This window comes from Cellulomonas sp. NPDC089187, from assembly GCF_040685135.1.
Taxonomy (GTDB): domain Bacteria; phylum Actinomycetota; class Actinomycetes; order Actinomycetales; family Cellulomonadaceae; genus Cellulomonas.
This window is the reverse complement of record NZ_JBFBHI010000001.1, coordinates 515,023-626,221: the sequence shown is the minus strand read 5'-3', so window position 1 is coordinate 626,221 and position 111,199 is coordinate 515,023. Positions and strand designations below refer to the sequence as shown.

The 111,199-nt window shown below is 70.1% G+C and carries 111 protein-coding genes, 1 tRNA gene and 1 other RNA gene (1 of these 113 cut by a window edge); 57 read left to right on the top strand and 56 right to left on the bottom strand.

The features are described from left to right. The 5 genes from AB0N78_RS03045 to AB0N78_RS03025 all read left to right on the top strand — a co-directional run. Positions 1 to 439 carry the 3' portion of a redoxin domain-containing protein gene (locus AB0N78_RS03045; protein ID WP_363385664.1) on the top strand. Its footprint begins 74 nt before the window's first position, so the window shows 439 of its 513 coding nt (coding positions 75-513); its start codon lies off the left edge, out of view; its stop codon occupies positions 437 to 439. 129 nt (positions 440 to 568) lie between these two features. Continuing rightward, the gene (locus AB0N78_RS03040) at positions 569 to 958 is read left to right on the top strand and encodes a hypothetical protein (RefSeq protein ID WP_363385660.1); all 390 of its coding nucleotides are present in this window, start codon (positions 569 to 571) and stop codon (positions 956 to 958) included. A 31-nt stretch (positions 959 to 989) separates the two neighbouring features. Then, positions 990 to 1,063, top strand: a tRNA-Val gene (locus AB0N78_RS03035). Between the two features lie 790 nt (positions 1,064 to 1,853). Beyond that, on the top strand, positions 1,854 to 2,396 hold the full coding sequence (locus AB0N78_RS03030; protein WP_363385657.1) for a hypothetical protein: 543 nt from the start codon (positions 1,854 to 1,856) through the stop codon (positions 2,394 to 2,396). A 48-nt stretch (positions 2,397 to 2,444) separates the two neighbouring features. After that, positions 2,445 to 3,407: a hypothetical protein gene (locus AB0N78_RS03025; protein ID WP_363385654.1), complete on the top strand. Its 963-nt coding sequence runs from the start codon at positions 2,445 to 2,447 to the stop codon at positions 3,405 to 3,407. An 801-nt stretch (positions 3,408 to 4,208) separates the two neighbouring features. Here the strand turns inward: AB0N78_RS03025 and map (AB0N78_RS03020) are convergent. Beyond that, complete coding sequence (gene map, locus AB0N78_RS03020; RefSeq protein WP_363385651.1) at positions 4,209 to 4,979, bottom strand: type I methionyl aminopeptidase; 771 nt, start codon at positions 4,977 to 4,979, stop codon at positions 4,209 to 4,211. 314 nt (positions 4,980 to 5,293) lie between these two features. On the opposite strand from map (AB0N78_RS03020), the gene AB0N78_RS03015 reads away from it, so the two are divergent. Next, positions 5,294 to 5,461 carry a hypothetical protein gene (locus AB0N78_RS03015; protein WP_363385648.1) on the top strand — a complete coding sequence of 56 codons (168 nt, stop codon included), beginning with the start codon at positions 5,294 to 5,296 and terminating at the stop codon, positions 5,459 to 5,461. 66 nt (positions 5,462 to 5,527) lie between these two features. Here the strand turns inward: AB0N78_RS03015 and AB0N78_RS03010 are convergent, their stop codons facing one another. Then, positions 5,528 to 6,598, bottom strand: coding sequence for an acyl-CoA desaturase (locus AB0N78_RS03010; protein WP_363385646.1), 1,071 nt, complete (start codon positions 6,596 to 6,598; stop codon positions 5,528 to 5,530). Between the two features lie 156 nt (positions 6,599 to 6,754). Between AB0N78_RS03010 and AB0N78_RS03005 the strand changes: the two genes are divergently transcribed. After that, entirely contained in the window at positions 6,755 to 7,336 is a 582-nt protein-coding gene (locus AB0N78_RS03005) for a Type 1 glutamine amidotransferase-like domain-containing protein (RefSeq protein ID WP_363385644.1), read from the top strand. A gap of 73 nt (positions 7,337 to 7,409) precedes the next feature. After that, entirely contained in the window at positions 7,410 to 8,060 is a 651-nt protein-coding gene (locus tag AB0N78_RS03000) for a sugar O-acetyltransferase (RefSeq protein ID WP_363385641.1), read from the top strand. Here the strand turns inward: AB0N78_RS03000 and AB0N78_RS02995 are convergent. Next, entirely contained in the window at positions 8,044 to 8,742 is a 699-nt protein-coding gene (locus AB0N78_RS02995; RefSeq protein ID WP_363385639.1) for an SOS response-associated peptidase, read from the bottom strand. The genes AB0N78_RS03000 and AB0N78_RS02995 overlap by 17 nt on opposite strands. 50 nt (positions 8,743 to 8,792) lie before the next feature. Continuing rightward, positions 8,793 to 9,470 (bottom strand): hypothetical protein, encoded by a 678-nt coding sequence (locus AB0N78_RS02990; RefSeq protein WP_363385637.1) that lies wholly within the window; start codon positions 9,468 to 9,470, stop codon positions 8,793 to 8,795. Positions 9,471 to 9,505: 35 nt separating this feature from the next. On the opposite strand from AB0N78_RS02990, the gene AB0N78_RS02985 reads away from it, so the two are divergent. The 5 genes from AB0N78_RS02985 to AB0N78_RS02965 are packed head-to-tail and all read left to right on the top strand — an operon-like array spanning position 9,506 to position 14,147. Further along, positions 9,506 to 10,438 carry an alpha/beta fold hydrolase gene (locus tag AB0N78_RS02985; RefSeq protein WP_363385635.1) on the top strand — a complete coding sequence of 311 codons (933 nt, stop codon included), beginning with the start codon at positions 9,506 to 9,508 and terminating at the stop codon, positions 10,436 to 10,438. Between the two features lie 10 nt (positions 10,439 to 10,448). Next, positions 10,449 to 11,498: a zinc-dependent alcohol dehydrogenase family protein gene (locus tag AB0N78_RS02980; RefSeq protein WP_363385632.1), complete on the top strand. Its 1,050-nt coding sequence runs from the start codon at positions 10,449 to 10,451 to the stop codon at positions 11,496 to 11,498. A 17-nt stretch (positions 11,499 to 11,515) separates the two neighbouring features. Beyond that, on the top strand, positions 11,516 to 12,688 hold the full coding sequence (locus tag AB0N78_RS02975; protein WP_363385629.1) for a Nif3-like dinuclear metal center hexameric protein: 1,173 nt from the start codon (positions 11,516 to 11,518) through the stop codon (positions 12,686 to 12,688). Continuing rightward, on the top strand, positions 12,685 to 13,425 hold the full coding sequence (locus AB0N78_RS02970) for a C4-type zinc ribbon domain-containing protein (protein WP_363385626.1): 741 nt from the start codon (positions 12,685 to 12,687) through the stop codon (positions 13,423 to 13,425). Before AB0N78_RS02975 ends, AB0N78_RS02970 begins: the two co-directional genes overlap by 4 nt. Further along, the gene (locus tag AB0N78_RS02965) at positions 13,425 to 14,147 is read left to right on the top strand and encodes a histidine phosphatase family protein (RefSeq protein WP_363385623.1); all 723 of its coding nucleotides are present in this window, start codon (positions 13,425 to 13,427) and stop codon (positions 14,145 to 14,147) included. Before AB0N78_RS02970 ends, AB0N78_RS02965 begins: the two co-directional genes overlap by 1 nt. 16 nt (positions 14,148 to 14,163) lie before the next feature. Here the strand turns inward: AB0N78_RS02965 and AB0N78_RS02960 are convergent, their stop codons facing one another. Then, positions 14,164 to 14,712: an NADAR family protein gene (locus tag AB0N78_RS02960; RefSeq protein WP_363385621.1), complete on the bottom strand. Its 549-nt coding sequence runs from the start codon at positions 14,710 to 14,712 to the stop codon at positions 14,164 to 14,166. 22 nt (positions 14,713 to 14,734) lie between these two features. Beyond that, a complete protein-coding gene (locus AB0N78_RS02955) occupies positions 14,735 to 15,487 on the bottom strand; it encodes a peroxide stress protein YaaA (protein ID WP_363385620.1) in 753 nt (250 codons plus the stop codon). A 48-nt stretch (positions 15,488 to 15,535) separates the two neighbouring features. On the opposite strand from AB0N78_RS02955, the gene rnpB reads away from it, so the two are divergent. Further along, positions 15,536 to 15,918: RNase P RNA component class A (gene rnpB, locus AB0N78_RS02950), an RNA gene on the top strand. A gap of 402 nt (positions 15,919 to 16,320) precedes the next feature. Continuing rightward, the gene (locus AB0N78_RS02945) at positions 16,321 to 16,638 is read left to right on the top strand and encodes a hypothetical protein (protein WP_363385618.1); all 318 of its coding nucleotides are present in this window, start codon (positions 16,321 to 16,323) and stop codon (positions 16,636 to 16,638) included. A gap of 53 nt (positions 16,639 to 16,691) precedes the next feature. Here the strand turns inward: AB0N78_RS02945 and AB0N78_RS02940 are convergent, their stop codons facing one another. The 3 genes from AB0N78_RS02940 to map (AB0N78_RS02930) form a co-directional block, all read right to left on the bottom strand. After that, a complete protein-coding gene (locus tag AB0N78_RS02940; protein ID WP_363385615.1) occupies positions 16,692 to 16,865 on the bottom strand; it encodes a CsbD family protein in 174 nt (57 codons plus the stop codon). A 79-nt stretch (positions 16,866 to 16,944) separates the two neighbouring features. Further along, positions 16,945 to 17,721, bottom strand: a complete 777-nt coding sequence (ppgK, locus tag AB0N78_RS02935) for a polyphosphate--glucose phosphotransferase (RefSeq protein WP_363385613.1) — start codon at positions 17,719 to 17,721, stop codon at positions 16,945 to 16,947. Between the two features lie 29 nt (positions 17,722 to 17,750). Then, positions 17,751 to 18,602 (bottom strand): type I methionyl aminopeptidase, encoded by an 852-nt coding sequence (map, locus tag AB0N78_RS02930; RefSeq protein WP_363385610.1) that lies wholly within the window; start codon positions 18,600 to 18,602, stop codon positions 17,751 to 17,753. A gap of 42 nt (positions 18,603 to 18,644) precedes the next feature. Between map (AB0N78_RS02930) and AB0N78_RS02925 the strand changes: the two genes are divergently transcribed. Then, positions 18,645 to 18,830 carry an SPOR domain-containing protein gene (locus AB0N78_RS02925; RefSeq protein WP_363385609.1) on the top strand — a complete coding sequence of 62 codons (186 nt, stop codon included), beginning with the start codon at positions 18,645 to 18,647 and terminating at the stop codon, positions 18,828 to 18,830. Here AB0N78_RS02925 and AB0N78_RS02920 read toward each other — a convergent pair. The 4 genes from AB0N78_RS02920 to AB0N78_RS02905 all read right to left on the bottom strand — a co-directional run bounded on the left by AB0N78_RS02920 (position 18,827) and on the right by AB0N78_RS02905 (position 22,838). Further along, the gene (locus AB0N78_RS02920) at positions 18,827 to 19,483 is read right to left on the bottom strand and encodes a phosphatase PAP2 family protein (protein ID WP_363385607.1); all 657 of its coding nucleotides are present in this window, start codon (positions 19,481 to 19,483) and stop codon (positions 18,827 to 18,829) included. The two genes, AB0N78_RS02925 and AB0N78_RS02920, sit on opposite strands and share 4 nt — an antisense overlap. An 80-nt stretch (positions 19,484 to 19,563) precedes the next feature. Continuing rightward, positions 19,564 to 20,241 carry a M15 family metallopeptidase gene (locus tag AB0N78_RS02915; RefSeq protein ID WP_363385605.1) on the bottom strand — a complete coding sequence of 226 codons (678 nt, stop codon included), beginning with the start codon at positions 20,239 to 20,241 and terminating at the stop codon, positions 19,564 to 19,566. Positions 20,242 to 20,293: 52 nt separating this feature from the next. Further along, positions 20,294 to 21,124 carry a 3-methyl-2-oxobutanoate hydroxymethyltransferase gene (gene panB, locus AB0N78_RS02910; RefSeq protein WP_363385602.1) on the bottom strand — a complete coding sequence of 277 codons (831 nt, stop codon included), beginning with the start codon at positions 21,122 to 21,124 and terminating at the stop codon, positions 20,294 to 20,296. Between the two features lies 1 nt (position 21,125). Continuing rightward, the gene (locus tag AB0N78_RS02905; protein ID WP_363385600.1) at positions 21,126 to 22,838 is read right to left on the bottom strand and encodes an NAD+ synthase; all 1,713 of its coding nucleotides are present in this window, start codon (positions 22,836 to 22,838) and stop codon (positions 21,126 to 21,128) included. 96 nt (positions 22,839 to 22,934) lie between these two features. Here AB0N78_RS02905 and AB0N78_RS02900 point away from each other — a divergent pair, with 96 nt between their 5' ends. Together AB0N78_RS02900 and AB0N78_RS02895 are read left to right on the top strand one after the other, a co-directional pair. Beyond that, positions 22,935 to 24,272: a glutamine synthetase family protein gene (locus AB0N78_RS02900; RefSeq protein ID WP_363385597.1), complete on the top strand. Its 1,338-nt coding sequence runs from the start codon at positions 22,935 to 22,937 to the stop codon at positions 24,270 to 24,272. A gap of 232 nt (positions 24,273 to 24,504) precedes the next feature. After that, positions 24,505 to 27,579, top strand: coding sequence for a bifunctional [glutamine synthetase] adenylyltransferase/[glutamine synthetase]-adenylyl-L-tyrosine phosphorylase (locus tag AB0N78_RS02895; RefSeq protein WP_363385595.1), 3,075 nt, complete (start codon positions 24,505 to 24,507; stop codon positions 27,577 to 27,579). Here AB0N78_RS02895 and AB0N78_RS02890 read toward each other — a convergent pair. From AB0N78_RS02890 to AB0N78_RS02855, 8 genes are all read right to left on the bottom strand, one after another. Further along, positions 27,570 to 28,766, bottom strand: coding sequence for an AI-2E family transporter (locus AB0N78_RS02890; RefSeq protein WP_363385593.1), 1,197 nt, complete (start codon positions 28,764 to 28,766; stop codon positions 27,570 to 27,572). The genes AB0N78_RS02895 and AB0N78_RS02890 overlap by 10 nt on opposite strands. 147 nt (positions 28,767 to 28,913) lie before the next feature. Beyond that, positions 28,914 to 29,312, bottom strand: coding sequence for a hypothetical protein (locus AB0N78_RS02885; protein ID WP_363385590.1), 399 nt, complete (start codon positions 29,310 to 29,312; stop codon positions 28,914 to 28,916). Between the two features lie 10 nt (positions 29,313 to 29,322). Then, on the bottom strand, positions 29,323 to 31,566 hold the full coding sequence (locus AB0N78_RS02880) for a polymorphic toxin type 15 domain-containing protein (RefSeq protein ID WP_363385588.1): 2,244 nt from the start codon (positions 31,564 to 31,566) through the stop codon (positions 29,323 to 29,325). 4 nt (positions 31,567 to 31,570) lie between these two features. Then, positions 31,571 to 31,936 carry a DUF6507 family protein gene (locus AB0N78_RS02875; protein WP_363385586.1) on the bottom strand — a complete coding sequence of 122 codons (366 nt, stop codon included), beginning with the start codon at positions 31,934 to 31,936 and terminating at the stop codon, positions 31,571 to 31,573. Between the two features lie 10 nt (positions 31,937 to 31,946). After that, complete coding sequence (locus tag AB0N78_RS02870) at positions 31,947 to 32,282, bottom strand: hypothetical protein (RefSeq protein ID WP_363385583.1); 336 nt, start codon at positions 32,280 to 32,282, stop codon at positions 31,947 to 31,949. Beyond that, positions 32,282 to 33,304 carry a DUF6177 family protein gene (locus AB0N78_RS02865; protein ID WP_363385580.1) on the bottom strand — a complete coding sequence of 341 codons (1,023 nt, stop codon included), beginning with the start codon at positions 33,302 to 33,304 and terminating at the stop codon, positions 32,282 to 32,284. The genes AB0N78_RS02870 and AB0N78_RS02865 overlap by 1 nt, the downstream gene beginning before the upstream one ends. A gap of 6 nt (positions 33,305 to 33,310) precedes the next feature. Then, complete coding sequence (locus AB0N78_RS02860) at positions 33,311 to 33,619, bottom strand: hypothetical protein (protein WP_168631737.1); 309 nt, start codon at positions 33,617 to 33,619, stop codon at positions 33,311 to 33,313. 20 nt (positions 33,620 to 33,639) lie between these two features. Further along, positions 33,640 to 33,981 (bottom strand): hypothetical protein, encoded by a 342-nt coding sequence (locus tag AB0N78_RS02855; RefSeq protein WP_363385577.1) that lies wholly within the window; start codon positions 33,979 to 33,981, stop codon positions 33,640 to 33,642. Between the two features lie 163 nt (positions 33,982 to 34,144). Here AB0N78_RS02855 and AB0N78_RS02850 point away from each other — a divergent pair, with 163 nt between their 5' ends. The 7 genes from AB0N78_RS02850 to AB0N78_RS02820 are packed head-to-tail and all read left to right on the top strand — an operon-like array spanning position 34,145 to position 42,627. Continuing rightward, positions 34,145 to 34,714 (top strand): T6SS immunity protein Tdi1 domain-containing protein, encoded by a 570-nt coding sequence (locus AB0N78_RS02850; protein ID WP_363385575.1) that lies wholly within the window; start codon positions 34,145 to 34,147, stop codon positions 34,712 to 34,714. A gap of 10 nt (positions 34,715 to 34,724) precedes the next feature. Then, positions 34,725 to 35,549, top strand: a complete 825-nt coding sequence (locus AB0N78_RS02845; protein ID WP_363385572.1) for an FHA domain-containing protein — start codon at positions 34,725 to 34,727, stop codon at positions 35,547 to 35,549. After that, on the top strand, positions 35,546 to 36,055 hold the full coding sequence (locus tag AB0N78_RS02840) for a hypothetical protein (RefSeq protein WP_363385570.1): 510 nt from the start codon (positions 35,546 to 35,548) through the stop codon (positions 36,053 to 36,055). The genes AB0N78_RS02845 and AB0N78_RS02840 overlap by 4 nt, the downstream gene beginning before the upstream one ends. Beyond that, positions 36,052 to 37,320 (top strand): EsaB/YukD family protein, encoded by a 1,269-nt coding sequence (locus AB0N78_RS02835; RefSeq protein ID WP_363385567.1) that lies wholly within the window; start codon positions 36,052 to 36,054, stop codon positions 37,318 to 37,320. The genes AB0N78_RS02840 and AB0N78_RS02835 overlap by 4 nt, the downstream gene beginning before the upstream one ends. Then, positions 37,320 to 38,156, top strand: coding sequence for a cellulose synthase operon protein YhjQ/BcsQ (locus tag AB0N78_RS02830; protein ID WP_363385565.1), 837 nt, complete (start codon positions 37,320 to 37,322; stop codon positions 38,154 to 38,156). The genes AB0N78_RS02835 and AB0N78_RS02830 overlap by 1 nt, the downstream gene beginning before the upstream one ends. Then, a complete protein-coding gene (gene eccCa, locus AB0N78_RS02825) occupies positions 38,153 to 42,079 on the top strand; it encodes a type VII secretion protein EccCa (RefSeq protein ID WP_363385562.1) in 3,927 nt (1,308 codons plus the stop codon). The genes AB0N78_RS02830 and eccCa overlap by 4 nt, the downstream gene beginning before the upstream one ends. Further along, positions 42,076 to 42,627, top strand: a complete 552-nt coding sequence (locus tag AB0N78_RS02820) for a hypothetical protein (RefSeq protein WP_363385560.1) — start codon at positions 42,076 to 42,078, stop codon at positions 42,625 to 42,627. The genes eccCa and AB0N78_RS02820 overlap by 4 nt, the downstream gene beginning before the upstream one ends. Here the strand turns inward: AB0N78_RS02820 and AB0N78_RS02815 are convergent. The 3 genes from AB0N78_RS02815 to AB0N78_RS02805 all read right to left on the bottom strand — a co-directional run bounded on the left by AB0N78_RS02815 (position 42,563) and on the right by AB0N78_RS02805 (position 44,952). Further along, positions 42,563 to 42,841 (bottom strand): helix-turn-helix transcriptional regulator, encoded by a 279-nt coding sequence (locus AB0N78_RS02815; protein ID WP_363385557.1) that lies wholly within the window; start codon positions 42,839 to 42,841, stop codon positions 42,563 to 42,565. The genes AB0N78_RS02820 and AB0N78_RS02815 overlap by 65 nt on opposite strands. After that, on the bottom strand, positions 42,841 to 43,476 hold the full coding sequence (locus AB0N78_RS02810) for a hypothetical protein (protein WP_363385555.1): 636 nt from the start codon (positions 43,474 to 43,476) through the stop codon (positions 42,841 to 42,843). Before AB0N78_RS02810 ends, AB0N78_RS02815 begins: the two co-directional genes overlap by 1 nt. Positions 43,477 to 43,542: 66 nt before the next feature. Continuing rightward, positions 43,543 to 44,952, bottom strand: coding sequence for a GNAT family N-acetyltransferase (locus AB0N78_RS02805; protein ID WP_363385552.1), 1,410 nt, complete (start codon positions 44,950 to 44,952; stop codon positions 43,543 to 43,545). A gap of 220 nt (positions 44,953 to 45,172) precedes the next feature. Between AB0N78_RS02805 and AB0N78_RS02800 the strand changes: the two genes are divergently transcribed. The 6 genes from AB0N78_RS02800 (at position 45,173) to AB0N78_RS02775 (ending at position 51,188) form a co-directional block, all read left to right on the top strand. After that, positions 45,173 to 46,165, top strand: a complete 993-nt coding sequence (locus tag AB0N78_RS02800; protein WP_363385549.1) for an ATP-binding cassette domain-containing protein — start codon at positions 45,173 to 45,175, stop codon at positions 46,163 to 46,165. Further along, positions 46,162 to 46,839, top strand: coding sequence for a methionine ABC transporter permease (locus AB0N78_RS02795; protein ID WP_363385546.1), 678 nt, complete (start codon positions 46,162 to 46,164; stop codon positions 46,837 to 46,839). Before AB0N78_RS02800 ends, AB0N78_RS02795 begins: the two co-directional genes overlap by 4 nt. A gap of 40 nt (positions 46,840 to 46,879) precedes the next feature. Next, positions 46,880 to 47,725: a MetQ/NlpA family ABC transporter substrate-binding protein gene (locus AB0N78_RS02790; protein WP_363385544.1), complete on the top strand. Its 846-nt coding sequence runs from the start codon at positions 46,880 to 46,882 to the stop codon at positions 47,723 to 47,725. 157 nt (positions 47,726 to 47,882) lie between these two features. Further along, entirely contained in the window at positions 47,883 to 48,731 is an 849-nt protein-coding gene (locus AB0N78_RS02785) for a PRD domain-containing protein (protein WP_363385541.1), read from the top strand. A 127-nt stretch (positions 48,732 to 48,858) separates the two neighbouring features. Next, positions 48,859 to 49,878 carry a family 43 glycosylhydrolase gene (locus AB0N78_RS02780; protein WP_363385538.1) on the top strand — a complete coding sequence of 340 codons (1,020 nt, stop codon included), beginning with the start codon at positions 48,859 to 48,861 and terminating at the stop codon, positions 49,876 to 49,878. Next, positions 49,875 to 51,188 (top strand): oligosaccharide MFS transporter, encoded by a 1,314-nt coding sequence (locus AB0N78_RS02775; protein WP_363385535.1) that lies wholly within the window; start codon positions 49,875 to 49,877, stop codon positions 51,186 to 51,188. The genes AB0N78_RS02780 and AB0N78_RS02775 overlap by 4 nt, the downstream gene beginning before the upstream one ends. A gap of 121 nt (positions 51,189 to 51,309) precedes the next feature. Here AB0N78_RS02775 and glnA read toward each other — a convergent pair whose 3' ends face one another. After that, positions 51,310 to 52,734 carry a type I glutamate--ammonia ligase gene (glnA, locus tag AB0N78_RS02770; protein ID WP_363385532.1) on the bottom strand — a complete coding sequence of 475 codons (1,425 nt, stop codon included), beginning with the start codon at positions 52,732 to 52,734 and terminating at the stop codon, positions 51,310 to 51,312. 219 nt (positions 52,735 to 52,953) lie between these two features. Here glnA and AB0N78_RS02765 point away from each other — a divergent pair, with 219 nt between their 5' ends. Next, positions 52,954 to 53,442 (top strand): RDD family protein, encoded by a 489-nt coding sequence (locus AB0N78_RS02765; RefSeq protein WP_363385529.1) that lies wholly within the window; start codon positions 52,954 to 52,956, stop codon positions 53,440 to 53,442. Between the two features lie 61 nt (positions 53,443 to 53,503). On the opposite strand, the gene AB0N78_RS02760 is transcribed toward AB0N78_RS02765, so the two are convergent. Together AB0N78_RS02760 and AB0N78_RS02755 are read right to left on the bottom strand one after the other, a co-directional pair. Then, complete coding sequence (locus tag AB0N78_RS02760) at positions 53,504 to 54,313, bottom strand: hypothetical protein (RefSeq protein WP_363385526.1); 810 nt, start codon at positions 54,311 to 54,313, stop codon at positions 53,504 to 53,506. A gap of 59 nt (positions 54,314 to 54,372) precedes the next feature. Beyond that, on the bottom strand, positions 54,373 to 55,074 hold the full coding sequence (locus tag AB0N78_RS02755) for a DUF4191 domain-containing protein (protein ID WP_363385524.1): 702 nt from the start codon (positions 55,072 to 55,074) through the stop codon (positions 54,373 to 54,375). A gap of 141 nt (positions 55,075 to 55,215) precedes the next feature. Between AB0N78_RS02755 and AB0N78_RS02750 the strand changes: the two genes are divergently transcribed. Then, positions 55,216 to 55,740, top strand: coding sequence for a flavodoxin domain-containing protein (locus AB0N78_RS02750; RefSeq protein ID WP_363385522.1), 525 nt, complete (start codon positions 55,216 to 55,218; stop codon positions 55,738 to 55,740). On the opposite strand, the gene AB0N78_RS02745 is transcribed toward AB0N78_RS02750, so the two are convergent. Continuing rightward, a complete protein-coding gene (locus AB0N78_RS02745) occupies positions 55,700 to 56,179 on the bottom strand; it encodes a MarR family transcriptional regulator (protein WP_363385520.1) in 480 nt (159 codons plus the stop codon). The two genes, AB0N78_RS02750 and AB0N78_RS02745, sit on opposite strands and share 41 nt — an antisense overlap. A 96-nt stretch (positions 56,180 to 56,275) precedes the next feature. Here AB0N78_RS02745 and AB0N78_RS02740 point away from each other — a divergent pair, with 96 nt between their 5' ends. Together AB0N78_RS02740 and AB0N78_RS02735 are read left to right on the top strand one after the other, a co-directional pair. Beyond that, complete coding sequence (locus AB0N78_RS02740; RefSeq protein WP_363385517.1) at positions 56,276 to 58,456, top strand: MMPL family transporter; 2,181 nt, start codon at positions 56,276 to 56,278, stop codon at positions 58,454 to 58,456. A 16-nt stretch (positions 58,457 to 58,472) separates the two neighbouring features. Then, positions 58,473 to 59,477 (top strand): Gfo/Idh/MocA family oxidoreductase, encoded by a 1,005-nt coding sequence (locus tag AB0N78_RS02735; RefSeq protein WP_363385514.1) that lies wholly within the window; start codon positions 58,473 to 58,475, stop codon positions 59,475 to 59,477. Between the two features lie 31 nt (positions 59,478 to 59,508). On the opposite strand, the gene AB0N78_RS02730 is transcribed toward AB0N78_RS02735, so the two are convergent. The 3 genes from AB0N78_RS02730 to lpdA all read right to left on the bottom strand — a co-directional run bounded on the left by AB0N78_RS02730 (position 59,509) and on the right by lpdA (position 63,758). Further along, positions 59,509 to 60,396, bottom strand: a complete 888-nt coding sequence (locus AB0N78_RS02730) for a TIGR01777 family oxidoreductase (RefSeq protein ID WP_363385511.1) — start codon at positions 60,394 to 60,396, stop codon at positions 59,509 to 59,511. A 231-nt stretch (positions 60,397 to 60,627) separates the two neighbouring features. Further along, positions 60,628 to 62,346, bottom strand: coding sequence for a 2-oxoglutarate dehydrogenase, E2 component, dihydrolipoamide succinyltransferase (gene sucB / locus AB0N78_RS02725; RefSeq protein WP_363385508.1), 1,719 nt, complete (start codon positions 62,344 to 62,346; stop codon positions 60,628 to 60,630). Positions 62,347 to 62,372: 26 nt separating this feature from the next. Continuing rightward, positions 62,373 to 63,758: a dihydrolipoyl dehydrogenase gene (lpdA, locus tag AB0N78_RS02720; protein ID WP_363385506.1), complete on the bottom strand. Its 1,386-nt coding sequence runs from the start codon at positions 63,756 to 63,758 to the stop codon at positions 62,373 to 62,375. 177 nt (positions 63,759 to 63,935) lie between these two features. Between lpdA and AB0N78_RS02715 the strand changes: the two genes are divergently transcribed. Next, positions 63,936 to 64,313, top strand: coding sequence for an oxidoreductase (locus tag AB0N78_RS02715; RefSeq protein ID WP_363385503.1), 378 nt, complete (start codon positions 63,936 to 63,938; stop codon positions 64,311 to 64,313). Between the two features lie 59 nt (positions 64,314 to 64,372). On the opposite strand, the gene AB0N78_RS02710 is transcribed toward AB0N78_RS02715, so the two are convergent. Then, positions 64,373 to 65,869 (bottom strand): leucyl aminopeptidase, encoded by a 1,497-nt coding sequence (locus AB0N78_RS02710; protein WP_363385500.1) that lies wholly within the window; start codon positions 65,867 to 65,869, stop codon positions 64,373 to 64,375. A gap of 40 nt (positions 65,870 to 65,909) precedes the next feature. On the opposite strand from AB0N78_RS02710, the gene AB0N78_RS02705 reads away from it, so the two are divergent. From AB0N78_RS02705 to AB0N78_RS02690, 4 genes are read left to right on the top strand one after another with little or no spacing between them, the layout of a single operon-like run. Beyond that, a complete protein-coding gene (locus AB0N78_RS02705) occupies positions 65,910 to 66,266 on the top strand; it encodes a hypothetical protein (protein ID WP_363385497.1) in 357 nt (118 codons plus the stop codon). Further along, positions 66,266 to 66,673 (top strand): hypothetical protein, encoded by a 408-nt coding sequence (locus AB0N78_RS02700; protein ID WP_363385494.1) that lies wholly within the window; start codon positions 66,266 to 66,268, stop codon positions 66,671 to 66,673. The genes AB0N78_RS02705 and AB0N78_RS02700 overlap by 1 nt, the downstream gene beginning before the upstream one ends. 10 nt (positions 66,674 to 66,683) lie before the next feature. Beyond that, the gene (locus tag AB0N78_RS02695) at positions 66,684 to 67,706 is read left to right on the top strand and encodes a quinone-dependent dihydroorotate dehydrogenase (protein ID WP_363385491.1); all 1,023 of its coding nucleotides are present in this window, start codon (positions 66,684 to 66,686) and stop codon (positions 67,704 to 67,706) included. Continuing rightward, positions 67,703 to 67,951, top strand: coding sequence for a hypothetical protein (locus tag AB0N78_RS02690; protein ID WP_363385489.1), 249 nt, complete (start codon positions 67,703 to 67,705; stop codon positions 67,949 to 67,951). The genes AB0N78_RS02695 and AB0N78_RS02690 overlap by 4 nt, the downstream gene beginning before the upstream one ends. On the opposite strand, the gene AB0N78_RS02685 is transcribed toward AB0N78_RS02690, so the two are convergent. Further along, positions 67,941 to 68,723 (bottom strand): isocitrate lyase/phosphoenolpyruvate mutase family protein, encoded by a 783-nt coding sequence (locus tag AB0N78_RS02685; RefSeq protein ID WP_363385487.1) that lies wholly within the window; start codon positions 68,721 to 68,723, stop codon positions 67,941 to 67,943. The two genes, AB0N78_RS02690 and AB0N78_RS02685, sit on opposite strands and share 11 nt — an antisense overlap. Positions 68,724 to 68,872: 149 nt before the next feature. After that, entirely contained in the window at positions 68,873 to 70,324 is a 1,452-nt protein-coding gene (locus AB0N78_RS02680) for a PLP-dependent aminotransferase family protein (RefSeq protein WP_363385485.1), read from the bottom strand. A 62-nt stretch (positions 70,325 to 70,386) separates the two neighbouring features. On the opposite strand from AB0N78_RS02680, the gene AB0N78_RS02675 reads away from it, so the two are divergent. Then, positions 70,387 to 71,046, top strand: a complete 660-nt coding sequence (locus AB0N78_RS02675; RefSeq protein WP_363385483.1) for a hypothetical protein — start codon at positions 70,387 to 70,389, stop codon at positions 71,044 to 71,046. A gap of 115 nt (positions 71,047 to 71,161) precedes the next feature. Here the strand turns inward: AB0N78_RS02675 and AB0N78_RS02670 are convergent, their stop codons facing one another. Further along, a complete protein-coding gene (locus AB0N78_RS02670) occupies positions 71,162 to 72,169 on the bottom strand; it encodes an aldo/keto reductase family protein (RefSeq protein ID WP_363385481.1) in 1,008 nt (335 codons plus the stop codon). 46 nt (positions 72,170 to 72,215) lie between these two features. Next, complete coding sequence (locus tag AB0N78_RS02665) at positions 72,216 to 72,818, bottom strand: DUF3043 domain-containing protein (RefSeq protein ID WP_363385479.1); 603 nt, start codon at positions 72,816 to 72,818, stop codon at positions 72,216 to 72,218. A gap of 32 nt (positions 72,819 to 72,850) precedes the next feature. Between AB0N78_RS02665 and AB0N78_RS02660 the strand changes: the two genes are divergently transcribed. Continuing rightward, the gene (locus AB0N78_RS02660; RefSeq protein WP_363385476.1) at positions 72,851 to 74,230 is read left to right on the top strand and encodes a dipeptidase; all 1,380 of its coding nucleotides are present in this window, start codon (positions 72,851 to 72,853) and stop codon (positions 74,228 to 74,230) included. 54 nt (positions 74,231 to 74,284) lie between these two features. On the opposite strand, the gene AB0N78_RS02655 is transcribed toward AB0N78_RS02660, so the two are convergent. Beyond that, positions 74,285 to 74,884, bottom strand: a complete 600-nt coding sequence (locus AB0N78_RS02655; RefSeq protein ID WP_363385474.1) for a DJ-1/PfpI family protein — start codon at positions 74,882 to 74,884, stop codon at positions 74,285 to 74,287. A gap of 1 nt (position 74,885) precedes the next feature. After that, on the bottom strand, positions 74,886 to 76,088 hold the full coding sequence (nadA, locus tag AB0N78_RS02650) for a quinolinate synthase NadA (RefSeq protein ID WP_363385471.1): 1,203 nt from the start codon (positions 76,086 to 76,088) through the stop codon (positions 74,886 to 74,888). 64 nt (positions 76,089 to 76,152) lie between these two features. On the opposite strand from nadA, the gene AB0N78_RS02645 reads away from it, so the two are divergent. Continuing rightward, the gene (locus AB0N78_RS02645; protein ID WP_363385469.1) at positions 76,153 to 77,331 is read left to right on the top strand and encodes a glycerate kinase; all 1,179 of its coding nucleotides are present in this window, start codon (positions 76,153 to 76,155) and stop codon (positions 77,329 to 77,331) included. Between the two features lie 85 nt (positions 77,332 to 77,416). After that, positions 77,417 to 77,767, top strand: coding sequence for an iron-sulfur cluster insertion protein ErpA (erpA, locus tag AB0N78_RS02640; RefSeq protein ID WP_263118808.1), 351 nt, complete (start codon positions 77,417 to 77,419; stop codon positions 77,765 to 77,767). A 54-nt stretch (positions 77,768 to 77,821) separates the two neighbouring features. Here the strand turns inward: erpA and AB0N78_RS02635 are convergent, their stop codons facing one another. Further along, positions 77,822 to 78,955 carry an aminotransferase class V-fold PLP-dependent enzyme gene (locus tag AB0N78_RS02635; protein WP_363385466.1) on the bottom strand — a complete coding sequence of 378 codons (1,134 nt, stop codon included), beginning with the start codon at positions 78,953 to 78,955 and terminating at the stop codon, positions 77,822 to 77,824. 211 nt (positions 78,956 to 79,166) lie between these two features. Here AB0N78_RS02635 and coxB point away from each other — a divergent pair, with 211 nt between their 5' ends. The 3 genes from coxB to AB0N78_RS02620 all read left to right on the top strand — a co-directional run bounded on the left by coxB (position 79,167) and on the right by AB0N78_RS02620 (position 82,323). After that, positions 79,167 to 80,039, top strand: a complete 873-nt coding sequence (gene coxB / locus AB0N78_RS02630) for a cytochrome c oxidase subunit II (protein ID WP_363385463.1) — start codon at positions 79,167 to 79,169, stop codon at positions 80,037 to 80,039. Further along, the gene (gene ctaD / locus AB0N78_RS02625; RefSeq protein ID WP_363385460.1) at positions 80,039 to 81,859 is read left to right on the top strand and encodes a cytochrome c oxidase subunit I; all 1,821 of its coding nucleotides are present in this window, start codon (positions 80,039 to 80,041) and stop codon (positions 81,857 to 81,859) included. The genes coxB and ctaD overlap by 1 nt, the downstream gene beginning before the upstream one ends. Positions 81,860 to 81,924: 65 nt before the next feature. Further along, positions 81,925 to 82,323, top strand: coding sequence for a cytochrome c oxidase subunit 4 (locus AB0N78_RS02620; RefSeq protein ID WP_363386227.1), 399 nt, complete (start codon positions 81,925 to 81,927; stop codon positions 82,321 to 82,323). A 54-nt stretch (positions 82,324 to 82,377) separates the two neighbouring features. Here AB0N78_RS02620 and AB0N78_RS02615 read toward each other — a convergent pair whose 3' ends face one another. From AB0N78_RS02615 to AB0N78_RS02590, 6 genes are all read right to left on the bottom strand, one after another. Further along, positions 82,378 to 82,758: an NUDIX hydrolase gene (locus tag AB0N78_RS02615; RefSeq protein WP_363385458.1), complete on the bottom strand. Its 381-nt coding sequence runs from the start codon at positions 82,756 to 82,758 to the stop codon at positions 82,378 to 82,380. A gap of 178 nt (positions 82,759 to 82,936) precedes the next feature. Then, on the bottom strand, positions 82,937 to 83,566 hold the full coding sequence (locus tag AB0N78_RS02610) for a superoxide dismutase (RefSeq protein ID WP_363385455.1): 630 nt from the start codon (positions 83,564 to 83,566) through the stop codon (positions 82,937 to 82,939). A gap of 197 nt (positions 83,567 to 83,763) precedes the next feature. Then, the gene (locus AB0N78_RS02605) at positions 83,764 to 85,482 is read right to left on the bottom strand and encodes a ubiquinol-cytochrome c reductase cytochrome b subunit (protein WP_363385452.1); all 1,719 of its coding nucleotides are present in this window, start codon (positions 85,480 to 85,482) and stop codon (positions 83,764 to 83,766) included. Then, the gene (locus AB0N78_RS02600; RefSeq protein ID WP_363385449.1) at positions 85,479 to 86,495 is read right to left on the bottom strand and encodes a Rieske 2Fe-2S domain-containing protein; all 1,017 of its coding nucleotides are present in this window, start codon (positions 86,493 to 86,495) and stop codon (positions 85,479 to 85,481) included. The genes AB0N78_RS02605 and AB0N78_RS02600 overlap by 4 nt, the downstream gene beginning before the upstream one ends. Next, positions 86,492 to 87,277: a cytochrome c gene (locus AB0N78_RS02595; protein WP_363385446.1), complete on the bottom strand. Its 786-nt coding sequence runs from the start codon at positions 87,275 to 87,277 to the stop codon at positions 86,492 to 86,494. The genes AB0N78_RS02600 and AB0N78_RS02595 overlap by 4 nt, the downstream gene beginning before the upstream one ends. Before the next feature lie 55 nt (positions 87,278 to 87,332). After that, positions 87,333 to 87,980 (bottom strand): heme-copper oxidase subunit III, encoded by a 648-nt coding sequence (locus AB0N78_RS02590; protein WP_363386225.1) that lies wholly within the window; start codon positions 87,978 to 87,980, stop codon positions 87,333 to 87,335. 169 nt (positions 87,981 to 88,149) lie between these two features. Here AB0N78_RS02590 and AB0N78_RS02585 point away from each other — a divergent pair, with 169 nt between their 5' ends. Together AB0N78_RS02585 and trpD are read left to right on the top strand one after the other, a co-directional pair. Next, a complete protein-coding gene (locus AB0N78_RS02585) occupies positions 88,150 to 88,575 on the top strand; it encodes a hypothetical protein (RefSeq protein WP_363385443.1) in 426 nt (141 codons plus the stop codon). Beyond that, a complete protein-coding gene (trpD, locus tag AB0N78_RS02580) occupies positions 88,572 to 89,606 on the top strand; it encodes an anthranilate phosphoribosyltransferase (protein WP_363385441.1) in 1,035 nt (344 codons plus the stop codon). The genes AB0N78_RS02585 and trpD overlap by 4 nt, the downstream gene beginning before the upstream one ends. A gap of 9 nt (positions 89,607 to 89,615) precedes the next feature. On the opposite strand, the gene AB0N78_RS02575 is transcribed toward trpD, so the two are convergent. The 4 genes from AB0N78_RS02575 to AB0N78_RS02560 all read right to left on the bottom strand — a co-directional run bounded on the left by AB0N78_RS02575 (position 89,616) and on the right by AB0N78_RS02560 (position 94,276). Continuing rightward, positions 89,616 to 89,897: an Lrp/AsnC ligand binding domain-containing protein gene (locus AB0N78_RS02575; RefSeq protein ID WP_363385438.1), complete on the bottom strand. Its 282-nt coding sequence runs from the start codon at positions 89,895 to 89,897 to the stop codon at positions 89,616 to 89,618. Positions 89,898 to 89,905: 8 nt separating this feature from the next. After that, positions 89,906 to 91,741: a DEDD exonuclease domain-containing protein gene (locus AB0N78_RS02570; RefSeq protein WP_363385435.1), complete on the bottom strand. Its 1,836-nt coding sequence runs from the start codon at positions 91,739 to 91,741 to the stop codon at positions 89,906 to 89,908. Positions 91,742 to 91,794: 53 nt separating this feature from the next. Beyond that, the gene (locus tag AB0N78_RS02565) at positions 91,795 to 92,391 is read right to left on the bottom strand and encodes a hypothetical protein (protein ID WP_363385433.1); all 597 of its coding nucleotides are present in this window, start codon (positions 92,389 to 92,391) and stop codon (positions 91,795 to 91,797) included. Positions 92,392 to 92,467: 76 nt separating this feature from the next. Next, a complete protein-coding gene (locus AB0N78_RS02560) occupies positions 92,468 to 94,276 on the bottom strand; it encodes an AMP-dependent synthetase/ligase (RefSeq protein WP_363385430.1) in 1,809 nt (602 codons plus the stop codon). A 239-nt stretch (positions 94,277 to 94,515) separates the two neighbouring features. Between AB0N78_RS02560 and AB0N78_RS02555 the strand changes: the two genes are divergently transcribed. Next, positions 94,516 to 95,460 carry an ROK family glucokinase gene (locus AB0N78_RS02555; RefSeq protein ID WP_363385427.1) on the top strand — a complete coding sequence of 315 codons (945 nt, stop codon included), beginning with the start codon at positions 94,516 to 94,518 and terminating at the stop codon, positions 95,458 to 95,460. A 58-nt stretch (positions 95,461 to 95,518) separates the two neighbouring features. Here the strand turns inward: AB0N78_RS02555 and AB0N78_RS02550 are convergent, their stop codons facing one another. Continuing rightward, entirely contained in the window at positions 95,519 to 96,328 is an 810-nt protein-coding gene (locus AB0N78_RS02550; RefSeq protein WP_363385424.1) for a MerR family transcriptional regulator, read from the bottom strand. A 42-nt stretch (positions 96,329 to 96,370) separates the two neighbouring features. Beyond that, positions 96,371 to 96,910: a hypothetical protein gene (locus AB0N78_RS02545; RefSeq protein WP_363385422.1), complete on the bottom strand. Its 540-nt coding sequence runs from the start codon at positions 96,908 to 96,910 to the stop codon at positions 96,371 to 96,373. 63 nt (positions 96,911 to 96,973) lie between these two features. Here AB0N78_RS02545 and AB0N78_RS02540 point away from each other — a divergent pair, with 63 nt between their 5' ends. The 3 genes from AB0N78_RS02540 (at position 96,974) to AB0N78_RS02530 (ending at position 100,435) form a co-directional block, all read left to right on the top strand. Then, positions 96,974 to 97,759, top strand: a complete 786-nt coding sequence (locus tag AB0N78_RS02540; protein WP_363385419.1) for a lysophospholipid acyltransferase family protein — start codon at positions 96,974 to 96,976, stop codon at positions 97,757 to 97,759. A gap of 106 nt (positions 97,760 to 97,865) precedes the next feature. Next, positions 97,866 to 99,086, top strand: a complete 1,221-nt coding sequence (locus AB0N78_RS02535) for a pyrophosphate--fructose-6-phosphate 1-phosphotransferase (RefSeq protein WP_363385417.1) — start codon at positions 97,866 to 97,868, stop codon at positions 99,084 to 99,086. Continuing rightward, the gene (locus AB0N78_RS02530) at positions 99,083 to 100,435 is read left to right on the top strand and encodes a class II 3-deoxy-7-phosphoheptulonate synthase (RefSeq protein ID WP_363385414.1); all 1,353 of its coding nucleotides are present in this window, start codon (positions 99,083 to 99,085) and stop codon (positions 100,433 to 100,435) included. Before AB0N78_RS02535 ends, AB0N78_RS02530 begins: the two co-directional genes overlap by 4 nt. Positions 100,436 to 100,620: 185 nt before the next feature. On the opposite strand, the gene AB0N78_RS02525 is transcribed toward AB0N78_RS02530, so the two are convergent. The 3 genes from AB0N78_RS02525 to AB0N78_RS02515 form a co-directional block, all read right to left on the bottom strand. Beyond that, positions 100,621 to 100,869 carry a PTS transporter subunit EIIB gene (locus tag AB0N78_RS02525; protein ID WP_363385412.1) on the bottom strand — a complete coding sequence of 83 codons (249 nt, stop codon included), beginning with the start codon at positions 100,867 to 100,869 and terminating at the stop codon, positions 100,621 to 100,623. Beyond that, positions 100,869 to 101,708, bottom strand: coding sequence for a PRD domain-containing protein (locus AB0N78_RS02520; RefSeq protein WP_363385409.1), 840 nt, complete (start codon positions 101,706 to 101,708; stop codon positions 100,869 to 100,871). Before AB0N78_RS02520 ends, AB0N78_RS02525 begins: the two co-directional genes overlap by 1 nt. A 131-nt stretch (positions 101,709 to 101,839) precedes the next feature. Next, positions 101,840 to 103,840, bottom strand: coding sequence for a beta-glucoside-specific PTS transporter subunit IIABC (locus tag AB0N78_RS02515; protein ID WP_363385406.1), 2,001 nt, complete (start codon positions 103,838 to 103,840; stop codon positions 101,840 to 101,842). Between the two features lie 307 nt (positions 103,841 to 104,147). On the opposite strand from AB0N78_RS02515, the gene AB0N78_RS02510 reads away from it, so the two are divergent. From AB0N78_RS02510 to AB0N78_RS02495, 4 genes are all read left to right on the top strand, one after another. Next, positions 104,148 to 104,777, top strand: a complete 630-nt coding sequence (locus AB0N78_RS02510) for a histidine phosphatase family protein (RefSeq protein WP_363385403.1) — start codon at positions 104,148 to 104,150, stop codon at positions 104,775 to 104,777. Positions 104,778 to 104,991: 214 nt separating this feature from the next. Further along, positions 104,992 to 105,267, top strand: a complete 276-nt coding sequence (locus tag AB0N78_RS02505) for an HPr family phosphocarrier protein (RefSeq protein ID WP_363385400.1) — start codon at positions 104,992 to 104,994, stop codon at positions 105,265 to 105,267. 5 nt (positions 105,268 to 105,272) lie between these two features. Next, positions 105,273 to 106,949, top strand: a complete 1,677-nt coding sequence (gene ptsP, locus AB0N78_RS02500) for a phosphoenolpyruvate--protein phosphotransferase (RefSeq protein ID WP_363385397.1) — start codon at positions 105,273 to 105,275, stop codon at positions 106,947 to 106,949. Between the two features lie 54 nt (positions 106,950 to 107,003). After that, positions 107,004 to 108,422 (top strand): glycoside hydrolase family 1 protein, encoded by a 1,419-nt coding sequence (locus AB0N78_RS02495; RefSeq protein WP_363385394.1) that lies wholly within the window; start codon positions 107,004 to 107,006, stop codon positions 108,420 to 108,422. 141 nt (positions 108,423 to 108,563) lie between these two features. Here the strand turns inward: AB0N78_RS02495 and pknB are convergent, their stop codons facing one another. Together pknB and AB0N78_RS02485 are read right to left on the bottom strand one after the other, a co-directional pair. Then, entirely contained in the window at positions 108,564 to 110,552 is a 1,989-nt protein-coding gene (pknB, locus tag AB0N78_RS02490; protein WP_363385391.1) for a Stk1 family PASTA domain-containing Ser/Thr kinase, read from the bottom strand. A gap of 48 nt (positions 110,553 to 110,600) precedes the next feature. Next, the coding region (locus AB0N78_RS02485) for a transglycosylase SLT domain-containing protein (protein ID WP_363385388.1) at positions 110,601 to 111,199 on the bottom strand (599 nt) is incomplete at its 5' end.

The window sequence follows — 111,199 nt, the reverse complement described above, 5'->3', positions numbered from 1 at the left end:
CACCGAGCACACCGGCCGGCCGGTCACGCTCGGCGGGCCGGGCGGTCGACCGACGCTGGTGGTGTTCGTGCCCTTCGCGTTCTCCCCGGTGTGCGGCGACGAGCTGGCCCGACTGAACACGGTGTTGCCGGAGCTGCGCGAGCGGGTCGATGTCTGCGCGGTGTCCTGCGACCCGGTGCCGACCCTGCGCGCGTGGGCGGAGCGCGAGAGCTTCGACTTCCCGCTGCTGTCCGACTTCTGGCCACACGGGGCCGCCGCCCGGGCGTTCGGCGTCCTCGATGAGGAGCAGGGTTACGCCAGGCGGGGGAGTTTTCTGCTGGACACCGAGGGCGTGATGCGGTGGCGGACACTGTCCCCGGCCGGTGTGGGGCGTGACCCTGAGGTGTACCTCCAGGCTGCGGCGAGCCTGCCATCAGTGGGCTCGGTGGATTTCCGCTGAGCGCAGGCTGCGGATCTTCACCCGGGTGGGCGTGAGGACGACCCCGGTGTGCTCGTCCCATCGACCTGATCAGCGCACTCGACTACTCAATCGCGTCAGTCCGCAGCGTTGCGCCCCTACGGTGGCGGGATGGCTGCTCCACCCGGGCTACCCGGCCCACCGGTATTCGACCCGCGGGTGGGGTGGGTCGTGCGCCCGCCCGAACCACCCCGGGCGCTCTTCGGCTGGACCATCGGTCTGAGCCTGGCTGCCGTCGGGGGGATCGCGGCGCTGCTCCTCACACATGACGCCACCCGGCACTTTCGGATCTGGGCGGTGCTCGGGGGTGGGTTGGTCGCCTTGCTGGTGGTGGCGATCATGTTGGCGACACGGATCGCGCGTATCGCCGTCGGTCATCGCTGGCCGTACTGGACGGTCTTTGGCCTGGGGCTCGGCGTGGTCCTCCTGGCGAGCTGCGTGATGGTCTACACGCTGGTCGCCTGCATCGTCACGTGGGGTGGCATGTACTGCAGGGGCTGAGGTCACCGGTAGGCTGACGCACCACACGCAGGGGCCTGTAGCTCAGTTGGTCAGAGCGCCGCGTTTACACCGCGGAGGTCGTCGGTTCGAGACCGGCCGGGCCCACCTAGGGCTTGTTCGTCATGAGCGAACGAGTCTCTTTGTCTAATCGACTATGGGGTTCTATCCGGCGGGCTTCGTCATTGGGACCTTCGGCCTAGACTTTGTCGGCCCATGATTATGCTTGGGTGTCGTCTTTACGTTACTTGGTCGGTCATCGGCGCTAGCCAGTCGGTCCGTTGGCCGTGGTGGTCAGAGGAGCAGGGTTGGCGAAGTTTAGGTCGGGCTGTTAGCACCGGCCTGCCGCGCGGCCGGTTTGATCTCGCCGAGAACATGACCAGCCGTGATCGCGCGCACGCACCGGGCATGGAGGTCGAATGCCGCGGGTAGGACCCGGACGACCCGTTGAGCGACTACGAGGCTAGCGAACGTGCCTCCCGCTACTAGCCGTCCGCAGCCAGCGTCGTGCAGCACCGGCTCACCGGTGCGCAGGCTCGCCCGGTACCTGCGGGAGATCCCGCTGGGTCGTACCTTGCCAGAGCATCCCGCACGCACGGTGTGCCTCGCCAGGACCGCGGTGACGGGTCCGGAGTTCAGGCCTTGCTCAACCACGCGGCGGGACTTTGCGTGTCGAGCCGTAGGCACGTGCCCCAGCAAGTGGTGGTCCCGGACAGCTCCGGTCCTCGCCCTCACCATCTCGACGCGACCACCGGCTAGTGTTGTGACGAACCATCCCGACAATGTCGGACCCCGCCGGTACGGTCAACGACATGAATCAGTCGAGCCGCTTCCACGACCCAGCAGCGCGACGTCTCGTCGCGATGAGGTACCGGCGCGGCTCTTTGCAGGTGTCGAAGTGAGCCGGTCCTTCGAGTCGTTCATCCGCTGGAAGTCGCGCAACGCGGCGACGGTCGTCCGTGTCTGGCTGTTCTTCGTGTCCTACGCCCCGCTGTTCTTGATCATCGGGTTGCGGGCGTGGCCGAACCGGGTCGCAGCGGCGATCTGGGTGGGCGCTTGGGGTCTCTTCACCACCCTTGCCTGGTTTGCCCTGCGACGCCAGCGGCACCTGACCGACCGTGAGGTGAAGATCTACGACGTGCAGAGTCAAGGCTCTGCTGTCTCGAGCTATCTGGCGACGTATCTTCTCCCGTTCGTTTCGACGACGCCCGCCGTTTGGGGCGATTGGGTCGCTTACGGCGTTTTCTTCGTTGTCGCGCTTGTCGTTTATGTTCGATCCGATCTGGCCTTGGTGAACCCCACTCTCTACGTTCTTGGCTATCGTGTGACCGAAGCTACGATGGGGGCCAATCGGGTTCTCGTCATCAGTCGCCGTGCGCTGCGTTCTGGTGAGTCGGTACGGGTCACAGATTTCCTGGACGCGTCCGTCGTCCGTGATTGACAGCAGCCGGTTTTTCGTCACATGGAGGAACGAGTGCCGTCCAATTCTGTGCCGCCCGTCCGCTGGGACACCGACCCGCGCCTGATCCTGGGATGGCGCGAAAAGGGATCGATTAGGGCGGGGCGGGTTCCGCTCCACAAGGGTGTCGTCAACGACATCCGGGACATCGCCCGCGGTGCCATGGCCAGGCTCGTCGATGGTGAGTCGCGGCAGTACGAACCGAGCGCAAGTCTGACGACCAGGGAGGAGTTCTTCCGGATCCCAGTCGACGGGTTGCCCGCCCGCAAGCCCAAGCGCGGCCAGGTCGACGGCACGGCCGACTCCGCCGCGATGCTCTCCGCGACCGCCGAGCCGGACCTGCTCGACAAGATCCCGCCGGTCGACCTCAGCGACCATTCCGCTTTCGTGTTCTATGGGCTTGTGTTCGACCTTCAGGGGGGCGGCACCGTCACGTTCGTGACGAAGGACGACCCCGTGCGTGCCGCTGCTGGCTTCAAGGTCAGCCTGTTCGGCGCGGACAAGCTAAAGCTCGCGACACCGCCCCTGGTCAGTCTCCGTGCGCACGTCGACCTCGTCATCGGCGCACAGGAGGTCTTCGTTCTGCGCAAGGCGGCGTTCGAGCAACTGTTCAATGACGTGAAAGTTGCCCTCGCAGATGCACCGGCGAACATCGAGGAAGTCGCCGATACTCTTGAGGACCTGATCGTGCTCGGACCGGACGCCGTTGCTTCGCTTCAGGCGGTTGCAACGAAGCGGATCAGCTACGCGGTTCGCCTGCGAGCGCTCTCCGAGAGGATCGCGCAGATCAAGCCGACCCCGGCGAGCGTGCGCCAGCAGCTCAAGGAAATGGGCAACGATCCCGCCGATCTGCTTGAGGGCGACACGTTCGTGTTCGATGAGTCGAACGTCGGGCTGTTCCTCGACCTCATGGAGGGCAGGCACTTTGCCGACCAGTGGACCGGCGAGCGTATGCGCGCCGACCGGATGTCTCGGCACCAGCCAGGTGCCTAACTAGCGCCGCTGGGGCTGGTGCCGGGATGCTCGGCATCAGCCTCGGCCCCGACTGTCTGGTCTCGTTCCTGGGGCGGCATCGGCATCTCCTCCGTCTATAACCATCGTCTTGGCCGCCTGACACCCATCGAGTACGAGGCGAGCGCGACCATTTGGACCGCACTCGCCGCCTGACAACCGGGCTGTTGCCCACTCGTGCGGTCGACCCAGACGCGCTATAGGCCCTCTGCAACCTTGCCGCCCGGTATTGCGATGCACCGATCACCGGTGACTGTTGGGCAGTCGTGAAAGACCGCGTCCTGGCAGTAGGGCGTGCTCTTTGTATCGCACATCGTGCCTGAGTCACCGTCACGGAGGGTGCCATCGGCCGCATCGTAGGTGATGGTCAGGTCGACAGGTTTTGATCACTGCAATGATGATCTCAAGGTGGGCGTCCGAGCCACCGAGGGGGCTGAAGTTCACGATCACCCGGCGTGGGGGAGATCGACCGGCGGTCCGCCGAGGTGAGTGTGCTGGGGATCCGGACCGCGAAGGGCCTGGAGTTCGGCAGGTGATCGTGGTCGATCTGGACGCTGATAGGTACTGTGCCGAGACCGACCGCGGCCTGCTCGATGTCGCCTGCACCCGCGCCTTGCGCCGGTTCACCCTCACTCACACCGGTGAGTCCCGCCCCCCACCAGGAGCTCGAAGCGACCTTTGCCTGCTCCTGACGGATGACCGAGTGACGGCTGTTGCCCGACCCACTGGGTCGGCTGTGCGTCGAGGACCGAGGAGAACAGGTCGGCGGCGAAGGTCGGAGGGCTACTCCGCGCGGGTCAGGACCTCCGCGCCGTCCTCGGTGATCAGCACTGTGTGCTCACTGTGCGCCGTCCGCGCGCCGGTTGCGCTGAGCAGCGTCCAGCCGTCGGTGTCGGTGACCAGCTCGTCGGTGTCCGCCATGATCCACGGCTCGATGGCCAGCAGCAGTCCGGGGCGCAGCGTGTAGCCGCGGCCAGGGCGTCCGTCGTTGGAGATGTGCGGGTCCTGGTGCATGGTCGACCCCACGCCGTGCCCGCCGAAGTCCATGTTGACCGGGTAGCCCGCGCCGCGCAGCACCTGACCGATGGCATGCGAGATGTCGCCGACCTTCGCACCGGGGCGGGCTGCCTCGATCCCAGCGGCCAGGGCGCGCTGCGTGGTCTCGATCATGTCGAGGTCCTGCGCGGACCCGCCCCCACCGACCACAAAACTGATCGCCGAGTCGGCCACGATGCCGTCCAACGACACCGCCAGGTCCAGGGTGAGCAGGTCGCCGGCGGCCAGTCGGTAGTCGCGGGGCTTGCCGTGCAGGACGGCATCGTTCACCGAGGTGCAGATGTGGTGCCCGAAGGGGCCGTCACCGAAGGACGGTGCGTAGTCGACATAGCAGGAGACGGCACCCGCCTCCTCGATCATCTCCCGCGTCCACCGGTCGATCTCCAGCAGGTTGGTCCCGGCGACGGCCCGCTGCTTCATGGTCTGCAGGATTCGTGCGACCAGGGCGCCGGTGGCGCGGGCACGGGGGAATTCGGCGGGGCTGAGGATCTCGATCACGGTGCGACTTTATCGCGGCGTACGATGCGGGCCGTTCGCAGGATCGGGTAGAGTGGTCGAACACACGTACGTGCGGGGCGTTTCCCCGCCACGGTGGCATCGGGCGTCGCAGCCCGGTCACGCGACATCGCGGGCCACCCCATGCACCATCGTCTGCAGCCGAAGGCGCGGACCGGAGAGAAGTCATCATTACCCTGCAGTACAGCCCTGTTCCCACCCTGCCTGCGCTCGGATCCGCACCGCTGCGGGTCGTCTGGCGCCAGGCCGACGACGACCTGTGGGTCGCCACCCTCGGCGGCGAGTTCGCCGGGACGATGTCCACCGACGCTGACGGGATGCACCACGTCACCGACCGGATCGCCCGGCCGGTGCTGAGCACCCCGTCCTGGTCGGTAGCGCGCTCCGCGCTGGATGTGCCGGCACCTGCCCGTCGCCACCCTCGCCGTCGTCGGCGCAGCGGGGCGCGCCCGGCCGGTCGCTGACCGGTTCGGCGCTTCCGCGACCATCTCGCATCGATGGCCACGCCGTCGTCGGTCCATAGGCCCCGCTCAGACCTGGCGGAACCGCCGCACCATCGGGCAGTCGAAGGGATCGCGCGCTGACAGTCCGACCTCGTTGAGGTAGCGCACCACGATGGCGTAGGACCGCAGTAGCGTCGTCTCGGTGTACGGCACGCCGGTGCGGGAGCAGTGCGCGCGGACCAGTCGTCGTGCCCGGGCCAGATGCGGGCGGGGCATGCTCGGGAACAAGTGGTGCTCGATTTGGTAGTTCAGCCCGCCCATCAGCGCACTCATCCCGCGCCCGGTGATGTTGCGCGAGGTCAGCACCTGCTTGCTGAGAAAGTCCAGCTTGCTGTCCTCCGGGATGATCGCCATGCCCTTGTGGTTCGGCGCGAAGGACGCACCCATGTACACGCCGAACACCGCCAGCTGCACGCCCAGGAACGCGAAGGCCATCCCCACCGGGAGCAGCCAGAACACCAGGGCCGGATAGATGGTCAGGCGCAGCGCCAGGATCAGTAGTTCAAGGGTGCGCTGTCGGCTGCGGTCGGCCGCCCACAGCGTCCGGATCGACGTCACGTGCAGGTTCAGCCCCTCCAGTGTGAGCAGCGGGAAGAACGCCCATCCCTGCACCCGGGTCAGCGCCGCCATCACCCGGTTCTGCTGTGCCGCGTCCTCCGGGAGGAACACGATGGTGTCCGGTGCGATGTCCGGGTCCTTGCCCTTGCGGTTGGGGTTGGCGTGGTGCCGGGAGTGCTTGGTCATCCACCAGGAGTGGCTGATACCGACGACCCCGTTCGCCAGGATTCGGCCCAGACGGTCGTTGGCCGGGCCGGAGTCGAAGACCTGGCGGTGCGAGGCCTCATGCGCGACGAAGGCCATCTGGGTCAGGACGATCCCGGCTGCGCCGGCGATCAGCAGCTGGAACCATGAGCCGCCGAGCAGCACGGCCCCAGCGATCAGACCGGCCAGCGCCAGGCCGAGCCCGCAGATCAACGTCAGATAGAAGCCCCGGGTCCGGCCCAGCAGCCCTGCCTCGCGGATCTGCCGGGAGAGTTCCTGGTAGCTGCCGGTGACGGCGTTCTGGCGCGGGCGCGGGGGCAGGGTGTCCGTGGTCATCGGGCTCCGAACGTGGTGTCGGTGGGCTTCCCAGCCGCGGCGTGAGCGGACGTGCTCGTCGTTCGGATGCTGCCCCAGCCTACGTGGTATTCCGGCGATTCGGGCGCGTGAGAACGTGTGGGTGTCGTGTCGGTGGTCGGATCTAGCGTGACCTGCATGAACCTTCTGCTGCTGTCCCTCGGCCCTGGCGCGGTCCCGGCATTCCTCAAGGAGACCGCGCCGGAGCATCCTCGGATCGGCTACCTGGGAGCCGCCGGTGTCGGGATGCCCTTCGCTGCGGAGGAACGGGCCCGGATCGAGGCGCTCGGGCACCCGGTGATCGACGTGGGGGACCAGCTGCCAGAAATCGACGTGCTCTACGTCGCCGGCGGGAACATCTTCGTGCTGGTGGATCACCTGCGCCGGACCGGCTTGGACCGGGTGATCACGGACCGAGTGCGCGCCGGGCTGCCCTACATCGGGCTCAGCGCCGGGTCCGTCGTCACGGGTCCGAGCATTGAGGCAATCTCCCTGATGGACGACCCGAGCGAGGCACCGGAACTGACCGACCTCACCGGCCTGGGGCTGATCTCCGACGTGGTGCTGCCGCACGCCGACGGGCAGCTGCCGCCCTACCCCCCGGAGCTGATCGCACGTACCGTGGCGCAGTACGGCTCCGCGCACCGGCTGTTGCTGCTCCGGGACGACCAGGCGTTGCGGGTGGACGACGGTGGGCAACGAGTGATCCCCTCCCGATGAATCTGACCGACTGGGAGGATGTGCTGTCCGACCGAGCCGCCGGTCACTGCCGACCGCGACCCCAGGAGCACCGATGCCCGTGACCCCCGACCCGTCGATGACCGAGCAGCAGCGGATGGTCGCCGGGTACACCTATCTGTCCCTGGACCCCGAACTGGTTGCCGCCCGAGCCCGCGCGCAGCGCCTGTGTCGCGAGTTCAATGCCGTAGAACCGGAAGATTTCACCGAACGCACCCGCATTCTGGGCGAGCTGTTCGGCAACGTGGGCGACGGGTGCTGGATCGAGCCGCCGCTGCGCTGCGATTACGGCAGCAACATCACTGTCGGTGAGGGCACCTTCATCAACCTGGACCTGGTGGCACTGGACACCGCGCCGATCACCATCGGCTCCAAGGTCGCGATCGGTCCGCGGGTGACCCTGTCCGCCGCCTCGCACCCCATCGACCCGGTGCAGCGGATGGACGAGCTGCTCGAGTGCGCGCTGCCGATCACCATCGGGGACTACGTGTGGATCGGTGCGAATGTGGTCATCTGCCCGGGCGTGACCATCGGGCCGCGCACAGTGATCGGTGCGGGCAGCGTGGTCACCCAGGACATCCCCGCCGATGTGGTGGCCGGGGGAGTGCCCTGCCGGGTGATCCGGGACATCACCCCGGCGGACCGGGACCGGTATCTGGACCGGAACGGGCCGTCGTCGGGGCGGGACTTCAGCCTGCCGGAGTGATCAGCTCCGGTCCGTCATTGGCCACATTCCCCACCGCCCGCCCGACCTCCCGCGGCACCAGGCGTGGCTCCGGCACATGCGCGATCAGCGCGCCCACCTCATCCGGGGCGGTGATCGCCGGGCTGAGCCAGTCGTCCCAGCGGTCGGCGGGCAGCAGGATCGGGCAGCGGTCGTGGATGTGGCCCAGGGAGTCGGCGGCGGGGCGGGTGATGATCGTGACCGACCAGAGCCACCGGGTGGGGTCGTCGGCGTCCTTGCTGTGGTCGCGCCAGAGTTCGTAGAGACCCGCGGCGGCCAGTGGCTGATCGGCGTGCAGGTAGAACGGGGTCTTGGGGCCGCGCTCATTCGGCTGCCATTCGTAGTAGCCGTCCATCGGGACGAGGGCGCGGCGCTGGGCGGCGGCCTTCCGGAAGGCGGGCTTCTCCAGCAGGGTCTCGGAGCGGGCGTTGATCATCCGCGATCCGATGCTGATGTCCCTCGCCCAGGAGGGGACCAGGCCCCAGTGGGCGCTGCGCAGCTGGCGCCGGATGCCGTCGTCCTCCCGGCGTTCCAGGACGACGGGGACGTCCTGGGTGGGGGCGACGTTCCAGGATGGCGCGCGGGGCTCGCCGAGGATCCGGTCGACCCTCAGATCGCGTTCCAGGGCATCGTCGGCGCGGGTCTGCGCGTAGCGGCCACACATTCGCCCATTGTGTGGCGGTTCAGGCGAATTGGCGTGTTGGGCTGGGCGGGTCAGCGGCAGCCCGCGGCGATCAGCTGCTCCCGGAACTCGGCGGCGGTGGCGAACCCCGCCAGGAACTCGGACAGCGTGCCCTCGGAGTCCAGTGCTCCGGAGAAGAACTCGGTGAAGTCGGTGCCGAACACCCGAGGGTCGTCCGGGTGCGGGTCCGCGGCGGCGGCAACGTAGAACGTCGGGTACGCCTGGGAGCGCGTGAGCATGACGAACTCCACCGGTTCGCCGGTCGGGATGCCGACCAGTGCACGCAGCTCATCCTCGGTGGTCAGTCCGTCGAGTGCGCCGTGGGTCGCGCTGCCGGGGGTGAAGGGCGCGAAGACCCAGGGGTCCCACACCGGCTGGTCCCAGTGCGGCCCGCCGCTGAACACCAGCTTCATCAGGGGGTCGACCAGCGGAACCTCGTCCTCGTCCAGCAGCTCGGGCTGGGTGTCGGCCACCGGGTCAAGGATGGCGTCCAACCCGTTCTCGCTCCACGGTGTCGGAGTCAGGCGGGGTTGCAGGGGATCGGGCAGCCGCACGCCGAGCAGCGCGTCCACCACCGGTCCGCCCTGGCTACCACCGCGACGGTCGGTCAGCCCGGACCACAAGGTGCGGTCCTCTGGCAGCGGATCGAGACGGCCGGTGACCGCCGATCCGCCGAGTCGGGTGATCTGGTCGAGGACTGTGGCGTGCATCGGACCAGGCTAGGGCAGCTTTCTAGACTGTCCCGATGGCTGACACGGGATTGCTCAGCGTCGACGACGGCGTACAGATCCACTGGGAGGAGTCCGGCACCGGCATTCCCGCGCTGTGGTTGCACGGCGGTCCCGGTTCCGGGCTGGGCGGCACCGGCTACTGCAGGCACTTTGACCCGGAGCGGTTCCGCGTGATCGGGATCGACCAACGCGGCTGCGGGCGCAGTCGCCCGCTGATCGTCGACGACCTGGACCGGATCGACCGGCACACCACGCAGCGGATGGTCGCGGACCTGGAGGCGGTGCGCGAGCACCTCGGGGTGGACCGGTGGGTGGTCACGGGCGGCTCCTGGGGGTCGACGCTGGCGCTTGCGTACGCGCTGGCACATCCGGAGCGGGTGCACGCACTGGCATTGGTGGCAGTGACGACGACCGGCCGGGCGGAAACGGACTGGATCACCGAGCATGTCGGGCGGATCTTCCCGGAGGAATGGGCACGGTTCGCGGCGGCGGTGCCACGACGGGCCGGCGAGCGGGTGGTGGAGGCCTACGCCCGGGTGCTGACGGATCCAACGCTGCCGGGGGGTCGGCGTCAGGACGCGGCGGACGCCTGGGACCGCTGGGAGGCGACGCATGTGTCGTTGATGGGGCCGGTGGACGGGATCGCGGAGCCGCAGCAGCGGCTGGCCTTCGCCACGACGGTGGCGCACTACTGGGCGCATGACGCCTTCCTGCCGGGGGAGCGCGCAGTGTTGGCCCGGGTCGAGGAGCTGGCGGAGATCCCTGCGGCGCTGATCCACGGGCGGCAGGATGTGAGCGGCCCGGCGGTCACGGCCTGGGAGCTGCACCGGCGATGGCCCGGGAGCGAGCTGCACATCGTGCCGGATGAGGGCCACGGTGGGCCGCAGCAGTTCGCGCTGCTGCGGGCCGCCACGGATGCCATCGCGGCCGACCTGACCCGGTCGTAGGCTGCCGGTCGTGCGAGCGACCCTTCTCTACGGCCCGAATGACATCCGCCTGGACGAGGTCCCGGACCCGACCCTGCACAGCCCGACCGACGCGATCGTGCGGGTGGTCGCGGCCTGCGTGTGCGGGTCCGACCTGTGGGGCTATCGGGGGATCAGTCCGACCGCCGAGCCACGCCGGATCGGGCACGAGTTCGTTGGGGTGGTGGAGGAGGTCGGCGCCGGGGTGCGGGACATCCGTCCGGGCCAGTTCGTGGTGGCACCGTTCACGATCTCGGACAACACCTGCGTGCACTGTCGGGGTGGTGTGCACACCTCCTGCGAGCGGTCGTCCAGCTGGGGTGGCACGGATGCGGAGGGCTTCTTCACCGACGCCGGACAGGGTGAGTACGTCCGGGTGCCGCTGGCCGACGGGACGCTGGTGGCGATGCCGGAGACCCCGTCCGAGGAGCTGCTGGGCTCGGTGCTGACCCTGAGCGATGTGATGGGCACCGGGCACCATGCGGCCTTCACTGCTGGGGTCCGGCCCGGGTCGACGGTGGCGGTGGTCGGCGACGGCGCAGTCGGGTTGTGCGGGGTGATCGCGGCCCGACGGCTGGGTGCGGAGCGGGTGATTGCGATGTCCCGGCACGCGGACCGGCAGGCGCTCGCGACCGAGTTCGGGGCGACTGACATCGTGGCCGAGCGCGGGGACGAGGGCGCGCAGCAGGTGCGGGAGCTGCTGGGCGGGGTCGGACCGGATGCGGTGCTGGAGTGCGTGGGCACCAAGGAGTCGGTGGCGCAGGCGGTGGCGACGGTCCGCCCGGGTGGTCGGATCGGCGTGGTCGGTCTGCCCACCGGTGGCGGGGAACTGCCCTTGTCGACCCTGTTCCGGTCGAATATCGGTGTGGTCGGCGGCGTCGCACCGGTGCGGGCGTACATCGAGGAGCTGTCCGCCGATGTCTGGTCGGGGGCGATCGCGCCGGGCAAGGTCTTCGACCTGGTGCTGCCGCTCGATCAGGTGGCCGAGGGCTATGCCGCGATGGACGAGCGGCGGGCGATCAAGTCGATGCTGCGGCCCTGACCGATAGATTCACCGGCATGACTGTGACGCTGGCCGAGGTCATCCGCCTGTTGGACCGTCGGTACCCGCCGCACACCGCGGAATCCTGGGACCGGGTGGGGCTGGTGGCGGGGGATCCGGCCGCGCCGGTGCGCAAGGTGTTGTTCGCCGTCGACCCGGTGGCGACTGTCGTCGACGAGGCGTTGGACTGGGGCGCGGACCTGATCGTGACCCACCACCCGCTGCTGTTGCGTGGGGTGCACTCGGTGGCCGGCACCGAGTTCAAGGGTGCGCTGCTGCACCGGCTGATCCGCGGCGGCTGCGCGCTGTACACCGCGCACACCAACGCCGACTCCGCACCAGGTGGGGTGGCCGACCAACTCGCCGACCTGCTCGGGTTGGTGGACACCCGCCCGCTGGTGCCCACACCGGCCGAGTCGTTGGACAAGCATGTGGTCTTCGTTCCCGCGGAGCAGGCATCGGCACTGGTCGACGCGCTGTCCGCCGCCGGTGCGGGGGCGCTGGGGGAGTACCGGCGCTGCGCCTGGACCACCACCGGCGAGGGCACCTTCACGCCGAGCGACGACGCGCACCCCACCATCGGCACCGCGGGGCAGGCCGCGCAGGTGGTCGAGGCCCGGGTCGAGATGGTGGCACCCCGGCGACTGCGTGCGGCGGTGATCGCGGCGATGCGGGCCGCCCACCCGTATGAGGAACCGGCCTTCGATGTGCTGGAGTTGGCGCGGTGGGACGGACCGACCGGGATCGGCCGGGTCGGCGAGCTGGACCCGCCGCTCAGCTTGCGCGCCTTGGCTGAACGGGTCGCCGCCGTGCTGCCCGCCACCGCGCAGGGCATCCGCTACTCCGGGCCCGACGACGCGCAGGTCCGCACCGTGGCCGTGCTCGGCGGCTCCGGCGACTCGCTCTTCGATCAGGTGCGGGCCAGCGGGGCTGATGTGTATGTGACCAGCGACCTGCGCCACCACCCGGCCTCCGAGCTGCGTGAGCGGGCGGAATTCGAGCAGGGCACCCCGTATCTGATCGACACCGCGCATTTCGCCTCCGAGTGGCCGTGGTTGCCCGGGGCCGCTCAGGCGCTGATGGACGATCTCGCAGCCCAGGGGACTACCGTGGAGACCCGCGTGAGCACCCGACGCACCGATCCGTGGACCGGCCGCGTGCCCAGCCCTTCGGAAGGACCCACCCCGTGACGACAGCCACCCCGGCCGACCAGCAGCGCCTGCTCGACCTGCAGGCCCTGGACACCAAGCTCGACCAGCTGCGCCACCGCCGGAACTCGCTGCCCGAGTTGGCCCGGATCGCCGAGCTGGACGCGCAGATCGAGGATCTGGACGCCGCCATCGCCACCTCCCGCACCGCCGCCGGAGACCTCAAGCGTGAGCTGAGCAAGGCCGAGGCGGATGTCCAGCAGGTTCGCGACCGCGCCGCGCGCAATGAGCAGCGGCTGGCCTCCGGCACCGGCACCGCCAAGGACCTGCAGGCGTTGCAGAGCGAGATCGAGTCGCTGGCCCGTCGCCAGGGTGACCTGGAGGAGGTCGAGCTGGAGGTGATGGAGCGGCTAGAGGCGCATGAGGGTGCGCTCTCCGAGCTGACCAGCGCCCATGCCGCCCTGCTCAACCAGCGCGCCGAGCTGCTGGCCACCCGGGACGCCGCCTGGTCGACCGTCGACGCCGAGGCCGAGCAGGTCGCCGCGCAGCGGGCCGCGATGGCCGAGCCGCTGCCGGAGAACCTGATCGCGATCTACGAGCGGCTGCGCGGCAAGCTCGGTGGCTTCGCAGTCGCCGCCCTGCGCCACGGCCGTTCCGAGGGCTCCGGGATGATGGTGCCGCCCATCGAGCTGAACGCGATCAAGGCCACCCCCGCCGACCAGCTGGTCTACTGCGAGGAGTCCGGTCGCATCCTGGTGCGCGGCGAGGATGCGTTCTGATGACCGGCGATCCGACTCCGCGCGTCCGGGTGCACCGCCCCTCTGGTGCCGCACCGCGATTCGACGATGCCCAGCCGACCACCGTGGTGCTGGTCCGCCACGGCGAGACCTCCATGACGGTCTCCCGTGGCTACTCCGGCTCCTCCGAGCCAGGCCCGTCGCTGACCGAGCACGGTCGCCGCCAAGCCGCCGACGCCGGGGAGTTGGTCTGCCGGGTCGGTCACGACCTGTGGGGCGACATCCCGTTCCCCAGCGAGCTGATCTGCTCCCCGATGATCCGCACCCAGGAGACCGCCGGGATCATTGGGGACCGGATCGGGCTGAGCCCGCGGATCGACGAGGGCTTCAAGGAGGCGGACTTCGGCGCGTGGCAGGGGCTGACCGCCGAGCAGATCGAATCCCGCTGGCCCGGGCAGTTGGAGCCCTGGCACACCGAGGCGACCGTCCGTCCGGAGAATGGCGAGTCCATCGCCGACGTCGGCGTCCGGGTGGGTGCGGCACTCGACGGGTTGCTCGCAGCGGGCACCGACCGCACCGTGGTCGTCGTCTCGCATGCTGTGGCGATCCGCGCGGCGCTCGGCGTCACCATGGGCGCACAGCCGGGGTCGTGGAGTCAGCTGCGGGTGGCACCGGCCTCGGTCAGCATCATCCGGCTGTTCCACGACCGACGGCACGAGATCGCCGTGGTCGGGGTGCCGAGTGAGGGCTGGTCCCGGAACTAAGTCGGCGCGGGTGTGTTCACCCGCGTAGCTGGTCCCGCGCTGCCATGAGAGCGAATCCGAGCAGGTTGAGCCCTCGCCACTGGGCGGGGTCCTCGGCCGCGGGGTCTTTGGCTCCGAGCCCGATCCCCCAGATCCGATCACGTGGGCTGGCCTCCACCAGGATGCGCTCACCGGTGCCCAGCAGGTAGTCACGCAGCTGGGGGTCCGACCCGAATTTGTGGACACTGCCCCGCACCACGATGTCGAACCGTTCGCGCTGCCAAACCTGCTCGTCGAAGTCGCGCACGGTTTGACCCGCCGCCTTCGCGAGTGCCGGATGGCTCGCGTCCATCGCAGCGAGCTCAGCGGCGGGGTCGCCGAACAACCGGGCCTTCTCCGCCATCATCCAGTGCTCGGCGGTGAGGTACCGCTGGCCATCCACCTCGAAGGGGGCGACCCACCACTGGCTCAGGCACCCTCGGCCCAGGCTGCCGTCCGGCTCCGGAGTATCGGACCAGAAGAACAGGAACTTGGGCCGTGTGCTCATCGCCAGGACATCGGCGGCCGAAGCCGGGGTGGTGCTCATGACGCCGAATGCTATCGGCGGATCACGCCACGACCAGGGACAGCGTCCGACCCGTCAGCTCCACGTCGATCAGCTCCGTCCCGACCAGCTCCCACGCCGCCTTGGCCAGTGACTCCGGGTCCGTCGGTGCGGCACCGGTCCGGGTCAGCAGGTGCCGGGTCAGCACGCCGCGGGTGTGCTTGGCGTGGTGCGACACGACCGTCCGCTTGCCGTTCACCTCCCGCAGCACCCGCACCTGCACCCACAGATCCTGCTCCGCCCGTGCCGGCTTCCACGCCGCCAGGTAGGCCGCCGACCGGCAATCCACGATCAGCTCGCCGCGACCGTCCAGCTCCGCGGCCAGCACCGGCTTCCATGCACTCGCCAGCGGACCGACCCCCGGCAGATCGACACCCATCGACAGCCGGTACGCCGGGATCGGATCGACCGGCGACACCAAACCCCACAGCCCCGACACGGTACGCACCTGATCGAGCGCGGCCGGGTCCGTCACGGTGTCCAACCCGGCCGCCGCATAGAGCACCCCGGTGTACACCCGGCGGGCCTCCGCGGTCGGGGCGGTGCGCAGCGCGGTGTTCCGGGCCACCTCCTCGCCCAGCGTCGCCCCCACACCGAGCACGTCCACTGCATCGCGTCGACGGCTGGCCTTGATCAACGCGGACAGTGTGCGGCGGCGCTGCGCGGTCAGCCGGGGGGAGCTCAGCGCCGCCAGATCCAGGGGCGGTCCGTCGACGGGGGCGGTCTTGCCCTCGGAGGGCGGCAGCAGGATCAGCACCGGGTGATTCTAGGCGGGCCCGCAGACGGGTACTCTGGGTCACGCGGATGAGCTGGCCAGGCGGTCGCGTCGGATCTTCGGATCCGCCGAGGAACGTCCGGGCTCCGTAGGGCAGGGTGGTGGGTAACGCCCACCCGGGGTGACCCGCGGGACAGTGCCACAGAAATGAAACCGCCGGTCGGAGCTTCGGCCCCGGCCGGTAAGGGTGAAACGGTGGTGTAAGAGACCACCAGCGTGCCGGGTGACCGGTGCGGCTAGGTAAACCCCACCCGGAGCAAGACCAGACAGGGAGCGTTCGAGGGCGGCCCGCCCGAGCTCCCGGGTAGGTCGCTGGAGGCGTGCGGCAACGTACGTCGTAGATGGATGACCGTCACCCTCGCGGGGGTAACCGCGCGGGGGAACAGAACCCGGCGTATCGGCCAGCTCATCCGCCTCAACACCCCCACCGCAGCTCCACCCCCGCCCCCGCGGGCACCGACGCCCGCCGCCATCCGGTCACGTCCACGCACCCCTCCGCGACCAGCGCCCCGCAGGTGCACGTCCACAGCGTGTGCGTCCGATCCGTGGCGCAACGGCAGAAGACCGATCCTTCCCGCGGTCGGTAGGGGCCGGTGACCGGCCACCCCCAACCGCATCCCGGGCAGTACGGGGGTGGGATGCGGAGGAATCCTCCTCGGGTGCGGAGCCAGCGCTCCGGATCGCGCATCGTACAAGTGTACGAATCGCTCGAACGGGATGTAGCACCTAGATCGGGTGAACCCTCGGGGCGAAACGCCGGTGCGAGTGGTGTCGGTCGTGGGAGTGTGGCCCTGGGGGGGAGACAGGGGAACGGGATGGACGGCGACGGGGTGCCACGGATCGCGCGGTTGAGCGGGCCGGAGCTAGCACGGGCGCGGCAGGTGGCGGTGCACTCGCCGCTGCCGTCGGGCGCGGGAACGCTGACCTGGACGATCACAGTGATGACGGTGGACAAGATTCCTCTGGCGGAGAGTCTGGTGACCTCGCCGGACTTCCCGATCCCGTTGTCGGAGATCGTGCAGCCGCATCTGGATGTGGTGGGGTTGGTCGCGGCGGGCAGCTGGGAACCGCAGGCCACGCCGGACGGGTCGCCGCGCTTCAACGCGGCAGTGCGGGTGCGTCCGGGGCGCTAGACGACGAACGCCCCGTCCTGCATGACACAGGACGGGGCGTGCGCTCGTGGGTTTCAGCCCTTGAAGGCGTCCTTGATCTTCTCGCCCGCACCCTTGAGGTCAGCCTTCGACTGGTCGGCCTTACCTTCGGCCTCGAGCCGCTCGTCGTCGGAGGCGCGTCCAGTGGCCTCCTTGACCTTCCCAGCGACCTTCTCAGCAGCGTTCGCGATCTTGTCATCGAGACCCATGGGGTCCTCCTTCGCTCGGGGAACTCCTCGACGGTAAAACGGTCGAGGCTCCGCCGCATCCGCAAGAGGGGTGAACGCGTCAGCTGGTGATGATCGGCTTGCCGTGGGCGGCGGCCAGGGCGGCCGCTCCGACGATCCCGGCGGCGTTGCGCAACTGGGCGGGGACGATGGGCGCGCGTAGGTGCAGCAGCGGCAGGAACTTCTCGTGGTGCTTGGACACCCCGCCGCCGACCACGATCAGGTCCGGCCAGAACAGGTCCTCGATCACACCGAAGTAGCGCTGCAACCGCTCGGCCCACTGCTCGAAGCTCAGGTCGTCCCGGTCGCGGGCGGCATCGGAGGCGCGGGTCTCGGCGTCGTGGCCGTCGATCTCCAGGTGGCCGAGCTCCAGGTTGGGGACCAGGACGCCGTCGACGATCATCGCGGTGCCGATGCCGGTCCCGAGGGTGGCGACAAAGGTGGCGCCGGTGGTGGAACGTGCCGCGCCGTAGCGGGCCTCGGCGTACCCGGCGGCGTCCGCGTCATTGACGGCCAGGACCGGACGGCCGAGCGCCTCGCCGAGCACGGTCTCGATGTTGGTGCCGATCCAGGAGGAGTCGACGTTAGCGGCGCTGCGGGCCACCCCGTGCTGCACCACGGCCGGGAAGGTCACCCCGATGGCGGCGTCGGCGGGCAGGTCGAAGGAGCCGACCAGTTCGGCGCAGACGGCGGCGACCGCGTCCGGGGTGGCGGGCTGCGGGGTGGGGATGCGGACCCGGTCGGCGGCGAACTCGCCGGTGGTCAGATCGACCGGCGCGCCCTTGATGCCGGAGCCGCCGATGTCGATGCCGAATGCGGTGGTGGGGTGCGTGCTCATGAGTGCCTCCATCGGCAGGTCAGGGCAGATCAGGGCAGGGTGAGAATCTCAGTGCCGGTCTCGGTGACCAGCAGGGTGTGCTCGAACTGGGCGGAGCGGCGACCGTCGGCGGTGAGCACCGTCCAGTCGTCATCCCACATGATCCAGTCGGGGGTGCCGAGGTTGAGCATGGGCTCGATGGTGAAGACCATGCCCGGCTCGATCAGTCGGTCGTAGCGGGGTGCGGCGTCGTAGTGCGGGATGATCAGCCCCGAGTGGAAGGCCTCGCCGACGCCGTGTCCGGTGTAGTCGCGCACCACGCCGTAGCCGAATCGTCCGGCGTACTTCTCGATCACCCGTCCGATGACGTTGATCTGCCGACCGGGGGCGACCGCCTTGATGCCACGGTTGAGTGCCTCGCGGGTGCGCTCGATCAGCAGGGCGGATTCCTCGTCGATGTCGCCGACGCCGAAGGTGGCGTTGTTGTCCCCGTGCACGCCGTCGAGGTACGCGGTGATGTCGATGTTCACGATGTCGCCGTCGACCAGCACGGTGGAGTCCGGGATGCCGTGGCAGATCACCTCGTTGACGGAGGTGCACAGCGACTTGGGGAAGCCCCGGTAGCCCAGGGTGGAGGGATAGGCGTGGTGGTCGAGCAGGAACTCGTGCCCGATCCGGTCCAGCTCGTCGGTGGTGATCCCGGGGCGGACTGCCTCACCGACCACCTGCAGGGCCTGTGCGGCGACCCGGGCGGCCACCCGGATGCGCTCTAGGACATCCGGCGCAGGAATGTCGCTGCCGGTGAACGGCGTGGGGCCGGGGCGTCCGACGTACTCCGGGCGCGGGATCGACTGCGGCACGGATCGGGTCGGGCTCACCGTGCCCGGGTGGACGGGCGTCATGCCTGGCAGTCTACGGAGGGAGGCACGCACGAGGAGGTCACGATGACTGAGGGCTTCTACTTCAATGTGGAGACCGGCGAGGTGGAGCAGGGCAAGCAGTCGTCCTGGTCCAGCAGGCTCGGTCCGTACCCGACCCGGGAAGCGGCGGAGGAGGCGTTGAGCACTGCCCGGCAGCGGACGGCGGCCTGGGACGAGGAGGACCGGCGTCGGGCGGCGGAGGACGACTAGCGCACGAGGGCGGATTCGGGGCTCGGTGCATCGACCCAGCGACGCGGCAATCGGTCGACCACCGGGCGCAGCACAACGACGGACACCGCGACCACCGCCGTCCCCAGTGCGAGACCGGAGGCGCCGTCGTGCAGGTAGTGCACGCCGACCGCGAGCCGGGAGATCCCGATCATCAGCGCGACCGGCACCGTGAACCAGCCGACCCGGCGCACGGCCAGCAGGCATGCGGTGGCGAAGGCGGCGGCGAGCACCGAGTGGTTGGACGGCCAGGACCAGTCGCCGGCGGCGGGGCAGGCTAGCGCGGTGTCGACGGTCCACACCCGGCACGGGCGCTGCTCGGTGACCAGCAGCTTGATCCCCTCACTTGCCGCGTAGGCGACGACCACGCCGACACCGCCGCAGACCAGTCGCCAGAACGCCGCGCGGTTCCGCAGGAGGTTGACCAGGGCGAGGATGCCCGCGGTGGCCACCAGGATCAGCAGCCCGTAGCTGGCCAACGTGGAGAACACGGCGGACAGCGCGGAGGACTCGGCGACGGCGGGGGCGACGCCACGGTAGATCGGGCCACGCAGCGGCCAGCTGACCGCGGCGATCATGGCGAACAGGATGGCGACGAGCAGAGCGCGGGGGAGGACGGACGAGCGGGGGTGCATGCAGACCAGGCTAGGAAACCCGCTGGTCACCGCAGATCCACCCACGGTTCGATTCCCGGCTACGACCCTCAGGGGACCGCTCAGCCCGCGCGCAGCCGTGCCGCGACCTCGGCCACCGCCGCCGGGTCACCGACGATCTCGAAGTGCATCTCATCCGCTCGCCCCTCGAAGTCGCCACCCCAGGCGACCACCGGTGCGACCTCGGCCAGGATCGCGTGGATGGCATCGACCTGCGCTGGGGTGAAGGTGTCGGACTCCCCGAGCGGGTGCTCGGTGGCGTTCAGGTCGATGGAGGTGCCCGAGGCGTGGTTGGACAGCTCCCCGGCATCACCGCCCTCACCGCGCACGCTGCGGTAGGCCCACCCCCAGGAGCTGTCCGGGTTAACGGGCTCCACCTCGGCGTCGAATCGCGCGGCCACGTACTCCAACACGGTGTGCACGTCACCGGCCAACAAGCGACCGGTGACCCACTGCGAGGGTTCCATGCGGTCGTCGTCGCCCTCGGTGATGGCGGGCCAACAGTTCTGCGAGGTCTCGGTGGTGGGGACGCAGGCCGGGTCGACGGTGGCAGCTGGTCCGGCGGTGGTCACCTCGGAGGGCCGTAGCAGGGACACGGTCAGCGCGATCAGCAGCACCAGGGCGACCAGGGCGAGCCCGGACAGTGCCAGACGGCCACGCCGGGTGATCCGCAGGGTCGACCGGGCGGTCGCGGGTGCGGGGGTCGGGGATCGCCGCTCGTCCGTCATCGGGCTGGGCATGGCGTGGAGCGTAGGCGAGTCCGCACGGTGATCGCGCGGACTCGCCCGGGGCTCAGTCCAGGAACGAGTGCCCCTCGTCCGGGAACTGCCCACCACGCACCTCGTCGGCGTAGGCGCGGGCGGCGTCGGTTAGCAGCTGCCCGACATTGGCGTACTGCTTGGCGAAGCGCGGGGACCAGTCACCCATCCCGGCCATGTCGGTCCAGACCAACACCTGGCCGTCGCACTCCGGCCCGGCGCCGATCCCGATGGTGGGGATGGCCAGGATCTCCGTGACCCGGGCGGCGACCGGTGCGGGGACCATCTCCAGCACGACGGCGATCGCCCCGGCCTCCTGCACGGCCAGCGCGTCCTCGGAGAGGATCTCGGCCGCTTCATCGCCCCGACCCTGCACCCGGTGGCCGCCGAGGGTGTTCTCCGACTGCGGGGTGAAGCCCAGGTGCGCCACCACCGGGATGCCGGCGTCGGTCAGCGCCCGGATCTGCGCGGCGGACCGCTTGCCGCCCTCCAACTTCACTGCATGCGCGCCGGCCTCCTTGAGATAGCGGACCGCGGTGGCCAGCGCCTGCTCGGGGGAGGACTCGTAGGAGCCGAAGGGCAGGTCGGCCACCACCATTGCGCGGCGGGCGGCACGGACCACGGCCCTGGTGGGCGGGATCATCTCGTCCACGGTGACCGGGATCGGCGACTCGTGGCCGAGCATGGTGTTCCCGATGGAGTCGCCGACCAGCAGCATGTCGATGCCGGCCTCGTCGAACAGCCGGGCCACCGCGTAGTCGTAGGCGGTGAGCATGGTCAGCTTCTCCCCGCGCTGCTTGGCCTGCGCCAGGTGGTGCACGCGGACGCGGCGGACGGTCGAGGCGGGGTCGGGCAGGTGGGACATCTCAGAGCTCCGTGCTGGTGGTCGGGGTGTCGATGGGCTCGCGCCAGCGACTGGTGATCGGGAGTCGACGGTCGCGGCCAAAGGCTAGGGCGGTGACCTTGGGACCGAGTGGGTACTGGCGGCGCTTCCACTCCGCTCGGTCCACCAGGGACAGCACCCGATCCACCACCTCGGGGTCGAAGCCGCGTTCGAGCAGTTCGGCCCGGCCCTCGGCGTGCTCGACGTAGGCGTCCAGCACCCGGTCCAGCAGGTCGTAAGGCGGCAGGGAGTCCTGGTCGACCTGCCCGGGGCGCAGCTCCGCGGACGGCGGCTTGGTGATCGAGTTCTCCGGGATCGGCGGGATAGCACCGGAGTCGACGGCGTGGTTGTTCCGCCACCGGGACAGTGCCCAGACCCGGGATTTGTCGACATCCTTGAGCGGGGCGTAGCCACCCACGGCGTCGCCGTAGATCGTGGAGTAGCCAACGGCCAGCTCGGTCTTGTTGCCCGTGGCGAGGACCAGGTGGCCCTCGGCGTTGGAGATCGCCATCAGGATCATCCCGCGCACCCGCGCCTGCAGGTTCTCCGCGGCGACCCCGTCCAGGGGCATCGCGGCCTCGAAGGCATCGACCATCGGCTTGATCGGCTGCACCCGGTAGTCCGCACCGATCCGCTGGGCGAGGTCCGCGGCGTCGTCCTTGGAATGGTCCGACGACCAGCGGGACGGCATGGAGACCCCGGTGACATTCTCCCCGCCGATGGCATCCGCGGCGATGGCGGCGACCAGGGCGGAGTCGATGCCGCCGGACATACCGAGCGCGACCTTGCGGAAGCCGTTCTTGCGCACATACCCGGCCAGGCCGGTGACCAGCGCGCGGTAGACCTCCTCATCGGGGTGCAGCGGCGCGGCGATCGCACCGGCGACCAGTGGTGCCTCCCCGTCGGGCAGATCCCAGATCAGCTGATGCTCGACAAACTGCGGCGCGCGGGCCAGCAGCACCGGAACCGGGTCGTCCAGATCCGGGGACTCACTGGCCAGGATGAACGAGCCACCGTCGAACACCAGGTCGTCCTGACCGCCGACCATGTTCACGTAGGCCACCGGGGCACCGAGCTGGGCGGAGCGGCGGGCAGCCAACTCGGCACGCTGATGCCCCTTGCCCTCCTCGAAGGGCGAACCGTTCAGCACCAGCAGCAGCTCGACGCCCTGACCGGTGAGCGCCTCCACCGGGCCGTCGCGCCAGATGTCCTCGCAGATCACCAGGCCGATCCGGTGACCGTCCACCTCGACCACGCAGGGCTGGTCGCCGGGGGCGAAGATCCGGAACTCGTCGAACACCCCGTAGTTGGGCAGGTGGCGCTTGTCGTACCGGGCGATGATCTGGCCCTCGCGCAGCACCACCGCCTGGTTGGTCGGGCGGTCCGGGGCGCTGTCGTCCTGAGCGGAGGCCGGTCCGACGGTGCCGACCATGCCGAGCACCACCGTGATGTCGCCCAGCCCAGCGGTGACCAGATCGGCGGCCAGTGCGGCCAGGCCCCGCTCGGCACCCCGTCGGAAGGACGCCCGCAGCGCCAGATCCTCGATGGGGTAGCCGGTGACGGTCATCTCCGGGAACGCCACCAGCCGCGCCCCGGACTCGGCAGCCCGCCGGGTGTGCTCCAGCACCGCCCGAGTGTTGCCGTCGATGTCCCCGACACAGGTGTCGATCTGGGCGAGCGCGATCCGCAGAGGCATGACGGCAGCCTATTGCGGGCAGGCCGTGGTCGCTTCATCCGGCGATTCGTCGCCCATGTCACCTCCCGGCAATCTGGATCGTGCAGGATGGGGCGCATGGACAGGCAGCAGGAGTTCGTGCTCCGCACGGTCGAGGAGCGGGACATCCGCTTCATCCGTCTCTGGTTCACCGATGTGCTGGGGACGTTGAAGTCGGTGGCCATCGCCCCCGCCGAGCTCGAGGCGGCGTTCTCGGAGGGGATCGGGTTCGACGGATCGTCCATCGAGGGACTGACTCGGGTCTACGAGGCGGACATGATCGCCAAGCCGGACCCGACCACGTTCCAGGTGCTGCCCTGGCGCGGGGAACGGCACGGCACCGCCCGGATGTTCTGCGACATCCTCACCCCGGACGGCGAGCCCTCCCTGGCGGACAGCCGCAACGTGCTCAAGCGTGCGCTGGCCAAGGCGTCGGAGAAGGGCTTCACCTTCTACACGCACCCGGAGGTGGAGTTCTACCTCTTCGAGCCGACCACCGACCCGAGCCGGCCGTTGGTTCCGGTGGACCAGGGCGGCTACTTCGACCACGTGCCGCGCGGCACCGCCCACGACTTCCGCCGGGCCGCGATCACCATGCTGGAGTCGATGGGCATCTCGGTGGAGTTCTCTCACCACGAGGCCGGTCCGGGCCAGAACGAGATCGACCTGCGCTACGCCGACGCGCTGACCACCGCGGACAACATCATGACCTTCCGGACGGTGGTCAAGGAGGTCGCGCTGGAGCAGGGCGTGTTCGCCTCCTTCATGCCCAAGCCGCTGGCCGATCAGCCGGGTTCCGGGATGCACACCCACCTGTCGCTGTTCGAGGGTGACCGCAACGCGTTCCACGCCCCGGGTGAGCACCTGGAGCTGTCCGGGGTGGCGCGGTCCTTCATCGCCGGCCTGCTCAAGCACGCCGCAGAGATCACCGCGGTGACCAACCAGTTCACCAACTCCTACAAGCGGCTGTGGGGCGGTTCCGAGGCACCGTCATACATCTGCTGGGGCCACAACAATCGCTCCGCGCTGGTCCGGGTGCCGATGTACAAGCCGGGCAAGTCCAACTCCGCCCGGATCGAGTACCGGGCGGTCGACTCGGCCACCAACCCGTACTTGGCCTTCGCGGTGATGCTGGCCGCCGGGCTCAAGGGCATCGAGGAGAACTACCAGATGCCCGAGGGTGCGGACGACGACGTGTGGGAGCTCACCGACTCCGAGCGCCGGGCGATGGGCATCGACCCGCTGCCGGCCACGCTGGAAAACGCCATCGCCGTGATGGAGAAGTCCGAGCTGGTCGCGGAGACCCTGGGCGAACACGTCTTCGACTTTGTGTTGCGGAACAAGAAGCAGGAGTGGGAGGAGTACCGCTCGCAGGTCACCCCCTACGAGCTGACCCGGTTCCTGCCGATGCTCTGACGCCGCCGCCCTGGTCGTGCACGGTGCGGCGCGTGCCGTGCGCTCGGGTGCCGTCGCGCGCCGTTGCCGAGTTCGGTGCTGCGGTGCCGAGAACGGATGCGGGGTAGACGACTTCGGGGCGGGAGCACCGCATTCGGGCCGGAGAGCTGGGCGGGAGCACTGATCTCGGGTCCGGGGTGTCTGGGCTGGATGCGATGTGCGGTCGGGCGCGGTGGATCGGGTGGTGGGTACGGTGACGGACGTGACTGCTTCGACACCCCGGCGCGGGGGATCGCTGGCCGGGCGACTGACCAGGGCCGGGTTCGACGACGCGGCGCGGGCGGAGCGGCTGCTGGCGGACGCGGCGCTCGCAGCGGTGGTCCTGACCGCCCACCCGGATGGGGTAGAGGCGGACCAAGGCGCCACCGCGGAGCGGGTGGCCGAGGTGGTGCTGCCCGCGCTGGTCGACGCGGCGGAGCCGGATCTGGCGTTGTTGGCGCTGGCCAAGATCGCCGGGTCGGCGGGGACGGAGCTGACTGCGTTCCTGGTGGAGGACTCGCCTGCACGACGGCGGTTGATCGCGGTGACGGGGGCGTCCATCGCGCTCGGGGACCAGCTGGCCGCGCACCCGGAGGATCTGGCACTGCTGGCCGATCCCGCTCCGGGCACCGGCGTCGATCCCGGACAGGTACGGGCCGAACTGCTGCGGGCGGTGGGGGCGGACCCTCACGACCCGATGCCGGTGGCCTCGGGGGAGCAGGGGGTGGACCGGCTGCGGCGGGCGTACCGGCGTCGACTGCTGCGGATCGCCGCCACCGACCTGACCAGTGCCGAACCGCTGACCCTGCTGCCCGCGGTGGGAGCGGCGCTCGCGGATCTGGCGGCGGCGGCGCTGGAGGCGGCGTTGGCGGTGGCACGGTCCGAGCTGTCCGATCACGGCCGCACCGCGCGGTTGGCGGTGATCGGGATGGGCAAGACCGGTGGCCGGGAGCTGAACTACGTCTCCGATGTGGACGTGATCTACGTGGCCGAACCGGTCGAGGGCGCGCCGGAGGCTGAGGCGCTGGCGGCTGCGACCAAGCTGGCCGCCGGTCTGGCCCGGGCCTGCGCGGGGCCCTCCGTGGAGCCGGAGCTGTGGCCGGTGGACGCGGCGCTGCGACCGGAGGGCAAGGACGGTCCGCTGGTGCGCACGCTGGACTCGCACCGGCAGTACTACCAGCGGTGGGCCAAGACCTGGGAGTTCCAGGCATTGCTCAAGGCGCGGCCGCTGGCCGGGGACGTCGACCTGGGCCGCGAGTACGTCGAGGCGATGAACCCGATGGTCTGGCAGGCCGTGCAGCGGGAGAACTTTGTCACCGACGCCCAGGCGATGCGTCGCCGGGTGGAGGATCACGTGCCCGCGGCGGAGGCGGATCGGCAGATCAAACTCGGCAAGGGTGGGCTGCGGGATGTGGAGTTCACCATCCAGTTGCTCCAACTGGTGCACGGTCGCAATGACGAGTCGATCCGGTCCGGCAACACGCTGACCGCGCTCACCGCGCTGGCCGAGGGCGGGTACGTGGGTCGTGATCACGCGGCGGAGTTGGGGGTGTGTTACCGATTCCTGCGCGCGGTGGAGCATCACAACCAGGTGCACCGGCTGCGGCGCACCCACCTGATGCCCACCGCGGAGGTCGACCTGCGGCGGTTGGGTCGGTCGGTGGGGATGCGGACCGATGCGGCGCAGGCGTTGACTGATCGCTGGCGTCAGGTCCGTCGGGATGTGCGGCACCTGCACGAGGAGCTGTTCTACCGTCCGCTGCTGCCCGCGGTGGCGCAGTTGTCCGCCGAGGAAGCGTCGCTGGCACCGGAGGCGGCCCGGGCGCGGTTGGCGGCCATCGGTTACCGGGACCCGGCCGGGGCGATCCGGCACATCGCCGCGCTGACCGAGGGGGTCTCCCGTCGGGCGTCGATCCAGCGGCAGCTGTTGCCGGTGATGCTGGGCTGGTTCGCGGACGGGCCGGACCCGGACGGCGGGCTGCTCGCGTTCCGGCGGTTGTCGGATGATCTGGGTGGCACGCACTGGTACCTCAAACTGCTGCGCGATTCGGGCACCGCCGCCCAGCGATTGGCCACCGCCCTGTCGACCTCCCGCTATGTGGCGGATGCGCTGCGCCGGTCGCCGGAGTCGGTGGTCTGGTTGGACGACGATGCGGAGTTGGAGCCGCGCGGTCCGGAGCGGTTGGCCGGGGAGGCGGACGCGATCCTCACCCGGGCGCATGAGCCGGTCCCGGCGGTGACGGCGCTGCGGGCGCTGCGACGGCGGGAACTCGCCCGCACGGCGGTGGCCGATGTGCTCGGCGTGGTGACCGGCACCCGTGCCGCCCGCAGCCTGTCGACCAGTGCGGATGTGCTGATCGCCGGGACGCTGCGGGTGGCCTTGGCCGAGGAACGCGCCGCCCGCGGGTTGGAGGTCGACCCGACCGCGCTGCTGGTGGTGGCAATGGGCCGGTACGGCGGGCAGGAGATGGGCTACGCCTCCGACGCGGATGTGATGTTCGTGCACGACCCCCGCGACGGTGCGGACCCGACCCTGGCACAGGACTTCGCCACCGGGGTGGCGACCCGGCTGCGGACGCTGCTCGGCGCGGTAGGGCCGGAGCCGGTGTTGGAGGTGGACGCCGACCTGCGTCCGGAGGGACGCAACGGTCCGCTGGTGCGCTCCTTCGGCTCCTACGCCGAGTACTACGCGCGCTGGTCGGTGGTCTGGGAGAGCCAGGCACTGTTGCGGGCACGGCCTGCGGCGGGGGACACCGACCTGGCCGGGCGGTTCGTGGAGCTGATCGACCCGCTGCGGTACCCGGTCGGCGGGCTGGACGCGGCGCAGGTGCGGGAGATCCGGCGGATCAAGGCCCGGGTGGAGTCCGAGCGGCTGCCCCGGGGTGTCGACCCGACCCGGCACCTCAAACTCGGTCGCGGTGGGATCGCCGATGTGGAGTGGACCGCCCAACTGGTGCAGCTCCAGCACGCGCACCAGCACCCGGAGCTGCGGTCGACCGGAACTCTGGACGCGCTGGCCGCTGCGCACCGGGTGGGGCTGCTGGACGTTGACGATCTGGCCGTGCTGACCGAGGCCTGGGAGTTGGCGTCGCGGCTGCGGGACGCGCTGGTGCTGTGGACCGGGCGGGTCGGTGGCGCGGCCGCGGATGTGCTGCCGCATGACCGTCAGTCGGTGGCCGGCCTCGCTGCGGTGCTCGGAATGGTCGACTCCACCACCGCACTGGAGGAGACCTGGTTGCGTGCCGCCCGGCGGTCCCGTGCGGTGGTGGAGCGCGTGTTCTACGCCTGAGCGGCCTCGGGCTCGTGGTCGTCCTTCTTCTTGCGGCTGGGCTCCTGCGCCAGCAGCTCGGACTCGACCAGCTCGTGTCGCCGGAAGTAGGTGGAGCCCACCGCCTGGATCGTCGCCACCACCGGCAACGCCAGGATCGCGCCCAGCGCGCCGAACAGCGCACCGAAGGCCAGCACGGACAGGAACGCCACCGCCGGGTTCAGTTGCAGGGACTTCTGGGACACCTTGGGGGTGAGGACCAGGTTCTCCACTTGCTGGTACGCGATGATGAACACCAGCACGATCGCGGCCTTGATCGGGTCGACGGCCAGGGCCACCAGCACCGGCGCGGCACCACCGATGTAGGTCCCGACCGTCGGCACGAACTGACTGACCAGTCCGGTGAACACTGCCAGCGGCACTGCGTAGGGCACCGACAGCACGGTGAGGAACAGGAAGGTGGCGACGGTGGAGATCAGGGCCAGCACGACGCGGGAGTTGATGAACCCGGCGACCTTGTCCTGGGACAGCTCCCAGATCCGCAGCACCTCGCGCTGCCGGTGCGGGGCGAGGTAGCGGCAGACCGCGGCCCGGAACTTCGGGCCCTGGCTCGCCATGTAGTAGGTCACCAGCAGAACGGCGGTGAAGGTGAACAACGTCCCGGCGACGGCAGCGGTCACGCTGAGCACTCGCGTGCCGATGTCGTCGGCGTAGTCGGAGATCGCACTGATCAGCTCGTTGGAGCGGGGAAGCTCGACCTCGAACTCCTTGCGCAACCAGAGCCGCAGCTGGTGGTAGTACCCGGGAATCGACTTGCCCAGGTCGACGAGCTGACTGACGAACAGCCCACCCATCAGCGCCAGCATGCCCGCTGCGGCCACCAGCCCGCCGACCATGGTGATGCCGGTGGCCAAGGTGCGGCGGATGCCGTGGCGGCCGAGCCAGAGGATCAGCGGCTCCATCGCCAGTGCGATGAACCAGCTGATCACCAGGATGGTGATGACATTCCCGAGCAGCCCGGCGGCCCGCCAGGCCATCACCGCCAGGAATACACCGAGGGCGACCATCATCAACGCGCGCGGCAGCCACCGCGGCGGCACGGGGGAGCGCCAATGGGGGGGTAGCTCGCGCATGAGTCGACGCTCGGCCGGGGTCAGACGCGGGCCGTCGTCGCCGGTGGTGTCGGTGGAGTCGGGGGGAACAGGCATCGGGCGCTCCGGTGCTGGTGGAGGGAGGGACTGCGCGCGAGAGTAGCGCCCAGGGGCGACTGGAAGGCCGGAACTCGGCGGGTGTCGAGACGATGAGGTACCTCGGCGCGCTGAGCTGGGGGCGAGCGGGTGATGTGCGGGGGGGCGTCAGCCCAGGTCGGCGAGGGCCGCTTGCGCGGACGCGAAGCCGGCGTCGGCGAAGGGCCGCAGCAGAGTCTCCCGGTGCACCCGGTCCAGGCTGTCGCCGGCGGCCAGCGCCACCGCAGCGGACTCGATGCCGTCCCGGACGTTGCCCAGGCGGAACAGCCCGGGGAAGTCCGCGGGGTCCAACGCCAGGTCGACGTAGGCCCGCGCCGCATCGGAGGTCACCGCGGTCCGGACCGGGGCGGACAGCGGCAGTCGGGTGATCGCGTCCGCGGCGTCCACCATCTGCTCGGTGGAGTCCAGCGGGCCGTCGGAGAGGGCCTGCCAGGTGGCGATGTCCTGCTGGGCGACCTCGGCGAGGAACGCGCTCACCGCAGCACCCTCGTGGCCGTACCTGCTCATCGCGCCTCGCTCACCTCGCACCCACCATGTCCTTGACGGTCAGCTTCACGGTAATGCGGATGTCGCCGAGCAGCTCAGCCGGCACCCCGGAGCGGGACAACTGGAGCATCAGTTGGCGCCGCATGCTGACCGCCAAGCCGCTGGAACTCCACTGGCTGCCGATCGAACGGTTGACCCCGGCATCGCCCATCCCGGTGAACTGGGCCGGGTTCCCACCTGCACGCTGATCCGGGCCGTGCAGCGGGTCCTGGTCGGCCAGGGTCGCCTTCGCTTGGGCTCGGGCGTCGCTGGCACTGAGTCCGAACTCCTCCCGCAGACGGCCCGCGAGCAGGGTGATCTCCCGACGGCGGTAGGACGCCTGGTTGTCGACCCGCTCGGTGAAGGAGTTGGCGCGGTCGGCCCACTCGTGCGCACTCATCTGGTTCAGCGCCCGCTGCTGGAGGCCAACCTGGCGCTCGAACTCGGCGAAGTCGTGCTCGGGTTGGTTGCGGGTGAACTCGATCCGAGCCGGTTCGGCCAGTCGCAGCACGCCGTCGTCCACCACGATCTTGCCGGAGTCGACATAGGGCTGGAGCTGCTCGGGGATCTGCCCGTCGACGAGTCGGCCACTGTGGGTCAATCCGCTGGGGGAGTCGACATCGGGGTTCACGGTGCCGATGTTGCCGTGCTCGCCCCGGGGGGTGGCGTCGTAGTGCGGGTGTGCGGGGTCGTAGCGGGGGTCGTTCCACAGCTGCTGGGGCACCTGGCGGACGTCGGGCTTGCCCCAGCGGTGGTCCCCGGCCCAGTCCGGCGGGTTCGTGTGCGTGCGGTCAGGGCCGTAGATCGAGTCCGACACCCGCTGTGTGCCGGTGGGGAGGGGTGTGTGTCCGCGGGTGTGCCCGCCGTTGTCCATCATGGCCAGCAGCCCGGAGGGGTTCACCCGGACGCCGTTCACCCCGGCGGTGGCGACTTGGCCGGGATGCAGACCGCGCAGCATGTCGTCCAGGCCGAAGCGGATCGCGTGGCTCAGGCCGGTGACCACCTTGACCCCGCCCTTGATTGCCCAGGACCCGCCCTGCACGGCGAACTCGGATACCGCACCGGCGATCCGGGCGACCTTGGCACCGATGGACCCGGTCTTGAGTCCGGCACCGACCTGGCCGGCGCCGGGGATGAAGAAGGTGCCGACGCTGAGCACCGCATTGGTCCCGGCGGCCACCCCGTCCTCGGACCAGGCGTGCCAGGGGTCGTCCTGGTTGTGCGGGTCGTAGCCGACCAGACTGCCGAAGCCGCTGAGCACGGTCATCGAGCGGTCGTACATGAAGTCGGAGAAGTCGTTGTCGTTGTTGCCGGTGGCGGCCATCCCGGCAGCGACCCAGCCGACGGGGGAGGCCAGCAGCAGGGTGGAGCCGACCAGGTCGCCCAGTCCGCCCCAGGCCTGACCCCAGCCGGTGCCGGTGAAGAAGTCGCCGTTCTCCGGGTTGTAGCCGAGCAGCAGCATTCCGGCACCCTCGGCCAGGCCGGTGCCGAAGTCCGCGGCACCCTTGCCCACCGACTCGCGGCAGTTGCGATCCTCGGTGGCGGCGCTACCCCAGGGCATGGCGGCGTCCGGTGCGGTGAAGGCCTCGGCGGGGATCGCCTCCACCGGCACCATGCACATGCCCTCGACCAGCCCGTTGATCGCGTTGGCGGCGGTGGCGACCGCGGCGGTGATCTCGGACAGTATCCCGGCGTACTGCTCCAGCAGCGCGTTGTTGCGGTCCACCGACGGCCCGTGCTCGTTCCAGGGGACGGTGACCTGCTCCTCGTCCACACCGGGCACCCAGTCGAAGGCCCAGGCCAGGTGGTCGCCGACACTGGCATCTTTCGCATCCGAGGCGTCGACGGTCACCCCGTTGATCACCGAGGCGCGGAAGGTCGCGGCCTCGTCCTCGACGCTGTGCAGTCGACTCTTCAGACCTTCCAGGGTGGAGGCGTAGGTATCTAGATGCCCAGCGACCTGGTCGAAGGTGCTCTTCACCTCGCCCGCAGAGGTCACCGCGGGGTCCATCAGCGTGTACACCCGGTCCTGCTCGGGTGCCTGGTAGGGGCCGTTCAACCGGCTCCAGCTGGTGTGGATGGTGTCGGTCTTCTCCGTGATGGCGGTGCCGAAGCCGCGCATCGTGGTGGCCGACTCAGTGATCCGGCTGGTGTCCAGGTCGCCGGCGCGGGCGGGGAAGGCCTCGGGGTTGATCAGGCCGCCGTCGGCCACGCACATCGTGTCGGTGATGGTCATCGCGTCACCCCTGGTACCCGTGGTCGACGAAGTACTGGAAGTCGCCGGACTCAGCCGACTTGAGGAGCTCGGCCTGGTAGGTGCCGGACATCTCCTCCTGGCCGTTGTTGTAGGCGATCACCGCGTTGGCCACCCCGAGGGTTCCGGCGGTGACCCGGTTGCCGATATTCGCCAGGTGGGTGCTCTGGTCGGAGAGCACGGCATTGACCGCGGTGGCGACCTCGGCGGTGAGTGCGCCACCCCAGCTCAGACCGTCCAGCACGCCCTGGAACGTGTCCTCGGTGAGGGCGGTGCCCAGCTCCTCGGCGGTGACCTGCACATCGGAGAGCACCGACTGCACCTCGGCCGGCTGGATCTTCCATCCGCTCATCGATTCCTCCTCAGATCCGGTCCCGGACGACGCCACCGACCAGCGCGGCGAGCTGCTCGGCCACGGCGCGACCGGCGGTGGGGTCCCCGAAGGGGATGGTCAGATCGGTCCACAGCGTGAACTCCTGCGGTGCCCGGGCAGCGCTGGCTGCGACGTGGAACCGGTCGACGACCGGTCGGCTGGTCCAGACGCTGAGCAGTCCGCGGCCTTGAGCGTCGACCACCTGGCGGACCAGGCCGTCGTGGAACTCCAGCAGGCTGCCGTCCGGGTGCGCGTCGGCGGCGGCCCGGGCCAGAGTGTCGGCGGTCGGGGCCCGGTCGGAGAACAGCACGAGTTCGGTGGGCATCAGCCGTCCATCCCGACCGCGGTGGCGATCTTCTGTGGCCCGATGTCATGGGCGAAGGCGAGCAACTGCGCCCACAGTCCGACATCCGGGCGACTGAACCGGACGAGGAGGCTGGGGGTGCGGCTGCGGCCGAGCACGGTCAGGTCGTGGTCGGCGGACAGGGCGTCGATGTCCAGGCCGAGGTCGTGGACGCCGCGGGGGCCGATCAGCACCGCCAGCGGCACCTCCGGGAACGAGCCGGTGGGCCGGGTGTACAGCCCGGCGTCCATCTCGGACAGGGAGACGAACGCGATGGTGGGCTGGTGCTGGTCGGCGACGTCGGTCAACGCCCGGGTGGCGGTCGCCAGCACCCGGTCCAGGCGGCGCGGGTAAAGACCGTGGGTCACCCCGCCCTTGACGTGGTGCAGCAGCCCGGTGCGGGTGCGGGCCACATCCAGGTCGAGGTAGGACCCGGGCCGCCAGGCATGCAGCACCGGGCTGACCGGCATCCGCTCGCGCACTGCGGCGGTGACGGCGGCCGGGTCCCAGGGGGCGAGCAGCGGCTCGGCGGGCCCCCACAGCTGGGGCAGGTCGCCACCCAGACCGGTGAGCACCGTCTCGGCCAGCGGCCCCACGCTGACATCGGCCTCGGCCCGGGTGTGGGCGTGCACATCAAAGAGCAGCACGCCGTACCGCCCGGAGACCCGCTCGGGGTCCCATTGGTAGCCGGGCAACCGGGGACGGTCGGTGCCGGAGCGCCGCCACAGGTCCTCGACCCGATCGGTGCGGTAGCCGGAGAGCCCGTCGTAGACGCCGCTGGGATCGCGTACCAGCCAGTACCCACCCGACCGGCGCATCGCGGCCGCGACAAAGGGCGACAGGCTCGCCTTTGCCTCGGTGAGCAGCACCGGCTTGAGACCGTCGGTGACGGCGGCCTCCAGGAAGGTGGCGAGTGGGGCTGTGAGCAGCACGCGCTCAGTCGAACTGGCGTAGAGCGCGTACTCCTCGGTCCACTCGTCCGCGACGGGGTGGACGATCTGCATGGTCAGTCAGTCCGGGATGGCGGCGGCGGCGCGCTGGAGACCGCGCCGGGCGATCTCATCGTTCTCGGCCAGCGAGTTGCGGATGGCGCTGATGATGCCGCGCACCTCGGTGCCCGCCGCGTTCCATTGGGCCTCGACCCCGGCATAGCGGTCCGAGACGCCATCGGCGGAGTAGACGGCCATCGCGGCCTTGACGTCCTGGTCGCGACGGGCCAGTGCGGCCTCCAACGCGGCGGCGGCCCGCTCGAAGTTCGACTGCGCCGACTGGGAGGCGGCGATGTCGTAGTCATTCCGGTCGATCTGGTTGCTCGACATGATCAGTCCTCTCAGCCCTCTCAGCGGGGTGCGAACTTGGAGGTGTCGGCACCCGCGAAGTCCGCGGCGCCCTCGGCGGAGTGGTGGGTGTCGGCACCCTCGTCCGCTGCGGTGACGAAGGCGAGGTTCTGCCCGGAGATCGACTGCGTGATGCCGACCAGCGCGTTCGACAGCGTGGCGGCGACCTCGTCGGTGCGCTCTTTGAAGGAGATGAAGGCGGCCTTGGCGGTGCCGTTGAAGGTGCCCTCCAGCGGCTCGGCGGCGTCCACCAGATTGCGGACCAACTGCGCGAGGTCGTCGGACTCGGTGGAGGTCTTGCGGCCGAGCACCTGAAGTGCATCGGCTTCCATGGCGAATTTCATGGCTCTCCTCGTAGTCTTCTGGGCGATTTGTCCCGACCCGCGCACGACCGTAAACGAGTTCCACCGTCACGGCCAGGCAGACACCCAGTCAGGGGACAGCCGACTCGCGCCCGCCGCTCAGACAGGTACCGTCGGGCCGGAACCACCCCCCGCGAGGAGACCGATGCCGACATTCGCGCAGTTCAGCCAGGCAACACCGCTCGACCCGGCGGCGCTGGAGCGTTACGCCGGACGGGTGCCCGCGCCGGTGCTCGCCGCGTGGACGGAGCACGGCTCGGGGCTGGTCGGGCAGGACGGATACGTCCGCCTGCTCGACCCTGACCACGCGCTTCGCATGCTCGACGGTGTGATCGGCATGCCCGAGACCGCGGTGCCGGTGTTCATCACCGGAATGGGTGACCTGCTGCTCTGGATCGAGCCGGTGTTCCACCTGGTGCGCTTCCGCTGGGGCACCATCGAGGCCTTCAGCGCCGACCCCGACCGACTGATCGCCGACCTGCAACGTCCGGAGGTGTTGGACGACCTGTTGGAGCGCCGTCCGTACACCGAGGCGGTGGCCCGGCTCGGTATCCCCGGCATCGACCAGTGCTTCGGCTACGTCCCGCTGCTCGGACTCGGGGGCAGCACCGACTCCACTCACCTGGATCTGGGCGGGCTGTGGGAGCACCTGGCGTTGATCGTGCACCTGACTGGGATTCCCGGACCACGACGATCACCGGACGACGCGGGATGAGACCCCGCCGATGACCGCCACCCCGACGGGCCGCAGCGCCGGGGTGCGAGCCTTCAGACCGGTCCCGGTCGGCGACCCGAGCACCCGGGTCTCCGGTGGGGACCGTTCCGCCGTGCCCGTGGACGCGCTGCTGGCCGCGAGCGCACCACCACAGGGCTTGCTCCGGGCCTGGTGGGCGATCGACGGACTCCTGGTGTTCGCTGCCGCAGCGCTCGGGTTGCTGCACTGGTCCGTGGGGTTAATCGCTGTGCTAGTGGTCGTCGCGGTAGAGGTCGATGACCTGACCCGGACCGGGCGGACCGTCGGGCACCGTCTGCTCGGGCTGCGCAGCGTCGACGTGGACACCGCACTGCCGCCGCGGCGCGGGATGCGGCACTGGATCACCGTGGACCTGCGGGCCGGTGCCGACCCGTTGGCACTGTTCCCATTGGCGGTGCCCCGGCTGCCCGGCGGACCGGACCTGTGGTCACCTCGACGGGCGGAGAGCGCGGCGGCGGTGGCGGTGCTGGTGGACGACGGCACCGTGCTGGCCATCGCCGGGCCCACCGTCCTGGGTCGTTCCCCGCATGATCCGACCCACGCGGTCGCCCGGGTGACCGACCTGAGCCGCACTCTGTCCCGCAATCACGTGCTACTCGACCCGGTGGACGCCGGGGTGCGGGTGACCGATCTCGGCTCGGCGAATGGCACCGCGGTGGCCGGACCCGGTGAGGCATTCCGGGCTCTGGAGCCGCACCGGGGCGTGGTGGTGCCGCTGGGCGCGCGGATCGCCATCGGGGAGCGGGTGCTGCTGCTGGCCGATCCGACCGCCGTCGCCACGGGGGTGCTGTCGTGATCGACCGGGATCAGATCCTGCTGGAGTCCACCCGCACCCACCGGGAGCGGGTCAGCTCGGCACTGATGTTCGGGGCACTCGACCAGCGGCGCACGGTGCCGACCAATCTAGGACGATTCGTCGGATCGGTGGTGCTGGCCGCGATGGCTGGTGTCGGCTGCCTGGGGTTCTCCTTTGTCAAGGATCAGCTGGACAACAGGCGGGAGACCAGCGCGGTGGAGTCGTTGACCGCGGCGATGGCTGCCAACCCGCTGCCTACCTCGGACACGCTGACCGCCGATGAGGAGACCGGGTTTCTGCGTGATCGGACCACTGGTGAGCTGATCGACCCGCGCACCGGCTTCCCCGTCGACGAGGACACCGGCTACGTGCGCAACCCGGACGGGCAGCTGATCGACCCACGCACCGGGTGGTTCGTGGACCCGGCGTCTGGCTATCTGACCGACCCGTCCAGTGGGGTGACCGTCGACCCGGTGTCGATGCGTGTGGTGGAGGAGGACCAGTGAGCGGTGGCTACACCCGGTTGACCGTGCAGGGGGCGGCGCGCAAGGCCGATGTGGTGCTGCCCGATGACGAGCCGGTGGCCGCATTGCTGCCGCCGCTGCTCGACCTGCTCGCCGAGGATCGCTCCGGATCGGGTCGCCCGGTCACTTTGACCACGCTGCTCGGTCAGCAGGTCGACCTGACCCGCACGCTGGCCGAACAAGAGCTGGCCCAGGGCACGCTGCTGCGGGTAGTTCGGGTTGACCAGGCACCGCCACCCCCGGAGGTCGCCGATGTCACCGACGTGGTGGCCGAGGCACTGGCGGAGCGCGCGGACCGGTGGCAGCCGGTGTGGGGACAGGCGGCGGTGTCCGCGGTGGCGGCGGCGACCGGGTGGCTGGCCGTCACTCAGCTGGATCGGGCGTCCGCGACCTGGGCGGTGGTGGTGGCGACCGGGCTCGGTGCGGTGCTGGCCCGACTGCGGCGCTTCGGTTCGGCCTGGGCGCTGGCGGCAGCGGCCTCGGGTGGTGCGGTGGCGCTGGCCCCGATGCTGGACCTGGCGCTACCCACCGCGCTGACCGGCTGGGCAGTGCTCGGCGTGGTGGCGGCGGTGGTGGGTGGACTCGGTGCCGGGCGGGTGTCCGCGGGGCTCGGTGGACTGACCGCGGTGCTGCTGAGCGCGGTGGTGCCGGTGCTGGAGCCGATGGCCGGCGAGTCCGGGGCGCTCGCAGTCGCCGGGGTGCTGGCGGTGCTGGTGCTGGGCGTGCTCCCGGGGGTGGCGATGACCGCCTCCGGGTTGAACGGGCTGGACGACCGCGCGGTGGAGGGACGGCGGCCGGGCCGTCGCCGGGTGCTGCACGCGGTCAGTGAGACCTACCGCGGGTTGACCTGGGCCACGGTGGCAGCTGCCGGAGTGGTGGCGGTGACTGGGTGGTCGTTGGTGCGCGGCCAGGGGGTGTGGTCAACGGTGCTCGGTGGCCTGCTCGGGCTGCTGGTGCTGCTGCGCGCCCGGGTGCTGCCGCTGGCTCCGCAACGGTTGGCGCTGATCGCCGCTGGGGTCGCGGTGGCGGTGGGTTGGGCGCTGACCCGCACGCCCGAGGCGGTGCTGATCGGCTCCGCGGTGGTGCTCCTGGTCGCGGTGGTGGTCTCCGGGCTGCGCACCACCGGACCGCTGGCCGCCCGTCTGCGCCGACTGGCCTCGGTGGTGGAGCTGCTGGCGGTGCTGGCGACGGTGCCGCTGGTGCTAGCGATGCTCGGGGTGTTCGGCGATCTGGTCGGGACGTTCTGATGGGGGTGATCGCCCGGGTGCTGGCCTCCGCGTTGCCGGAGCGGGTCGCGCAGTTCACCGCCTTGGACGCTCGGGTCCGGGCACCGCTGGCGCTCAGTAGTCGGATCGGGGTGGTGGGGGTCTCCGGCGGTGCCGGGTGCTCGACGGTCGCCGGGCTACTCGCGTCCACGCTGGCGGCACGGCGGGAGCACCGGGTGCTGGCGGTGAACGCCTCCGCCGGGAACCGGTCGCTGCTCTGGCACGCCGGGTGCACCGTCGCCGCGGGCACCACCGCCGAGCGGGACGCCACCCGACGGGCCGCCCGCAGCGGTGCGGAAGTGACAGCGGGCCTGGTGCGCACGCCGGTGGGGCTGTGCTGCCTGGACCTGGCCGAGGACACCGGACCGGTGGCGGCCGACCGCTGGTGGCGGGCACTGGGACCGGCCGGTCGGTTCTTCGATCTGGTGGTGACCGACTGGGGTGCCCGCAGCGGTGCCGACATCGGTGCCGCCGTCTCTGCCTCCTCGGTGCTGTGCGTGGTGGCGGAGGCCGAACGCGGATCGTTGCAGCACGCGGTGGATCTGGCCGCCGCCACCGGGCTGCCCGCGGTGATTGCGGCGGTGGATCTGCGGGGTGCTCGGCCGCGCTGGCTGCGGGAGCTGGCCGAGCGGTCCATGACCCCGGTGGTGCCAGTTCCGCACGACCCCGGGCACGGGTCGCCCCGTCCGCTGCCGTCCGCGCGGTTGTCGGCCGCCAGCAGCCTGGCGGTGCTCACGCTGGCCGCCGCACTGGTTGATGCGGCCACGCCGGTGACGGCGAGCGCAGCTCACACGACCTCCGCGGAGGTGCAGCGATGACCACCACCGTGGTGCACCGCCCGACCCGCTCCACTGTCCCGCTCACCCCGCCGGGGGAGAAGGTGCTCGCCGCGCCGCCCCCGCTGGAGGACGACCGGGGTGGCCGCACCCCCTTGCAGTTCCTGTTGCCGGTGGTCGGGGCGATGTCCTCGGTGGTGATGATGGTGGTGCTGCGCAACGGGCAGCCACTGTTCCTGGTGGTGGCGGCGCTGGTGTTCGTGGTGGCGATCATCGGTGGGGTCGGATTCGCGTTGACCAGCCGGGGCCGGGCCGCCCGCCAGGCACGTAACCGCCGGGAGCAGTACCTGGACTATCTGGAGCGGCTGCGCGGGGAGCTGACCGCCGAGTCCGCCATCGCCCGCGACCGGGCGGTCATTCTGCACCCCGACCCGCCCGCCCTGGCCGGGGTGGCCCGCGACCCGGCCCGGGTCTGGGAACGCCGCCGCCGGGACGCGGACTACCTGGCTGCCCGGGTCGGCGTCGGCCCGGTGCCGTGGTTCGTCCTGCGGGTGCCACCGCCGGAGTCACCGGTGCAGCCGCATGACCCGATGATGTCCGCCGAGGTCGATCTGGTCACCGAGCAGTTCGCCCTGGTGGAGGCGATGCCGGTGCCGGTCGACCTGCGCGCAGCCGGGGTGGTCGCGGTGGTCGGCGACCGCAGCCGGACCGTGCCGCTGGTGCGTGCGCTGCTGCTGCAACTGGCCGTCGCGCACAGTCCGGACGATCTGAGCATGGCCGCCGCCTACCCCGAGGAGCGCGCCACCGACTGGGCCGGGCTCGACCTGTTGCCGCACGTCCAGGACCCCGACGTCTTTGACGGGCCGGTGCCCGCCCGCCGGGTCGCCCCGGATCTGCCCACCTTGAGCCGGGTGCTGGGCCGGACCCTGGGGGAGCGGCTGCAGCATGCCCGCGCCGCCCGCCGCACGGGTGCCGTGAGCGCACCCGCCGCCCGCCTGGTGGTGGTGACCGACGACCACGGTGGTCGGGCCCAGGCGCTCGCGGTGCCCGGCGCGGACCCCCGGGCGCTCGGCATCTGCACCGTGCACCTGGTGGACGCCCAGCTGGACGAGCCGGAGGACGTCGACATCCGGATCGTCCTGGACCAGGACGGTGCCACGCTCACCACCGCACCGGGCACCGCCGCTGCCACCGAGACCCGCTTCACCCCGGATCTGGTCGGTGCGGCGCTGTTCACCGCCACCACCCGAGTGCTCGCAGCGCTGCGCACCGCCCAGGTGCTGGCCCCGGATGAGGACGACGACCGGACACCGGCGGTGCACGACATGCTCGGCATCGGGGGAGGCCCGCAGCAGGGTGGGCTGGACCCCGCGCAGCTCTGGGCGTCCCGCGAGCCGGAGGACTTCCTGCGAGTGCCCTTCGGGTGGGACGACGCCGGTACCCCTGTGGAGCTGGACCTGAAGGAGTCGGCGCAGCTCGGCATGGGTCCGCACGGCATCTGCGTCGGGGCCACCGGCTCCGGCAAGTCGGAGATGCTGCGCACACTGCTGCTCTCCCTGGCGCTGACCCACCCGCCCGAGGATCTGGCGATGATCCTGGTCGACTACAAGGGTGGTGCGGCCTTCGCCCCGCTCGCCCCGCTGCCGCATCTGGCCGGATTGATCGACAACCTGGCGGACGACGCGCAGCTGACCACCCGGGCCCGCTCCTCCATCGCCGGGGAGGTGCTGCGTCGTCAGCGCATCCTCAAGGACGCCGGGTCACTGCCCTCGATTACCGCCTACCGCCGGTTGCGCGCCACCGAGCGCCCGGAGCTGCCGCCGCTGCCGCACCTGTTCCTGGTGATCGACGAGTTCGGTGAGCTGCTGACCGCCGAGCCGGAGTTCATCGACCTGTTCCTGCAGATCGGCCGGATCGGGCGCTCCATCGGGGTGCACTTGCTGCTGTCCAGCCAGCGGGTGGAGGGCGGCAAGCTGCGCGGACTGGACACCTACCTGTCCTACCGGCTCGGCCTGCGCACCTTCTCCGAGAGCGAGTCGCAGGTGGTGCTCAACACCGTCGATGCGTATCACCTGCCCGCGCTGCCCGGCTACGGCTACCTCAAAGTCGACACCAGCGTGTACACCCGGTTCCGCGCGGGCTACGTCTCCGGCCCCGCCGGTCGGGTCGAGGACCCCGGCACCGACCCCACCGACCTGGTGCTGCCGGTGCCGACTTATCACGGTCTGCGTGGCCGCTCCGGTGGGTCGACCACGGCGCTGCCCGATGAGGACGGCCCCAGTCTGGTCGACGAGGTGGTGCGACGACTGCGCGCCCCGGACCGTGCCGTGCGACCGGTGTGGCTGTCCCCGCTGCCGGACCGGGTGGGGCTGGGCGCGGTGGTCGACCAGGCCGATCGCGGCGGTGCCGGGCTGTCCGCGGTGATCGGACTCGTGGACGACCCCGCACGGCAGGCCCAGGAACCCTGGCGGCTGGACCTCACCCGCGCTGGTGGGCATGTGGCGGTGATCGGCGCGCCCCAGTCCGGTCGGACCACCGTGCTGCGCACCCTGGCCAGCTCCCTGGCACTGACCGCCACCCCGCGCCAGGTCGCGGTGTACGGGATGGACCTGACCGGCGGTGGTCTGACCCGGATCGAAGGCTTCCCGCATGTCGGCGGCGTCGCCACCCGCGCGCACCGGGAGCGACTGATCCGCTTGCTGGAAGAGCTGACCGGCATGCTGCGCCAGCGCGAACAGGTGTTCCGCGACCGCGGCATCGATTCGGTGGCCCAGCTGCGCACCTGGCATGCCGAAGGGCGACTGCCGGAGCTGCCCGCTGCGGAGGTGGTGCTGCTGGTGGACGGCTACGGACAGCTGCGCACCGACTTCCCGGAGCTGGAGGACCCGTTCGTCTCCGTGCTGCAACGGGCCGCGTCCTTCGGGATCCACCTGGTGCTCGGCCTGACCCGGTGGAGCGATGTTCGGATGGCGCACCAGTCGCTGATCGGCACCCGGATCGAGCTGCGGCTCAACGACCCGGCGGACTCCTCCGTGGACCGCAAATTGTCCGCCACCATCACCCCCGAGACCCCGGGCCGGGCGCTGTTGGACGACAAGCGCTTCGGGCAGGTCGCCCTGCCGGTGCTGGACGCGGTCGCCGATGACGTGATCGGCGTCGAACTGGAGGAGCTGGCGGCCCGCACCGCCGCCGCCTGGTCCGGACCCGCCGCCGCGCCGATCCGCCTGCTGCCCACCACCGTCGACCCCGCCGACCTCCCGGACCGGTTCGATGAGCCGGAGTCGATCCCGCTCGGGCTCCGCCAGGACACGATGGACGCTGCCCTGTGGGAGCTGACTGCCGACGAGCCGCATCTGCTGGTGCTCGGCGACACCCGCAGCGGCAAATCCACCCTGCTGCGCACGCTGGCGGTCGGGCTCCAGGACCGGTTCACCGCCGATGAGGTCACCATCGCCGTGATGGACGTGCGTGGGCAGGTGCCGGAGGTGATCGGCGAGGACTACCTGGCGGCGCACGCCCGCAGTCCGCAACAGGCCCGGGGCCTGGCGGCCTCCATCGCCGCGGAGCTGGACAAGCGCCCGACCCGCGATGACCGCACCCGCGCCCGTGAACCTCGGATTGTCCTGTTGGTCGATGACCACGACGTGATCGCCGCCGGGGGAGTCGACCCGCTGGAGCCCCTGCTGCCGTACCTGCCCAGCGCCCGCGACCTCAAGCTGCATGTGGTGCTCACCCGCCCGGTGGCCGGTGCGGGGCGGGCACTGTTCGGGCAGTCCCTACAGATCGTCCGGGACACCGGGGCCTCCACCCTGATCATGTCCGGCGAGCGCTCGGAGGGACCGCTGGTCGGACGGGTGCATGCCGAGCGGTTCCCGGCCGGGCGGGGTCGCCTGGTGCGGCGCGGGCAATCACCAGTGATCGTGCAGACGGCGCTGACCCTCACCGGTGCGGAGGGGGAGCGGTGAGCACCCTGACCGTGGTCGGCACCGGTGGAGGCGTGGGCGTGACCACCGTGGCCGCACTGGCCTTCACCGGCGTGCGTGACCGCTCCGAGGGCGCGCCGTGGTTGGTCGGTCCACCCGAGGGTGACCTGGTGACCCGGGCCGGTGGCGATCAGGTGGCCCGGGTCCGGATGGAGCATGCGATCCGGGACGGTGGCGTGCTGCGCACCGATGCGTCGGTGGCCGAGCTGATCGGGCAGGGGACGGCGCTCGCGGTGGTCACCCCCTGGTCGCCGATCGGCCTGTCCGACGCCCGCACGGCGGTGGAGCGGGTCGCCGCCGTGGACCCGGCCGCTGTGCGCCGGACCGCTGTGGTGCTGGTGGGCCGTCGTGGCTGGCGGGGTGGTCGCACCGGGGCCGATGCCTGGCCGGACGCGGTGCCGGTGCTGCACCTGCCCTATGACGCCGCGCTGCACCGCCCCGGACCATTGCCCGCCGCGGACCGACTCACCCGCGCGTGCCGGGAGAGCGTGGCGGCGTGGCAGCAGCTGGCCGCCCGGTTGCTGGCGTGACCACCAACAGGTCGCCGACCTGACAGCCGAGCACATCGCAGATCGCGGTCAGGGTGGAGAACCGGATCGCCTTGGCACGGTCGTTCTTCAACACGGACAGGTTCACCACCGTCACCCCGACCAGCTCCGCCAGTCGGGCCAGTGTCATACCGCGTGCGGCCAGCAACTCGTCCAAGCGGCAGTGCACCCGGCCGGTGTCGTCCTGCGGGGGCATCAGACCAGACCCTCGGTGTCGCGCTGCATCCGCTCCCCGGCGCGGAACACCGCCGCCAACGCGCCGATGGCCATGGCCGCGAAGATCGGCAGCCAGGCGTGGGGACCGCTGATGATCGTGTCCTGGGACCAGGTCCGAAAGCCCTGGTCGCCGCCGATCTGCACGAGCGCCCAGTTGGACGTGAATCGGGTGCACATCAGGTTCAGCGCCCAGGCCACCGCGACGACCAGAGAGATCGCCGTGATGATCCAGGTGTTCCTCGGAGAAAAGAACTGCCCCCGCAAGAAGTTCCGGCTCAGGCCCGCCACCAGCAATGTCACCGTGATGGTGGCCAGCGGCACGACGACCACCGCGCCCACCGCCCAGACCGTCATGAACGCACCCAGGTCTGAGACTGCGACCTGCGCCGAGGGCACCCCGGCCTCGACCGGGCTGCCACCCTGCCCGAGCGGCAGCGGCACCTGTGCGCCGGACAGCAGCACAGTGACGTCCACCTCGCCCCCGCCGAGGAGTGGGATCAGTCCGCGGACCAGGAAGATCAGGTTCCACACCACGACGATCCCGCTAACCGCCAGCACACTCCACAGGTCGGCGGGTCGAGTGAACCACGGGGTGTTCTTCGGTGCAGGCTGCATCATCGCTCCATATCGTCGGTCGATAGCATCGAGAAACGATATGGTGGCACGAGGTTTGCGTCCAGTTCAGAGTGCTCGTGTCGTCGTCGGCCTGCGCGCTGCGAACTGTGCGCCGCGACCTGCCGCGGCCGCTAGCTCCTGAGTCTGGGCTCGGCCGGATGTCGCACCCGTCCGCGCCCGTCTGACCCATGGCCAAGTCCGCACCACTGCCGACGGCCACACTCCGCCGGTCGCCACCACCACGTCGACCTGCTCGCGTCGATCCGGGAACAGTCGTGCCCCCACCGTGTAGCGCGCATCGAAGCCCGGATCGAACAGCGGCGCGTCGGTCTGGGTGAACACATGGGTGATTGCCGCCAGTCGTCCCAGTGTGCCCGGGCTGAACGGGCGGAACTGCTCGGCGTAGGCGTCCAGGAACTTGAACCACGTGTCGCCCGAGCGCAGGAGGTAGCCGATCCACAGGGTGTGGTCGCCCGCGGCCAGCCGCAGTCCGATCAGGTCGCCCCGGGCTCGGAATGCGGCCACTGTCTGCCGGAACCAGTGCTCGCGGTTCGGATGCTGGCGCAGTGATGCGCCGCCGGTCTCCGTGCGTCCCTTCCATCCGGCATGCTGCAGCGCGATGAACTCGTCTTCCAGCGCGGGGTCGTCGCGCACTGGGTCGACCTGGGCGGGTGCGCCGAGCTCGCGTGCAATGCCTCGCAGGTGACGCCGCGTGTTGCGGGCGTCGTCCCGGGTGAGGTGCCCCAGGAGGAGTGGCAGGGGTTCGTCCCCGAGTGGGGCGCTGTGGCTGAGCACCGTGTGTCGGAGCGCGACGGGGGCCCAGGATCTGCGGCGATCCACCAGGGGCATCCGGGCGGCCGAGGTTGCCGCACCGATCGCGTCTGCCACCGGGCCTGTGCTGGGCAGGTGCTGCAATTGCACCAACCGGGGGAGTCCGGCCTCGCGCATTCCGTCGAGCAGGGCGCGGGCGGCGAGCGTGGGGTGATCTCGGTCGAGCAGCGGGTGGTGGCGGTCCGCATGGCTGGTCATGAAGTCGCCCCCTGTGGTCGTGGCCCGCCACGGGAGTCGGGGATGCACCGGTGTGGTGGTGACCGCCAGTACCCCCTGCCAGCTGCCGGCGTGTTCGGCGACGATCAGGCGGAGGGGCGCGGACTCCGAGAATCCGTGCCGCACCCCGGCGAGGAAGCGGGGGTCGAGGTAGGCGTTGGGGCTCACTGCACGATCGGCCAGCCGTTGCCATGCGGCGTGATCTAGGGAAGTCAGGTCGTCCAGACTCAGCACCCGTGTGCGCATGGTGTCTCCCGATGTGGTCGCGACCAGCAACCTAGGCAGTTCCTGTGGAGAGCGAGAGGGCGAAATGGGTGACAAAACGGGTGAAACCGGGCGGGCTGTGTCCAGGTTCGTCTCGCTCTTCGGGCCGCGCTGTGGCGAGTGGCCTGGGCGGATGTACTCAGCTGACGCGCCGACGTCCATCATTCGGACAAGCGTCTCAAGTCGCCCGAATCGCTTGCTACCGTCCCCGTCATGACCCGGAGCCGACGCACCCCTGAGCGTCGCTGCTGCCTGTTCGCGGACGACGCCGTCCGTGGCTGCTGTTGTCGGTTCTGACCCGACCCCGACTCACCCTCGGACCAGCGCTCCCCGCGCCCTCGCGTCGACCCGTCGACGCATCCCCCTGCTGCCGAAGGGCTCCGCCATGTCAGCTCCGCGCATCCAGATCACCGGCCTCCGCAAGGTTTACGGTGCCGGCGACCGCGCCGTCGTCGCCCTGGATGGCGTCGACCTCAGCGTGCTGCCCGGGGAGATCCACGGTGTGGTCGGTCGCTCCGGGGCCGGCAAATCGACCCTGATCCGCTGCCTCACCCTGCTCGAACGGCCCACCGAGGGGAGTGTGGTCGTTGACGGCGTCGACCTGTCCACCCTGTCCGAACAGAAGCTCCGCACCGCCCGTCGGGCCATCGGCCTAGTCTTCCAGCACGTCAACCTGCTCGACTCGCGCACCATCGCCGCGAATGTGGCCTACCCCCTGGAGATCGCCGGGGTCGGCCGCGCCGAGCGTCGTCGCCGGGCCCAGGAGCTGCTGGACCTGGTCGGCCTGGGGGATCGCGCCGACGCCTATCCCGCGCAGCTCTCCGGCGGTCAGCGCCAGCGGGTCGGCATCGCGCGGGCCCTGGCCGCCGAACCCGCCGTGCTGCTCTGCGACGAGCCGACCTCCGCCCTGGACGGCGAGACCACCCGCCAGATCCTGTCCCTGGTGCGCGAGCTCCGGGACCGGCTGGGCATCTCGGTGATCGTGATCACCCACGAGATGGCCGTCGTCCGCCAGGTCTGCGACACCGTGACGCTGCTCGACGGCGGCCGGGTCGCCCAGCACGGCGCGGTCCGGGACGTGGTCGCCGACCACGGCAGTCGACTGGCCCGGGAGCTGATCCCGGTGCCGGAGCTGCCGGTGGGGGCCGAGCGGTCACTGCTCGAGGTGTCCTTCGACGACGGCCGGACGTCCACCCGTGAGGTGCTGGCCGTGGTGGCCGGACTGGGCGAAGGGGTCGAGGTCGCCGCCGGTGCCATCGAGCAGGTGGCCGGTCGGGGGGTCGGGCGACTGCAACTGGACGTGCCGGTCGCCCGCCGCGATGAGGTGCTCACCGCCCTGCACGCCGCGGGCCTGACGACCGAGGAGGCGGCCCGATGAGCTGGTGGACCGACCTGATCAGCAACCCGGTGATCCAGCAGAAGTTCCCCGAGGCGACGCTGGAGACCCTGTACATGGTGGTCCTCTCCGGGGCGCTCACCGCGTTGCTCGGCCTGCCCCTGGGTCTGCTGCTGCACGCCAGCTCCACCGGCGGGCTCACCCCGAACCGCCCGGTGAACGCCGTGGTCGGATTCGTCGCCAACATCATCCGGTCGATGCCGTTCCTGATCCTGATGATCGCGCTGATCCCGTTCACCCGACTGGTGGTCGGCACCACGTTGCAGTGGCAGGCCGCCGTCGTCCCGCTGACCATCGGCGCCGTCCCGTTCTACGCCCGACTGGTGGAGACCGCCGTCCGCGACGTGAACCCCGGCAAGGTCGAGGCCGCCCGCGTGATGGGCGCGACCCGACTCAACATCGTGCGGCACGTGCTGCTCCGGGAGGCCCTGCCCGCCCTGGTGTCCAGCTTCACCGTCACCGTCATCGCCCTGCTCGGCTACTCGGCCATGGCAGGCGTGATCGGCGCGGGTGGCCTCGGTGCCCTCGCCATCTCCTATGGCTACCAGCGATTCGACAACGGCGTGATGTTCGCCTGCGTCGTCGTCCTGGTCGTCATGGTCGTGGTCGTCCAAGCCGTGGGCGACCGCCTGGCCCGGCGGCTCGATCACCGCTGACGTCTAGCCCCCTGCACCACCAACCGTCCGGGAGGACATGATGAGGAAGACCTGGGGAGCCCTCGCTCTCGCTGCCGCCACCACGCTCGCCCTGACGGCCTGCTCCAGCAGCTCCGCCACCACCGAGGAGGCGAGCGCCGGCACGACGGAGGGCGGCGTCACCACCCTCAAGGTCGGTGCCAGCCCCACCCCGCACGCCGAGATCCTGGAATTCGTGCAGGACAACCTGGCCGAGGACGCCGGTCTGAGCCTGGACATCGTCACCTACGACGACTACGTCCTGCCGAACACCGCGCTCTCCGAGGGTGACATCGACGCCAACTACTTCCAGCACCTGCCGTACTACACCGCGCAGGTCGAGGAGCAGGGCTACGACTTCGACCACTTCGAGGGCATCCACATCGAGCCCTACGCGGTCTACTCGAATAAGTACGACAGCATCGACGCGGTCCCGGACGGTGCGAAGTTCGGCATCACCAACGACCCCGGCAACCAGGCCCGTGCCCTCGACCTCCTGGCCCAGAACGATCTGATCACCCTCGCTGACACCGGCGACGCCGACCCGACCCTGCTGGACATCGAGGACAACCCGAAGAACTTCGAGTTCATCGAGACCGCCCCCGAGTCCCTGGTCCGAGCCCTCGACGACGTCGACCTGGCGATCATCAACGGTAACTACGCCCTCGAGGCCGGTCTGAACCCGGTCGAGGACTCCCTGCTGATCGAGTCCGGCGAGAACAACCCCTACGCCAACTTCCTGGCGGTCCGCGCCGAGGACAAGGACAACCCGGCGCTGGTGAAGCTGGACGAGCTGCTGCACTCCGATGAGGTCAAGGCCTTCATCGAGGAGCGGTGGCCGGACGGCGAGGTGCTGCCTGCGTTCTGACGCGGGCTGACGGCACGACCCCGGGCGGATGGGGGATCCGGCCCGGGGTCGTGTGCTGTTCGGGTGAATCTGCGCCCGGCGAATCGGACATCGGGAGCGCCGGTGGTGGCATCGGAGCTGACCGACCGGTGGACCTGTGACCGCCCGGAATGCGACCGTGACCCTCGTGCGCGTCACCAAGGTCTTCAACAACAACGCCGTCCTGGGCGTCGACCCGGTCATCGGCGAGCGCGTGCTGCTCGGCACCGGCATCGGCTTCGGAGTGAAGCCGGGCGACCCGGTGGACCCGGCCAAGATCGGCAAGACCTTCGTGCCCACTCGGGGCACCCCTGCGGAGCGGATCGCGCGGTTGTTGACCGACCTGCCGCCGGAGGATCTGGATCTGACCGGTGAGGTGCTGGCCGACGTGCAGGACGTGCTGGGTGCGCAGGCTGCCGAGCAGGTGTTGTTGCCGTTGGCCGATCACCTGAGCTTCGCGCTGCGTCGGATGCGGGAGGGGGCCCCGCCGATCGAGTATCCGTTGCAGTGGGAGGTGCCGACGCTGTACCCGGCCGAGGTCGCACTGGCCCGGCGTGCCCTCGGGGTGATCGAGCGCCGTCGCGGTGTCCGCCTCCCGGACGAGGAGGCGGTGCCTGTGGCGCTGCACTTTGTCAACGCGCAGCTGGGCACGGCAGATATGTCGCAGACCGTGGGCTTGACCCGGCTGCTGTCCGAGGCGGTGGGGGTGATCGACGCCGACCTGGGTACCCGGATCGATCCGCGCTCTGCCGATGCCGCCCGGTTTGTGACCCACCTGCGCTATCTGATCGCTGACCTGCGGGCGGATCGCGGGGTACGGGAGCCTGCCGATGATCAGATGGCGGCGGCGCTGCGGGCGGCGCGTCCCCGGGAGTGGGCGTGCGCGGAGCGAATCGCCGCGCTGGTCGGTGCGCGGGTCGGGCGGGAGGTCGGCGGGGGAGAGGTCGCGTTCCTCGCCCTGCATGTTGACCGGCTGGCGGCACGCTGACCCCTGCGGGCTCAGGTCCCGGGGTCGGGTTGGACATTCGCTCCACGGTGTGTGAGCGTTAACATTACAACGATGTAGAAGCTCACCTTCGACCGATGGTGGTCGGAGGTCTCGATGAGGAGACGACGTGACGAACCAGGTCGGCGTGAACCCGATCGTGTTGCAGCGTGCGGACCCGTGTGTCCTGCGCCACGACGGGCAGTACTACTTCACCGGCTCCCACCCGGCCTACGACCGGATCGTGCTGCGCCGGGCCGAACGCCTGGAGGACCTCCAGGCCGCGGAAGAAGTGACGATCTGGACCCGCCACGACTCCGGCCCGCAGTCACACCTGATCTGGGCACCGGAGATCCACCGGGTGAACGACGCCTGGTACGTGTACTACGCCGCCGCCCCGAACGACCACGGCACCGCCGATCTCCCCGGCACCCCCGAGACCTTCAACCACCGAGTCTTCGTGCTGGAGAACACCGCCGACGACCCCTTCACCGGCGAGTGGATCGACCGCGGCCAGGTCGACACCGGCTGGGAGTCCTTCGCGCTGGACGCCACCAGCACCGTGATCGATGGCCAGCAGTACCTGGTCTGGGCGCAGCAGGCCTTCGACGTACGTGGCCACTCCAACCTGTACATCGCGCCGATGGCGAACCCCTGGACCCTGGCCGGCCCTGCCGTCGAGCTGACGCGACCGGAGTTCGACTGGGAGACCCGCGGATTCTGGGTCAACGAGGGCCCGTCCGTGCTGATCCGCGGCGGACGGGTCTACCTGACCTACTCCGGCGCGGCCACCGGCATCGACTACGCGATGGGCCTGCTCACTGCGGAGCTCGGCAGCGACCCGCTCGACCCGGCATCGTGGACCAAGAGCCAGACCCCGGTGTTCGTCTCCGACCCGACCGCCGGACAGTACGGCCCCGGCCACAACTCCTTCACTGAGCTGGCCGACGGCACCCCGGTGCTCGTTTACCACGCCCGCACCTACACCGAGATCGTCGGCGACCCGCTCTGGGACCCGAACCGGCACGCCCGCGCCCAGATCCTGCCCTTCGGCGCCGACGGCAACCCGATCTGGGGCACCCCGGTGCCCGACACCCGCCCGGTCCCGACCTCCACCGCCATCCTCAGCCCCTCCGGAGAGCTCCAGTGAATGCCGCAGCCGCACCCGCCCCCGACCAGCCCCGCGCCTGGGAATCCCTCAAGCGCGGCGTGTTCTGGAACTACGGCGGCCTGTTCTTCTTCTACTTCGCCATCTGGCAGCTCGCCTTCACCTTCCTGCCGCTCTGGCTCGCCCGTGAGGGCATGGGCCCCGGCGCCATCGGGGTGGTCAGCACCGTCTCCGCGGTCACCGCCCTGGTGCTGCAGCCGATCTACGGCTACCTGCAGGACCGGATCGGATTCAAGAAGTACCTGTTCAGCTTTGTCGTGGTCTGCGCCGCGTTCATGGGGCCGTTCTTCGTCTTCGTGTTCCAGCCCCTCATCGGGGTCAACGAGTACCTGGCGGCAGTCGTCGGCGGCATCTTCCTCAGCCTGTGCCTGAACTCCGGTGTCGGCGTCGTCGAGGCCTTCTCCGAGCGGGCCAGTCGCGCCAACGGCTACGAGTACGGCCACGCCCGACTCTTCGGCTCCCTCGCAGGTGGCACCGCCGCGCTGGTCGGCGGCTTCATCTGGGCCGCCAACCCGGACAGCATCTGGTGGGCCGGATCGGTCTCCGCCATCGTGCTCGGCACCCTGCTGTTCCTGGCCCGGGTTCCCAAGACCGCCACTGCCGTCGAGGCTGCCGGCGAGTCCGACACCGGCGGCACCAAGATCACCAAGGCCACCATCGTCGGCCTGCTCAAGGACCGGAACTTCCTGGGCTTCGTCATCCTGATGTTCGGCACCGCGGCGCTCTACGACGTCTTCGACCAGCAGTTCCCGAACTACTTCGCCACCTTCGTCACCACCGGCGATGCCGAGGTGCTGTTCTCCCGAGTGGTCGCGGTGCAGATCTTCGCTGAGGCGGCGTTCATGGTCGCCGCGCCGTTCATCGTCAACAAGATCGGTGCCCGTAAGGGTCTGATGGTCTTCGCCGCGATCCTGCTGGTCCGCGTGCTCGGCTCGGCGTTCTTCACCCACGAGTGGCTGCTGATCGCCTGGCGCCTGCTCGCCGCCATCGAGATGCCGTTCCTGCTGGTCTCGGTGATGAAGTACATCACCCGGATGTTCGACGTCCGGATCTCCGCCACCGCGTACATGCTCGGCTTCAACTTCGCCAAGCAGATCGGCATCGCGATCTTCGCGTCCGTGTTCGGGGCGTCCTACGAGGCGATCGGCTTCGCGCACTCGTACCTGATCATGGCGGGGGTGATCCTCGCGGTGACGCTGGTGGCGCGGTTCTTTATGTCGGACGACCGGACGCACCTGGCTCCCGGCGAGCCGACCGCTTCGACCCTCGACCAGGCTGCCACCCGAGCCTGACCACCCAGACCGCCCCGGCCTAGCCACCTCAGGCCTGATCGGAGCGGGACCGCAGATGCCACGAGGGGCGCCTCCCAGACGGGAGACGCCCCTCGTATGCGTGCTGACCGGGAGCAGCCGATCAGACGTCGTAGTACAGCTCGAACTCGTGCGGGTGCGGGCGCAGCCGGATCGGGTCAATCTCCGCGGACCGCTTGTAGTCGATCCAGGTCCGGATCAGGTCCGGGGTGAACACGTTGCCCGCGGTGAGGTAGTCGTGGTCCGCCTCCAGGGCGTCCAGCACCTCGGACAGCGAGCCCGGCACCTGCTGGATCTGCGCGTGCTCCTCGGGGGGCAGCTCGTACAGGTCCTTGTCGACGGGCTCCGGCGGCTCGATCCGGTTCTGGATGCCGTCGAGGCCGGCCATCAGCATCGCGGCGAAGCCCAGGTACGGGTTGCCCGAGGGATCCGGCACGCGGAACTCGATCCGCTTGGCCTTCGGCGAGGAGCCGGTGACCGGGATGCGGATGCAGGCGGAACGGTTGCGGGCCGAGTAGACCAGGTTGACCGGTGCCTCGAACCCGGGGACCAGGCGGTGGTAGGAGTTCACCGTCGGGTTGGTGAAGGCCAGCAGCGACGGGGCGTGCTTGAGCAGGCCACCGATGTACCAGCGAGCGAGGTCGGACAGGCCGCCGTAGCCCTTCTCGTCGAAGAACAGCGGCTCGCCGTCCTTCCACAGTGACTGGTGGACGTGCATGCCCGAGCCGTTGTCGCCGAAGATCGGCTTCGGCATGAAGGTGGCGGTGTGGCCGGCCTCGTGGGCGACGTTCTTCACCACGTACTTGAACAGCTGCACCTTGTCCGCGGACTTGGCGAGCGTGTCGAAGCGGTAGTTGATCTCGGCCTGACCGGCGGTGCCGACCTCGTGGTGGGCACGCTCGACCTCGAAGCCGAGCTCGTCCAGCTGCAGGGAGATGGCGTCGCGCAGGTCGGCGAAGTGGTCCACCGGCGCCACAGGGAAGTAGCCGCCCTTGTAGGGGGTCTTGTGCCCGAGGTTGCCGCCCGGCTCCTCGCGACCGGTGTTCCACGCGGCCTCGATGGAGTCGATGTAGTAGAACGACGCGTCCTGGCGGGTCTGGAACCGGATGTCATCGAAGATGTAGAACTCCGCCTCCGGGGCGAAGAATGCGGTGTCCGCGATGCCGGTGCTGCGCAGGTAGGCCTCGGCCTTGGCGGCGACCTGGCGCGGGTCACGGGAGTAGGGCTCGTCGGTGTAGGGGTCGACGACGTGGAAGTTCAGCGCCAGGGTCTTCTCGATCCGGAACGGGTCGATGAAGGCGGTGGTGACGTCCGGCACCAGCTTCATGTCCGACTCGTTGATCGCCTGGAAGCCGCGGATCGAGGACCCGTCGAACATCTGGCCGGTGGTGAAGAAGTCCTCGTCGACCGTGGCCGCCGGGATGTTGAAGTGCTGCATCACGCCGGGCAGGTCGCAGAACCTGATGTCGACGAACTTCACGTCCTCGGACTTGATATAGGCCAGGAGTTCCTCTGGCTTGCTGAACATCCGCTGCTCCTCGGGTCGGGGTGCTCGCGTGAGCGGGCGAGTCGAGGCTAGGCCCGAGCAGTTTCCCTGCGGTGTACCGATTGTTTCCGGCGTGTTACGGATCGCGGCCTTGTGTGTCGAGCAGGTGACCTGACCTGGGCGTTCGTGCGGTGTGTCCAGATCCGGGCGGTCCGTTCCCGTCAGGCGGAACGCCCGGGCTGACCGTTTACCCTGGTGCGCATGGTCGAACGCGAGGACGTCGGGTCGTGGCTGTCCGGGCCGCCGGTGGGCGGTGGGGCGGGCGCGCCGCGGGGTAGTCGCCTGGGTCTGCCGCCGGAGGGGCGCGGCTCGCTGGCCGGGATGGGTCGACGGGTCGGGGCGCTGCTGGTCGACTGGGCCGCCTGTCAGGCCATCGCCTATGCGTTCTTTGATGCGCACCCGATGGCGGCGCTGATCATCTTTGCGGTGGAGAACGTGCTGCTGGTCGGCACGATGGGCTCCACGCTCGGCCACGCGCTGTTCGGGCTGCGGGTGCGTCGACTGGTCGCACCTCGGACCCTGCTGGACGACGGGTCGGCGCATGACCCGGGTCCGGATCTGCCCGCCGGGCCGCTGCGCGGGCTGGTCCGCACGGTGCTGCTGTGCCTGGTGATCCCGGCGGTGATCTGGGACGCCGACGGTCGCGGCCTGCACGACCGGCTGGCCGGCACGGCGATCGTGCGCCGCTGAGCCTGAGCGCGCCGTCCGGGGGTCGGTTGTCGGCACTGGTCCGGCTTGCGCGCGGGCTCCGTTAGCGCCGCGCCCTCCGCATGAGTGCACTCCACTGCTCCGGAGTCAGGGACCACGCCGCACTGGGTGTGCTCGCATCGACGTCGTCCACCAGGTGGCTGCCGGCCTGACGGCGGAAGCTCTCTGCGAGGGACGGGGGCGCGCCCTGGCGCTCCGCCTCGTCGGCGTGCTCCAGGGCACTGCGGAATGCCGGGAGTTGGACACGCTGCCACCTCTCGGCCACACGTTCGTGATCGTGGCGCTGGAGCACCAGGAAGGGGACCGGCCTGCCCTCCGTGAGCGCCGCGACCACGCGGTCGTGACCATCGATGATGACGAAGCCGGCGATGCCGCTGACCTCCCACACGAGCACCGGAGCAAGGGCTCCCTCGCGGCAGAGCCGACGGTGAGCCCGCACCCGGCCCGCGTCTTGCGGGCTGAGTGGGCGCAGCGGGATCAGCGGCGTCTCCCTGGTCCCGAAGTCGTGGTGCGCAGTGCCGCCGACCCAGTCCACGAGCCGCCATCCAGGAGGGAGCAGCGCCGACCCCTGCGGGTCGTGGGTGCCGGTCACCCGCCAGTCGCCCGTATGCAAGGGCGAGGTCGAGGCGGCACGGAGTTGTTCGCGGAACCAGACCGCCCATGCACGCGGGTCGTCCGCCCATCGGCGTGCCTGCTCCGCCGTGAACGGAGGGATGCTCGGGCGACTGGGCTCATCCCCGAGGATCAGGTCGAGTCCGTGCCACCCGTCCTCGATCAGGGCGAGCAGCACGGGCTCCTCGCCCCGACAGATCGCGAGCTGGCGCGCAGCGGAACGGAGCTGAAGGCTCGGCACCCGTGGCTCGGTGACGCGGAATACCAGCGGGTCGACTGTGGGACCGGTCGACATCGAGATCAGCGGCCGCGCATGCCCTTGCGGTCGGGCCGGGCGCGCATCGGGTCGACGCCCTTGGGCACCGGCACCTTCATCGCACCGAGGGCGGTCAGGCGCTTGACCACCTCACCGGTCTCGACCTTGGTCAGCGTCGGCTTGAGACGCTGCACCTTGCGGGCGAGCTGGGGGAGCGGCACCTGGCCCTCCTCACGGCCGACCTCGATCAGGGTGATCGGGACGTTCGGCAGCACGCGGGCGGTGCGCTTGCGCTCGGACTCCAGCAGCTTGTCGATCCGGTGCGAGGGGCCCTCGCCGACCAGGACGACACCGGCCCGGCCCACACCGCGGAACACCATGTCCTGGGTGCGCGGGGACATGGCCACCGGCTCCTGGGTGAAGGTCCAGCCGCGGCGGATGGTGCCGAGGGCGGAGATGGCGGCACCGGGCTGGCCCTCGATCCGACCGTAGGCGGCACGCTCGGCGCGACGGGTCAGGGTGAACATGGCGGCCAGCGCGGCGATCAGCAGCGACAGGAACAGCATGTAGACCCAGTGGCCGATGATCACGCCGATGATCACACCGACGGCGATGATCCCGAAGAACACCGCGAGGATGATCCAGGTGACGGCAGGGTCCTGCTGCCGGGTCATCTGGTATGCCTGCCAGACCTGGTGATACCACCGGGTCTTCTTGACCTTGGGGGCCTTCGGTTCGCGCGCCATGACCCGGGAGTCTACCGACCGTCGGTGCCCTCCCTGCGCCGCGCCGGATCACTACGCCCAGGGCGGACGGGACCTGTGGCCCTGGCAATCGGGTGCCGCTCGGGTCGACGCTGGGGAATCGGTGGCACGGGGGAGGACGAGATGCGCATCCTGGTGACGACGGCGTCCCGGCACGGGGGTACTCGGGAGATCGGTGCGGCGGTGGCCGAGGTGCTGGCCACCGAGGGGCATACGGTGGAGCACCGCGACCCGGAGGACGTTCGGCGGGTGACGGACTATGACGCGGTGATCCTGGGCTCGGCGGTGTACGCCGGGCGGCTGGCGGTGTCATTGCGTGATCTGGTGGAGCGTCAGGGCGGTCAGCTCGCGGCGCTGCCGGTGTGGCTGTTCTGGTCCGGGCCGGTCGGCCATGGTGGGCGGTTGACGGGTGAAGCAGCCACCCCTCCGGATGATCTGGAGGTCATTGCCCGACGGGTCGATGCCCGGGAGGTGGCCGAGTTCGGTGGGCAGCTGCGCAGCGCCGAGCTGGACTTGGCCGAGCGGGCGCTGGTGGCGCTGATCGACGCGGAGGACGGCGACCACCGGGACTTCGACGAGGTGGCCGAGTGGGCGCGCTCGATCGCGGTCAGTCTGCGGGGCGTGCCACCGCGGCCAGCAACTGCCTGAGCTGCGCCACCTGATCGTCGGTCAGGCCCCGGGCGGCGATCCGGTCTGCGGCGTGCTGGTCGGCGGCCAGGGCTGCGGCCTGACGACCGGTGTCGGTGATCTCCACCTGGTGCTTGCGCCGATCCAGGCGGTGCGGGGTGCGCCGGATGTGCCCGGTGCGCTCCAATCGGGACAGGATCCGGCTCATCGTCTGCTCGGTGACCTGGCAGGCGGTGGCCAATTCGGCTTGGTTGTGCGGTCCGCCGAGCAGCATGAGCAGCACCGGGAAGCTGGCGTGGTTGAGTTCCCACGCGTCGAGGTGCCCGTTCCACTCCCGCTCGACCCGGCGCGCCGCCGCCGACAGCAGCCGGCCCAGGGGCCAGTCGGCGGGGTCGTCGGAGGTCATCTCGGACCAGCTCCGCGGGGACTCCGGTCGCCCCCCGGCGGTGTGCTGCGTCACGTCTGCGCCTCCTGTGCCCCGGTCTTGCCGGGGTGTCTCGTCATCGTGTCCTGGTAGATGTTGCCGGATCGGGCGAGCTCCCGCATAGTGCTCAGCATGCTGAGGAATGCTGTGGTGCGGGGTCTGGGCATCCTGGTGCTGGTCGCGGCGTGGCTTGCGGTCGGAGCCTTCGGTGGGATGTCCCAGGGGCAACTGTCTCAGGTGCAGACCAATGACTCGGCGGCGTTCCTGCCGTCGTCAGCCGAATCGACCCGGGCGGCCAAGGAGGCCGAAGCCTTCACCGAGGGCGAGGCCCTGCCGGTGCTGGTGGTGATCACCTCCGATGAGGCCGATGCCGCACTGCCCGCCGATGCGATGGCGACCGTCGGTGCGGCCGCCGAGCAGTGGCCGGCGCTGGACCTGCCCGGTGCAGACCCGGCCGAGGGCGATCCCGCCACGCTCGGTGAGGTGCTGACCGCCGATCCGGTGGTGGTGCCGTCGGAGGACGGTGAGGCGCTGCTGGTGCCACTGTCCCTGGACGCGGAGCAGGCGGACTCGATCCTGGCGAATGATGAGCGGGTCACCGGCGCGGTGGTCGAGGTGCTGCGCGAGGCGCTGGCCGAGGACCTGGGTGGCACGCAGCTGTCCTCCTGGGTGACCGGGCCGGGCGGGTATGTCGCCGACCTGGTGACCGCCTTCGGTGGCATCGACGGTGTGCTGCTGCTGGTGGCGCTCGGTGCGGTGCTGGTCATCCTGGTGCTGGTCTACCGCTCGCCCTTCCTGCCGTTCCTGGTCATCATCAACGCCGTCTTCGCGCTGTGCGCCGCCGCGCTGGTGGTGTACCACCTGGCTGATGCGGGTGTGCTGGCGTTGAACGGTCAGGCCCAGGGCATCCTGTCGATCCTGGTCGTTGGTGCCTCGGTGGACTACGCGCTGCTGATCGTCGCCCGCTACCGGGAGGAGCTGCGCCTGGTCGAGTCTCCGGCCGCCGCAATGCGCACCGCGCTGCGCGCCTCGCTGGAACCGATCAGCGCTTCGGCGGGGACCGTGATCGCCGGTCTGCTCTGCCTGCTGCTCAGCGACCTGGCCTCGAACCGTTCGCTGGGACCGGTCGGTGCCATCGGCATCGTCGCCGCCTACCTAGCGTCGTTCAGCCTGCTGCCGTTGATGCTGCTGATGCTCGGCAAGCGCTCGCGCGCACTGTTCTGGCCGCGCAAGCCGGTGGTCGACACCGACCCCACGCACACCGGACACGGCGTGTGGACCAAACTCGCCGGGTGGGTCGGTCGTCGGGACCGCCGGGTGTGGATCGGCACCACGGTGGTGCTGCTCATCGCTGCCGCGTTCCTGCCGACCTTTCAGGCGCAGGGCACCAGCCAGGCGGATGTCTTCCGTACTCAGGTCGACTCGGTGGACGGCGAGGACGTGCTGGCCGCGCACTTCCCGGCCGGTGTGGTGCAGCCCTCGACGGTGTTCGTGGACGCCGACGAGTCGGATGCGGTGATCGAGGCCGCGCAGGGCGTCGACGGGGTGCTGTCGGCGGCGGTGTACACCGGGTCGAGCAGCTTCGGCGGGGCACCTGGTCAGGAGGAAGTCGAGCCCGTGGTGGTCGACGGTCGGGTCCGAATCGATGTGACCACCGAGGCAGGTGCGGACACCACCGCCGGGGTCGACGCCGTTGAGCGGGTGCGTGCCGCCGTTCACGAGGTTGCCGACGACGCGCTGGTCGGCGGTGCCGCAGCCGAGACCCTGGACGCTCAGGATGCGGGCACTCGGGATCTGCAGGTGATCGTCCCGGTGGTGCTCGTGGTGATCCTGCTGATCCTCATGTTGCTGCTGCGCTCGGTGCTCGCGGCGGTGTTGCTGATGCTGGCCAATGTGCTGTCCTTCGCGGCGGCGCTCGGCGTGGCGGCGCTGGTGTTCAACCACGTGCTCGACTACCCCGGGGCGGACCCGGCGGTGCCGCTGTACGCCTTCACCTTCTTGATCGCGCTGGGCGTCGACTACTCGATCTTCCTGATGACCCGGGTCCGGGAGGAGAGCCTGAAGATCGGCACCCGCGAGGGGGTGCGCCACGGCCTGGCGGTGACCGGTGGGGTGATCACCTCCGCGGGTGTGGTGCTGGCGGTGACCTTCGCGGCGTTGGGTGTGATCCCTCTGCTGTTCCTGGCGCAGCTGGCGTTCATCGTGGCCTTCGGCGTGCTGGTCGACACCCTGGTGGTGCGCAGCCTGCTGGTGCCCGCTCTGGTGCACGACATCGGCGACAAGGTGTGGTGGCCGTCGAAGATCGCCCGGTGACGGCTATCTTGGCGATATGACCGAACTGCGTGCGGGAATCATCGGGTACGGCTCCGCCGGTCGGGGCATCCACGGTCGTCTGCTGCGGGACGTCGGGGCGCAGGTGGTCCGGGTCGTCACCCGTAACCCGGCCCGGGCCACCGCCGCCGCCAAGGACTGGCCCGGGGTGCAGGTCGACGCCACCGCCGAGGATCTGCTCGCCCACGCCGATCAACTCGACGTGGTGGTGATCGCCAGCCCCACCGGTGACCACGTCGCCCACGTCACTGCGGCCCTGGCCGCGGGTGCGCATGTGGTGGTCGACAAGCCATTGGCCACCACCGCCGAGGATGCGGCCCGGCTCGCCGAACTGGGTGCCGGTCGACTCACGGTGTTCCAGAACCGCCGCTGGGACCCTGAGCAGCTCACCCTGCTCGGGCTCCTCGCGGAGGGGAAGCTCGGCCGGGTGCACCGGTTCGAGCGGCGCTGGGAGCGGTGGCGGCCCGTCCCGCAGGACCGCTGGAAGGAGAACGACCCGGAGGCAGGCGGTCTGCTGCTTGACCTCGGCGCGCACCTGGTCGACTCCGCGATCCAACTCTTCGGTCCGGTCGACTCGGTCACCGCGGAGCTGCGCAACCTCACTACTCCCGCGGTGGACGACGTGTTCCTCGCGCTGCGCCACCACTCCGGCACCATCAGCCACCTGCAGGCGGGTTCCCTGGTCGGTGCCCCCGGACCGCGCACCCGCGTGCTGGGCGACCGCGGGGCGTTCCTGGTGACCAGCTTCGAGGGGGAGTCCAGCCCGTTCAGTGTGCTGGACGAGGACGGATCACCCTTCGAGGGGCGACTGGTCCGCGGCGACGAGGTCGTGCCCGTGCGACGTGCCCCCGGCGGGCACCCGGACTTCTACCGCGCGGTGGCAGCGTGGGCGCTGAATGGGGGACCGGTGCCGGTCGACCCTGCCGATGCGGTGCTGACCGCCCGGGTGCTCGATGCAGCGCGGGAATCGGCGGCGGAGCAGCGGGCGGTCCGGTTGGACTGACCGTGCGACGCCCCTCGGGCTGGGGCGATCGTCAGGCCAGCACCGCCTGCGCCGCGTCATCGATCTGCCGGTGCCGGTGCACGAAGCCGCTGGCATCCAGCACCGCGGGCACGATCCGCTGCGACGCCAGGATCTCGTCCGCGAACTCGCCCAGCACCAGCCGCAGCGCGAACCCCGGCACCGGCAGCACCGCCGGACGGTGCACCACCCGCGCCAGCGCCCGGACCACCTGCACGCTCGGAACGGCGTCGGCCACCAGATTGACCGGACCGGACACCGGCACATCGATCAGGTGCCGGATCGCCCGCACCTCGTCCTCCAGCGTGATCCACGCCCAGTAGTTGCGCCCCGACCCCAGCGGTCCGCCCAACCCGAGCCGGATCAGCGGCAGCAGTGGACCCAGGGCGCCGCCGCCGGGGGTCAGCACGATCCCGGTGCGCAGGAACGCCACCCGCACGCGCGGATCATCGACGGCGGGCTGCGCGGCGTCCTCCCACGCCCGGACCACCCCGGCCAGGAAGGTGTCGCCGCGGGCACTGTCCTCGGTGAGCACCTCCTCCCCGCGGTTGCCGTAGGCACCACTGGCCGACCCCTGCAGCAGCACCGGTGGGGGAGCGTCCATCCCGGCGATGGTGCGGGCCAGCAGCGCGGTCCCGGTGGTGCGCGAGGACAGCACCACCTGCTTGCGCGCGCTGGTCAGCCGTTTGTCCCCGACCCCGGCACCGGCCAGGTTCACCACTGCGTCCGCACCGGTCAGCACCGTGGGGTCCAGCTGACCGCGCTCCGGGTCCCACTGCTGCTCTTCCGGGTGCGTCGGCGCGCGCCGCACCAGCCGCACCACGTCGGCCCCCTCGGCCCGCAGCAGCTGCGTCAGCGCTGTCCCGATCAGTCCGCTCGCCCCGGCAATCACCACTCGCATGGGCCCGACCCTAGGGTGATCCGCCGCTTGCCGCCCGAGTTCGGTGCTCCGCGCACGAGGGCGATGGCCCCGCTGACGACGTCGGCACCGCAGCACCGAACTCGGACGTGGCGGTGAGGCCCAAGTCGGAGTGTCGGATCCACCGAGCCCGGCAGCATCCCCGGACGCACCGCGGCCCCCGGGCAGCCGGTGGGCTGCGCGGGGGCCGCGGGTGGAGCGATCAGGCGTCGATCAGAGGCCGACCTCGGCCTCGAACGCGCCCTCCTCGATCCGCTGCTTCACGGTCATCAGGTACCGGGAGGCGTCCGCACCGTCCACCAGGCGGTGGTCGTAGGACAGGGCCAGGTAGCACATCGACCGGATGGCGATCACCTCGGCACCATCGGCGTCCTTGACGACCACCGGGCGCTTGACGATGGTCCCGGTGCCCAGGATGGCGGAGGTGCCACCGGGGACGATCGGGGTGTCGAAGAGCGCACCACCGGAGCCGGTGTTGGTCACCGTGAAGGTCGCACCGGACAGCTCGTCCGGGGTGACCTTGTTGGCGCGGGTGCGACCGGCCAGGTCGTTGATCTTGCGGGCGATCCCGGCCAGGTTGAGGTCACCGGCGTCGCGGATCACCGGGACGACCAGGCCGCGCTCGGTGTCCACTGCGATGCCGACGTTCTCGGTCCCGTGGTAGGTGATCTCCTTGCCCTCGAGCACACCGTTGATCTTGGGGTGCACCTTGAGCGCCTCGATGGCCGCCTCGACAAAGAACGGCAGGAAGGTCAGGTTGACCCCCTCGCGCGCCTTGAAGGACTCCTTGGCCGCCGCACGCAGGCGGGCGACCTTGGTGACGTCCACCTCGACCACGGTGGTCAGCTGCGCCTGCGAGTGCAGGGCGTCGACCATGCGCTCGGCGATCACCTGGCGCAGGCGGCTGGCCTTCTCCGTGGTGCCACGCAGCGGCGAGGGCTCGATGGCCTTCGACGACGCGGCCGGGGACGACGCAGCCGGAGCGGCCGGAGCAGCAGCCGGGGCGGGTGCCTTCGCGGCCTCCGCCTTAGCAGCCGCGTCGAGGACGTCCTCCTTGCGGATGCGACCGCCGACACCGGTGCCGACCAGGGTGGACACGTCCACGCCCTTCTCGGACGCCAGCTTGCGGACCAGCGGGGTCAGGTAGGAGCCACCGGCCTGGGCCTTCGGTGCCTCGGACTGAGCCGGAGCAGCAGGAGCAGCCGGAGCGGCGGGGGCAGCAGAAGCAGCCGGAGCAGCGACGGGGGCGGGAACCGGAGCCGGAGCGGACTCGGCCTTCGGGGCCTCGGCGGCCGGAGCAGCGGCGGGTGCCGAGGCACTGCCCGAACCGATCACGGCCAGCGGAGCACCGACCTGCGCGGTCTCGTCCTCGCCGACCAGGATCTCCAGCAGGGTGCCCGCGAACGGCGAGGGCACCTCGGTGTCCACCTTGTCGGTGGAGATCTCCAGCAGCGGCTCGTCGACCTCGACGCTGTCACCGACCGACTTCAGCCAGCGGGTGACGGTGCCCTCGGTGACGGACTCGCCCAGCGCGGGCAGGGTGACCTGCTCGCCCTCGGACGCGCCCTGCCCACCGGACTGCGCGGCGGGGGCCGGAGCCTCCTCCTGCGCGGCCGGGGCGGCCTCGGCGGCGGGCTGCTCGGCGGGGGACTCCTGCGCCGGAGCCGCGGGTGCCTCGGCGGAACCCGCACCGCTGCCGTCGCCGATCACGGCCAGGACAGCACCGACCTCAGCGGTCTCGTCCTCCTGCACCAGGATCTGCTCCAGCACGCCGGCGAAGGGCGAGGGGACCTCGGTGTCCACCTTGTCGGTGGAGATCTCCAGCAGCGGCTCGTCGACGGCGACGGTGTCGCCGATGTTCTTCAGCCAGCGGGTGACGGTGCCCTCGGTGACGGACTCACCGAGCGCGGGAAGCTGCACGTTGTCGGACATGACCTCGTGTCTCCTTCGAATCTAGGTCAGTTGTGGGCGTGCAGCGGCTTGCCGGCCAGCGCCAAGTGCGCCTCGCCGAGAGCCTCGTTCTGCGTGGGGTGGGCGTGGACCAGGGCGGCGACGTCCTCGGGGTACGCCTCCCAGTTCACGATGAGCTGGCCCTCACCGATCAGCTCGCCCACACGGGCGCCGATCATGTGGACACCGATCACCGGGCCGTCCTTCTGGCGCACCAGCTTGACGAATCCGGTGGTGGCCAGGATCTGGCTCTTGCCGTTGCCACCGAGGTTGTACTCGACGGTCTCGACGTTCTCCGCGCCGTGCAGCTCCTTGGCCTTGGCCTCGGTGAGGCCGACCGAGGCGACCTCGGGCTCGGAGTAGGTGACGCGCGGGATGCCGGACTCGACGATCGGCGCGGGGTTCAGACCGGCGATCTCCTCGGCGACGAAGATGCCCTGGGCGAAGCCGCGGTGTGCGAGCTGCAGGCCCGGGACGATGTCGCCGACGGCGTAGATGTTGCCCACACCGGTGTGCAGCCGCTCGTTGGTGATGACGAACCCGCGGTCCAGGGTCAGGCCCTGCTCCTCGTAGCCCAGACCAGAGGTCGACGGGCCACGGCCAACGGCGACCAGCAGCAGGTCGGCGTCGAAGGTCTTGCCGTCCTCCAGCGAGACGTGCACGCCGTTGTCGTCCTGGGTCACACCGGAGAACCGGACGCCCAGGTTGAAGTTGATGCCGCGCTTGCGGAACGCCCGCTCGAAGGCCTTGGACAGCGCCTCGTCCTCGTTCGGGACCAAGTGGGGGAGCGCCTCGATGATCGTGACGTCCGCGCCGAAGCTCTTCCACACGGAGGCGAACTCGGAGCCGATCACGCCGCCGCCGAGGATGATCGCCGACTTCGGCACCCAGTCCAGCTTCAGCGCCTGGTCGGAGGTGATCACCCGGCCGCCGATCTCCAGACCGGGCAGCGATCGGGCGTAGGAGCCGGTGCCCAGCACGATGTGCTTGCCGGTCACGCGCTCGCCGTTGACCTCGATGGTGTCGGGGCCGACGAGCTTGCCGTAGCCCTCGATCACGGTGATCTTGCGGGACTTGATCAGCCCCTGCAGACCCTTGTAGAGACGGCCGATCACCGAGTCCTTGTACTCGTTGACGCCGTTCATGTCGATGCCGGTGAGCTCGGTGTGCACGCCAAAGTGCGCACCCTCACGGGCATTGTCGGCCAGTTCGGCCGCGTGCAGCAGGGCCTTGGTCGGGATGCAGCCCTTGTGGAGGCAGGTCCCGCCGACCTTGTCGGCCTCGATGAGGGCGACGCTCAGGCCGAGCTGGGCACCGCGGAGTGCAGCCGCGTAGCCGCCACTCCCTCCGCCCAGGACGACGATGTCGAAAGCGGACCCGGTCGTGTCGGACACGTGGTGGCTCCTTGAAGTGACGTCGGTGGTAGTGAGTCGTCGACCATCTTGGCATCTCCGCCTAGGCCGGACGACCCAGATCACGGGATTGGTGGTGTGATTCTCGGTACAGTCATCCCATGATTCTGTGGAGGGTCGTCTAGCCGACGTCCAGCGTCGCCCAGTTACCCTCTCGGCATGGGTCTGTTCTCCCGCCGTCGCGGACGCCGTGACGATGCTGCCCCCAGCGCTGAGCCCACCGGCCGCGCCGCGCAGCAGGCCACCGTCGACCACCTCGCCGAGTTCGTGCGCAGCCGGGTCGGCGTCGAGGCTTATGTCGAGCCCGCGACCTATGTCACCCAGACCACGATCATGCTGGTCGCGACCGACGGTGAGTGGACCCGACGTCGCGTGCCGGACGGTAAGGCCGCGGGGGAGGTCGCGCGCAAACTCGGCATCCCGGTCTACGACGTCCAGCGCACCGGCTACCCGCAGCGAGTGCGGGACTGGAACACCCGGCAGCGGATCGAGCGCGAGCGCGCCGCCAAGGAGCGCGCGGCCCGCCGCGACGTCTGACCTGTTCCACGACGAAGGGCCGCTACCCCGAGGGGGAGCGGCCCTTCGTCGTCAGCCGATCACTTGCCGGCGCGACCCTCGATCAGCGCCAGCAGGGTCCGCACGCCGACCCCGGTGCCACCCGCGGGGGTGTAGCCGAAGGGGGCCTTCTCGTTGAAGGCCGGACCGGCGATGTCCAGGTGCGCCCACGGCGTCGACCCGACGAACTCCTGCAGGAAGATCCCCGCGGTCAGCATCCCGCCGAACCGGTCGGAGATGTTCGCGATGTCGGCGACCTTGGAGTTCAGGCCCGGACGCAGGTCGGCGGGCAGCGGCATCGGCCAGAACTGCTCACCGGAGGCGGCGGCCGCGTCGACGACCTCGCCACGCACCGCATCGGTGCCCATCACCGCAGAAACCCGGGGGCCGAGCGCCACCAGCTGCGCACCGGTCAGCGTCGCGATGTCCAGCACCACATCCGGCTTCTCCTCGACGGCGGCGACCAGACCATCGGCCATCACCAGGCGACCCTCGGCGTCGGTGTTCAGCACCTCGACCGTCTTCCCGCCCCGGATCGTGATGACATCCGACGGGCGCTGGGCGCTGCCGGAGGGCATGTTCTCGGCCAGACAGAGCCACCCGGTCACCGCGACCGGCAGCTCCAACCGGGCGGCGGCGATCACCGTGTGCAGCACGGCGGCGGCCCCGGCCATGTCGGACTTCATCGCGTCCATCCCGGCGGCGGGCTTGATCGAGATGCCACCGGAGTCGAAGGTGATGCCCTTGCCGACCAGCGCCACCTTCGCCTTGGCGCGCGACGGGGTGTAGGACACCTTGACCAGACGGGGCGGACGCACCGACCCCTGACCGACGCCGACCAGACCGCCGTAGCCGCCGGCGGCGAGTTGCTTCTCGTCCAGCACGGACAGCTTCACGCCCTTGGCACCGGCGTCCTTGATCGCGGACTTGGCAGCATCAGCGAAGGCGGCGGGGAACAGGTCGTTCGGTGCGGCATTCACCAGGTCGCGCACCCCGTGCACGGCGGCCGCGACCACCTCGGCGCGGGCGAGTGCCGCGGTCGCGGCCTTGTCCTTGGCGCGCGGGGTGACGATCTCGATCTCCGCAACGGCGGGCTTCGCATCGCCGGTCTGGTACCGGGTGTAGGTGTAGGCACCGAAGAGCGCGCCCTCGGCGACCGCGGCCACCTGCTCGGCGTCGGCGGCGGGCAGCGCCACAGCCACCGAGGTCACACCGGACAGCTCACGCAGCGCGGCACCGGCGGCCCGGCGCAGGGCCTCGGGCTCGGCAGACGCACCGTCGTCCAGTGCGCCGACACCGGTCAGGACGACCAGCTTCGCCTTCACACCAGCGGCGGGAACAGTGCGGACCTGGTCGACGGCACCGGTCACGCCCAGCGGCGTGGCCAGATCGGTCAGGCTCGACGCCAGGTCGGCGGGCAGCCAGTCGGCGGCGAGCAGGCGCGGTGGCCGGCCCTCTCCGGTCTGGGCGACCGCGACGATCAGAGCGTCGGCGGACAGGCGGGCGGGGTTCGCGGAGGTCAACGTCACTCGGGGCACGGGTCCAACCCTAGTCTCCGTGCGGGTACCGTCGAGCCCCGTGACGCCGCCACTGACTCTTCTGGTTGCCCTGGCCGCCGGAGCCCTCGGACTGTGGGCCGCTTGGTTCGCCCTCCGGGACCGTGCCGTGATCCTGCGCCAGCTATGGGGCGGTGCCGTGGTCGAGGGCCTGATGCTGGTGCAGGCGGCCGTCGCCGGCGTGAAGCATGCGACCGGCAGTGTCCCCGCGGAGCCCGCGGTGTTCTGGAGCTACGTCGTCACCCAGCTCGTCCTGCTGCCCGCCGCCGCGCTCTGGGCCTTCGCCGAGCGCAGCCGCTGGTCCTCGGTGGTGCTGCTGATCGCCGCCGCCGCCGTGGCCTTCCTGCAGCTCCGTCTCGCTCAGACCTGGGGGAACTGATGTCCACACCCACCGCCACCGGGCCCGGACGGGTGCTGGTCGCCGTCTACGGCCTGTTCGCCCTGGCCGCCACCGCCCGCGGGGTCAGCCAGGCGATCCGGGAATTTGATGCCGCGCCGCTGGCCTACTCGCTGTCAGTGGTCGCCGGGGTGATCTACATCGTCGCCACCCTTGCGCTGGCCAAGGACTGGCGACCGGTCGCCTGGGCCGCGGTCGGCGTGGAGCTGGTCGGTGTGCTGACCGTCGGGGTGCTCACCGTGGTCGATGCCGCGGACTTCCCGGATGCCACGGTGTGGTCGCTCTTCGGGCGTGACTACGGGTTCGTGCCGCTGATCTTGCCGTTCCTCGGCCTGGCCTGGCTGTGGCGCACCGGAAGGTCCCGTCAGGATGACTCCGCGAACGACTAGGTTGGGGGTTGTGTACGGCCTCCTGTTCCGCCTGGTCTTCGCCCGCCTCGATCCCGAACAGGCCCATCACTGGGCCTTCGCGCTGATCCGATTCGCCGCCCGCATCCCCGGGCTTCGGGGGGCGATCGCCGCAGTGTTCGCACCACCGGCCAGCGGACGGGTCCAGGCGTTGGGTCGGACCTTCCCCTCACCCTTCGGTGTGGCCGCGGGCTTCGACAAGGACGCCGTCGGGGTGCCCGGCCTGACCATGCTCGGCTTCGGATTCGTCGAGGTCGGCACCGTCACTGCCCAGGCACAGCCCGGCAATGAGCAGCCCCGGCTCTGGCGGATGATCGACCAGCAGGCCCTGCGCAACCGGATGGGCTTCAACAACGAGGGCTCGGTGGCGGTCGCCCGCACCCTGCGCGCGCTGCGCAGCACCCCGGCGGGCCGGTCGTACGTCGTCGGCGTGAACATCGGCAAGACCAAGGTCACTCCCGTCGAGGACGCTGCCGACGACTACGCCACCTCCGCCGAGCGGCTCGCACCCTACGCCGACTACCTGGTCGTCAACGTCTCCTCGCCGAACACCCCGGGGCTGCGCGACCTGCAATCGGTCGAGTCGCTGCGCCCCGTGCTGGAGGCCACCCGCGCCGCCGCCGACGAGGCCACCACCGCCGCCGGACGACCCCGGGTGCCGCTGCTGGTGAAGATCGCCCCGGACCTCGCCGATGCTGACGTGGATGCGGTCGCTGACCTGGCCCTGGAGCTGGGGCTGGACGGGGTGGTCGCGGTCAACACCACCATCGCCCACGACCTCGGCCCCGGCGGCGTGTCCGGTCCGCCGGTGCTGGACCGCGGACTGGCCGTGGTCCGTCGACTGCGGGACCGGCTCGGCCCCGATCCGGTGATCATCGGTGTCGGCGGGATCAGCACCGGCGCGGACGCCCGCGCCTACCTGGACGCCGGGGCGACCCTGGTGCAGGGCTACACCGGGTTCATCTACCAGGGCCCGTTCTGGGCCTCCCGGATCGCCAAGGAGCTGGCGGCATGAACGACCTCGCCCCGCATTGGCGCTGGCGGTTCACCGACGCCGACGGCACCGCGCTGGACCGACCGGTCTCGCCCACCTTCACCGCGCAGTTCGACGCGGAGGAGTGGTTCGGGCTGCACTGGCGGGCGCTGCGCGACCAGGGCGCGGCCCGGGCGCAGCTGCGCGAGCGGGAGAAGGCGATCGGAGCGGTGCACGACCTGACGGTGGTGCCGGAGCGGATGACCTTCGCCCCGGTCACCGACTGAACAGGCCGTCCACTGTGCGGTAGTCGTCGATGTCGGTCGCCGCGTCGTAGACCCCGGCGGTCACCAGGTCCTCGGTCGAGCGCCGGACAAGAGACAGCGCAGCCTGCGCCGTGGACGATCCCAGGCTGACCCGTGCCACCCCGGCCTCGGCCAGCCGCGCGACCGATGGCGCGCCCGGGCCCGCCATCACGTTCACCGGCAGATCGACGGTCGCGGTCAGCTCAGCCACCAGGTCTGGGTCCAGCAACCCGGGGACGAAGAGTCCGTCCGCACCCGCGTCTCGGTACAGCGCCGCGCGTCGCCGTAGCTCTGCCAGCTGGTCCTTGGCCGGTACCAGTCCACGCAGCACGACATCGGTCCGGGCGTTGACAAAGATCGACGGTGCGGCGGATGTGGCGGCGGCGATCCGGGCCGCGAACTGAGCGGGCGACCGGGTCCCGTCCTCCAGGTTGATCCCGGCGGCCCCCGCCTCTGCTACCCGTCGCACCAGGTGTCGCACCGCCCCGAGGGTGCGGCCGTAGCCGGACTCCAGGTCGACGCTCACCGGGATGCGTACCGCCGCGCAGATCCGCCGCACCACGGGCAACAGCAGGGTGCTGGTCAGATGGTCGCCGTCGGGGAGGCCGAGCGCCCAGGCCATACCTGCGCTGGTGGTGCCGAGCGCTGCGGCTCCGGCCCGCTCAGCAGCGATGGCGGAACCCGCGTCCCAGACGTTCACCAGCCGTAGTGGGTGCCCGGGTCGGTGCAGATCGCGAAAGGTGGAGGCTGTCATGTGCCCAGCTCACCAGCTGGACGTGCGCCGGGTCTGGCGGGTATCGGACCTCAGCGGCGCAGGGCGTCGACCAGGGCTGCATCCCGTCGGGGGTCCAACAGGAGCGCATGGGCAGAGACGATCCGGGAGACGATGGCCTCCGGGCGCGGTCAGACTGTCACGGCTCCGCGGCCCGGCGGGAGGTTCAGTGCCCGCATACCGCCACCGGTCAGCGCGGCCCAGGCCAACACCAACCCGTCCATCGCTCGCTCCAGCACCTGCGCTGGGGCGGTGAACGGCAATCGGAGCCGGTCCTCCATCCCGCCGTCGACGCCGAACGCCGGTCCGGGTACCACCCGGACCCCGTGCGCCAGTGCCAGCGCGCTCAGGGCCGAGGAGACGGGAACCCCCAGGTCCACCCACAGGCACTGGCCACCGCGCGGCACGGTGAACCGCCAGTCAGGCAGTCGTTCCCGGAGCAGTCGCACCAGCAGGTCGCGGTTCGCCCGGAGCTGCTCGATCCGGCTCGGCACCGCCCCCGGTCCCGCGCTGAGCAGCTCGGCGGCGATCAGCTGGTCCAGCACCGGTGTGCCCAAATCTGTGCTGCGCCGGGCCAGAGCCAGACGGGTGGTCAGCTCGGCCGGTCCGCGCAGCCAGCCGACCCGCAGCCCGCCCCAGTGCGACTTGGACATCGAGCCGATCGCCACCACCCGTGGGTTGCGGCCGTCCCCGGCCCAACTGTCCGGTGCCGGGCCGTCCAGGGTCAGATCGGTCAGCACCTCGTCGCCGACGATCACTGTGCCGGTCCGGCGGGCCAGGTCCCGGACGGCGGCGCGGGCTTCAGTGGACAGGCAGGCTCCGGTGGGGTTCTGGTGGTCCGGGATCAGATAGACCAGCCGTGGCGCGACCTGGCGCAGTGTCGACTCCAGCAGGTCCAGGTCGGTCCCTTCTGGCCCGGTCGGCACGGGGACCGCCCGGGCACCAGCGCTGCGCACCGCGTCGAGAGCGTGGACGTAGGTGGGCTGCTCCACCACGATCCGGTCACCGGGGCCGGCCTGGGTCCGGGTCAGCAGGGCGATGGCGTGCTGCGCTCCCGTGGTGATCAGGATCTGATCCGGTGAGGTCGGGGTGCCTCGGTCGGTGTAGCGCTGGGCGACCACCTCGCGCAGGCCGGGCAGACCATGCGGGACGTAGCCGTGGTCGGCGTGTGCGGGCAGTCGGTCGAGGGCGGCCAGCGCAGCCCGGTGGAGCTCCGGTGGTGCGGTGGGCGCGGCGATGGACAGATCCACGATCTCCTCACCGCCGAGCGCCATCGGTGCTGACGCCGCACGATCGCTGCGGGGGAGCGCGGTCACTGTGCCGGCGCCCTGGCGACTGAGCAGGAATCCCTCCTCGCGGAGGGTGTCGTAGGCCGTGGTGACCGTCGTGCGGGAGATCGACAATGCAGTGGCCAGCTCGCGTTCGGCGGGCATCCGGGTGGACAGCGGCAGCGACCCCGCCAACACCGCACGGCGCAGCGCGTCGGAGAGTGCGGTGTGTGCCGGCCCGGGGTGCCGCCAGTTGCCCAGCACGGCGGCGGTCCGGGTCCCGGAAACTCTGCGGTCGGCAGCGAGTGGTGACATGCAGGCCAATCTGACGCAATTGGCTATCGAAAGAAAGGCCATTCGCTCGCAAGATGGGGTCCATGACACAGATCTGGTTCCGTCGCGGGGCTCAACTGCTGATCGGACTGACGCTGTACGCGTTCTCCATCGCCCTGGTGGTCCACCCTGCCCTCGGTTCGATGCCGTGGGATGTGCTGAGCCAGGGCCTGACTCACCAGTTCGGCTGGTCGTTGGGTACCGCAGTGCTGGTCATCAGCGTGGGGGTGCTGCTCTGCTGGATCCCGTTGCGGCAGAAGCCTGGCATCGGGACCATCGCCAACGTGATCGTGATCGGCGTTCTGGTCGATCCCTTCGTCGATCTGCTCGCCCTGCTGCCGACGCACCTGCCGCTGATCGCCCGAGTCGGGATGATGCTGGCCGGGATCGTGCTGAACGGGTTGGCCGGTGCGCTCTACATCGGTTCCCGGCTCGGCCCCGGTCCCCGAGACGGACTGATGACCGGTCTCGTGGCTCGCACCGGAGGCAGAGTGGCGCTGGTCCGCGGGGGGATCGAGGTGACTGTGGTGCTGATCGGTTGGGCGCTCGGCGGAACGGTGGGAGTCGGCACGGTCCTGTACGGAGTGTCGATCGGCGCGATCCTGCAATGGCTGATGCCCCGGTTCGAGGTGCCGCTCGTCGCACGTCCCGCAGTGCCCGACGCGGTGCACGATCACCACTGGGTGCCAACGCCTGCGGACTGACCCTCGCCGCCGCCCACCGGAACGCGGGCTCCTGAGGTGTTCCCTGACGTGCGTCGCCCGCCGCCCGGGCATGACGAAGGCCCCCACCCATGCGCGGTGGGGGCCTTCGGGCAGATCAGCGGGAGGCGGGCGAGCTCTTCGCCGTCTCCGCCGGGTCCGTGATCACCGCGTCGCCCAGGATCTCGTCGATCCGGGTCATCAGCTCGGCCGGGATCGTGACACCCGCGGCCTTCACGTTCTCGGTGACCTGCTCCGGACGCGAGGCCCCGATGATCGCCGCGGCGACGTTCTTGTTCTGCAGCACCCAGGCCACCGCCAGCTGCGCCAGCGACAGGTCGAGCTCCTGCGCCACCGGCTTGAGCTCCTGCACGCGCTCCAGAATGTTGGGGCGGTCCAGGAACGTCTTGATCGTCCGGGCACCACCCTTCTCATCCGTGGCGCGCGAGCCCTCGGGCAGCGGCTGACCGGGCAGGTACTTGCCGGTCAGCACGCCCTGCGCCACCGGTGACCACACGATCTGGGACAGACCCAGCTCCTCGGAGGCGGGAACGACCTCGCCCTCGATGACCCGCCACAGCGCGGAGTACTGCGGCTGGTTCGACACCAACTGGAAGCCCAGCTCCTTGGCCAGCGCGGCACCGGCACGGATCTGGTCAGCGGTCCACTCGGAGACACCGATGTACAGCGCCTTGCCCTGGCGGACCACGTCCGCGAAGGCCTGCATGGTCTCCTCCAGCGGCGTCGCGTGGTCGTAACGGTGCGCCTGGTAGAGGTCGACGTAGTCGGTCTGGAGCCGGGACAGCGACCCGTCGATGGACTCCATGATGTGCTTGCGGGACAGACCGGTGTCGTTCGGACCCTTGGGGCCGGTGGGCCAGTAGACCTTGGTGAAGATCTCCAGGCTCTGCCGACGCTCACCCTTGAGCGCCTCACCGAGCACGGACTCGGCGACGGTGTTCGCGTAGACGTCCGCGGTGTCGAAGGAGGTGATCCCGGCGTCCAGGGCGGCACGCACGCAGGCGGTGGCGGCGTCGTTCTCCACCTGGGAGCCGTGGGTCAGCCAGTTGCCGTAGGTGATCTCGGAAATCTTGAGGCCGGAGCGGCCGAGGTGACGGAATTCCATGTCAGCAGCCTAAATCGTCCCGCCGACATCGCATGCCCGGAGCAGGTCAGGCGGGCCACTCACCGTGCTTGTTCTGCGGCTTCGGCAGACGGGCACGGCGGAACTGGAACACCCGGGTGACCGCGTACATCATCGTGCCGCGCACGAGGGAGTCCGGCCCGAACTTGGCCAGGACCTTCTTCTTCAGCTTCCGCCACATGATCACCGTGTCCACGATCATCACGATGATGAACACGTACAGCGCGATCAGGGCGAAGAACGCTGCCGACGGGCTGATCGCGGACAGTCCGATGTTGGCCAGCAGCACCACGACCGCGATGGGAAGGAACAGTTCGCCCAGGTTCCAGCGGGCGTCCACGTACATGCGGATGTAGCGGCGGACCGGGCCCTTGTCCTTGGCCGGCAGGTAGCGCTCGTCACCGGACTGCATGGCCTGGTACTGCTTCTCCCGCTCGGCGCGCTGGACGGCACGTGCCTCCTTGGAGGCGGCCTTCCGGTCGGCGGGGACCAGGGGGCGACGGTTGGCCGCTTCGGCCTGCTTGCGGGTCGGTGTGGGGCGGCCCTTGCCGACCGGCACCTCGATCACCGCCGGTGTCTGCTCGACCTGCGGGGAGTTGGCGGCGTCATCGTCCTTGCTGCGTCCGAACACCCCACCAGGGTAGTCGAGTAGCGTGGCGACTCGTGACAGCCTCCGACTCCACCCCCGCCCCCGACGTTCCCGCTCTCCAGGACCGCGTGCAGGCGGTCTGGCCCGGTGTCCGCTCCGATCTGGAGGACCTGGTCCGGATTCCCAGCGTCTCCAACAGCGACTTCGACCAGGCGCATGTCGCCGCCAGCGCGCAGGCCGTCGCCGACCTGCTGCGCGGCGCGGGCATGCCCGAGGTCCAGATCCTGTCCGTCGAGCGGCCGGACGGCACCCCCGGAGCTCCCGCCGTCGTGGCCCGGCGTCCCGCCCCGGCCGGTGCGCCCACGGTGCTGCTCTACGCCCATCACGATGTGCAGCCGCCCGGCGCGGACGCGGACTGGGAGACCCCGCCCTTCGAGCCGACCGAGAAAGATGGTCGACTCTTCGGTCGCGGTGCCGCGGACGACAAGGCCGGAGTCGTCGCGCATGTCGGTGCCCTGCGCACCCTCGCCGATGACCTGAACGTCGGTGTGACGGTCTTTGTCGAGGGGGAGGAGGAGGTCGGTTCGCCGTCCTTCACTACCTTCCTGCACACCCACCGTGACCTGCTGGCCGCCGACGTGATCGTGGTCGCGGACTCCTCCAACTGGCGGGTGGGCGTGCCCGGGCTGACCACCTCGCTGCGCGGGCTCGTCGACCTGGACGTCGAGGTCGCGGTGCTCGACCACGCGATCCACTCCGGCATGTTCGGCGGCCCGGTGATCGACGCGGTGACCTTGCTGTCCCGGCTGATCGCCACCCTGCACGACGACCAGGGCAACGTCGCGGTCGCCGGCCTGCACCATGCGGACGACCCCACCGTGGACTACGACGAGGACGCCTTCCGCGCCGACGCTGGCGTGCTGGACGGTGTGCAGCTCGCCGGTTCGGGGCCGATCAGCTCCCGACTGTGGACCAAGCCGACCATCGCGGTGATCGGATTCGACGCCCCGCGGGTGGCCACCGCGTCCAACACCATCACCCCCAAGGCCACCGCGAAGATCTCCATGCGCATCGCCCCCGGGCAGGACCCGCAGGCCGCGTTGGAGGCCCTGCGCTCGCACCTGCTGGCGAACGCCCCCTTCGGTGCCCACGTCACTGTCACCGACGGCGAGCTCGGCAAGGCGTTCCAGGCCCCGGCCGACTCCGCCGCGATGCAGGCCGCCCGCCAGGCATTCGCTGACGCCTGGGGAACCGACCCGGTGGACATCGGCATCGGCGGGTCGATCCCGTTCATCGCCGACCTGCTGGAGGTGTTCCCGGACGCCGCGATCCTGGTGACCGGCGTCGAGGACCCGGACTCGCGTGCGCACGGGCCGAATGAGTCGGTGCACCTGGGGGAGTTGCAGCGGGTGATCCTCGCGGAGGCGTTGCTGCTGTCCCGTCTGGGGCACTGATTTTCACGCGGAACGGCCCGGTGCCCCGGTGGGGGTGCCGGGCCGTCGGTGTGCTCAGACCGGCGGGGCCGGGTCGTACTGAATCGCGCGCCGCACCTCGCGGGCGACCGCCGTCGACTCCAGCCGGGCCACCAAGTGCAACGCCATGTCGATCCCGGCGGACACCCCCGCGGAGGTGATCACGTCACCGTCGTCCACGAATCGTGCCTCGGTGTCGATCTGCACGCTGGGGTCGAGGGCAGTCAGTTCACCGACGGCCTGCCAGTGGGTGGTGACCGGTCGTCCGGCGAGCAGACCGGCGGCCGCGTAGGGGAGTGCACCGGTGCAGACCGAGGTCATGAGTGGGGTGATCGGTCGCAGGGCGCGCAGCCAGGACAGGTGCGTGGTGTCCTCGGCCAGGCGTCGGGTGCCCTTTCCGCCGGGGTGGAGCAGCACGTGCAGGTCGTCGGCGTCTTCGCGGGAGCAATCCGGTACCACGCGTAGGCCCTTGGCGCAGCGCACGCCGTTGCCGTCGGTAGAGAAGACCAGGACCTCGGGGCGGAGCGCGGAGACTGCCGACCAGGCGGCGAGCACCTCGTAGGGGCCGACCAGGTCCAGCTCCTCGACGTCGTCGAAGGCGAACAGTCCGACCCGCAGCGGGTGCCTGGTGGTCATCTCACAGCCCCGGTAGCGCCAGCATCTGGTCCAGGGCGACCCGGGCCCAGTGCGCATCATCGGCGTCGACCACGATCCGGTTGACCATCCGGCCCTCGGCCAGCGATTCCATCGCCCAGACCAGGTGGGGCAGGTCGATCCGGTTCATGGTGGAGCAGAAACACACGGTGGAGTCGAGGTAGCTGATCTGCTTGTCCGGGTGGGCGGCTGCCAGTCTGCGGACCAGGTTGAGTTCGGTGCCGATGGCCCAGGACGACCCGGGCTCTGCGGCGTCCAGTGCCTTGATGATGAACTCGGTCGACCCGACCATGTCAGCACCGGTGACGACCTCGTGCTTGCACTCGGGGTGCACCAACACGGTCACGTCGGGGACGGCGGCGCGCACGTCGACCAGGTTCTGCGCGGAGAACCGGCCGTGCACTGAGCAGTGCCCGCGCCACAGGATCATCCGGGCGTCGCGCAGTTGCTGGGTGGTCAGGCCACCGTTCGGCTTGCGCGGGTCGTAGACGACGCAGGCGTCCAGTGGAATGCCGAGCTGGAGGACGGCGGTGTTGCGGCCCAGATGCTGGTCCGGCATGAAGAGCACCTTGCCGGTGCCGTCGACGCCGCCGACCCGGTCGAACGCCCAGCGCAGGGCGACCTGGGCGTTGGAGGAGGTGCAGACGGTGCCGCCGTGCCGCCCGGTGAAGGCCTTGATGGCGGCGGTGGAGTTCATGTAGGTGACCGGGACGGTGTCCTCGGCGATGCCGGCTTCGACCAGCACGTCCCAGGCGTCCTCAACCTGGTCGATGGCGGCCATGTCGGCCATCGAGCAGCCCGCGGCCAGGTCGGGCAGCACCACCTGCTGGGCGTCGGAGGTGAGGATGTCGGCGGATTCGGCCATGAAGTGCACCCCGCAGAACAGGATGAACTCCGCCTCGGGCCGGGCCGCCGCCTCGCGGGCGAGTTTGAAGGAGTCGCCGGTGACGTCGGCGAAGTCGATGACCTCGTCGCGCTGATAGTGGTGCCCGAGCACGAACGCCTGCTCACCCAGCGCGGCGCGGGCGGCGCGGGCCCGGTCGACCAGGTCGGGGTCGGAGGCGGCAGGGAGCGCGCCGGCGCACTCGACCCCGCGCTCGGAGGCCAGGTCGCTGCCCTGGCCGAGCAGGAGGAGGGCGGAGGGGCGCGGCTCGGTGAACGTCGGCGGGGAGGTGAGCAGGGTCACCGGCCGATCATCCCATAACGCCCGACTCGCGCCGAGCCCTGGGTGGGCATGCCACGATCAGCGGGTGCATGTCCTGGTGAGCCCCGGCCGATTCGACCGCCCGACCGCCCCCGGCGACTGGTCCGCGCTCAGTGCGGACGAGGCCGCCCGGGCGATCGCCGACGGGTGGCGCGATGCGCGCGCGGACGACGCGCTGGATCTGCTGCCGATGAACGACGGCGGACCGGGCCTGATCGACACCTTGCACGCTGCCTGCGGCGGTGAGCTGATCGCGGTGACGGTCGCGGATGCCGCCGGTTCGCCGGTGCCTAGCGCTGTGTTGGTGCTGACCGCAGAGTCCGGTGCCCGCACCGCCTGCGTCGATGGGTCGGTGGTGCTCGGCGGTGAGGTGGCAGCGGCGGAGTCGTCGACGGCGGGTCTGGGCGCACTGATCCGGGCCGCGCTGGACACCGGTGCGCAGCGGGTGGTGATCGGCACCGGTCCCCGTCGGGTGTCCGCCCATGACGGGGGACGCGGGCTGGTGCGGGCGCTGTCGACCTGCGCGCCGGAGGACCCGGCGGCGGCCATTCCGGAGGTCGCGCAGGAGTTGCGCACCCGGGACGTGGTGTTGCTCGCCTGCCACGATTTGCCGCTGCTGGGGCTCAACGGTGCCAGTGCGGGGCTGGTCGACGCCGGTCGGGCCACGGCTGAGGAGTCGCAGGTGATCGAGCGCCGGATGGCGGACTGGGTGGCGGCGGCAACGGCGGCAGCCGGTCCGGGCCGGGTGAACCTGCTGGCCGACACCCACGGGCACGACCACGGTGCCGCCACTGCCCGGGGCACAGGCGCGATCACCCGGCCGGGGGTGGCACCTGGCTCCGGTGCGGGCGGTGGCGCGGGCTTCGTCCTCGGGCTGCTCGGGGCGCGACGAGTTGACGGTGCGACGTGGGTGGCGGACCAGATCGGGCTGGCGGACCGGGTGGCGCAGGCGGATCTGGTGGTGACCGGGGCCGGGGTGCTGGACGGGACGGCGCTGGAGGAGGGTGTGCTGCCCGCGGTGAGTGCGGCCGCCCTGCCGCTGGGCATCCCCGTGATCGCGGTGGCGGCGCAGGTACGCACCGGTCGCCGGGACTGGGGCGCGGCGGGGGTCGCCGGAGCGTTCGGGGTGATCGAGTCCCCGGAGCAGCTGGGCGACTGGCGGTCGGGCCCGGCTGCGGCGTTGCGGGCACGCCTCCCGCGCATCGCCCGGACGTGGTCCCGCTGAGATCCGGTCGTACAGTGGGGAACAGATCGCGCGGGTGGACTGTTCTGCCCTGAGGATCACCGACCGGACAGACACGGGAGAGACGATGAGCGAGACCACCGAGACCGCGACGCACGGCGTCCAGTTGACCGACGTCGCCGCCGGGAAGGTGCGCAGCCTGCTCGAGCAGGAGGGTCGCGACGACCTCCGTCTGCGCATCGCGGTGCAGCCGGGTGGCTGTTCCGGCCTGATCTACCAGCTGTACTTCGACGAGCGGGTGCTCGACGGGGATGCGCTGCGCGACTTTGATGGTGTGGAGGTCGTGGTCGACCGGATGAGCGTGCCGTACTTGGAGGGCGCGACCATCGACTTCGCCGACACCATCGAGAAGCAGGGCTTCACGATCGACAACCCGAACGCGGGTTCGTCCTGCGCCTGCGGCGGCTCGTTCAGCTGATCTTGCCGGCGATGCCCCGGACCGTCCCCTGTGCGGCCCGGGGCATCGCTGTGTCTACAGGCCGTTGCGGGCGCGAATGTCTGCGACCACCCCGGGCACGACGTCACAGAACCGCTCGATCTGCGCCGGGTCCACCTCCGGGGGCAGGGTGAGCCGCACGTTGCCCTGGGTGAGCGACCCCATCGCCGCCAGCACGTGGCTGGGTGTCTCGGTGGCACTGGTGCATGCCGAGCCGGAGGCCACCGCGAACCCGGCCTGATCCAGTGCCGTGACGATGGCCTCCCCGTCGACGTACAGGCAGGAGAAGGTCAGCACGTGGGGGAGCCGGGCGGCGGGGTCGGCGGGGCCGGCGACCATCGTCATCGGCACCTCGGCGGCGATGCGTTGCCGCATGCGTGCCACCGGCTCCGGGTCGGGTACGCGGCGGGCGGCCAGTTGCAGGGCCACTGCCGAGGCGAGTGCGGTCGGCACCGAGACACCGCCGGGGAACCAGCGCTCGTGCTCCGCCACCGGTCCGGTCGGGGAGCGACGCACACCGCTGCGGGTCACCAGCACCGCCACCCCCGGCGGCGCGCCCACATCGGCGGCGTCCAGGGTCAGCAGATCCCACTCCGGGCCGATCGGCGCGTGCCCGAAGGAGCTGCCACCGTCAACCAGTAGCGGCACACCGGCCTCCCGGGCGAGCTCATGGGCCTGCGCCACCGGTTGCCGGGTTCCCACCTCACCGTTCGCATGTTGCACTGCGGCCAGTGCGACGCCGGGCGACTGCACGGCACCGGTGAAGGCCTCGACGTCCAGCCGCCCATCGCCGTCCACCGCGACCGTGAGCCGTGAGCCGGCATGGTCCGCCGCGTCCAGCACCGCCATCCGCTCCACTGCACTGGCCACAATGCGGTCACCGACCCGGCGTCGACCCCGTGCCACCGTGAGCACCGCACTGTGCAGCGCCGCCGTGTGCGACGGGGCCAGGTCGACCTCCTCGGTGCGCGCGCCCACCAGGGCGGCGATCGCTTCACGCGCACCGTCCACCAGGGCACGGGCGCGTCGTCCCTCGCTGTGCAATCGGCGCGGGTCGGCCCAGCCCTCGTCCAGTGCGGCCAGGTAGGCGTCCCGGACGGTGGCGGGCACCGGGGCGTGTCCGGCGACGTCGAGGAGGACGCGGGGCGGTGCGGCGGGTGTGGCTGACACATCCGGCACCGTAGTGGGCCGCAGCTGCGTGATTCAGATGACACTTCGTCAGTTCGTGACCGCGAAACGCTCGGATCGGGTCACGACGAGGCGTTTCCCGCGCTACGCTGCACAGGATCGAGAGGACGTAGGTCCTAGGAAGATCCCTGTCCGACCCCAAGCGCGGTGATGCGCTGACCGGCGGAGGGGATCCGAGAGTGGAAGGCCCCCGGTGCGCTCGCAGACCCCCCGCCGCCACAGGCGGAACCGACTCGCCGTCGCGGGAGCCGCGACGGCCGTCGTGCTCGCACTCGCCGGTTGTTCACCCGAGGTCAGCCGTGGCTGGCTGCCGGGCGACTCCGAGAACGAGATCACCAACCAGACCGGCCGGATCACCAACCTGTGGGTCGGCTCCTGGGTGGCGGCGCTCATTGTCGGCGTCATCGTGTGGGGCCTGATCATCTGGTGCGTCGCCGTCTACCGGAAGCGCAAGGACGACGACCAGCTGCCCGTCCAGCTCCGGTACCACGTGCCGCTGGAGATCATGTACGTGATCCTGCCGATCATCATGGTCGGGGTGCTGTTCTACTTCACCGCCCGGGACATGACCGAGATCCAGGACACCACCGCCGAGCCCGACCTCACGGTGCAGGTGATCGGCAAGCAGTGGAGCTGGGACTTCAACTACGTCGATGAGGACGTCTACGACACCGGCGAGCACGCCCAGGACATCGGGGAATCCGGGGTGCTGGCCGAGCAGCCGACGCTCTACCTGCCGGTGGGGCAGCGCGTGGAGTTCGTGCTGGACTCCCGCGACGTCATCCACTCGTTCTGGGTGCCCGCGTTCCTGTACAAGCAGGACATGATCCCCGGTCGCACCAACCACTTCCAGGTGGTGCCCCAGGCCGAGGGCGAGTATGTCGGCAAGTGCGCCGAGCTCTGCGGCGAGGAGCACTCGTCCATGCTGTTCAACGTGAAGGTCGTCTCCGTCGAGGAGTACGAGCAGCACATCGAGGACCTGCGCGACGCCGGTCAGGACGGGCAGATCGGGCTGGAGTACAACCGGCTGCAGGACGCCCGCGTCACCGGTGAGGGAGAGAACTGATGGCCACCGCCGAGCACATCGAGACCATCCCGGGTCTCGCCCCGCGCAAGCAGCACTGGGGTCGCACGGTGGTCAAGTGGATCACCTCCACCGACCACAAGACCATCGGGTACATGTACCTGATCACGGCGTTCATCTGGTTCTGCCTCGGCGGGATCATGGCGCTGCTGATCCGCGCCGAGCTCTTTGAGCCGGGCATCCAGATCGTGCAGAGCAAGGAGCAGTACAACCAGCTCTTCACCATGCACGGCACGATCATGCTGCTGCTGTTCGCCACCCCGCTGTTCAGCGCCTTCGCGAACATCATCGTGCCGCTACAGATCGGTGCCCCGGATGTCGCCTTCCCGCGGCTGAACGCCTTCTCCTACTGGCTGTACCTGTTCGGCGGTCTGATCGCCGCGGCCGGGTTCCTCACCCCGCAGGGTGCCGCCTCCTTCGGCTGGTTCGCTTATGCGCCACTGTCGAACAGCGTCTACTCACCGGGCGCTGGGGGAGACCTCTGGGTATTCGGGCTGGCGCTGACCGGTTTCGGCACGATCCTCGGAGCGGTCAACTTCATCACCACCATCGTGACGATGCGTGCACCGGGCATGACCATGTTCCGGATGCCGATCTTCACCTGGAACAGCCTGATCACCAGCCTACTGATCCTGATGGCCTTCCCGCCGTTGGCCGCCGCGCTGTTCGCGTTGGGCGCTGACCGACGGCTCGGCGCGCAGATCTTCAACCCGGAGAACGGCGGTGCCATCCTCTGGCAGCACCTGTTCTGGTTCTTCGGTCACCCCGAGGTGTACATCATCGCGCTGCCGTTCTTCGGCATCGCCACCGAGATCCTGCCGGTGTTCAGCCGCAAGCCGGTGTTCGGCTACAAGGGTCTGGTCTACGCGACCATCGCCATCGCCGCGCTGTCGGTGACCGTGTGGGCACACCACATGTACGTCACCGGCGCGGTGCTGCTGCCGTTCTTCGCTCTGATGACCATGCTGATCGCGGTACCGACCGGTGTGAAGTTCTTCAACTGGATCGGCACGATGTGGCGAGGGAAACTTACCTTCGAGACGCCGATGCTCTGGACCATCGGATTCCTCACCACCTTCCTGTTCGGTGGCCTGACGGGTGTCATCCTGTCCAGCCCGGCCCTGGACTTCCAGGTGTCCGACACGTACTTCGTGGTGGCGCACTTCCACTACGTGGTCTTCGGCACCGTGGTGTTCATGATGTTCGGCGGGCTCTACTACTGGTGGCCGAAGTTCACCGGCAAGATGCTGGACGAGCGCCTGGGCAAGGTGCACTTCTGGCTGCTGTTCATCGGCTTCCACATGACGTTCCTGGTGCAGCACTGGCTCGGTGTGATCGGCATGCCCCGTCGGTACGCCGACTACTCCCCGGAGGACGGCTTCACCTGGATGAACCAGCTGTCCACGGTGGGGTCGATGATCCTGGCGATCTCCACGCTGCCGTTCTTCTGGAACGTGTACAAGACCTGGCGCAGCGCCCCCAAGGTCACCGTCGACGACCCGTGGGGTTACGGTGCCTCGCTGGAGTGGGCGACCTCCTGCCCGCCGCCGCGGCACAACTTCACCACGCTGCCCCGGATCCGTTCCGAGCGTCCGGCCTTCGACCTGCACCACCCGGAGGTCGCCGCGATGGACCACGTGGAGCCGTCGCCCGGCATCCTCGATTGGGAGGCCGAGCGTACCGGCGAGCAGGGTGTGGCCCGCGACCGGGTGGAGCACGGCGGTGGTCAGCCGGAGCAGTCCAGCGCCACCATTGTCGAGGACCGTCCCCGCACCGATGACGACGAGGAGGGCACGCGATGAGCTCACTGCAGGAGCCCGGCGGTCGCCCGTCGGAGCACGGCGCGTCGACCCGCACGCCGAACTCGATGAAGGTCGAGCCCTGGCTGTTCCTGGGCGGCATCCTGTTCTTCATCCCGATCGGCCTGGTCTACGCCTGGTGGTCCGACGGTGAACCGGTCGGCACCGTGGGCATTCCGCTGGTCGGCGGCCTGGTCGGCATGATCGGCGGCTACCTGCTGTTGGTCGCCCGCCGGATCGACCCGCGACCCGAAGACGACCCGGAGGCGTTGATCGCCGAGGGTGCCGGCGACCAGGGTGTGTTCAGCCCGTGGTCCTGGTGGCCCATCACCATCGCCGCTGCCGGTGCCCTGGTGTTCACCGGTGCCGCCATCGGTTGGTGGATCGCCTACATCGGGGCGGCACTGGGCGTCATTGGCCTGGTCGGCTGGGTGTTCGAGTTCTCCCGCGGCCAGCACGCGCACTGATCTCACCCGACGCAGGGGCGGTTCCACTCCGGTGGAGCCGCCCCTGCGTCGTTGCTACGCCCCGAGCAGCGCGAACCAGTGCCGATCCCGCAGCGGCGAATCCACACCGGTCGACACCCACTGTCCGTCGACCGCAGGTTCGCCACGCACGGCCCACACGGTGAAATGCGCCCGAGGGCTGGGCCACGGGTAGTCAGAGGTCGGTTCGGGGACGACGTTGCGCACATAGCCGACCACGCCCTCGATGACGGCGGGGCTGGCCAACACCTCGCTCGCGAACCGGCGGGCGGTCAAGCTGCCGTCGTGGTCCGCAGCGGGCACTGCTCGGGTGGGCAGGTCGATCCGACCGTCCTCGCGGGGGACGCAGAACACGTCGTCACCGCGTCGGAGCAGCAGCCGGACCAGACCGGTCGGGGTGGGTGAATCACCCGCCACCCACACCTCGGCACGTGAGCCCGGTGGTAGCCACGCAGGGGAGTCCTGGGAGACAACCAACCGTGTCGGTGCTCCGGGTGATGACGTGTGCATCCACCCATGATGTCAGCCCTGGCAGACACACCGCGGGCCGGGAACCCGTGAAGGGTCCTCGGCCCGCGGTCGGCAGGTCAGTGCGTCAGAGGGAGGGCACGATCAGGCCGGCGGTCTGGGTGCGGGCGCGCTCGAAGCGGGCAGCGGCGTCGGCCCAGTTGATGATGTTCCACCACGCCTTGACGTAGTCGGCCTTCACGTTGACGTAGTCCAGGTAGAAGGCGTGCTCCCACATGTCCAGGACGACGATCGGGACCAGGCCCAGGGCCAAGTTGCCCTGCTGGTCGTAGAGCTGCACGATCACGAGCTTCTGGCCGATGGAGTCCCAGGCCAGGATTGACCAGCCGGAGCCCTGGATCGCGGTGGCGTTGGCGGTGAAGTGCGCCTGGAACTTGTCGAAGGAGCCGAAGAACTCGTCGAGGGCAGCGGCCAGCTCACCGGTGGGCTTGTCGCCACCGTCGGGGGAGAGGTTCTCCCAGAACACCGAGTGGTTCACGTGCCCACCCAGGTTGAAGGCCAGGTTCTTCTCCAGACCGGCGACGGCGCCGAAGTCGCCGGACTCGCGGGCAGCGGCCAGCTTCTCCAGCGCAGTGTTCGCACCGGCCACGTAGGTGGCGTGGTGCTTGTCGTGGTGCAGCTCCATGATGCGGCCGGAGATGTGCGGCTCCAGCGCTGCATAGTCGTAGGGCAGGTCCGGAAGGGTGTACTCAGCCATCAGTACCTCTCGGTGCATCGGGGTGGTGCCCCGGGTCAGGGGCTCGGGTTCTGTCGTATCACGGGTGCGATCCGCCCGCACGGGGTGTGAACGACTGACGCCCGGTCGATCCCGGCGACTGGCCGAGATCGACGCGGGCGTCGTGTCGTTCGCACCCACTGGGTCTAACGTCCCCGTTGGGCGAATGATTCCGCACGTCAGGGGCGTGTGGTGTCCTCGTCGTCGACCAGGTGGGTGCCACCGCCGGTCGCGGAACCGGCACCGATCTGCTCGTGCTCCTCGGCGGCGGGCAGTGCGTCGTGAGCACCGTGCGACTGCGCGGCGGCCAACTCGGCCGGGGTGACCGGCTCGACGCGGTCCTCGTAGAACATCCGGGAGATGCGCTGACGCAGGGTGTCCTTGCGGTACCCGGGCCGACGCACACCGCGGGAGTCCTCGGCGGGCTCGATCTCGACCGGTCGACGCGCCTCGTAACCCACCCGGAGCCACCGCTCGTGCTCGTCCAGCGGACGGTGCACCTCGATGTACTCACCGGAGGCGAAGCGGACGATCCGCCCGGTCTCGTGGCCGTGCAGCACCAGCTCGCGGTCCTTGCGCTGGAGCGCCAGGCAGATCCGCTTGGTGATCCAGAACGCGAACCACGGACCGAGGAACAGCAGCACCCGGAAGGTCCAGGTGATGTCGTTGATCGACAGGTGGAAGTGCGTGGCAATCAGGTCGTTGGACCCCGCCAGCACCAGGATGAAGAACGCGGTCAGCAGCGCCACACCGAAGGCGGTCCGGAACGGGGCGTTGCGCGGACGGTCCAGCACGTGGTGCTCGCGGGTGTCACCGGTGGCGAAGGCCTCGATGAACGGCCACAGCGCCAGCGCCGTGAACAGCAGACCGGGGACGACCACCGCCGGGATCAGGATGTTCAGTGAGAGCGTGTACTGCCCGATCACGAACTCGGTCTGCCCCGGCATGAGCCGGAGCCCACCTTCCAGGAACAGCATGTACCAGTCCGGTTGCGCGCCCGCGGACACGATGGACGGGTCGAAGGGTCCGTAGTTCCAGACCGGGTTGATCGTCATCGTCCCGGCCAGCAGTGCGATCACCGCGAACACGACGAAGAAGAACCCGCCGGCCTTGGCTACGTACACCGGGAACAGCGGGTAGCCGACCACGTTCTTATCCGACCGGCCCGAGCCCGGGTACTGGGTGTGCTTGTGCAGCACCACGAACAGCAGGTGCAGTCCGATCATCGCCAGGATCAGCCCCGGGATGAGCAGGATGTGCACCGTGAACAGGCGGGGGATGAGCTCGGTGCCCGGGAACTCCCCGCCGAACAGGAAGAAGGAGATGTAGGAGCCGAGGATCGGGATCGAGCGGGCCACACCGTCGGCGATGCGCAGACCGTTGCCGGAGAGCACGTCGTCGGGCAGCGAGTAGCCGGAGAACCCGGCCAGCAGGCCCAGGATCATCAGCGTGAAGCCGACCACCCAGTTGATCTCACGGGGCTTGCGGAACGCGCCGGTGAAGAACACCCGCATCATGTGGGTGACGATCGACGCCATGAAGATCAGCGCGGCCCAGTGGTGGATCTGCCGCATGAGCAGCCCACCGCGGACCTCGAAGGACAGGCGCAGCGTCGAGGCGAAGGCCTCGGACATCTGCACGCCCTGCATCGCCTCCCACGGTCCGTCGTAGTGGACCTCGTTCATACTCGGGACGAAGAACATCGTCAGGAACGTGCCCGAGATCAGCAGCACCACGAAGGAGTAGAGCGCGACCTCGCCGAGCAGGAAGGACCAGTGGTCCGGGAAGATCTTGCGGGCGAACTCCTTGACCGCGCCGCCGATGCCGGTGCGCTGGTCGAGGTAGTCCGCGGCCTTGCCCGCCTTGGTCGACGGGGCCGTCGATGTAGTAGCGCTCATGTCAGCCGCTCCCAGAAGCTCGGGCCGATCGGTTCGTTGAAGCCGTCCTGAGCGATGAGGTAGCCCTCGTCGTCGACGGTGATCGGCAGCTGGGGCAGCGGACGCTTGGCCGGGCCGAAGACCACCTTGGCGCCGTCGGCGGCGTCGAAGGTCGACTGGTGGCACGGGCACAGGATGTGGTGCGTCTGCTGCTCGTAGAGGGCCACCGGGCAGCCCACGTGGGTGCAGATCTTGGAGAAGGCGACGATGCCGTCGTAACTCCAGCCGTCACCCTGTTCCGAGCGGATGTCCCGGGGGTCCATCCGGATCATCAGGACGACGGCCTTGGCCTTCTCGTCCAGGGGGTGCTCGGCCTCCTCGATGCCCTCGGGCATGACGTGGAACACCGAGCCGATGGTGACGTCCGCGGCCTTGATCGGGCGGCCGGTCGGGTCGAGCGCCAGTCGGGTGCCGCGCCGCCAGAGCGTGTGCTTGGAGCGCGAGACGTCCCAGTCGCCGCCGATGTTGCCGACCAGCGGGACGGCGATGGCCAGCGGGAACAGTGCCAGCGAGGAGACCATCGCGCCCTTGAGCACGCCACGACGTCCGATCGCGGAGTCCTTGATCCCGTCGTTCAGCTTGGCGACGGCGACCTCGCGGGTGGCGTCATCCGAGCGGATCGGGTGCCGGTCCTCGGCGACCTCGCGGTCGTTCATGAGCGACTTGGCCCAGTGCACCGCGGCCAGACCGATGCCGGCCAGCGCGACGAACAGCGCCAGACCGAGCAGCAGGTTGGAGGTGCGGATACCGGCGGTGGTGCCGTCCGGCGGGACCAGGGCGTAGGCCACCAGGAACCCGATGGTGCCGAGGATCGACAGGACGAACATGACCACGACCTGGCGCTCGGCGCGCTTATTGGCCTTGGGGTCGATGTCGCTCATCCGGTCGTGGTGCTCGTGCAGACCGGGGTCCTCGAAGCGCTCCGGCAGCTGGTTGCCGCCGGTGGGGGTCAGATCCGTGTGGTTGCTGCTCACGACGACTTCGCTCCGATCCACACCGCGGCGATGATCAGCAGGCCCAGACCGGCGACCCAGGCCCACAGGCCCTCGGACACCGGGCCGAGCGACCCGAGGGTCAGGCCACCGGCCGAACCCTCGCGCTGCTGCTCGAGGTAGGCGATCACATCGCGCTTCTCGTCCGGGGTGATGTTGGCGTCGTTGAACACCGGCATCGACTGCGGTCCGGTCAGCATCGCCTCGTAGATGTGCTCCGGGGAGGTCTCCATCAGCGAGGGTGCGTACTTGCCCTGCGACAGTGCGCCACCAGCACCCACGGCGTTGTGGCACATGGCGCAGTTGGTGCGGAAGATCGCGCCACCATTGGCGGCATCGCCCAGGCTGGCGTCGACCTGCTCCTCGGTCGGGATCGCCGGACCGGCACCCAACGAGGCGACGTAGGCGGACAACTGCGCGATCTGCTCGGCGTCGAACTGCGGCGGTGCGGCCTGGATCTGCGCGCCGTTCATCTTGGCGGGCATCCGGCCGGTGCCGACCTGAAAGTCGACGGCGGCGGCACCGACACCGATCAGCGACGGTCCACTGGCCGTCCCGTCGGCGGAGGCACCGTGGCAGGTGGCGCAGTTGGCCTGGAACAGCTTCTCACCTGCGGTGATGTCGCTCTGGCTGGTCGTCGCGGACGCCGCATCGGCGCTGGACGGGGCAGCGATCGCGTACACCGCGCCGGTGAGCAGCAGCGCCAGCAGGAGCAGCACGACCGGTGCGGACCGGTGGTGCCTGCGGGCGGCGAGTGCCTTCACGGGTATTCCTTGGTGTTCGTCTTGGCTGGGGGGCTGAGTCGGGGGAGTGGGACGCCTACTGGATCAGGTAGATCGTGGCGAACAGCGCGACCCACACGATGTCGACGAAGTGCCAGTAGTAGGACACGACGATCGCGGTGGTGGCCTCGTGGTGGCCGAAGCGCTTGGCCGAGAACGAGCGGCCGAGCAGGAAGAGGAAGGCGATCAGGCCGCCGACCACGTGCAGACCGTGGAACCCGGTGGTCAGGAAGAAGACCGAGCCGTACGGGCTGGAGGAGATGGTCAGGCCCTCGTGCACGAGCTCCGCGTACTCGAAGATCTGACCGCCGATGAACACCGAGCCCATGATGTAGGTCAGCGTCATCCACTCGTTCATGCCCCAGCCCTTGAGGTTCAGCAGGCTGCCGGAGCGGCGGGGCTGGAATCGCTCGGCTGCCCAGACACCCATCTGGCAGGTGACCGAGCTGAGCAGCAGCACCGTCGTGTTCGCCACGGCGAACGGGATGTTGAGCAGGGGAGTCTGCGCGGCCCACTCCTCGGGCACGGTGGAGCGGAGCGTGAAGTACATCGCGAACAGGCCGGCGAAGAACATCAGCTCCGACGCCAGCCACACGATGGTTCCCACCGACACGGGATTGGGTCGGTTGACGCTCACGTGGGGAGCGGACTGAGGCGCGGCCGTTGCGGTTGTCACGTGGGTCAGTATGCCGAAAAACCTCCGCGGATGGGTCGCAAGTCCCAGGCTGAGGCGGAGTTTTCTGTCACATCGTCAGTTCCGGCGGCGTGTCGCGGCGCAGTTCGGGCGGTACGCGACGGTCCTGCGCCGACGTGCCAAGATGCTGGTGCGCATCTCTCTTCCAGTGAGGATCATCATGGCTGCTGAGCACTCGACCGACGCCGCGACCACCGCAGGTCCGCGGATCCTGCTGTACAGCGACGACCTGGACACCCGCGCCCAGGTGCGGCTCGGGGTCGGCAAGCGACTCGGACGAGGTGCCCCGGACATCCGATGGACCGAGACCGCCACCCCCGCGGCGACCCTGACCGAGGCAGAGGCCGGCGGGTACGACCTGTTCGTCTTTGACGGCGAGGCGGCGAAGGTCGGTGGCATGTCCCTGGCCCGCCAGGTGAAGGACGAGCTGTACAACTGCCCGCCGGTGCTGGTGCTCACCGGACGCCCGCAGGACGCCTGGCTGGCCGCGTGGTCGGATGCTGATGCCGTCGTGTCCCAGCCGCTCGACCCGATCGAGTTGCAGAGCACCGTCGCCGGGCTGCTGGCCCGGACCCCCGCACGATGAACTGGTCGGACCTTCTCACCGCGCTGATCCAGGGCGAGGACCTGTCCGCTGAGCAGACCTCCTGGGCGATGGACCAGATCATGTCCGGTGAAGCCTCGCCGGTCCGGGTCGCCGGGTTCCTGGTCGCGCTGCGTGCCAAGGGCGAGACCGTCGAGGAGCTGACCGCGCTGGCGGACACGATGCTCGACCACGCGGTGCGGTTCACCGTGCCCGGCCGCGCAGTGGACATCGTCGGCACCGGTGGCGACCGGGCGCACACGGTCAACATCTCCACGATGGCCTCGCTGGTGATCGCCGGGACCGGGGTGCCGGTGGTCAAACACGGCAACCGTGCGGCGTCGTCCTCGTCCGGCTCGGCGGATGTGTTGGAGGCGCTGGGCCTGCGACTGGACCACACGCCGGAGCGGGTGGCAGCCATTGCGGCGGAGGCGGGGATCACCTTCTGCTTCGCCGGGACCTTCCACTCCTCGATGCGGCACGCGGCGGTGGCCCGTCGTGATCTGGGTGTGGCAACCGCGTTCAACTTTCTCGGACCGCTGACCAACCCGGCGCAGCCCGCCGCGGCCGCCATCGGGTGCGCAGACCCGCGGATGGCCGGGTTGATGGCCGGTGTGCTGGCCGCGCGTGGCACCGACGCGCTGGTGTTCCGCAATGACGACGGCCTGGACGAGCTGGCACCGACCAGCACCGCCCGGGTCTGGCAGGTCTCCGATGGTCTGGTCACCGACCACGCGCTGGACCCGGTGGGCGAGCTGGGCCTGAGCCCGGTGACCATCGCCGACCTGCGCGGTGCCGACGCGTCGTTCAACGCCGGAGTGGCGCGGCAGATCCTGGCGGGGGAGCCGCATCCGGCGCGGGAGACCGTGCTGCTGAACGCGGCGGCTGCTCTCGCGGCCGAGGGCTCGTTGCCCGGCACGGGGGAGGGCACGCTGGTCGACCGGCTGCGGGCCGGGCTGGCGCACGCGGCGCGGTCGGTGGACTCGGGTGCCGCCCAGCAGGCGTTGGAGCGTTGGCGGGCGGTCTCGGCTTAGTCGGCCGGGTCAGTCCTCGATGCCGAGGGCGAAGGCCGACTCCAGGTCGTGCTGGGAGTAGGTGCGGAAGGCGATGTACGTCTGCGTGCGCTGGACACCCTCGACCTTGCTGAGTCGGTCGGCGATCACGTCGGCCAGCTCCTCGTGCTCGCGGACCCGGACCATGGCGACCAGGTCGACCTCGCCGGTGACCGAGTAGACCTCGCTCACCCCCGGCTGGTCGGCGATGGCTTGGGCCACCTCGGGGATGCGGTTCGGGTCGGTGTCGATCAGGACGATGGCGGTGAGCATGGGGCCCATCATGCCGCGCCGGGGACATCGGTGTCCGGCGTGGCGGTGACGGACACCGCGGTGTCGACGGTCTGAACTGTGCTCCCGGCCGGGGCGGCCTCATCGCCCGTGCCGGACGGAGAGGCGGTCGATGGCGGATCGGGCAGCGGGGCGATCCCGGCGATGGCCGTGGCTGGATCGGGCCAGGCAGCTGCCGAACGGACCGGCAGCGACCAGGGTTCGCTCATCGAGACCAGGCGCACGCCGGGGGAACTCAGCCACCCGAGGATCAGGTCGGCCTCCTCCGGGTGCCCGGCGGGGGCGGGTGCGATGGGCACCGGGACATGCTCGGCGGTGGCGCGCATCGAGTCGATGGCCGGGGTCGGGTCGGTGCGGGGCGGGACCATCGCGGTGGCCGCCAGTCGACCGTGTCGGACCAGCACCAGCTCCCAGCCGCCGTCGTCGGTGCGGCGTGCGGCACACAGCTCGGCGATCCGGGCGAGCGGGGCCAGTCGTTGCGCCCGTGCCGCACCCCGGAGGAATGCCGCCAGTCGGTCCCGGACGGTGGCGGCCTCCTCGTAGCGTTCCCGCCCGATCAGCGCGGTGATCCGTTGCGCGTGCTCCACGACGACCCGGGTGGGGTCACCGGTCATCGCCGTGCGCACCTGCTCGACCTCGGCGGCGTAGCCCTCAGCGGCCTCCGGGCGGATGCAGGGTGCCGAGCAGCGACCGATCTCGGCCAGGTGGCAGGCGGCTGCTCCTGCCTGGGGCAGTGCGGGCAGTCGTCCGGCGCAGCGGCGCAGCTGGAAGGTGTCCTGTAGCGCCTCCACTGCGGACTGGGCGGCGGCGCGGGAGGCGAACGGCCCCAGGTGAGTGGCGCCCTCGACTACCTCGCGTACCACCGACAGTCGTGGGAACGGTTCAGCGGTCAGCCGGACCCACGGCATCCGCTCCGGGCTGCGGGAGCGGCGGTTGTACCGCGGATTGTGCTCGGCGATCAGCCGCAGCTCCCGGACCTGCGCCTCCAACCGGGTCGCGCACACCACCGGGGTCACGCCGAGCGCGACCCGGACCATCTCCCGCATCCGGCCGCGCTTCTCCGCGGCGGTGAAGTAGCTGCGCACCCTCTTGCGCAGATTGGTGGAGGTGCCGACGTAGAGCACCTCGTCCTTCGGCCCGCGGAACAGGTACACGCCGGGGGAGTCCGGCAGTCCGTCCGCCAGGGTGCGTTTGCGGCGGACATCGGCGGGCACCGGATCGGCGGCGGTGGCCAGGTCCTCCAGGTGGGTGATGCCCAGCGGAGCCAGTCGGCCGAGTAACGCGTGCAGCACATCGACGGTGGCCCGGGCGTCAGCGAGCGCGCGGTGCTCCGGGGTGGTGCTGGCATGGAAGAGCCCGGCCAGGGTGGACAGCTTGTGGTTCGGGGCCTCGTCCCGGGTGACCACCCGACGGGCCAGCTTCACCGTGTCCACCACCGGGAACCCCGGCCACGGGTGTCCGGTCTGGGCGGCGGCGGCCTTGAGGAACCCCACGTCGAAGGGTGCGTTGTGCGCCACCAGCACCGAGCCGCGAGCGAACTCCAGGAAGGACGGCAGCACCTCACCGATGGTCGGCGCGCCGATCACCATCGCGGTGGTGATCCCGGTGAGCACCTGGATCTGAGCGGGGACCGGGCCGCCGGGGTCCACCAGGGTCTGGAACTCGCCCAGCACCTCCCCGCCGCGGACCTTCACCGCGCCGAACTCGGTGATCGCCGCGCCCGCTGACAGCCCGCCCGTGGTCTCCAGGTCCACCACCACGAAGGTCACCTGATGCAGCGGGGTCCCGATGTCCTCCAGGGTCACCTGCACCGGCTTGGCATCCATGCCGAGGGACGCTAGCTCCGGGGTCTGACACGGCTGGTGGCCCCCGAGCGGAATCAGCGCGTGGTGCGACGTGGTCGGCGAGTGAAGCGAACGAGGGCGGCTGTGGCGCCGTCGGGGTGCAGGCCGTGTCGGGTCAGCTGCTCGATGAGCAGTGGCGGTGCCGGCCAGATCGAGGCACGGGTGCCGGGTGCTTCCATCCGCGTCACCCGGCACAACTCCCGGTCACCGGCGGCCAACCGGAACCGGCGGAGCCGATTGCCGCTGCCGATCGGCAACTGGAACTCGGTCAGCCCCGGCCAGGCCCAGAACGTCGACTCGCCGTTCTCCCAGACCTGCACTCCCGCGTTGTCGCAGCGCAGCTGGATCGGGAAGGAATGTGTCCGCGCCCAGGCAACCGAGCGGAGGCTGGCCAGCACACCGCAGACGCTCAGCGGAAGGACGAGCAACGGCCACGGCTGACGGGTGATCGGTCCGGCGATCAGCGCGACGGGCATCAGCATCGTGAGGATGGTCAACACCACCCAGAGCGGGTCGGGCAGCCACCACATCCACCGTCCTGGGCCACCACGGATGATCAGATGGCAGGCAGGCCCAGCCGGATCGGTGGTGATCCACCAACGTCCGTAGGGGGTGGGGTCCAGTGGCGACATGCGCAGGACCGTAGGGCCCCCGGTGGGGTGCGGGCCGCCGACTGAGTGGCGGCGGCCCGCACATGGAGTGGTCGCTCTAGTGCTCGGGGTGCGGCCCCGCGTAGATGGCCTCGACGTCGGTGGCGAAGTCCTTGAGCACATGGGTGCGGCGGACCGAGAGCTTGGGGGTGAGGTAGCCGTCCTGGATGGTCAGATCACGCTCCAAAATCCGGTACTTGCGGATCGACTCCGCCCGGGAGACCGCCCGGTTGGCCCGTTCGACCGCCTTGTCCAGTGAGTCGATGACCTGCGGATCAGTGCGTGCCTGCTCCACCGTGAGCACCGCGCGGCCCTGGGCGGCGCACCAGCCGGGCAGTCCCTCGGCGTCGAGGGTGACCAGGGCACCGATGAACGGTCGACCGTCGCCGACCACCACCACTTGGGACACCAGCGGGTGGGCGCGCAGCCGGTCCTCCAGCACGGCCGGAGCGACGTTCTTGCCCCCTGCGGTGACGATGATTTCCTTCTTCCGGCCGGTGATCCGCAGGTAGCCGTCGTCATCGAGGGAGCCGAGGTCGCCGGTGCGGAACCACCCGTCGGTGAGGGATTCGGCGGTGGCGGTCGGGTTGTCGTGGTACCGCCGGAACACCTGCGGGCCGCGGATCTCCACCTCCCCGTCGGCGGCGATCCGGACCGAGGTGCCGGGCAGCGGGGGACCGACGGTGCCGATCCGGGTGGCCGACGGCAGGTTCACGGTGGCGGGGGCGGTCGTCTCGGTCAGGCCGTAGCCCTCCAGGATGCGCACGCCGATCCCGCGGAAGAAGTGCCCGAGCCGTTCGCCGAGGGGCGCACCGCCGGAGATGGCCCACTCGATCCGGCCGCCCATTGCCTCGCGCAGTTTGTGGAAGACCAGCTTGTCCGCGACGGCGTGCTGGATCCGCAGACCGAGGCCGGGTCGACCGTCGTCCAGGGCACGGGAGTAGGCGATGGCGGTGCGAGCCGCCCACTGAAAGATCTTCAGCTTCCCGCCCGCGGCGGCCTTCTGCTCTGCGGAGTTGTAGACCTTCTCGAACACCCGCGGCACCGACAGGATGAAGGTCGGCCGGAACGTCGCCAGGTCCGCCAACAGTGTCTTGGTGTCCGGGGTGTGGCCCAGGACGGCACCGGCGGGCATGCACAGCACCTCGACGAACCGGGCGAAGACATGCGCCAGCGGCATGAACAGCAGGGTGCGCGCACCCGGTGTCGAGACCACCACCCGCAACCCCTCGACGGCATTGCGGGTCAGCACCGAGAAGTTGCCGTGGGTGAGTTCCACACCCTTGGGGCGTCCGGTGGTGCCGGAGGTGTAGATGATCGTGGCGAGGTCGTCGCGGCCGGCCTGCCGACGTCGTGCGGTCAGCTCCGCCGCGGGGGTCCGTTCCGCATCGGCCAGCAGAGCGTCCACAGCACCGTCGTCGATCACCAGCACCTCGCGCAGGTGCGGTGCCTCCGGGCGGACCTCGTCCACGACGGCGGCGTGTTCGGCGGTCTCGACCACCAGCAGGGTGACGTCCGCGTCGGTCAGGATCCAGTGCACCTGTTCCGCAGAGGAGGTCTCGTAGACCGGGACGGGCACCGCGCCGGCGGTCCAGAGCGCCCAGTCCAGCAGTGTCCACTCATAGCGGGTGCGGCACATGATGCCGACCCGGTCGCCGGGTCCGACGCCGCGGGCGATGAAGCCGCGTGCGGTGCGGGCCACCTGATCGGCGAAAGCGCGGGCGGACACCGGCGTCCAGCTCCCGTCGTCACCGCGCCGTTCCAGCAGGGGACCGTCACCGGTGTCGGCGACCCGGGCGTCGAGCAGATCGAGCAGGTTCTCCTCCGGTGCCGCGTCGAGCAGCAGCGGTGTGGTGAATTCCTCCATGGGTTCTCACTCCGTTGTCAGAAGCCGAGGGATCCCCGCAGCATATGGGACTTTGGTCCCGATTGCTGACATGTCGCCAAGATCGCCGTGGGTCGTCGGAGTGGGAGCGTGCGCATGGTCCCAGGCGGAGCACGCTAGCGTTGTCCCCGCGCATGCGCGTGCGGCCGTCGACGGCTGCCACGAGGTCCATCGGAGGGCCAGGCATGCGATCAGACTCTTCGGCGCGGAAGCGGGGAAGTATGCACGCCATCGGTGTGGACATCGGCGGGACCAAGATCGCGGCCGGTGTGGTGGACGAGGACGGTCGGATCATCGCCAAGGTCCGCCGTGACACCGACCCCCGGGACTCCGACAGCGTCGACCACGGCGTGATCGAGGCCTGCCGCGAGCTGATCGCCTCCCACGAGGTCGGTGCCATCGGTCTGGCCGCCCCTGGCTTCATCGGCGCGGACCAGGCCACCGTCCGCTTCACCCCGAACCTGCCCTGGCGCGACCACGCCCTGGCCGACATCGTCGCCGCCGAACTCGGCTCCGACATCGCCATCGTGGTGGAGAACGACGCCAACGCCGCAGGCTGGGCCGAGTTCCGGTTCGGTGCCGGGCGTGACGTAGACGACATGCTCATGCTCACCATCGGCACCGGCCTGGGCGGTGCGCTCGTGGTCGGCGGCAACCTGGTGCGCGGTGCCTTCGGTGGTGCGGCCGAGGTCGGTCACATGCGGGTCGTCCCCGGTGGGCACTACTGCGGCTGCGGACACGAGGGTTGCTGGGAGCAGTACGCCTCCGGCTCCGCGCTGGTCCGCGACGCCCAGTCCGCCCTGATCACCGAGCCGCAGCGCGGCACCCGCCTGCTCGAGCTGGCCGGTGGCGACGTGGAGGAGCTGACCGGACCGCAGGTCACCCAGGCCGCGCAGGAGGGCGACCCGTTGGCGGTCGAGCTGCTGGCCGGTCTGGGCCGCTGGATCGGTGAGGGCTCCGCCTCGGTCGCCGCCCTGCTGGACCCGGCGATGATCGTGATCGGTGGCGGCGTCAGCGCGGCCGGTGACCTGCTGCTCGACCCCGCGCGGCGTGGCTTCATGGAGCAGCTCTTCGCCCGGGGACACCGCCCGGAGGGACAGTTCGCGCTCGCGGCGATGGGCAACGACGCCGGGATCGTCGGCGCGGCGGACCTCGCCCGACTCTGAGGCACCCGACGACGGCCCGGCCCCTGGACACGCCAGGGGTCGGGCCGTCGCGCTGTGTTCAGCCGATCACCGGGAAGCAGACCTCGGTCACCCAGTGCGCCGGGTCCGGGTCCTGGGTCGGGCCGACCCGGTAGACGTTGAACATCGGCCCAGTGCGCAGTCCGCGCTCGGCGATGTGCGCGCCGAGCGCCGCGGTGACCTCGCCCATGCCCTCGTAGGAGCCGCGCAGGGTGGCAGCGACGATCCGCCGCTCCGGCAGCTCCTGGCAGACCACAGGCACCGCCGGTGACACCACCGGAGCGGGCACCTGGATCCAGACCTCCACGTCGGCGTCCTCGGCCTGGAACTGCTCGTCGTAGAAGGTCGCTCCGAAGAGCGCGTCCGGTCGGACGTGGGGCCCGGCGACCGGCATCAACCGCTGCCAGAGCAGCCCCTCGTCCGAGTAGCTGGCGAGGGTGTCGCGCAGCGCCAGCACGGTCATGGCCGGCAGGGTGGTCTCGATGACCTCAATAGTGGGCATGGTCTCCTCGATCCTGAGTCGATCGAGTGCCGCGAGCCGGGACTCCAGCCCGTCCCGCTCCGTCAGCAGCCGCTCGCGCTGCTGTGACACCAGAGCGGCGACACTCGCCGGATCACGACGCGCCGCCAGCACCTGGGCGATGCCCTCCACACCGAAGCCTGCATCGCGCAACCCGGTGACCAGCCGCGCCTCGTCGAGCTGATCGACCCGGTAGAACCGGTAGCCGGTGAACTCGTCGACCTCGGCCGGGACCAGCACACCCCGCTCGGCGTAGTGCCGCAGCATGCGCACGCTGATGAACGTCAGTCGGGAGAACAGCCCGATCCGCAGCAGTCCGTCGTGATCCATGCCCACAGGTCACACCCTGCCACCGTGTCAGGGTCCAGCCGGTCAGACCACCGCGCCGTCGTCGTCCCCGCGGTCGGGGTCGTGCCGGTGCGGCATCCGCCAGAACAGCACCGCCAATCCGGCCAGGAAGACCAGCCCGGAGGCCTGCATGAGCGCGGCGGGGGCGGACTTCCAGGCGACGACGACGATCAACCAAAAGATCGGCATGCCGCCGACCGCCAACCAGGCCACGGTCAGCAGCGGATCGCCGCCGAACACCGGGGGAGCGGACGGCGGGACAAAGTGCTCGGCCGCGTCCACCTCACGCTCGGCCCGGTCGAACTGTTCGGTGGCATCCCAGTCCCGGCCGGTGCCCTGTGCCGGTCGCACCACGCGTCGGTCGGAGACCCAGGGCGCGACGGGGTAGGTTACGGCGGGACCGGATGCGGCTTCGCCGTCGTCGGTCGCAGTCCCGGATGACCCGGAGGACGTGGTGTCCTGCAGATCGGCGACGATCTCGGCCCACTGCTCCTCCGAGACCGGTGCGTCGGAACGGCCCTCGTCGTCGCGAGGGGCGTCGTCGGCGGAGCGGTCGGGTGCCATGTCTTCACTCTAAGTGGGGGCAGGCCCACCGCTGTCCCGCAGTCGAGGTCGAGAGGTGTCAGGTTGTTCTACTGGTTGATGAAGCGGGTGCTCATCGGCCCGCTGCTACACCTGCTGTTCCGCCCCTGGGTTCGGGGTGCGGAGCACGTGCCCAGCAGCGGCGGCGCGATCCTGGCGAGCAACCACCTCGCAGTGGTCGACTCCTTCTTCCTGCCGCTGGTGCTGGACCGGGAGATCGTCTTCATCGGCAAGAACGAGTACTTCACCGGCCGGGGGATCAAAGGCCGACTGACCGCGGGGTTCATGCGCGGCGTCGGCACCATCCCGGTGGACCGTTCCGGCGGCAAGGCCTCCGAGGCTGCGCTGCGCACCGGCCTCAAGCGGCTGGAGAACGGCGACCTGTTCGGCATTTACCCGGAGGGCACCCGCAGCCCGGACGGGCGGCTCTACCGGGGCAAGACCGGCGTGGCCCGACTGGCGCTGGAATCCGGTGCTCCGGTGATCCCGGTGGCGATGATCGACACCGACAAGGCCCAGCCGCTCGGCCAGCGCCTGCCCCGTCCGCGCCGGATCGGCGTCGTGATCGGCGAGCCCCTGGACTTCAGCCGGTACAAGGGCATGGAGAACGACCGGTTCATCCTGCGGTCGGTCACCGACGAGATCATGTACGCCCTGATGAGCATCTCCGGCCAGGAGTACGTCGACATCTACGCCGCCACCCAGAAGGCCCGGATCGCCACCGGTCACCCAGAGGTCGCGGCTGCCCCGCAGTCGGCCGCGCCCGGTGGCCGTGAGGTGCCCGATGTCCAGGTTCCGGTCCCGCCGGAGGACGAGGCTCCCGCTCAGTAGGATGTGAGCGCCGAGGACCTCGGTCCCGGAATCTTCCCCGCCCGATGGCCTTCAGTGGCCCCGGGCAGAACGCCCAGCTGTGCAGTTCCAACGAGAGGTGTGTCTCATGTCGGTTCGTCGCGTCGCGCTCCTGACCGCGGGTGGCTTCGCTCCGTGCCTGTCCTCGGCCGTCGGTGGTCTGATCGAGCGGTACACCGAGATCGCGCCGGAGGTCGAGATCATCGCCTATGAGCACGGCTACTACGGGCTGCTCAAGGGCCAGAAGATCGTCGTCACCGACGCCGTCCGGGAGAAGGCCGGCCTGCTGCACCGCTTCGGTGGCTCGCCGATCGGCAACTCGCGGGTGAAGCTCACCAACCAGGCTGACTGCGTCAAGCGCGGTCTGGTCGCCGAGGGCCAGGACCCGCTGCAGGTCGCCGCCGAGCAGCTCAAGGCCGACGGTGTGGACGTGCTGCACACCATCGGCGGTGACGACACCAACACCACCGCCGCCGACCTGGCCGCCTACCTGGCCGAGAACGACTACGACCTCACCGTCGTCGGTCTGCCCAAGACCATCGACAACGACGTCATCCCGATCAAGCAGTCGCTGGGTGCCTGGACCGCCGCCGAGGAGGCCGCGGGCTTCGCGGCGAACATCATCGGCGAGCACCGCTCCGGCCCGCGCATGCTGATCGTGCACGAGGTCATGGGTCGGCACTGTGGCTGGCTGACCGCCGCTGCCGCTGTCGAGTACCGCAAGTGGCTGGACCAGCAGGAGTGGCTGCCGGAGATCGGTCTGTCCCGTGAGCGCTGGGACATCCACGCGGTGTTCGTGCCCGAGGCCAAGATCGACATCGATGCCGAGGCTGCCCGCCTGCGCACCATCATGGACGAGCAGGGCAACGTCAACATCTTCCTCTCCGAGGGTGCGGGCATGCACGAGATCGTCGAGCAGCTCGAGGCCTCCGGCCAGGAGGTCGGCCGGGACGCCTTCGGCCACGTCAAGCTGGACACCATCAACCCCGGCCAGTGGTTCGCGAAGCAGTTCGCGGAGAAGCTGGGCGCGGAGAAGGTCATGGTCCAGAAGTCGGGCTACTACTCCCGGGCCGCCGCGGCTAACGCCGAGGACCTGCGCCTGATCAAGTCGATGACCGACCTCGCGGTCGAGTGCGCCCTCAAGGGCGAGCCCGGCGTGATCGGCCACGACGAGGAGGACGGCGACCGGCTCAAGGCGATCGCCTTCCCGCGGATCGCCGGTGGCAAGCCCTTCGACATCAGCCAGCCGTGGTTCGGCGAGATGCTGTCGGAGATCGGCCAGCCGCTGGTGCCCGCGAGCCACTCGTGAGCGTGGAGCCGGACCCGTCCGTCGTGGCGGGTCTGGACCACTGGCGCACCCTCGACGCCGCACAGCAGCCCGCCTGGCCGGACGCTGACGCCCTGAACCGGGTCAGCGACCGGCTGGCGGCGCTGCCGCCGCTGGTGTTCGCGGGGGAGGCCGATGCGCTGCGCGCGCAGTTGGCCGCCGCAGGGCGGGGTGAGGCGTTCCTGCTCCAGGGCGGTGACTGCGCCGAGACCTTCGCGGAGGCCACCGCGGACAACATCCGCGGCAAGATCATGACCATCCTCCAGATGGCGGTGGTCCTGACCTACGGCGCGAGTCTGCCCGTGATCAAGATGGGCCGGATGGCCGGGCAGTACGCCAAGCCGCGATCCTCGAACGAGGAGACCCGCGAGGGTGTCACGCTCCCGGCGTTCCGGGGCGACATCATCAACGGCTACGAGTTCACCGAGGAGTCCCGGACCCCGGACCCGCAGCGGCTGCTGGAGGCGTACCACACGTCCTCGGCGACGCTGAACCTGATCCGCGCGTTCACCACCGGGGGCTTCGCGTCCCTGCTGCGGGTGCACGAGTGGAACCGGGGCTTCATGGCCAACCCGGCGTACTCCCGTTATGAGGAGATCGCCGCGGAGATCGACCGTGCGATCCGGTTCATGGCCGCCTGTGGTGCGGACTTCGATGCGCTGCGGACGGTGGACTTCTACTCCTCGCACGAGGGACTGCTGCTGGATTACGAGCGACCGCTGACCCGGATCGACTCGCGCACCGGACTGCCCTACGACTGCTCAGCGCACTTCCTGTGGATCGGGGAGCGCACCCGGCAGCTGTCCGGCGCGCATGTCGACTACTTCGCGCGGGTGCAGAACCCACTCGGGGTGAAGCTCGGCCCGACGACCACCGCCGATGATGCGCTGGCGCTGATCGACCGGCTGAACCCGAGCGGCGAGCCCGGCCGGATCACCTTCATCACCCGGATGGGGGCTTCGCGGATCCGCGACGTGCTGCCCGGCCTGGTGGAGAAGGTCACCGCGGACGGCCGACCGGTCACCTGGGTGTGCGACCCGATGCACGGCAACACCATCACGGCGTCCAACGGGTACAAGACCCGGCGGTTCTCCGATGTGATGGACGAGGTCACCGGCTTCTTCGACGTGCACCACGCCCTCGGCACCGTCCCCGGTGGGCTGCACATGGAGCTCACCGGCGATGACGTCACCGAGGTGTTGGGTGGCGCGGAGGAGATCGACGACGAGGGCCTGGCCCGCCGCTACGAGACCCTGGTCGACCCGCGGCTGAACCACCAGCAGTCGCTGGAGCTGGCCTTCCAGGTCGCGGAGCTGCTCCGCCGACACTGAGCCGTACACAGAAGGGGCCGGGAGATCACTCCCGGCCCCTTCTGTATGCGCGAGTTCGATACATCCGCGCCGAGGTCGTCAACCCGGCCCTCGACCTCGCGACCGCAGCACCGAACTCGCCACCGAGGCGGATCGTGCGGCCGCGGGTCGGCGGTCAGCGCGCGGGTCGGGTGTGAGTGCGGGGGTCAGGCGTGCAGGAGCTCGCGGACGACGCGGCTCACCGGGATTGCCCGGGCACCGAGCACCACCTGGAACTGCCCACCCTGGACCTGCACCATGGGCACCTCGTCCAGTGCGGTGATCGCCTCGTCATCGCGGGCGTCCCAGTCGCGCAGCACCAGCCGCAGACGGCTCCAGCACGCGGTCACGTCCTCAACGTTCTCCGCGCCGCCGACCAGGGCGAGCACGGTCTCGGCCAGCGTCCGGTCGTCCATCAGGACACCGCCCCGGTCAGGCGGGCGATGTGCAGGGTGAGGTACAGCATCTCGTCACCGGAGATGTGCCAGCCGAAACGTTCGGTGAGCAGGTCCCGCACGGCCTCGGCGCTGGCGTAGGCCTTCGGGTGTTGGCGGCGGACGGTGTCGGTGAGCACGCCCTGCTGGTCCTCCAGCATCACCCCGCGCTGCTGGCGCACCACCAGATAGCGCAGGTGGGTGATGAACCGGGCGACGTCCAGGGATTCCTCGTCCAGGGCTAGTCCGAGCTGTTCGCGCAGGATGCCGAGCACGGCACCGAAGACCTCGGTCATCTCCATGGTGCGGCTCAGGTCGTCCGCGCCGAACTGCGCGTTGACAAAGTGCAGCGCCAGCGGCACCGCCTCCAACTGGGGGAGTTCCACCCCGGTGCGCTGCCGGATCAGCTCCAGCGCCTCCCGGGCGAACGCCACCTCGCGCGGGTAGAGGTGCAGCACCTCCCACTGCAACGGGTAGGTGATGGTCAGTCCCTCATCGGCGCGCTGCAGCGCGAAGACGATGTGGTCCGCCAGCGGGATGATCACATGCGGATCGATCTGGGTGCCCAGTCGCTGCCGCGCCAGGTCGACAATCTCCTGAGTGAGGTCGATCCGGTCGGCGGGAATCTCCTCCACCAGCGCGGCGATCCGCTCCGGCGTCGTCGACCCGCCGGGAACGAAGGTCCGCTCCACCGCATCGGAGCGCACCTCGTCGCCCGGCTTCGCCTGGAAGCCGAGGCCCTTGCCCATCAGCACGAACTCCTGACCCCGATCATCGGCAGCCAGCAGCACGTTGTTGTTGAAGACCTTGGTGACCTGCACCTGCGCTCCGTATCTACTCCAGACGCCGGTGTCCCGGACCGCAGAGGCCCGGGACACCGGCGTTCGGTGTGCGGAGTCGGATGGTATCCGTCCCCGCTGTTCGTCCTACCAGATGGCGGGACGGGAGGGAATCAGCCGACCACAGTCAGCAGCGGGGTGCCGCTGGTGGTGTCACCGGCCGGAGCGGCCACGACATCGGCGTAGCTGTCGGTGTTGGTGACAAGCACGATGGTGGTGGTGTCGAGTCCGGCGGCGCGGATCGCCGCCAGGTCGACGGACACCAGGGGAGTGCCGGGCAGCACCTGCGCGCCCTGCTGTACGGCCGGGGTGAAGCCCTTGCCCTCCAGCTCGACGGTGTTGATGCCGACGTGCACCAGCACCTCGACGCCGTCATCGGAGACCAGACCGTAGGCGTGCGGCAGCACGCTGACCACGGTGCCGCTCACCGGGGAGACGATCTGCCCGTCGGCGGGAACCACACCCACACCCTTGCCCAGCGCACCGGAGGCGAAGACCTTGTCGGCGACCTCGGACAGCGGGATGACGGTGCCGTTCACCGGGGCAGAAACCTCGACGACCTTGGTGTCGGTGAGGGTGGCAGTGGTGGTGCCGGAACCGCTCGCGGTCGGAGCAGTGCCGGTGGCCGCAGCCGCCGCGGCATCCTCCTTATTCGGGATGTCCTTGAACCCGAGAATGAGGGTGAGCAGGAAGGCCAACACCACGGCCACCGAGGTGCCGATCACCACGGAGGCGAAGCCGTGGTTGAGGGCGGCCGTGATGGTGATCAGGCCGGGCAGGGCAAAGACGTCCGTCGCACCCTTACCGAGGGCGACGATGGCACCACCGATGGCACCCGAGATGGCCGCGTAGATGAACGGCTTCTTCAGTCGCAGGGTGACACCGTAGATCGCGGGCTCGGTGATACCGGCCAGGAAGCCGGAGACCGCGGCGGGACCGGCAACGGCGCGCAGGTCCTTGTTCTTGGTGCGGATCAGCACGGCGACAACGGCACCGGCCTGGGCCAGCACGGCCGGGAACAGGGCAGCGGTCAGGTAGGAGAAGCCCGGGTCCTGCAGCTCAGACTGCATGATCGGCACGAAGCCCCAGTGCACGCCGAAGATCACGAAGACCTGCCAGAAGCCCGCGATCAGCGCGCCGCCGAGCCACGGGACGGTGTCCCAGACGGCCTCGATCCCGGCGGAGATGCCGGAGGACACCAGGTTGGCCAGCGGGCCGATCAGGATGTAAGTGAAGGGGACCAGCACGGCGAGCACGATGACCGGCGTCACGAAGTTGCGCAGGAAGTCCGGCAGGATCTTGCTCACCAGCGGCTCGAACTTCGACTGCACCCAGACCGCGACCAAGATCGGGATCAGCGCGGACAGCGAGCTGGGCAGTGCGACCGACCAGTCGAAGGCCTGCGGGATGCCGAACAACAGCGGAATTCCCAGGAAGTTGACGTCGCCGCCACCCGCGGAGAATGCGGTCAAGCCGACGAGCACCGGCGAACCGTCCGGGTTGAGCGCACCGTCAGGCGAGGCCAACTGCGTGAACAGGTCGCCATAGAGCAGACCGGCCGCAATAGCGACAGCGGTGTAGACGTTCGCCTTGAACTTCCGCGCTGCGGTGATGGCCAAGAAGATCGGCAGGAGCTGGAACGCGGCATCGCCCGCTGCGTACCAGAAAGCGTAGGTGGTGGTGCCAGCAAAGTCGGGGGAGATCTTCGCGACCAGCGCCAGCAGAGCCTTGATCAGACCGGTCGCTGCCAGCACCCACAGGAACGGCGTGAAGATGCTGGTGATCATGTCGATGATCCGGGCCATCAGGTTGCCCTTCTCACCGACCTCGGCCTCATCGGCGCTGCCGTCACCGGTGTTGACGCCCATCGCTCCGAGCGCCTCGTGCACGCGGGGCACGGTGTTGCCGATGACCACCTGGAACTGGCCGCCGGACTCCATCACCGTGATGACGCCGGAGGTCGACTCCACGGCGTCCTTGTCGGCGAGTGCGCGGTCCTTGAGTCGGAACCGCAGGCGCGTCGCGCAGTGCACCACCGACGCGACGTTCTCCTTGCCGCCGACGCCGCGCAGGACGTCCTCGGCAATCGTCTGATACTTGCTGGCGGAAGCCACGATTCCTCCTCGAATCCGTGTCGCGCCGCATCCGGGGAGGGTCTGGACAACAAAAAAACCCGAGTCGGCGCAAACCGGACACCGCGGATACGGGTCCAGCTCGCTCGACTCGGGTTTTGCCTGCGTCAGCAGTAACAATCCCAGTTCTGCGCGGTCGCCAGGGGGGCGACGGGCGCACAGCTTGCCTCATGGATTCCTGCCCTGTCAACGTCGCAGGTGGGCGGCCCGGCATGGGTACGGTGACGCCATCCCCAGCCGCGCCACATTCCGGACGCCCACGCGCCCGCAACCAGGAGGAGGCCCACAGGTGGCGACGACGCTGCACCTGGTCCGACACGCCCAGACGGTCTACAACACCCAGCACGTGTTGCAGGGCTGGTCGGACTCGCCGCTGACCGAGGACGGTCTGGCGGGCATCCGCCGCACCGCCGCCGCACTGGCCGACGTGCCCTTCGTGGCGGCGTACGCGAGTCCGCTCGGTCGGACGATCACCAGCGCCCGGGAGATCCTGGCGCACCATCCCGGTGTCGAGCTGATCGCCGAGGAGGGCATCAAGGAGTTCGACTTCGGCGATTGGGAGACGCTGCCGGAGGCTGACCTGGCCGCGGAGCATGAGCCGGTGGCGATGTGGAACGGGGTGCTGGATGGCACCTTCCCGGGTCTACCCGGAGCCGAGCCGACGGTGGTCTACCACCGTCGGGTGGCGGAGGCCTTCGCCCGGATCGAGCGGGCGCACACCGGCGACGTGCTGGTGGTCAGCCACGGGGTGACCCTGTTCGCGTACCTGTCGCAGCTGACCACGATGCCGCTGACCACGGTCCCGAACGGCAGTGTCACCACGGTCCGGATCGGGGACGACGGGCACCGGGAGCTGATCGAGTTGGCGCGCAACGTCGCGGGCCACGGCATCGACTACGACCCACTGGCAACCGTCTGACCAGCGATGTCCCGCGCCGGGCCCGCGGTCATTTGACCCGGGCCCGGTGTGACGGGTATAACGATCTGGCCATCCACGAGGATTGTTACTGACTCGATCAGGCAAGACCTGTCACGGACCGCTCTCGCGGTCGGTGCAGGTCTTTTTTGTTGCCCGGCCGGCGGAGAAGTCGGCGGGTGTACCGCACGTTTGACTGCAATGGGGAGTCCGACCAGTGCCGCAGCGCAATGTCACCATCGCCTCGTCCGTGGGCCTGCACGCCCGTCCCGCCGGCATCTTCACCAAGGCCGCAGCCGCCACTGGTGCGCAGGTCACCATCGGCCGCCCGGGTGCCGCCGCGGTGAACGCCGCCAGCCTGCTCATGGTCATGGGCCTGGGCCTCAAGCACGGCGAGACCGCCGAGCTGACCGTGGAGGGTGACGGCGCTGACGCCGCCCTCGACCAGCTCGCCGAGCTCCTGTCCACCGACCTCGACGCCGCCGGGGAGTGACCACCATGGCCGGGAAGACCCTCAATGGTGTGGGTGTGGGCCGGGGACTCGTCCTCGGCCCGGTCGCCGTCGCCCGTCCTGCGATCGCTCTACCTGAGCCCGAGGCTCCCGCAGCGGCGGGGGATCTCGACCGGGTGAAGGCTGCCTTCGCCACGGTCGCGGCCTCGCTGCAGCAGCGGGCTGATGCGGCCGAGGGAACCCTGGCCGAGGTGCTGGGTGCCACCGCGCAGATGGCCGAGGACCCGGCCCTGCTGGGTGACGTCGAGCAGCGGATCGCTGCCGGCACCGGACCCGCGCACGCGGTCAGTGAGGCCGTGGAGCAGGTCTGCGAGATGTTCACCGCTGTCGGCGGGTACATGGCTGAGCGGGTCACCGATCTGCGCAGCGTCAAGGACCGCGTGATCGCGCAGGTGTTGGGCGCGCCGGAGCCCGGGCTGGGCGAGTTGACCGAGCCCTCCGTGGTGGTGGCTGAGGATCTGTCCCCGGCGGACACCTCCGCGCTGGACCTGGACAAGGTGTTGGGCATCGTCACCGAGCAGGGTGGCCCCACCGGGCACACCGCGATCATCGCCGGACAGCTCGGTCTGCCGTGCATCGTGCGGGTGGCGGGTGTGACGGAGCTGGCCTCCGGCACTGTGGTCGTGGTGGACGCCGCGGCGGGCACCGTGATCACTGAGCCCGATGACGCGCTGGCCCAGCAGGTGGTGGAGCGTCGCGCGGCTGCCGAGCGATTGGCCACGGACACCGCACCGGGTGCCACCTCCGACGGTCACCGGGTGCAGCTGCTCGCCAACATCGGCACCGCCGCGGATGCCGAGCGTGCCGCCGCCACCGCGGTGGAGGGTGTGGGCCTGTTCCGCACCGAGGTGTTGTTCCTGGAGCAGCAGACCGCGCCGACGGTGGACGACCAGGTCGCCACCTACACCGCCGTGCTGAACTCCTTCGCCGGTCGCAAGGTCGTTGTGCGCACCATCGACGCGGGTGCGGATAAGCCGTTGGCCTTCGCGCAGCAGTCGGTGGAGGAGAACCCGGCACTGGGTGTGCGTGGGTACCGCCTGGTGCGGACGCTGCCGCAGCTGCTCGCCGACCAGCTGACCGCCCTCGGGCGCGCGCAGCAGGAGACCGGCGCCGAGCTGTGGGTGATGGCGCCGATGATCGCCACCCCCACCGAGGCCGCCGACTTCGCCGAGGCCGCCCGCGCCGCCGGACTGAAGACCGTGGGCGTCATGGTGGAGGTGCCCGCCGTGGCCCTGCGCTGCGCCGACGTGCTGGCTGATGTCGACTTCGTCTCGCTGGGCACCAACGACCTGGCGCAGTACACGATGGCCACCGACCGCCTGCGCGGTGAGCTCTCCGACCTGCTCGACCCGTGGCAGCCGGCCGTGATCGACCTGGTCGCCGCCACCGCCGAGGGCGGGAAGACCCAGTCCAAGCCGGTGGGCGTGTGCGGCGAGTCCGCCTCCGACCCGCTGATGGCGCTGGTGCTCACCGGGCTGGGTGTCACCAGCCTGTCCATGTCTCCCTCTGCGGTGCCGGCCGTCCGCGCCGCGCTGCGAGGGCACACCCTGGCCCAGTGCCAGGCGATCGCCGCCGCCGCCCGTGCGGCGCGCACCGCTCCCGAGGCCCGGGCTGCCGCACTCGAGCTCACGGACCCCGAGGTCAAGCAGCTGCTCGGCCTCTGATTCACCCCGCGGCTGCGGCCGCGACCAAGTCGACGACGACGGAAGGTGCATTCTGTGACGACCACGACCCCGTTCCCCGAGGGCTTCCTGTGGGGCGGCGCCACTGCCGCCAACCAGCTGGAGGGTGCCTACAACGAGGGCGGTAAGGGCCTGTCCATCCAGGACATCATGCCCCGCGGCATCTCCGGTCCGCCGAGCGCGGAGCCGACCGAGGACAACCTCAAGCTGGTCGGCATCGACCACTACCACCGGTACGCCGAGGACATCGCGCTCTTCGGTGAGATGGGCTTCAAGACCTACCGGTTCTCTATCGCCTGGTCCCGCATCTTCCCGAATGGTGACGACGCGGAGCCGAACGAGGAGGGCCTGGCCTTCTACGACCGTCTGCTCGACGAGTGCGAGAAGTACGGCATCGAGCCGCTGGTGACGATCTCCCACTACGAGACGCCGCTGAACCTGGCCAAGAAGTACGACGGCTGGGTCTCCCGCGACATGATCGGCTTCTTCGAGAAGTACGTGCGGACGATCTTCGGTCGCTATGGCAAGCGCGTGAAGTACTGGCTGACCTTCAACGAGATCAACGCCGTGCTGCACGCCCCGCTGATGAGCGGTGGCATCCTCACCCCCAAGGAGCAGCTGTCCAAGCAGGACCTGTACCAGGCGGTGCATCACGAGCTGGTCGCGTCCTCGCTGGCCACCAAGATCGCCCGCGAGATGATGCCGGAGGCCAAGATCGGCTGCATGGTCATCGCGGTGCCGTTCTATCCGCTGACCCCGGCCCCGGCGGACGCCTTGGCCGCGCAGAAGGCGGACCACGAGAACCTGGCCTTCGGTGACGTGCACGTGCGCGGGGAGTACCCGGGCTACCTGCTGCGTCAGCTCAAGGAGATGGGCGTCGAGCTGAACATCACCGACGAGGACCGCGCGCTGCTCAAGGAGCACACGGTCGACTTCGTGTCGTTCAGCTACTACATGAGCTCGACCCAGACCGCGGACGCCTCGAAGATCCCGTCGAACGGCAACCTCATCATGGGCGCGCCGAACCCGACGCTGGAGGCCTCCGAGTGGGGTTGGCAGATCGACCCGGTCGGTCTGCGCATCGTGATGAACCAGTTCTGGGAGCGGTGGCAGAAGCCGCTGTTCATCGTCGAGAACGGGTTGGGTGCGAAGGACGAGCTGGTCGAGGTCGACGGGGTCAAGACCGTCGTCGACGACTACCGGATCGCTTACCTCAACGACCACCTGGTGCAGGTCGGCGAGGCGATCAAGGACGGTGTCGAGGTCTGGGGTTACACCACCTGGGGCTGCATCGACCTGGTGTCGGCGTCCACCGCGCAGCTGAGCAAGCGCTACGGATTCGTCTACGTGGACCGTAACGACGACGGCACCGGCACGCTGGACCGCTTCAAGAAGAAGTCCTTCGACTGGTACAAGAACGTGATCCGTACCAACGGAGGCAGCCTCACCGCGTGATCATGCGGTGACATCGGGCAACGGCCCGGCCGGGGTTCGTGGTGGGCCCCGGCCGGGCCGTTCTCATGTCCGCCTGCTCTGATCCCGTTCGCGAGTCGTGGTCGCGACTGTCCTGTTCGCGCCAGTGCCCTGCGTGCGAGGTCAGACGACGGTCAGTGTGACGGTGCTGCCCTTGGCGACCTGGGTGTCCGCGGCGACGCTCTGGTCGCGGACGGTGCCAAAGATGCCGCCCAACACGTTCTGCCGCTCGGCGGTCAGGCCCAGGTCCTGGAGGATCTGCTGCGCCTCCTCGAACTGCTTGCCGCGCAGATTCGGGACGGTGACCAGCTCGGGCCCCTTCGACACCTGGACGGTGACGGTGTCAGTGCGGTGCGCGGCGGCACCGGGTTCGGGGCTCTGGCTGACCACGCTGCCGGCGGGCACCGTGTCGGAGAACACTTCTTCCGGAGCGATTTGGAGCCCGGCGTCGGCGAGCTGTTCGGTGGCAGCCTCCACCGTCGCCCCGATCACCGAGATCACCGTCACAGGAGCGGGGCCGGAGGAGACTGTGAGCACCACAGTGGTGCCGCGCTTGAGCTGCGCGCCGGCCTCCGCAGGCTGACCGTCCGGTCCGATCACGCTCAGCACCAGGCCGTTGGCGACGTCGTCGGAATGCTCCGGGTCGTCGTACTCGACGGAGAATCCCGCTGCGGCCAGAGCTGTCTCCGCGTCGGCCTGGAGGGCACCGGCCAGTCCCTCCGGAACGGATACCAGATCCGGACCCTTCGACACCGAGACGGTGACGGTGCCTTCCTTGCGCACGCGCTCACCGGAGCCCGGGTCCGAGTCGACGACCGTGCCGACAGCGGCCTCGTCGTCGAAGACCTCCTCGACGGTGACCCCCAATCCGGCGTCGTCCAGTGCGGCCCGGGCCTCGTCGGCGGTCAGAGACTGGATCTGCGGAACGGTGGTGTAAGCACCCGGCCCGGCGGCGGTGTACCACCAGATCCCGCCGGCGATCGCGGCGAGCAGCAGCACTGCCGCGCTGATCAGGGCCCAGCGTCGACGGCGGGGAGCGGTGCCGTCGGTGGGGGAGTCGGCGGGCTCGGTAGCCGGCTCGACGCCCAGCCCGATGGGCAGCGCCACAGTGCCGCCGCGGGAGAGCGCCTCGATCCGTGACGTGGCGGCGTCCCCGGCCGCGTCTGACTCGGCGGCCAGACTTCCGCTGTCGTCGTCGCTCGGCGGGACGGCCGCCGCGGTGGGTTCGACGTCGGTGCGGCGGGCGAGGGTGGCCTCGTCGAGTTCCGCGCGGGTCCGCCGGACCAGGGCCAGGGCAGCGGCCGCGTCGGCGGGACGGTCGTCGGGATCACGGGCAGCCAGCGCGCCGACCAGCGCATCGACCTCGGTGGGCAGCCAGTCGGCGACCTCGGAGGGCGGGGGCACGTCGTCGTTCACGTGCTGGAAGGCGACCTGGATCGGGGTCTCGCCGGTGAAGGGCTGACGTCCGGTGATCGCCTCATACAGCAGCACACCCGCGGCGTACACGTCGGTGCGGGCATCCGATGCGCCGCGGGTGACCAGCTCCGGGGCGAGGTAGGCCACCGTCCCCAACACCGTGCCGGTGGTGGCGGAGGTGACCTCCGTGACCGCGCGCGCCAGACCGAAATCGCCGACCTTGATCCGGTCCTCGGCGGTGAGCAGCACGTTCTCCGGCTTGATGTCCCGGTGCACCAGCCCAGCCCGGTGTGCGGCGGACAACGCGTCCAGGACCTGTTCGGTCATGTCGAGCGCGTCGGCGACGGTGAGCGAGCCCCGCTCGGACAGTCGACGCCGGAGGTTCCCGCCGGGGACGTACTCCATCGTCAGATAGGACGTCTCACCGTCCAGGCCCTGATCGAAGACCGCGACCAGTCCGGGGTGGGTGAGTCGAGCGGCAGCCCGAGCCTCCCGGCGGAACCGCGCCACGAAGTCCGCCCCGCCGGAACCCTCCGCCAGGTGCGGATGCATCACCTTCAGCGCGACTTCACGGTCCAGCCGACGATCCACCGCCAGGTACACGGTGGCCATACCGCCGCGCGCGATGCGCGAGACGACCTGGTACCGGCTGTCGACCAGCTGGCCGACGAGCGGATCGGTGATAGTGGTTCCCACGGGTCGGAGTCTACGGGGAGGGCCCTGGCTTCCCCGGGAGGCCGTGTGTCAGAAGCGTGCCGTCAGAGTTTGGACGTTGGCGACATAGCGGCGGGTGTCGGAGAACATCCCGTTGCTGCGCACCGAGCCCAGGCCCTGGTAGTACGACGCGATGGCGGTGGCGGTGTCGCCGCCGGTGGACTTGAGCAGCTGCCGGATGATCGCGACGCCGGCCACGACATTGTCGTCCGGGTCGAGCAGGTTGAGCTCGCGGCCGACCAGGTCGGAGGCCCAGTCGCCCGAGGTCGGGATGACCTGCATCACGCCGATGGCGTTGGCGGGGGAGACCGAGGTGTGGTCGAAGCCGGACTCCTGGAAGGCGATGGCCTGCGCCAGCGATGGGTCCACGCCCATCTGGCGGGCGGTGCTGGCGACCTTGGCCTGCATCTCCGAGCGGGAGGGCACGCCGATGGACAGCAGGGTGGCCTTGTTCTGGTTGGCCGAGGCGACGGTGGCGGACGGGTAGGTCCGGCCGAGGAAGGTGCTGCCGACCAGCTGCTGACCCGAGGACGGGGCGGCGGTGGTGGTCGGTGCGGCGCTGGTGCTGCCACCGGGGATGGTGAGGGTCTGGCCGGCGCGGATGAAGGCCTGGGCGTTGAGGCCGTTGG

Coding starts and splice junctions, on each gene's coding strand:
- panB (WP_363385602.1), bottom strand. CDS start 21,124: ATGTCCCACCTGCCCGACCCCGCCTCGACCGTCCGCCGCGTCCGCGTG.
- AB0N78_RS02860 (WP_168631737.1), bottom strand. CDS start 33,619: ATGTCGAGCAACCAGATCGACCGGAATGACTACGACATCGCCGCCTCC.
- map (WP_363385610.1), bottom strand. CDS start 18,602: ATGACGCCCGTCCACCCGGGCACGGTGAGCCCGACCCGATCCGTGCCG.
- AB0N78_RS02870 (WP_363385583.1), bottom strand. CDS start 32,282: ATGCCCACCGAACTCGTGCTGTTCTCCGACCGGGCCCCGACCGCCGAC.
- AB0N78_RS02740 (WP_363385517.1), top strand. CDS start 56,276: ATGCTGAGGAATGCTGTGGTGCGGGGTCTGGGCATCCTGGTGCTGGTC.
- AB0N78_RS02795 (WP_363385546.1), top strand. CDS start 46,162: ATGAGCTGGTGGACCGACCTGATCAGCAACCCGGTGATCCAGCAGAAG.
- AB0N78_RS02565 (WP_363385433.1), bottom strand. CDS start 92,391: ATGTCGCCACTGGACCCCACCCCCTACGGACGTTGGTGGATCACCACC.
- AB0N78_RS02755 (WP_363385524.1), bottom strand. CDS start 55,074: ATGGCGCGCGAACCGAAGGCCCCCAAGGTCAAGAAGACCCGGTGGTAT.
- AB0N78_RS02815 (WP_363385557.1), bottom strand. CDS start 42,841: ATGCCCCCGCAGGACGACACCGGCCGGGTGCACTGCCGCTTGGACGAG.
- ptsP (WP_363385397.1), top strand. CDS start 105,273: ATGGCCGGGAAGACCCTCAATGGTGTGGGTGTGGGCCGGGGACTCGTC.
- AB0N78_RS02680 (WP_363385485.1), bottom strand. CDS start 70,324: ATGTCACCACTCGCTGCCGACCGCAGAGTTTCCGGGACCCGGACCGCC.
- AB0N78_RS02960 (WP_363385621.1), bottom strand. CDS start 14,712: ATGAGCACCACCCCGGCTTCGGCCGCCGATGTCCTGGCGATGAGCACA.
- AB0N78_RS02730 (WP_363385511.1), bottom strand. CDS start 60,396: ATGCGAGTGGTGATTGCCGGGGCGAGCGGACTGATCGGGACAGCGCTG.
- AB0N78_RS02875 (WP_363385586.1), bottom strand. CDS start 31,936: ATGAGCGGATGGAAGATCCAGCCGGCCGAGGTGCAGTCGGTGCTCTCC.
- ctaD (WP_363385460.1), top strand. CDS start 80,039: ATGGCCACCGCCGAGCACATCGAGACCATCCCGGGTCTCGCCCCGCGC.
- AB0N78_RS02915 (WP_363385605.1), bottom strand. CDS start 20,241: ATGCCCAGCCCGATGACGGACGAGCGGCGATCCCCGACCCCCGCACCC.
- ppgK (WP_363385613.1), bottom strand. CDS start 17,721: ATGAGCACGCACCCCACCACCGCATTCGGCATCGACATCGGCGGCTCC.
- AB0N78_RS02905 (WP_363385600.1), bottom strand. CDS start 22,838: ATGCCTCTGCGGATCGCGCTCGCCCAGATCGACACCTGTGTCGGGGAC.
- AB0N78_RS03015 (WP_363385648.1), top strand. CDS start 5,294: ATGTCCACCGACGCTGACGGGATGCACCACGTCACCGACCGGATCGCC.
- AB0N78_RS02965 (WP_363385623.1), top strand. CDS start 13,425: ATGACCGGCGATCCGACTCCGCGCGTCCGGGTGCACCGCCCCTCTGGT.
- AB0N78_RS03010 (WP_363385646.1), bottom strand. CDS start 6,598: ATGACCACGGACACCCTGCCCCCGCGCCCGCGCCAGAACGCCGTCACC.
- glnA (WP_363385532.1), bottom strand. CDS start 52,734: ATGTTCAGCAAGCCAGAGGAACTCCTGGCCTATATCAAGTCCGAGGAC.
- AB0N78_RS02575 (WP_363385438.1), bottom strand. CDS start 89,897: ATGCTCACCGCCATCGTCCTGATCGACACCGACCCGAACCGCATCCCC.
- AB0N78_RS02585 (WP_363385443.1), top strand. CDS start 88,150: ATGGCTGCTGAGCACTCGACCGACGCCGCGACCACCGCAGGTCCGCGG.
- AB0N78_RS02545 (WP_363385422.1), bottom strand. CDS start 96,910: ATGGCACCCGACCGCTCCGCCGACGACGCCCCTCGCGACGACGAGGGC.
- AB0N78_RS03000 (WP_363385641.1), top strand. CDS start 7,410: ATGCCCGTGACCCCCGACCCGTCGATGACCGAGCAGCAGCGGATGGTC.
- AB0N78_RS02765 (WP_363385529.1), top strand. CDS start 52,954: ATGGTCGAACGCGAGGACGTCGGGTCGTGGCTGTCCGGGCCGCCGGTG.
- AB0N78_RS02925 (WP_363385609.1), top strand. CDS start 18,645: ATGACTGAGGGCTTCTACTTCAATGTGGAGACCGGCGAGGTGGAGCAG.
- AB0N78_RS02535 (WP_363385417.1), top strand. CDS start 97,866: ATGTCGGTTCGTCGCGTCGCGCTCCTGACCGCGGGTGGCTTCGCTCCG.
- AB0N78_RS02865 (WP_363385580.1), bottom strand. CDS start 33,304: ATGCAGATCGTCCACCCCGTCGCGGACGAGTGGACCGAGGAGTACGCG.
- AB0N78_RS02845 (WP_363385572.1), top strand. CDS start 34,725: ATGACCGCCACCCCGACGGGCCGCAGCGCCGGGGTGCGAGCCTTCAGA.
- AB0N78_RS02975 (WP_363385629.1), top strand. CDS start 11,516: ATGACTGTGACGCTGGCCGAGGTCATCCGCCTGTTGGACCGTCGGTAC.
- AB0N78_RS02810 (WP_363385555.1), bottom strand. CDS start 43,476: ATGCAGCCTGCACCGAAGAACACCCCGTGGTTCACTCGACCCGCCGAC.
- AB0N78_RS02525 (WP_363385412.1), bottom strand. CDS start 100,869: ATGGACGACCGGACGCTGGCCGAGACCGTGCTCGCCCTGGTCGGCGGC.
- AB0N78_RS02855 (WP_363385577.1), bottom strand. CDS start 33,981: ATGAAATTCGCCATGGAAGCCGATGCACTTCAGGTGCTCGGCCGCAAG.
- AB0N78_RS02570 (WP_363385435.1), bottom strand. CDS start 91,741: ATGGATGCCAAGCCGGTGCAGGTGACCCTGGAGGACATCGGGACCCCG.
- AB0N78_RS02830 (WP_363385565.1), top strand. CDS start 37,320: ATGGGGGTGATCGCCCGGGTGCTGGCCTCCGCGTTGCCGGAGCGGGTC.
- AB0N78_RS03005 (WP_363385644.1), top strand. CDS start 6,755: ATGAACCTTCTGCTGCTGTCCCTCGGCCCTGGCGCGGTCCCGGCATTC.
- AB0N78_RS02885 (WP_363385590.1), bottom strand. CDS start 29,312: ATGAGCAGGTACGGCCACGAGGGTGCTGCGGTGAGCGCGTTCCTCGCC.
- AB0N78_RS02620 (WP_363386227.1), top strand. CDS start 81,925: ATGAAGGTCGAGCCCTGGCTGTTCCTGGGCGGCATCCTGTTCTTCATC.
- AB0N78_RS02880 (WP_363385588.1), bottom strand. CDS start 31,566: ATGACCATCACCGACACGATGTGCGTGGCCGACGGCGGCCTGATCAAC.
- AB0N78_RS02675 (WP_363385483.1), top strand. CDS start 70,387: ATGACACAGATCTGGTTCCGTCGCGGGGCTCAACTGCTGATCGGACTG.
- AB0N78_RS02735 (WP_363385514.1), top strand. CDS start 58,473: ATGACCGAACTGCGTGCGGGAATCATCGGGTACGGCTCCGCCGGTCGG.
- AB0N78_RS02670 (WP_363385481.1), bottom strand. CDS start 72,169: ATGGAATTCCGTCACCTCGGCCGCTCCGGCCTCAAGATTTCCGAGATC.
- eccCa (WP_363385562.1), top strand. CDS start 38,153: ATGACCACCACCGTGGTGCACCGCCCGACCCGCTCCACTGTCCCGCTC.
- AB0N78_RS02790 (WP_363385544.1), top strand. CDS start 46,880: ATGAGGAAGACCTGGGGAGCCCTCGCTCTCGCTGCCGCCACCACGCTC.
- trpD (WP_363385441.1), top strand. CDS start 88,572: ATGAACTGGTCGGACCTTCTCACCGCGCTGATCCAGGGCGAGGACCTG.
- AB0N78_RS02995 (WP_363385639.1), bottom strand. CDS start 8,742: ATGTGTGGCCGCTACGCGCAGACCCGCGCCGACGATGCCCTGGAACGC.
- AB0N78_RS02685 (WP_363385487.1), bottom strand. CDS start 68,723: ATGACAGCCTCCACCTTTCGCGATCTGCACCGACCCGGGCACCCACTA.
- AB0N78_RS02610 (WP_363385455.1), bottom strand. CDS start 83,566: ATGGCTGAGTACACCCTTCCGGACCTGCCCTACGACTATGCAGCGCTG.
- AB0N78_RS02560 (WP_363385430.1), bottom strand. CDS start 94,276: ATGGAGGAATTCACCACACCGCTGCTGCTCGACGCGGCACCGGAGGAG.
- AB0N78_RS02990 (WP_363385637.1), bottom strand. CDS start 9,470: ATGCACGCCACAGTCCTCGACCAGATCACCCGACTCGGCGGATCGGCG.
- AB0N78_RS02750 (WP_363385522.1), top strand. CDS start 55,216: ATGCGCATCCTGGTGACGACGGCGTCCCGGCACGGGGGTACTCGGGAG.
- AB0N78_RS02985 (WP_363385635.1), top strand. CDS start 9,506: ATGGCTGACACGGGATTGCTCAGCGTCGACGACGGCGTACAGATCCAC.
- AB0N78_RS02550 (WP_363385424.1), bottom strand. CDS start 96,328: ATGGATCACGACGGACTGCTGCGGATCGGGCTGTTCTCCCGACTGACG.
- sucB (WP_363385508.1), bottom strand. CDS start 62,346: ATGTCCGACAACGTGCAGCTTCCCGCGCTCGGTGAGTCCGTCACCGAG.
- AB0N78_RS02920 (WP_363385607.1), bottom strand. CDS start 19,483: ATGCACCCCCGCTCGTCCGTCCTCCCCCGCGCTCTGCTCGTCGCCATC.
- AB0N78_RS03040 (WP_363385660.1), top strand. CDS start 569: ATGGCTGCTCCACCCGGGCTACCCGGCCCACCGGTATTCGACCCGCGG.
- AB0N78_RS02555 (WP_363385427.1), top strand. CDS start 94,516: ATGCACGCCATCGGTGTGGACATCGGCGGGACCAAGATCGCGGCCGGT.
- AB0N78_RS02800 (WP_363385549.1), top strand. CDS start 45,173: ATGTCAGCTCCGCGCATCCAGATCACCGGCCTCCGCAAGGTTTACGGT.
- erpA (WP_263118808.1), top strand. CDS start 77,417: ATGAGCGAGACCACCGAGACCGCGACGCACGGCGTCCAGTTGACCGAC.
- AB0N78_RS02850 (WP_363385575.1), top strand. CDS start 34,145: ATGCCGACATTCGCGCAGTTCAGCCAGGCAACACCGCTCGACCCGGCG.
- AB0N78_RS02890 (WP_363385593.1), bottom strand. CDS start 28,766: ATGCCTGTTCCCCCCGACTCCACCGACACCACCGGCGACGACGGCCCG.
- AB0N78_RS02940 (WP_363385615.1), bottom strand. CDS start 16,865: ATGGGTCTCGATGACAAGATCGCGAACGCTGCTGAGAAGGTCGCTGGG.
- AB0N78_RS02945 (WP_363385618.1), top strand. CDS start 16,321: ATGGACGGCGACGGGGTGCCACGGATCGCGCGGTTGAGCGGGCCGGAG.
- AB0N78_RS02690 (WP_363385489.1), top strand. CDS start 67,703: ATGAACGACCTCGCCCCGCATTGGCGCTGGCGGTTCACCGACGCCGAC.
- AB0N78_RS02900 (WP_363385597.1), top strand. CDS start 22,935: ATGGACAGGCAGCAGGAGTTCGTGCTCCGCACGGTCGAGGAGCGGGAC.
- AB0N78_RS02655 (WP_363385474.1), bottom strand. CDS start 74,884: ATGACCACCAGGCACCCGCTGCGGGTCGGACTGTTCGCCTTCGACGAC.
- AB0N78_RS02700 (WP_363385494.1), top strand. CDS start 66,266: ATGTCCACACCCACCGCCACCGGGCCCGGACGGGTGCTGGTCGCCGTC.
- AB0N78_RS02805 (WP_363385552.1), bottom strand. CDS start 44,952: ATGATGGACGTCGGCGCGTCAGCTGAGTACATCCGCCCAGGCCACTCG.
- AB0N78_RS02605 (WP_363385452.1), bottom strand. CDS start 85,482: ATGAGCGCTACTACATCGACGGCCCCGTCGACCAAGGCGGGCAAGGCC.
- AB0N78_RS02715 (WP_363385503.1), top strand. CDS start 63,936: ATGGGTCTGTTCTCCCGCCGTCGCGGACGCCGTGACGATGCTGCCCCC.